Genomic DNA, 115343 nt, shown 5'->3' with positions numbered 1-115343 from the left:
TCAATTAGGCAGTGAATGTGCTCAAGTCCCTTTAAAATTGGTCCATATCAATAAATGCCCCATATTGGCGCCGGCCAAAACCCTGTCAAGGGAAAATGCACAGAGGTTAGGTATTGATCAACAACATTGTTTAAAAAATCTAGAACTACTGCGGCGTTATCCAGACATCAGAGAAAAGATGGTGGCCATTTTTGACGGTCAAAAACCTTTTCCAAAAGTGAATAATGTAGACGCACAATTATACGACGGTTTTTTTAATGATTTCGATCGGGCCGAGATAAGCACCATTCAAAAAACGTTACCAGAGAATTTGCCGACCTTGAAAATAGTATTTCAGGATCCTCGTTTGGAAACCCTGTTTTTTCGATTTCGTGCCAGAAATTATCCTGAAACTTTGAGTGAAAAAGATCAACAGCGCTGGAAAGCGCATTTCAACACGGTGCTCAGCCCTGGAATCATCAAAGAGTATCTTCTCAAATTAAAAGAGATGCTTTTAGAATATGAAGATAATCCAGAAAAACAAACCTTGATTCATTTACTGATTCAGTACGCAAATCAGCAAGAAAGATACGGTGAACATGTGGTGTCCCAGACTGGAATCGAACCAGTAACTAGCCCTTAGGAGGGGCTTGTTATATCCGTTTAACTACAGGGACTGATTAGAAGTGATATTTTTTAAATCTACCTCAGATGCGGCCGGTAATTTTATCAGTTTTAGTAATAATATCAATGATATCTACATATTCATCAAATACATTTTACAGGCTTAGGTAACCCCCCGATTTTACTGGCTTGTGTCGCAGGGCCTTTTGGAAATAATTGATAAAGATAACGGCTATTTCCTTTGTCTGGACCATATTTTTCATGCAGCGCTTTGACTAAAAGACGAATCGCAGGTGATGTATTAAATTTTTTATAAAAATGGCGAATAAAATACAACATTTCCCAATGTTCTGGTGTTAATACAATGCCTTCTTGCTCTGCTAAAAATAGAGCTAAAGCTTCAGACCAATGGTCAGTATTTTTGAGATAACCTTGTGCATCTGTCTCAATACGACGATGTTCAAAAATCAATATATTGTTATGTTCCATTTTTAAATGGCCACAGGCGCTTTAATGGCAGGATAAGGGTTGTATTTTTCTAATGAAAAATCTTCAAAATGATAATCGAAGAGAGAATCTGGTTTTCTGTTGATCAATAAATGAGGTAATGATCTTGGTTCTCTCGTCAGTTGAAGATGCGCCTGATCAAGGTGGTTAGAATATAAATGGATGTCGCCGCCTGTCCAAACAAAATCACCTAAAAAAAAATCACATTGCTGGGCAATCATATGCATTAATAACGAATAGCTTGCAATATTGAAAGGCAAACCCAAAAAAACATCACATGAACGCTGATACAATTGACAGGACAAAGTCTTTTTTACCACATAAAACTGAAAAAAAGCATGGCAGGGCGCCAAGGCCATTTTATCTAATTCGCCTACATTCCATGCAGACACAATCATACGTCGCGAATCAGGGTTATTTTTTAATAGTTCCAGAGTTTGAGATAACTGATCCACTTGGTGGCCATCGGGCGTGCCCCAAGCTCTCCATTGCTTGCCATATATGGGTCCCAGAGAGCCTGTTTTATCAGCCCATTCCTCCCAAATGGAAACTTGATTTTCACGTAAATACGCGATGTTGGTGTCACCTTTGAGAAACCATAATAATTCATGAATAATAGATCGCAGATGACACTTTTTAGTGGTGACCAGAGGAAACCCTTCTTTTAAATTAAACCTCATTTGATGCCCAAATATCGATACGGTCCCTGTCCCCGTGCGATCTTCCTTTTCAGTACCTTCGTTTAAAACCTTTTTCATCAAATGGAGATATTGTTTCATACTGCCTCATAAAAACTATTTCAAATATACTAACGGCGATATGCCCAAATGAGCATTATAAAGCCAAATAAAATCATAGGAATCGAAAGAATTTGCCCCATGCTGATAACACCGTCGAATAAACCAATTTGTTGATCTGGTTGCCTAAAAAATTCAACGATCACCCGAAAAATACCATAGCCTATCAGGAATAATGCAGAAACACTCCCAATGGGACGGGATCGGCGAATAAAAAGGTTGAGAATCATAAATAGCACGATGCCTTCAAGGATCATTTCATAAATTTGCGAAGGATGACGAGGCAAAACACCATACTGATTCAATAAATTCTGTAATTCAGGATCACCGGCAGCAAAAGAGATATCCTCACTACGTGAACCAGGGAATAATACGGCCCAAGGTGTATTGATTGCGACGCGCCCCCATAACTCTCCATTAATAAAATTACCTAAACGACCTGCCGCTAGACCAAATGGGATCAAAGGTGCAACAAAATCAGAAACTTGAAAAAAATGCCGTTGAGTGCGACGGGCGAAGAAAAGCATCACACAGATGACGCCTATTAATCCGCCATGAAATGACATCCCACCTTCCCAGACTTTAAATAAATAAAGAGGGTTATCCCAAAAAGCGGAAAAATTGTAAAACAAGACATAACCTAAGCGGCCACCAATAAAAACACCCATAAAACATGCATATAATAAATTTTCAACTTCGATTCTATTCCAATGACTATTAGGTTTATTAGCACGTCTTATCGCCAACCAAAGTGCAAAAATAAAACCGAGTAAATACATCAACCCATACCAATGCAGAGCAATCGGGCCTATAGAAAAAATAATGGGATCGAACTTAGGAAAGGTGAAATAAGTATGATTCATGTGTGAGCCTATGTTTAACAAAATAAGAGACAAGTGACAATAAGCTCTGTCTTTTCCAGGGTTTTACAACAAGCTTAATAGAATATGAGTTTTTGATTGTTAGACACCTGCACCTGAATAAAAAAAATCCTGCTGCAGAAACAACAGGATAGTATCTTTGATATTTTATTTGCAATAATGAGCGGGGATTTTATTGTATTCAAACGGAAGCCTGACTTGACTCAGTGGGCTTTACGCTTCAATTCAAAACAGTTACTTGATTTTTGCTTCTTTATAGATCACATGCTGACGAACAACGGGATCATATTTTTTAAACTCTAATTTTGTTGTTTGAGTACGTTTATTCTTGCTGGTGGTATAAAAATGACCTGTACCAGCAGAGGAAACCAATTTTATTTTTTCACGAACACTTTTAGCCATATGTTAGCTCCTCAATACTTTTCACCACGGGCTTTGATTTCTTCTAAAACAGCCTCGATACCTTTTTTATCAATAATACGAATACCTTTGGCAGATAACCGCAGGGTGATAAAACGTTTTTCACTTTCAATCCAAAAACGGTGACGATGCAAGTTCGGTAAAAAACGGCGTTTGGTTGCATTCATAGCATGAGAACGCCTATTACCGGTCACTGGGCGTTTTTTCGTCACCTGACAAACTCGGGACATATTTATCTCCAAAAAATCAAACCAGCTTCAGTTCCTTAATAAACTGACTTGTGCTTTCGTTAAAATGATCAAAACGCGGCATTATACGCGCTGAAGATGATAGTCTCAATACCCAAAAATAATTATGCGAAATAGTAAAAATATTTTTATATCCACCCTCGTTCCGCAAAAGAAACACATTTTCCATGACCAATCACGATATGGTCTAAAACCCGAATATCCAATAATGCAGAGGCTTCTATGATTTGAGTGGTGATCAGACGATCAGCCTGACTGGGTTCAGGTTCTCCTGATGGATGATTGTGGGCTAAAATAATGGCGGCAGCATTCACCGTTAATGCCTTTCGTAATACTTCTCTTGGATGCACTTCAACAGTATCAATCGTGCCACTGAAAAGTTCCTCATAACTAATCACTCTGTTTTTGTTGTTTAAAAACAAAACTAAAAAAACTTCTCTGTCCCGATGAGAAAGAAGATTTTGCAAAAATTTTTGGGTGATTTTTGAATTGAGCATCACATTTTCATGTAATAAATTAGAATAAAAACAACGATTTGCTAACTCTAATATAGCCTGAATTTGTGTAAATTTAGATTTACCCATTCCTTTCTGTGCCGAGAGAGTTTCATAGTCAGCCGACATGAGATGGTAGAGCGAACCAAATTCTACAATCAGTTTTTCTGCCATTTCACTGACATGCAGACCTGGTGTTCCTGTCCTCAGAAAAATAGAGAGCAATTCTGAGTCTGTTAGTGCACTTGCACCAAATTTCAATAATTTTTCTCTGGGCGGCAATTGACCTGGCCATATTTTCATCCTTGTTCTTTCCTGTTTTTTAATCACATCTCAATTCTATTTCCTCTCATCATGACATACATTTTTAATAACCATGTTTTCAGATCCTGAATCTGAGAGATGGATCGCAAATTTTGAGTTTTTATTTCATTTTTTTAAGAGTAAAGATCTTTCATCGTAAATGTATGTAAATATTTTCTATTTTGATATGAAAAATAGATATAATATATCTATTAATCTTCCAGGATAAATAAATTCATGACCAGTCTGAATCATTAGATACAAAATACATGAAAAACCCGAGTGCGCTGATTGATATAAAAGAGATGACAAAAAATCAGTAACACAGAAGTTGCAGGCCACATTCAAATAACAGATTTCACTGCGCATTTTTTATCATTTATTCAAAAAATCTATTTTATAGATATTATTTTTTTGTTTTAATGGAAGTTTTTTATGACTCATATATCAAAAGCGAGTCATTATCCTATGATACACCTTAATAAGGATGAAATCCTTTTGCCTGGAAATGCATCTGGTGAATATGCATTAATCAAATTTAATCAAAATGGAAAAGTAGTCGAATCGTCTTCTCAGAAAATATTTCAGCTTCAATTTAGAGAGGCAAGCAATGATTCTGTCAAGATAGTTTCAATTCAGTCAAAAAATTCCGCTGACAAAAATCCACTGAGTGAATAGACAACTCTCGTAAAAAAGCGTAGGAAGAAAAACAGAATAAATTACGTGAATTATCTATTAAATACGATCCTGAAGAAAATGAACAAATTTTAATCGGAGAACGTACACAAGAATTGACAGGAAGTGATGTTGATCAAGGGGTAAAAAACTATCTCAAGGTATACAACCAAAATTGTTCTGAAGGTCTAGCGACGTTTTGTAATAAGGTACTGACTGGCCTAGATCCCGAATTCACGGGAGGCCTAAAAGCGAGTCATCTTACAGAAGGCAACCTACAGTCAGATTACTGTAGTCTTATACGGGATTATTTTATTAATGACTCCGACTACACGAAAACGGTGCAGGGGCCTTTCATTACACATAAAAGTTCGTCGCCGAATGCGTTTAATGTTCTTTTATATGAAAAACCGCCTAATCGACTTGATCTAGAAACTTTTTCATTCAAAGCTAAGTTAGACAAATTCGACTCTCGATTGTTTTTATTGAGAAAATGAAATACTTCTGGGCATCTTGTTACGCTTTGTAAGCGTAAAGATGGAAATTATTGGATGTATGATGCATCTTCAACAGTAAGCACAATACAAAAAATAACGGAAAAAAATGATCTAACAGACACAGGCAAAGAGCTTTTTAATAGTGATTTTGAGATTGGTGAGTGCACCAAGCAGGTTGCGGCCAAACAAATATAGGTCATTCTTGAGCACCGAACAGATTATAAAATGAGCAATTGATGAAAAATTTTTTCGAGAGAAACGATGAGATGTTGAGCCTGATTGTATCTCACACAATGTCAAATTTATCTATGTTAAAATACTTTTGTTTCTGGGTGTCAGGTAAAAATTCTGTTTTTCATTTCATCTGTTGCAAAATCGACTGATAACTGTGTTGCATATTCGGAGCGGTGAAAGCCCCGCTCTTTGTGTGGTTTTGCAACGGTCTGCTTTCGTGAGGTGTTTTTGAATAACCCTACACAGCTCCCACTTCCCCTTTTCCTTCCAGATGATGCCACCTTTTCGGGGTTTTATCCTGGCGACAATTCCGCGTTATTGGCCGCGATTGAATCCGCCCTTTGTGATTCTCATGGTCGCTATATTTATTTTTGGTCTAAACAAGGTTCAGGACGTAGCCATTTACTACATGCCGCCTGCTCGACACTCTCAAAACAAGGAAAAGCGGTGGGTTATGTGCCATTAGACAAACGCGCCTATTTCACCGTAGAAGTCCTTGAAGGAATGGAGCAGCTTGCCTTGATTTGCATCGATAATATTGAACATATTGTCGGTGATATTGAATGGGAAATGGGGATATTTCATCTTTACAATCGCATTTTGGAAAAAGATCACACCTGCCTTCTGATGACAGGTGATCGCCCGCCCCGTCAGTTACATCTTCATTTACCTGATTTGGCTTCTCGATTGGATTGGGGGCAAATTTACAAATTACAGCCTTTATCAGATGATGATAAAGTGCTTTCTTTGCAACTTCGGGCAAAATTACGAGGGTTTGAGTTGCCAGAAGAGGTGGGACGCTTTATGTTAAAACGCCTTGATAGAGAAATGCCGTCATTATTTATGGCGCTAGATAGGCTTGATAAGGCATCCATTCGTGCACAACGCAAACTCACCATCCCTTTTGTGAAGGAAATTTTGAGGCTGTAATCTGAGGTGTGTTGGGAAGGAATGAATTTAAAAATCATTCAACTGATGCTATGTAAGGTGTGTCAGCACGATGTCTCATTTCGCGGAAAACACGGACAAATCGATTCAAAAGCCATCGCTAAGCTCGTTGTTTATTCATGTAAGAAACGGTGGTTGGCCGTATGACACGGCACATCTGATATAACAGGTGCTCTATAACATTTCAGGAAAATATTGATGAACGAACATTATGATTATCTCGTGATTGGAGGAGGTAGTGGAGGTATCGCTTCTGTCAATCGAGCGGCGTTATATGGTCAAAAATGTCTGTTGGTGGAAGCCAAAGCGCTTGGGGGCACCTGTGTGAATGTCGGGTGCGTCCCTAAAAAAATCATGTGGCATGCCGCACAAATTGCCGAGATGATCCATTCATATGGGCCGGATTATGGTTTTGATACCACTTTAAATGCCTTTAGTTGGCAAACTTTAATCAAAAATAGAACTGCTTATATTGAAAGAATCCATCAATCTTATCAACGGGGTTTAGCCAAAAATAAAGTGGATGTCGTTAAAGGGAAGGCGCGTTTTATCGATGCTCATACCGTTGAAATTGCCACTGAAAAAGACCATCCAGCTAAAAAAATAGTGACCGCAGATCATATTTTAATTGCCACAGGGGGACGGCCCAAACATCCTGATATTCCCGGTGCAGCATACGGGATTGACTCCGATGGTTTTTTTGCTTTAAAAGAGCCGCCAAAACGGGTGGCTGTGGTGGGGGGCGGATATATTGCACTTGAAATTGCGGGGGTTCTCAATGCCTTAGGAGTTGAAACCCATTTGCTGGTACGTCATGAGGCCCCTTTGCGTCATTTTGATGGTTTAATTGTCAGCACATTGCTTGAAATCATACACAATTCGACCTTAAAACTGCACACTAAAACTCAAGTAGCGCAGGTGATCAAAAATCCAGATAGCAGTTTAACCTTACGATTAAAAACAGAGGATGCACTGACAGTAGATGAGATCATTTGGGCGATTGGGCGTGACCCGCAAATCGATCAACTCAATTTATCGGCGGCCGGCATTCGCATGAACGATCAAGGCTATATTGCGGTCGATAAATTTCAAAATACCACTCAGCCTGGTGTTTACGCGGTCGGCGATAACACAGGGGCAGCCGCATTAACGCCTGTTGCCGTTGCGGCTGGTCGGCGGCTATCTGAACGGCTTTTTAACCATAAACCTGATGAACACCTGGATTATACTCAGGTGCCCACGGTCGTTTTCAGTCATCCTCCCATCGCGATGCTGGGCCTAACAGAAGAACAAGCAAAAGAAAAATATAATGCGCAAGCAATTAAGGTCTACACTTCATCTTTTACGCCGATGTACAGTGCCATGGGAAGCCACCGGCAACCTTGTCGCATGAAACTGGTTTGTTTGGGATCAGAAGAAAAGATTGTGGGCATTCATGGCATCGGCTTTGCTGTAGATGAAATATTGCAAGGATTTGCAGTGGCGATGAAAATGGGGGCCACTAAAAAAGATTTCGATCAAACGATTGCGATACATCCCACAGTTGCTGAAGAATTCGTCACGATGAGATAAATCTGTTGCAAAAAGAAGTGGAGGCAATTTTAAATCACATCAAAAGGATCACTCAATTGCGCGTTTCCAAATTTGTGTTGCCTATTGGCGCTTTATTGATTGCCATGATTTCGCTGCAAAGCGGCGCTTCTTTGGCAAAGGGGCTTTTCCCTCTTGTTGGCGCTCCAGGGGTGACCTCTCTTCGGCTCGGCATAGGCGCTTTCATTTTATTGTTCATCTTTAAGCCTTGGCGCATACGCTTCCCCCGCGGGGATCGCATGGCGTTATTTTTATATGCTTTTGCATTGGGTGGAATGAATTTTCTCTTTTATTTTTCATTAAAAAAATTACCCCTGGGGGTTGCGGTTGCACTTGAGTTTACCGGGCCTTTGGCGGTTGTGATGTTTTCTTCTCGTCGTATTGTGGATTTTGTGTGGCTTGGCTTTGCCATTCTAGGGTTATGGCTTTTGCTGCCATTACATCAAAAAACAGGGGGGGTGGATTTATTTTCTGCGGCCTGTGCTTTGGCGGCTGGCGCTTGTTGGGCATTATATATCATTTTTGGTCAAAAAACGGGGGTGCATCATGGCCCTGGCGCGGTTTCAGTGGGTTCATTGATAGCCGCCTGTTTATTTTGTCCCATTGGTATCATTGATAATGGAATGGCTTTATGCTCATCTGAGGTGTTGCCTTTTGGGATAGCGATTGCGATTCTTTCTAGTGTCGTGCCTTTTTCATTAGAGATGGTGGCTTTAACGCGCCTGCCTGCAAGAACGTTTGGAACACTGATGAGTTTAGAGCCGGCTTTTGGGGCGCTTTCTGGTGTGGTTTTTTTAAATGAGTATTTAACAGGGGTTCAGTGGTTTGGGCTAGCGGCTATTATTTGTGCTTCTATTGGTGCCACCTTAAGCATTAAGCCTAAGGTGGAATTGCAGGAGTTGAATAGTTGATTAAACTTGTTGCCTAATAATAAACCATGTGACATTAGGAAACAGATCCTATTAAATCGACTTTAAGTGATTTTTTCACACTAGATAATAAAAAATGACCCTAAAAAAATACCTAAAAACGTTTTTTTTATTAAGCAACAGGTTTATTGTGTCAAACAACTGCTTTTGTTTAGCTCTAGTCTTGAAGTTAAGCTTTCGAAGCTGCTCTGTTTGTTAAAATTTATTTTTTTTCTGTGCTTCACTCATCAGTTTTATTTGGTCCGTTACTTCTGTGCTGCCTTAAATCAGATTGATAACGTGATAAATTTTCCAATCACTCTCTTGATTTCCTCCAGCATTTTACGATTTCGTTTACTTCTTGAATATCTTCATTTCCCATGATTGTAGTTATTTCTTGAATTAGTTTTTTGTTTCTTTCACGTAAGATTTCTATTTGAGAATCTAAATTTTTTATTATGTTATTTAAAATTTGATTTTCGTGCATGAATGTATAAGCAACAGTTTCGGTTGATTTTTGAGATTCAAGTAAAATTTTGTTTTCTGTTTTTAGATCCTCGTTTTCAGCAGTTAGTTTTTTAATTGATGACATCCCATCTACGTCTGCTGCAACATTTCCCATGTTCAATACTTGAGAACTAAGCTCTTTAAGCAATATTGCGTTTTTAATATTTAACTGAATTTTTTCTTTTAGTAGAGGGATGATGTGTTTTTCGGTGTTGTCCGAATGCTCTTTAATCTGAGCAGATAAGATATTTAGATTCGCTTTTAAATTTAATAAGTTTGTGGTTTGATCAATTGGTTTCTGATTATTGTTTAACTCCACGAGTTGATTCGTTATATTTTTAATTTCATTTAAAATATAGCTACATTCTTTTTTTATTGCGTTCATGCAAATGGATGATGCAATATCTAATTTTTCTTGTATTTCTACATCACTCAGAGTTTCATTTGAACTTAATTTTTCAGTTAGACTCTGTACGACAGAAGAAGCTGTTTTTTCTTGAGATTTTTTTAAATTATTAAATTGTTCAAACAGAAAGTTCATTCTTTGACTTAATTTTGATAATTCTTTGTTTGAATCTGCTTGAATTGTTGCCCGATTTTTTCTAAGTATCTCCTTTTTATTAAAAAATTCTTGGTAAAATTTTACGCCTTCCGCTAATTCAGCTCGCTCAACTTTCAATGCGCTTATTAGAGTGTTTAATTTTTCCTTACTCTCTAATTCATTTTCTTTAAATTTTTTTAGATTGTTGTTTTCTGCAGTTAGTTTTGTAATTATGGATTCTAGTTGTTTTTCGTTTTTTTCTAACTCATCTTGCATTTTGTTTTTAAAGAAATTGCTAATTTTTTCTTCTACTAATTCTTTTTTCTGATCAATAAGCTGAATTTTTGTCTTATCGCCAAAAATTTTTTTAAATACATTTTTAAAAAAATCTATCAAACTACTTTCTTTATTTAAAGAACGTTTATCATCAATAGCTAAGTGGCATTCAACTTCATTACCTTGTTTTCTTTCAAAATAAACAAGTCCAGTAGTAGAGGTTTCTTTATTGTTGCTAGTATCACTTTTACTCAAAGTAAATTTAATATATCCATCTCCATCTTCTTCATTGAAACCAAAGTCATCGGGATTAATTGTGAGATTTGTATCTTTTTCTATTTGATATTTTCCCCCAATGATGGAGTTTAAGCTTTCTTTTATGTTTGAGAAATCAGGAATTTCTAAATTATTTTCATTTTTAATATTTTTTAATTCTTGCACAAGATTACTCTTAAAAACATTTTTTGTAAATATTATTGGTTTATAAGAAGGTGATGAATATATTTGTGTTAAGTTTTGCATAAATATGCCTGCATTTTGTTTTAATGATGGTTTAATAGGTAAAATAATCACTGCATTTTTATTGTTAATTTATAAGTTGATTTTATTGTAAAAATATATAGTTATATTTTCCGCTGATTTTTAAGTAAAATTTTTTTTCTTCTGTTGGTTTTTTAATTATGAATTCTAATTCTTTTACTTCGTTTTTGAACTTACTCCTGCATTTCTTTTTCTAAAAAATTTTTAATATTTTGTTCTATTGGTTCTTTTTTGTATTAATAAGCTCGAATTTTGTCTTATACCCAAAAATTCTTTTAAATACATTTTTAAAAAAATCGATTAAGTGACTTTTTTTATTTAAAAATCTTTTATCGTTGATGGTTAATTTAAATTCTACAAAATTACTACTTTTATCTTTACCTGATTTTTTTTCAAAAAATACACATCCTTGAGTAGATATATTCTTTTTATTGTCATGCAATTCAAATTTAATAATTATTGTTTCGTTTTTATTGCCTTCATTGATAGGGCATTCCATAATTTTTAACTCAGCATTTCCTATTTTATATTTCTCACCAATTATAGCCTGTAAGATATCCATGAATTCTTTTTCATTCTTTATGTTAGAGTACTCACGAAAATCACTGAATATGCGGCGTGCGACTAGATCCTCTAAAGCTAGATCTGTTGATGAGATGTTGTTGATCAAGTTAACTGTAGCTTTATTTTTAAAAACATTGGATGCATATTTAAAACAATCAGACATCTTTGTTTCTTCTTTATTGAAGAGATTTTTTTTAATTGTTATTGATCTATTAAAAAATAATGAACTTACTGGGGTTGACATTTTTATAAATTTCCTTGTATTTTTATCATGGTTTAAGAAGTCAAATAGTGACGGCACTTTTTTACTAACCTAACTCTTTACAAGGGTAAACTTTTTAATACTGAAAAAGCTTTCAAATAACGCTTAAATTTTATAAATTTTGACCCTGATTTTTGATTATCTTAAAAATCTTCAATCATTCATAACAAAAAATATCGCGCTAATATCGCGGCAGTAAAGGTTTTTTTTAAATAAAATCCTCTTGGTAAAGTCATTGTAGGCTGTCCCATTTCTCCTGTATTTCTGGCCATCAGTTTATCTAGATTGAGTCATGTTCAACATCCGTGATTTACCTTAGATTTGTCAGATTTCGGTAGTCGTTTTTATTTCTAACTTTCTTATAATAAAAAATATCGCGCTAATATCGCGGCAGTAAAGGTTTTTTTTAAATAAAACCCTCTTGGTAAAGTCATTATAGGTTGGCCTGTTTCGCCTGTTGCTGCTGTTAAAATACGACTATTCTTGGCTTTTGGACGTAGTTGTAACACTTCACCATGGTGGGCACTGATATGATTAATTTGCCCCATAATAATTCGCTCCATCAGCTCTTCCCAATCTTGTTGTAGTGCTTTGTCTTCATCAAGATTCGGGCTCCAAAAAAAGGGGGTACCGACACGCCTTTGGGTGAGCGGGATCTGCCGCTCACCTTCTATGGGTACCCATAAAACTTTTGCTAACTTTTTTCGTAAATGACTATTTTCCCAAATAATCCCTGTATTTCGAGTTAAAGGGGCGTAACACACAAAAGTCGTCTCTAAAGGCTGACCTTTAACATCAACAGGAATGGTTTTGAGCTCAACCCCTATATCTGCAAAATCCTGCTCAGCTTTACTGCCTGCTCGTGCCCCCAAATAATATTCCAGCAATAAACCTACCCAGCCTTTATCCTTTTTTAAATCAGGTGGGACCGTCCATTTGGCCAGGCAGGCTAATTCCCCTAAAGAGGAACCTGATATCCTCTGGGCTCGAAGCAAAAGTTGCTCCTGATTTTCAGGGGGCTGAGGGCGGGTATGCATACTCATATAGCTAAACGACATAAGAATAGTTACATAATATGTTCTGAAAACAAGGTATTGATGTCGCATTGAAGTTCTCTTCTTTTTCTTTTAGCTTGAGCCCATGTGTGCTCAATAGGGTTGAACTCGGGCGAATAAGGAGGCAAATATTCAATAGAATGACCGGCGTTGAGAATGGCGTGTTGAATATCTTTTCGCTTGTGGAAAGAAGCGTTATCCATCATCATCACGCACGGATGAGGAAGAGCGGGTAGGAGCAGCTGAGTGACCCAGGCATAAAAAACATCGCTGTTAATGGAGCAGTTAAAGAGGCCCACCGCGATGAGAGTGACCCCTAATAAGGCACCAATGACGTTAGTGCGGCCCTTAGCCTGCCAATCGTGAGTCCCAAAACAGCGTTGACCTCGTGTAGCGTATCCGTAGAGGCGGGGCATATCGTGAGCAAAGCCGCTCTCATCGAGATAAACCAGAGATTTACCCTGCTTTTGATACCCCGCGATTTTTTCCTGGAACCCCTGTCGTGCCTCTTCGTTTGCCTTGGGATGACGCAGAGTTTTTTTTATAGGTCAGACCCCATCTTTTCAATGCTTGCCAGATGGCTTTGGGGCACACCCCGAAACGGGCCGCCCGTTCCCGTTGATAGCTATCTGGATACTCTGCCACATCTTTGATAAACGCCTCTTTATCCATCTTGCCTCGACGCGGACCCGAGGGTTTCGGTTCTATTCGCTTGAGCCAACGCCTGAGAGTATCTGTACCTACGTGAAAACGCTTCGCCGTTGCTCTGATGCTCAGTCCTTCTTTCTCTCGAATACTCAGGACTTTTTGACGAAAATCCACTGAATAACTCATAGTGACCTCATGCTAATTAGTTCTTTATATTGTAACTAAAATTAAATCGCTTAGCTATATCAAAAATATTTTCATATTAAAATGCACTGTTCATTATTTTATTTTTCGTTTAAGTCCTTATCAGAAGAGTTTTCAATCGTCTCTATATGAGCGCAAAAACGATATCCTTCACCATGAATGGTAGCGATGATTTCCATTCTATCAACAGAGAGCTCAAAATACTTGCGTATACGGCAAATCGTCACATCCACCGTGCGATCGTTTAATTTAAGTTCACGCCCTGTCATTTTTTTAAGTAGGGTTTCACGTGAATGAATTTTTCCTGGATTTTCGCAAAAATGCAGAAGCGCTCTAAATTCACTACGTGGCAATTTATACATCTCCCCTTCAGGATTTATCAGAGAACGACTGTTAATATCCAGTTTCCAACCATTAAATAGATAACTTTCAATCCGTTGAGTTTTTTCTGGTTGCATGCTGATGAGCATAGTGCGAGAAAGTACATTACGAGCTCGAATGGTTAATTCTCGAGCATTGAAAGGTTTGGTGATGTAGTCGTCCGCACCAATTTCCAAGCCTAAAATTTTATCGACTTCATTATCACGCCCCGTAAGAAAGATTAACGCCACATTTTTTTGTTCACGAATTTCTCGAGCTAGAAGAAGACCGTTTTTACCGGGTAGATTGATGTCCATAATAATCAAGTTGATATTTTCTTTTGATAAAATCACTTGCATTTCTTCACCATCACTTGCTTCATGCACAAGATAACCTTCTGCTTCAAAAATACTTTTTAATGTATGACGAGTGACGAGTTCGTCCTCTACTATCAAAATTTGCAACGCCCGCATATTTTTTACCTAAAATTTTGTATGACAAAAAATAGACACAAGAATGTAAACATTCTGTGCTTGATAATAAAATGAATTTATTACTGTTACTAAAATGATTAAATATATTTTTTATTTAAAATATATTATTATTTATGAATTAAAATTAAATTTTAAATAGATTTTTAAAAATACATGAGATTAAACTCGTTTTGTTTATTCAATAAGTTATTTAAAAAATACACGTATTATAATAACATTATATCTTCGAAAGATATAAAAATATTCATATTAAAAAATAATTTTTTATTTTTTAATCGATTTAAAATATTTAATGTTAAATGAGCAAACCTTTTTATATTAAATATTTAAAGCTGTAACTTATATTTGTAATTAATTTAATTGCGTTATTTTTTATTTTTTATTATTAATTTTTATTTCATTTTGCTTTTTACTAATCAATTTTATTTTGAGCTTTGTATTTTTATCTCACATATCCATTTATAGAAAAATATCTCATCTTGAAGAATCCATGAAATCTGGCATCATTCGTTTCTTTCAAAATGGATAAGAAGATAAAAGATGCGTGTCCTGAAATTTGGTGGAACCTCAGTAGCAAATGCGTCGCAATTTTTACGCGTGGCCGATATTATCGAATGTAACCGTGTTCATGGCCAGGTGGCGGTGGTGCTTTCTGCCCCCGCTAAAATCACTGATCATCTTTTGACCATGATTGAAATCGCCTTTTCTGGTCAGTCTGTCTCTCAATATTTACAACAAGCTGAAAGCATTTTTTTTGATCTTTTACAGGGGCTCAACGCGGCTCATCCTTCATTGCCTTACGATCCCCTTAAAAAAATGCTACAGGCAGAATGGACTCAGATTCAACAAAAATTAGATGGAATTGCTTTGCTCGGATTGTGTCCTGACAGCGTGAAAGCCTCTATTATCTGCCTCGGTGAAAAACTCTCTATTGCTATTATGGCCGCTATTTTTCAGGCCAAAGAGGCGTCTATTACTGTCATTAATCCTGTAGAAAAAATTTTGGCTTACGGGGATTATCTTGAATCTACTGTTGATATTGCAGAATCCTCTTTACGTATCTCTCAAATGGCGATTCCGAAAGATCATGTAATTTTTATGGCCGGTTTTACTGCGGGTAATGAGAAGGGAGAATGTGTTTTGTTGGGTCGTAATGGTTCAGATTATTCTGCCGCAGTGTTAGCCGCATGCTTAAAAGCAGATTTTTGCGAAATCTGGACGGATGTGGATGGGGTTTATACTTGTGATCCCCGTTTGGTTCCCGATGCAAAACTGTTGAAATCGATGTCCTATCAAGAAGCGATGGAATTGTCTTATTTTGGTGCGAATGTATTACATCCGCGTACAATTGCCCCGATTGCTCAATTTAAAATTCCTTGCTTCATTAAAAATACGAGCAATCCTCAAGCCCCTGGTACCCTAATCAGCCATCAACAAGCCAGTGATACTGAATATCCTGTTAAAGGCATTACCAACCTCAATCATGTCGCGATGATTAACGTATCTGGGCCTGGGATGAAAGGCATGACCGATATTGCCGCCAGAATATTTTCAGTGATGTCGCGTAAGGGGATCTCCGTTATTTTGATCACTCAATCTTCTTCTGAATACAGCATCAGTTTTTGTATCCCTGGGAACAAATTATTGTATGCACGCCTGGCCTTAGAAGAAGAATTCTATTTAGAATTAAAAGAAGGCATTCTCGATGCATTAGACCTCATGGAAGATCTGGCTATCATTTCTGTGATTGGAGATAGCATGCGGACCTTGCGAGGCATTTGCGCCCGTTTCTTTTCGGCTTTAGCGCGAGCGAATATTAATATTATTGCGATTGCTCAGGGCTCTTCTGAACGTTCTATTTCTGCTGTGGTCAAAAACGAGGTGGCGACCACCGGCGCCAGAGTGTGTCACCAAATGCTTTTTCATACCGATCAAGTCATGGAAGTTTTTATTATTGGTGTCGGTGGGGTTGGCAGTGCATTAATAGAACAGATTCGTCGTCAGCAATCCTGGCTCAAGCACAAACAGATTGATTTGCGTGTCTGTGGGATCATCGATTCAAAAGTCATGTTAACGCATTTGCATGGTATTGATTTGAACGATTGGCGGGAGCAATTGGCACAAGCCCACACTTCGTCTGACCTCAATCGGCTGACGCATTGGGTTAAAGAGCAGCGTTTATTGAATCCTGTCATCGTAGATTGCACTTCCAGCACACTCATAGCAAACCAATACGTGACATTGCTTTCAAACGGTTTTCATGTCGTCACACCCAATAAAAAAGCCAATACGGATTCTATGGCCTACTATCATGAATTAAGAAAGGCAGCCGCTCAATCCTGTCGCAAATTTTTATATGATACCAATGTCGGCGCGGGGCTACCTGTAATTGAAAATTTGCAAAATTTGCTCAATGCCGGCGATGAGCTGATCCAGTTTTCTGGCATTTTATCAGGCTCTCTTTCTTTTATTTTCGGGAAGCTCGATGAAGGCATGACCCTTTCAGAAGCGACACTTGACGCAAAACAGAAAGGTTATACGGAGCCCGATCCTCGAGAAGATTTATCGGGGATGGATGTGGCTCGCAAGCTTTTAATTTTGGCACGGGAAGCGGGTTACCAGCTTGAGCTAGACGACATTGAGGTTCAGTCGGTGTTGCCCGCTAACTTTGATATTTCAGGGGATGTTGACACCTTTTTGAAACGTTTGCCTTCATTAGATGCGGATTTTAAACAAAAAGCATCAGACGCCAGGTCACAAAAAAAGGTTTTACGCTATGTTGGATTGATTGAAAATCAAATCTGTAAAGTACGAATAGAAGCGGTTTCCAGCCATGATCCTCTCTATAAAATTAAAGACGGAGAAAATGCACTTGCATTTTACAGTCGTTACTATCAACCCTTGCCTTTGGTGTTACGAGGATATGGCGCTGGTAATGATGTCACGGCCGCGGGGGTTTTTGCGGATTTGTTACGGGCCTTATCCTGGAAGCAGGACGTTTAAAATATGCTGAAATTTTTTGCACCCGCATCCATTGGTAATTTGGGCGTGGGTTTTGATGTATTAGGAATGGCAATATCGCCTATTGACGGGACCTTACTCGGCGATTGTTTAAGCATCGCCCCGGCAGAACAGTTTGATCTGGAGATTAAAGGGTCTTTTTCCGATAAATTACCTAAAGAGCCCAAAAAAAATATCGTCTTTCGGTGCTGGAAAAATTTTTGCCAAAAAATAGGCAAAGATGTGCCGGTGCAAATGCGGTTAGAGAAAAATATGCCCGTGGGGTCAGGATTGGGATCCAGCGCGTGTTCTGTGGTTGCGGCCCTGGTGGCCATGAATGAATATTGTGCGCATCCGCTGGATCAAAACGCGTTGCTTTCTTTAATGGGGGAAATGGAAGGCCTGATTTCAGGCAATGTTCATTATGATAATGTGGCGCCCTGTTATTTAGGCGGGCTGCAGTTCATATTAGACACACAAAGCAGGATCAGCCAGAGCATTCCCCTTTTTTCTGATTGGCTTTGGGTCCTCGCTTATCCAGGCATTAAAATTTCGACGGCCAAAGCCAGAAATGTGTTGCCCGTCCACTATTCCAAACGCGATTGTGTGGATCATGGGCGTTATTTGGCTGGTTTTATTCATGCGTGTTACAGCCAACAGCCTGATTTAGCGGCAGAATTAATGAAAGATGTCATTGCAGAACCCTATCGTTTACCCATGCTGCCTTCTTTTTTAACCGCTCGTCAAAAAGCGAAAGAAATGGGCGCATTAGCAACCGGTATTTCTGGATCCGGCCCCACTCTGTTTAGCGTTTGTCCCAACCTGAAAACCGCCACGAGCATCTCAGACTGGCTCCAGCATCATTATTTAGAGAACGACGCAGGTTTTGTACATATCTGTCGCCTGGATAGCCTGGGTGCACGATCAGTAGGATAAAAACACAATGAAATTTTATAATCTGAAAGATCAGAATGAACAAGTCAGCTTTACGGAGGCGGTGCAGCGAGGTTTAGGGAAACAGCAGGGGTTGTTTTTTCCGGTCACATTACCCGAATTCACCCAAAAAGAAGTGGCCACGTTGCTCGAGCAGGATTTTATCACTCGGAGCCTCCCTATTTTATCCGCCTTTATTGGTGATGAAATTCCTCAAAACACCTTGGCTCAGGCCATCAAAACCGCGTTTTCTTTCCCTGCGCCACTCGTTCGCATAGATGACAAAATCGCTTTATTAGAATTATTTCACGGCCCGACCCTGGCTTTTAAAGATTTTGGCGCGCGATTGATGGCGCAAATACTGTCGATAGTGGGTAAAAACGATCCGATCACTATTTTAACAGCCACCTCGGGAGATACGGGCGCTGCAGTGGCAAACGCCTTTTTGGGGTTGAAAAATATCCAGGTGGTGATCCTGTATCCTCGTGGAAAGATAAGCCCGCTTCAAGAAAAGCTGTTTTGTACGTTAGGACAGAATATTCATACCCTCGCGATTGAGGGAGATTTTGATGCATGCCAATCCATGGTGAAACAGGCATTTGAAGAAACTCCTTTAAGAAAAACCCTTAAGCTCAACTCTGCGAATTCGATCAACATCAGCCGTCTTATTGCCCAGATTTGTTATTATTTTGAAGCCGTGGCTCAAATCCCTCCTAACCAGCGTAGCGAGCTGGTGATCTCTGTGCCAAGTGGCAATTTTGGAAATCTGACCGCCGGTTTACTGGCAAAAGCCTTGGGTTTACCGGTCAAACGATTTATTGCCTCGACCAATGTCAATGATACCGTCCCTCGTTTTTTGATAGAGGGGCAATGGCGGCCTGAAAAAACCAAAGCCACCTTGTCGAACGCCATGGATGTCAGTGAACCGAATAACTGGCCCCGAATTGAGGCCTTGTTTCGTTTTAAAAATTGGTCATTGAAAGAATTGGGATATGGCGTGGTGAACGACAAAACGACTGAAAGGACCTTATTGGAACTCAATGAATTAGGCTGTCTTTCTGAACCCCATGCAGCCGTAGCTTATCGTTTGTTACGTGATCAGCTTCAAGCAGGAGAATCCGGCATATTCCTTGGGACGGCTCATCCTGCAAAATTTAAAGACAAGATAGAGCCCATTCTAAAACTGAGACTGGACTTACCGCCTGAGTTAGCACAAAGAGCAAATTTGCCTTTATTATCCAGGAATTTACCGGCGGATTATCGAGCTTTGTCCGATTTTTTACGAAAGTTACCGCTTTCTTTTTAATTTATCCGATCATCAAGTTGTAAAATACTGAGTCTCTCGACATGTCAGCCAAAATTATGGATGGTAAATCCATCGCGCAGCAAATCAAAAATGAAGTCGCCCATGGCGTACAAAAACGCCTCAAACAAGGGAAACGTGCCCCTGGTCTGGCGGTGATATTAATCGGTGAAAATAGTGCGTCTCAGATTTATGTGGCGAATAAACGTAAGGCCTGTGAAGAAGTTGGGTTTGTTTCGCATTGTTATCCGTTGCCAGAAACAACCTCTAAAGCAGAACTGGTGTCTTTAATAAAGCAGCTTAATCAAGATCCTGAGATAGATGGCATCTTGGTTCAGTTGCCTCTACCGGAACGCTTTGATAGCGCGAACATGTTAGAACAGATACGCCCCGATAAAGATGTCGATGGGTTTCATCCTTATAACATTGGCTCTTTATGTCAAAGGATACCGAAATTACGCCCCTGCACACCTCTGGGCATCATGACCTTACTGGCGCGCTACGATCTCGATCCTTGTGGCTTGAATGCCTTGGTCGTGGGCGCCTCTAACATTGTGGGGCGGCCGATGAGCCTGGAATTGTTGCTGGCCGGTTGTACCACCACGGTCGCACATAGATTCACTCAACATCTCCAGCAACATGTTGAAAACGCGGATTTACTGGTGGTGGCAGTGGGGAAACCCTCTTTTATCCCTGGAACCTGGATCAAACCCGGCGCGATTGTGATAGATGTTGGTATTAATAGATTGCAAAATGGTCGCGTGGTAGGGGACGTAGAATTTGATATGGCTGCAACCAGAGCGGCATGGATCACGCCTGTTCCTGGCGGAGTCGGCCCTATGACGGTGGCCAGCTTGTTGCAAAATACGCTAAAAGCCTGTATGGAACGCACTTGATTTTTTGTTTGCCAAAATCATCTGTGCTGGATTTTTCGCAATCCCCGCTCTCTTACGGCGCAGAATATGATAATAACTGCAAATCAATCGGTATTTTACTGGGCTGCCCAGCGACTTCTCTGGTGAGTCTCGGCACCAGATAACCTGATACTTGACCTAAAAGTGCCTTCATAATTTGTCGTGCTTCGTGTTCCTCCACCATAAAATGCGCGGCACCCTGCACCTTATCTAGCAAATGGAGATAATAAGGCAAAATTCCCGCGTTAAATAATCTATTGCTGAGCTGAGCCAATATTTCGGCGTTATTATTCACGTCTTTTAATAAAACGGTTTGATTGAGCAAGGTCACGCCCGCCTGTTTTAGGCGGTACATACTATTATAAACGGCCTGATCCATTTCATTAGGATGATTAATATGGGTCACCATCAATATTTGCAAAGAAGAATTTGAAAAAGATTCACACAGTCTTGTTGTAATGCGAGAAGGGATCACGATAGGCAATCGGGTATGAATACGGAGCCGCTTAATATGTGGAATGGATTCTAAAACGGTGATTAAAGAAGCCAATTCAGGATCTTTGGCCATTAAAGGATCGCCCCCCGAAAAGATCACTTCATCTAATTCAGTGTGTTTTCTAATATAATTGAACACCTGCTCTCTATTGACTTGAGAGCCCTTGTTGTTTTGATAAGGAAAATGACGGCGAAAGCAATAACGGCAATGGACTGCACAACCTCCTTTAATCAACATCAATACGCGATTACGATATTTATGAAGCAGGCCAGGCAAAACCGCTGCTTGTTCGCATAAGGGATCGGCACTAAAACCAGAGGTGTGAACGAATTCATCAGATAACGTCAGTACCTGTAATAAGAGGGGATCTTTGGGATCTCCAGGTGTCATTTTCTCTGCGAACGCGATGGGAACACGCAAAGGGAATAAAGCACGCGCGTACGCGCCTTGTCTTAATTTTATGTTCTTGTCCAACTTTAAAAAAGACAATAACGCGAGAGGATCAGTGATAACATTGCCAAGTTCTTGTAACCAGTTTTCTCTGGTTGGGTGAGTGTCAGTGACCATATTTTTCATTGTTAACTTTAATTATCCGTTTCAAAAAGGATCATAGATGGCCACTTATTCTAGCAACGAATTTCGTTCGGGTCTTAAAATCATGTTAGACGGTGAACCCTGTTCTATCATTGAGAGTGAATTTGTTAAACCAGGCAAAGGCCAGGCGTTTGTTCGAACTCGGATTCGAAAATTAATTTCAGGGAAATTACTGGAAAAAACCTTTAAATCAACAGACAGCGTTGAAGGGGCTGATGTCGTCGATATGAATTTAATTTATCTCTATAACGACGGTGATTTTTGGCATTTTATGAACAATGACACCTTCGAACAATTGGCAGCAGATGTGAAAGCAACAGGTGAAAGCGCGAAATGGCTGGTCGAACAGGCCGAATGTATTTTGACATTGTGGAACGGACAACCCATTTCTGTCACGCCCCCTAATTTTGTGGAGCTTCAAATCGTTGACACTGATCCAGGTTTGAAAGGAGATACGGCTGGCACAGGGGGGAAACCGGCGACTTTAACCACAGGCGCCGTCGTTAAAGTGCCCTTGTTTGTCCAAATCGGCGAAATCATCAAAGTAGATACGCGTTCTGGTGAATACGTATCTCGTGTTAAATAAACTAAATCGATATATTTTTTCTCCTCAAACTGAATATTTCATTCAGTATCATTGAATGATTCATTATATCTAAATAAGAGAGAGCTATGGTTAAAAGAATAGGAGTATTAACCAGTGGAGGGGATGCACCAGGTATGAACGCCGCAATACGAGGTGTTGTCCGCTCTACTTTATTTAAAAATAAAGAAGTTTTTGGTATCTACGACGGCTATCAAGGTTTGTATGATAATCAGATACAACAACTCAATCGTTACAGCGTATCCGATATTATTAATCGAGGTGGCACGATTCTTGGCTCTGCCCGTTTCCCTGAATTTACTCAAAAAGAAAACCGGGCAAGGGCCATCAAAAATCTGAACTCACATGGGATTGATGCGCTGGTAGTGATTGGGGGAGATGGGTCTTATGCAGGGGCTGAACTGCTCGCAAAAGAAGGCGGTATCCATTGTGTCGGTTTACCTGGGACTATTGATAACGATGTAGCAGGCACAGATTACAGCATTGGCTTTTTTACTGCGTTGCAGACAGTGGTCGAAGCGATTGACCGCCTACGTGATACATCCTCTTCACATCAACGTATTTCTATTGTTGAAGTCATGGGGCGTCATTGTGGCGATTTGACCTTAGCCGCGGCTATCGCAGGGGGATGCGAATTTATTGTGATACCAGAAGTCCCCTTTGATCGTAAAGAGTTGATCACAGAAATTAAGGCAGGTATTGCCAAAGGCAAAAAACACGCAATCATCACTATCACTGAGCGTATTTGTGATATTAATGAATTATCTCAATATATTGAAAAGGAGACTAAAAGAGAAACCAGGCCTACAGTATTAGGGCATATACAAAGAGGTGGAGCCCCTGTTGCTTACGATCGTATCCTGGCTTCTCGAATGGGCGCTTACGCAGTGGAATTATTGGTTCAAACTGATCACAAGGCAATATTGAGTTGCTGCGTGGGCGTTCAGAATGGCAAAATGCGGCATGCTCCCATTTCTGAGTGTATTTCTATAGACAATAAACGCCAAAAATTTAAAGAAGATTGGTTAGATGTCGCCAATACATTATTTTAAGCTTGTTTTAACCATCCACTCAAAAAGGAATTGAAGCGATCGATTGGACTTTGCTGACATGTGATTTTTTGAAAAGTAAGTTAACCGATAAGCCGGGTTTTGTCGTGGACAGTCATTCATCTAGGCCAGCAATCGCTTGATGGCTCAAGCAACCTACCCGAGTTCAGTACGAGCCGCACTATGTGAACCCCTATTTGGTCTTGCTCCGAGTGGAGTTTACCTTGCCACGCTTGTTACCAAACGCGCGGTGTGCTCTTACCACACCATTTCACCCTTACCTGATCCTCATATTTCAGGCCATCGGCGGTTTGCTCTCTGTTGCACTTGTCGTAGGCTCACGCCTCCCAGGCATTACCTGGCACTCTGCTCTATGGAGCCCGGACTTTCCTCCTCTTCTATTTTTTGTTTTTTTAATAAACATCAAAAGAAGCGGCGACTGTCTGGTTAACTTACTGGCGGATTATAGCCATATAAAAAAAAATAGCATCCTGAATATGTGTTATAAAAAATGAAACCCGCTCTAGAGCGGGTTTCATTTATTTCAAGCGATTGATATCCGTTATATTTTAATCAAATGGCCTCATTGGCAGGTAATCGAACATCGCTGTTTTAGTGCGTATTAGATAAAGTTGATACGAAAACCTAAATTCAACAGGTGATTGATTTTTCCATAACCTCCCATTTGTGCGTTGTAACCCGCTTGCCAGCTGAAAACAGGGGTGGATTGAGTATTTAAGCCAATCCCTACCCAGCCAGAGTGTTTGGGTAAGTCGATCCCTTTGACCCAATGATGTACAGAAGGGAAACCGACAAATGTCGCTTTATAACTCAAATCGTCTGCTTTTAAGCTCCGTTGATAAAGCCAGTAAGCCTGGACCCAGCTTGACCCCGCGGCCCAGTCAAAACGGTGAGCAAAACGGACACCCAGTAAGCCAGAAGTTTGATCGTAACTCGCCGCATTGGCCTTTAGAGCAAAGGCAGATTCGTCGCCTTTTTCTGCAAAAGCGCCGCGAGTGATCCGGTCATAGGCCAAACCAACGAACGGGGTGATGCGAGATTGGTTGCGATGCATGACATAGCCCGTTTCTAGATACCCTGACCATAGGTTATCTTTATGTTTTGCGCCGATCATTTTTTCATTATTGGTCAGAATTTTACGTTCCGTTTTATTGTTGATAGAGGCCCAACCTAAACGCCCTGCAGTGTACCAACCTCGGTTTTGACCATATCGACTATAGACAGACACGCCGATATTACGTGATGTAGACTGCCCACCCCAACGGTCAAAACTGGCTTGCCCCCTCCCCGCCAACACTGCACCGCCTATAACCCAATTGTCATTGATGCGGGTGTCTGCGCCCCATTGACCGCCCCAAAAATCGGTTTTTCCGGTCGCAAAGCCCGTTTGTTTCAGTTCCCCTTTTCCTCCGTAAAGGTCAAACCACATGCCAGAGCTGGCTGAATTTTGTGTGATTTGATTTAAACGATTGCCTAAAACCCGGTTGATCATCGCGGATTGCTGGAAACTCAACGCTAAACCTGAGGCATACAATTGACCGGAAAGACTGTCCAGCATGTTGCCCAGTGTTTCTGGATCTGATGTGGTTAAGAGACGTTGTATTTCTGGTCTGGCCTGTGCCATTTTTTGCCTGTCTGGAGCTTTATTCAATGAGCTCGTTAAGGATTGTGCAACCGCATTGTAAGTTTCATCATCATTGCCCAGGATTTGTCTTTTTGCTCTCCTTGCTTCATAACCAATTCCTTCTTTGTCCTTTACTATGATAATAACAGTTTGACCATCGCTTCCATATTCAATTGTAAAATCATGTGTTTTTATTGGTTGATTACGTTCGTCGACGCCTTCTATTGAAGAAAATCTTCCATTCAAAATTCCTTTGGAAAGTAATGCTATATAATTATTGAGGGCAATTTCTTTTTCATCAACAAGCACGTTAAGTTTAGGATTATTTAAGAATATATTCTTGTTTACAAATAGCACGCTACCATTCTCACTGATCAAAGTAGAATTTTCATTTAAAGTTAATGTGCCGTCTACAATGCTTGTATCAAGAGATAATGTTAAATTTGGAGAAAATTTTTTACGAGTCAAGAGAAAGCCATTGTTGGTAATATCAGCATTGACCATTCCGTTTGCGATCTTAAAATTAGCTTCCTTATCAATAGTGACATTTGAATTCAGTACTCCCCCAAGAAGTGATAACCGGCCTTTTTTTACATGAGTGTCTCCTGTGTAGGAATTTTCTCCTGTTAAAATCAATTCCCCCTCGCCTTTTTTTATCAAACCTGCATCACCGTCGATATTATTGCTGAAAACATAGCCTTGACCAGCCTGGTTGGTGACATCCGCCACAAAAGAATATTTTTCCTCGTCAGTGACGCCCTGGAGGTCCGTTAATCTTTTATCAAATAGACTTGGGCCATTAATGGCTTTTTCTGCATCCACCACTCCCCAACCTGTATCGTCACTGAGTTCTTTTTTATGAGCGTTAGAACCTGAGGTTAAGATTACCTGGCGCAGATTATTTACGGTCATCCAAGGGTATTTTCCCGAAACCAATGCGGCTATCCCTGAAACAATAGGCGCGCTATAGCTTGTGCCGCGATACATTTCACCTCTCATCCAAAGCTGCATAGGAGCCCCAATACAAAAATTCTTTGCTCTGTAACATTTTACAGAACCGTTGTCTATGTCTCCATCGGGATACACTCCAACTACCGTGATCCAAACTCTTTCAAGTTGTGGAGGAAAATAAGGTAGCCCACCTGTGTAGGGATGACGAATAATAGAGTCATTTCCCGCGGCCCAAATGTGTAAAACCTGCAAATCGTTGACTGATTTTTCCAGGTATGCAATAAGCTGTTGTTTTTTTGCAATTATTCCAAACCCATATGCAGAATTGTCAAGAGTATAACTGTGATTAATGATTTTTATGTTGTTATTTAACACCAGCTCCCCAATCTCCTCAATATTTATGAGTTTTGCTTTATTTACATTATTAGGTTTATGATTTACATAAAAAACATGACTTTCAGGCGCCACTCCTCCAGCAAAATTACCTGTTTTATTGCCTACAATCATCGATACTACTGATGCGCCATGCCCAAACTTCTGATTTTCTGCAGTGGTGGAGGGATTTATCTCATTGATTTTTTTTTGTCCAGCTCTGGAACATCAGGTATATCTCCACTGTCGAGGACCAGTATATTAACACCTTGACCTTTATGTCCCTGTTGATGCACTTTTTTGATTTTAGTCTGGTCCAGGTAATTCTCAACAAAATCTTTTTCCCAGCTCTCAGGTTGTTTATCAGGGTTAATCGGAACACTTGGTGTTGGTTTTGAGCCAATAGGAGGAGCATATGTCCCACCGCTCCCTCCACCACCACCACCTCCTCCTCCACAGGAGATTAATGTACTTAAAAGAGACAGTTTCCCGATTTTTTTTACAAAAGAGGCTAATACCAAAAAGTTAAATTTTTTCATTATGTTATTTTTTATAAGTTGTTTGTGATATATATAATTGTTATGAATCAATATAATCGCATAATGAAAGTGTGAGGTTGTGTTTCGTTAAGAGTAAAAACATGAAGAAAAAGAAATGTAATTTTTTTTAAGCAGCCAAAAGATAAAATGGCTCTGAAGGGGGCATGATTTCTTTTTGGGATGAGACGTGATTCTCGCTAATCCATAAATATTTTAAATAAAATTAACAATCGGCTTTAGTTAAAACGGTTTATTTTTTAATTTTTCCCTGATAAAAAAATCATATTAAAAATAAAAAAGAATTTTTTTATAATAGGGTTGAATCGAAAAAAAATTTTTTGATAGAAAGAGGGGGGGATGAATTCAGGCTAATATTGATTTCATTTTTAATCCATCAAGTAACGCGTTGCTCACGCGTTACCTCAGTATTTTCTTGATCGATTATGATAAAATGTTGATCACCGTTTGGCCAATATCGGTCAGGCTATGGACCGTTTTTACCCCCGCCGCTTCCAGGGCTAAAAATTTTTCTTCCGCGGTCCCTCGTCCTCCTGAAATGATGGCGCCCGCATGTCCCATACGCTTTCCTTTCGGCGCTGTCACTCCTGCGATATAAGCCACGACCAGTTTTTTAAATGACGTATTTTTGATGTAATCTGCGGTTTCTTCTTCTGCGTTTCCACCAATTTCACCTATCATGACAATTGCTTCTGTTTGAGGATCCTGTTCAAACAACGTCAAAATATCAATGAAATGAGAGCCTGAAATAGGGTCGCCTCCAATACCCACACAGGTCGATTGGCCTAAACCAGCATCGGTGGTTTGTTTGACGGCTTCATAAGTTAATGTGCCTGAGCGTGACACAATGCCAACCTTGCCCGGACGATGAATATGACCAGGCATAATCCCAATTTTACAGGCGCCAGGCGTAATAATCCCAGGGCAATTGGGGCCTATCATTCTCACATGGCTTTGCTTGAGTTTCTCTTTGACGATCAGCATGTCTAACGTCGGAATGCCTTCCGTAATGCAAACAATCAGAGTTATGCCCGCATCGATGGCTTCAAGAATAGAATCTTTGCAAAAAGGCGCAGGCACATAAATAACAGAAGCCGTTGCCCCAGTTTTTAAAACCGCTTCTTTGACCGTATTAAATACAGGTAAGCCTAAATGGGTAGTTCCTCCTTTACCTGGAGTGACGCCTCCAACCATTTGAGTGCCATAAGCGATGGCGTGTTCTGAATGGAAAGTGCCTTGGCTGCCCGTAAAACCCTGGCAAATGACTTTGGTATTTTTATCCACTAAAATAGACATTATTTTTCCTTCACTGCTGCAGCAATTTGCTTTGCCGCATGGGTTAAACTGTTTGCGGCAATAATATTAAGGCCACTGTCAGACAATTTTTTAGCCCCTGGTTTGGCATTGTTACCTTCAAGACGGACCACGACGGGGATTTGCATACCCACTTCGGCAACTGCAGCGATAATGCCATCTGCAATTAAATCGCAGCGTACAATCCCCCCAAAAATATTAACTAAAATCGCTTTGACTTTTTCGTCAGACAAAATAATTTTAAAAGCCTCTGTAACACGTTCTTTGGTGGCTCCCCCGCCAACATCCAAAAAATTAGCAGGTTCAGCACCATACAGTTTCACCATATCCATTGTGCCCATGGCAAGGCCCGCGCCATTGACCATGCACCCAATATTGCCCTCTAACGCCACATAATTTAATTCAAATTGCGCCGCGTGCGCTTCACGGGCATCTTCTTGCGTGACATCATGAATCTGACGTAATTCAGGTTGCCTATATAGGGCGTTACCATCTACGGTTAATTTTGCGTCCAAGCAAATAAGTTCTTCCTTTTTGGTGATGACCAAAGGGTTAATTTCTAGTAGCGCTAAATCACATTCTAAAAACAGTTTTGCTAAATTCATGAAAATCTGACTGAACTGGCTGACTTTTTTACCAGTTAATCCCAGTTGAAATGCCAGTTCACGCCCTTGGAAAGGCTGTGGTCCCGTCAAAGGATCGATCGTCACTTTGTGAATGAGATGCGGGGTTTTTTCTGCGACTTTTTCAATCTCAACGCCTCCTTCGGTAGAGGCCATAAAAACGACACGGCTTGAACTGCGGTCTATCACAGCGCCAAGATATAATTCTTGAGCAATATCTGTTGCAGCCTCTACCAAAATGTGATGAACAGGCTGACCCTGCAGATCGGTTTGGTAGGTCACCAAATTTTTACCCAACCACTGCTCGGCAAAAGCGCTGACATCTTGCGGGTTGTTACATAATTTGACCCCCCCCGATTTCCCTCTGCCCCCTGCATGCACTTGACATTTTGCGACCCAAAGATCTCCGCCAAGCTCTGTGGTCGCTTTTTCTGCTTCACCCGCTGAGCGACAGACATACCCTTTTGGAACAGGCAAGCCCCGCCGAGCAAATAATTCTTTTGCTTGATATTCATGTAAATTCATTATGTTATCCCATGTACAGTGTTGATGAGGCGGGCTGAACGTAGAGCCATTCCCCAGATTTTAATTCTAAAGGAAATATTGAGTAAGGCTGAACAGGGCTGTTTTCAGCCCTATGTTTTATAGATCAAGCAATAAACGAACGGGATCCTCAAGCATGTGTTTGATGGTCACCAAATAACCTACAGATTCACGACCATCCACCAAACGGTGGTCATACGAGAGCGCTAAATACATCATTGGGAGGATCACAACCTGACCTTTGACTGCCATTGGGCGCTCCTGGATGGTATGCATGCCCAAAATGGCACTTTGAGGAGGATTAATGATGGGGGTAGACATGAGTGAACCAAAAACCCCTCCGTTAGTAATGGTAAAATTCCCCCCAGTTAATTCGTCAACCTTGAGCTTACCGTCACGCCCTTTCAGCGCCAGAGACTTAACCTGTTTTTCAATATCCGCCATGCTTAAGGTATCCGCATCACGCAGAACAGGTGTGACAAGACCACGTGGCGTAGAAACCGCAATACTGATATCAAAATAATGGTGATACACAATATCCGTGTCATCAATAGAGGCATTAATTTCAGGATAGCGTTTTAGGGCTTCTATCACCGCTTTCACATAAAAAGACATTAAGCCTAAACGTACGCCATGGCTTTTTTCAAAAGCCTCACCATATTTTTTACGTAAATCCATGATGGGCTTCATATTCACTTCGTTAAAAGTGGTTAACATGGCCGTGTTATTTTTTGCCTGCAGCAAGCGTTCAGAGATTTTTTTACGCAGGCGCGTCATGGGGACACGTTTTTCACTACGATGTATGCCCATCTGCTCTGCAGCAGCAGAAAAAGCGGTATTTTTTGAAATATCAGAAGCCTCGCTCTTGGAGATAGGTTGAGAGGGGATCTTTTTTGAATCGTTTTGAGCGGATAAATATTGTTCGACATCTTCACGAGTCATACGCCCACCCGGGCCCGTGGCTTTGATCAGGCGAGCATCAAGCTCATACTCAGCAATCAGGCGACGAATGGCTGGGCTTAAAGTCTCTATTGTTTGTGATTCGTTTGTGACATCTGACGCTGGCTTCTCACTGGATTTTTTTTCATTGGCAGAGGTCGATGTGCTTTTCTGTATTTTTTGAGACGTAGATTCAGAAAAGACATCTTCTAGCCGCATTTGACCCAATTTTTGGCGTGAAACGACGGTGGCGCCTTCATCCTCTGCTATCGAATCGAGGATACCAGAAGTGCTTGCTGGGACTTCTAAAACGACTTTATCGGTTTCAATTTCCACTAAAACCTCATCGCGTTGAACCCTTTCGCCTGGTTTTTTATGCCAAGTGGCCACAGTGGCATCTACCACAGACTCAGGTAAATCAGGCACCAGAATATCTGTATTATTCATTATTCATTCCTATGTAGTGACGATTTTGCACGAGCAAAGCGCTATTCCATGGTTAAAGCGTCGTTAAGCAAATCTTTTTGTTGTTTTTGATGCACTGAGAGATAACCCACAGAGGGAGAGGCTGAGGCCGGCCGGCCCGCATAACGTAAGGAAGCAGCAAAAGGGATCACCTCTCGAAAATGATGTTGACTACAATACCAGGCCCCTTGATTCAGAGGTTCTTCTTGACACCAAACAAAATCATGCACATGCGCATAGGGCTCAAAAAGCATTTTTATTGCTTGATGGGGAAAAGGGTAAAGTTGCTCAATACGAATAATCGCCACATTATCTTGCTGATTTTTACGACGTTGTTCTAACAGATCGTAATACACTTTGCCGGCACAGATCACAACACGTTTGATAGAATCGCTGTTTAGATCATCCATTTCACCGATGGCCGGCAAAAAAGTGCCTTCGGCTAATTCTTTAAGAGATGAAATCGCTAAAGGATGGCGAAGCAACGATTTCGGGGACATCACCACCAACGGGCGTCTCATGGGTCTTAATGATTGACGACGCAACATATGGTAAACCTGTGCAGGCGTAGAAGGAATGCAGACCTGGATATTTTGCTCAGCACAAAGTTGCAGATAGCGTTCTAAACGTGCTGAAGAGTGCTCTGGGCCTTGGCCTTCATAGCCGTGTGGTAATAACATCACAAGACCACACATACGACCCCATTTTTGCTCTCCAGAACTGATAAATTGATCGATAACCACCTGAGCACCATTGGCAAAATCACCAAACTGGGCTTCCCAAATGGTTAAAGTACGAGGTTCCGCTGTCGAATAACCGTATTCAAAAGCCAGTACTGCTTCCTCAGATAAAACCGAATCCCAGACCTTAAAGTCACCTTGGTGTTGGTGAATGTTTTCTAAAGGTACATATGTTGAGCCATTTTTTTGATCATAAATCACGGCATTCCGGTGAAAAAAGGTGCCACGCCCTGAATCTTCACCCGATAAACGAATGGAAATGCCTTTATCTAGCAAGGTGGCGTAGGCTAATGTTTCGGCAGCACCCCAATCGAGGGGTTTCTTCCCTGCGGCCATTTCTGCACGATCTGCATAAATTTTAGCGACTCGAGATTGCATGTCGATTTTTTCAGGGATACGACTGATTTTTTTTGCCAACTCTGTTAAAGAGGCCATTTTAACTGTATTAGGGGGGTATTGAGCATCCCATTCATGATTAAGGTAAGGCTGCCAATTAAAAGAATGGGGCTTCATGGGACGCCATTCCTTCACCACCCCTTTACCCTGATCTAAAGCATCTCGATAAAGATTGACCATTTCGGTCGCGTCTTCTTGAGTGACGATATTTTCCTGAATTAATTTTTGTGCGTAGATTTCCCGAGTTGTTGGATGTTTTTTGATTTTTTGGTACATGATGGGTTGAGTCGCGCTCGGTTCATCCGCTTCATTGTGGCCATGTCGTCGGTAGCACACCAAATCGATCATAAAATCGCGCTTAAAAGTGTTACGAAAATCCAGGGCCAAACGAGCGACAAAAGCCACGGCTTCCGGGTCATCCGCATTGACGTGAAAAATCGGTGCCTGTACCATTTTGGCGACATCAGTGCAATATTCGGTGGAGCGGGCATCTTGGGGATTTGAGGTGGTAAAACCGATTTGATTGTTAATCACGATGCGCACTGTTCCGCCCACTTCATAACCTCGGGCTCGAGACATATTTAAGGTTTCTTGCACCACGCCTTGCCCAGTGATTGCTGCATCCCCGTGGATCGTGACGGGGAATACTTTATTGCTTGCTTTATCACTGAGGCGATCACGACGCGCTCGTACAGAGCCGATGACAACGGGGCTGACAATTTCCAAATGAGACGGATTAAACGCCAACGCCAAATGAATCAGGCCCCCTTCTGTTTCAATATCAGAGGAAAAACCTTGATGATATTTGACATCCCCTGTGCCGAGATGCTCTTTATGTTTGCCTGCAAATTCATCAAAAAGATCTTGAGGCATTTTGCCTAATACATTGATCAACACATTCAAACGACCACGGTGCGCCATACCCAGAACGACTTCTTTCATGCCCTGCTGACCTGCGTGACGAATCAGTTCTTTCAGCAAGATAACCAAAGCATCGCCGCCCTCGAGTGAAAAGCGTTTCGCTCCCGGAAATTTGGCCCCTAAATAACGCTCTAAGCCCTCGGCAGCCGTCAATTCACTTAAAAAACGCCGTTTTTCCTCAGGATCAAATTGAGGCTGCCCCATGATAGGTTCGATGCGTTGCTGTATCCAGAGCCTTTCTTCAGTATTGTTGATATGCATATACTCGGCGCCTATCGAGCCGCAATACGTCTTCTTTAATGCAGTGTATAAATCTGCCAATGTCATTGTTTTTTTTGGAATAGCAAAGGAACCGATGTTGAAACTGTTTTCAAAATCACTTTCAGTTAAATCATGATAGGCTAGATTAAGATCAGGAACGGGTTCGCGCTCCCATAAACCGAGAGGATCTAAATGCGCGTTTTGATGGCCCTGGAAGCGAAAAGCATTCATCAGATTGAATACTTTGACTTGCTTGGAATCGAAATCTAAGCCGTTACAGGAAGATAATAAACCCGCCTTGTTTTTTGCTAAATCTCGACAATATTGACGAACTTCTGAATGTAATGGTCTGGCCGTTTCGGCGGATGAAAATTGCTCAAAAATGGTTTTCCAGCTTTGTTCTACTGAATTGGGATTGATTAAAAAATCTTCGTAGAGTTGTTCTATATAGGATTGATTAGCTCCTGCCAGATAGGAAGAATTCAACCAAGCCTGCATTAGCCCGTTCTGCATGATGATCCTTAAAGCTGAAAGCTTTGATTTTTATAATTAAGCACCACGTTCTAATAACATGGATTTGATGTGCCCGATGGCGCGTGTTGGGTTGAGGCCTTTAGGGCAAACACTGACACAATTCATAATGCCATGACAACGAAAAACACTGAATGCATCATCTAAACCCTCTAAACGAGTTTGCGTTTGTGTATCCCTGCTGTCGATTAAAAAACGATATGCGGCTAATAACCCTGCGGGGCCCACAAATTTATCGGGGTTCCACCAAAATGAAGGGCAAGCAGTGGAACAACAAGCACATAAAATACATTCATATAACCCGTCTAATTTGGCTCTTTCTTCAGGAGATTGTAAATGTTCTCGGGCAGGCGGGTTTTTCCCGTCATTTAATAGGTAAGGCTTGATTTTTTCGTACTGGGCATAAAATTGGGCCATATCCACCACGAGATCACGCACCACAGGCAGACCAGGGAGAGGGCGAATGACCATTTTTTGATTGGCTTTAATCAGGCTTGACAACGGTGTAATACAAGCCAGCCCATTTTTGCCATTCATGTTCATGCCATCTGAACCACAAACACCTTCACGACAGGATCGGCGAAAAGTCAGGGTGGGATCTTTTTCTTTTAACGCAATGAGGGCATCGAGCAACATCATATCCCTGCCTTCTTCGAATGGCAGACTATAATCTTGCATTCGTGGCTTATCATCGACATCAGGATTATAACGATAGATTGAAAATTCGAGCGTCATGCGTTTTTTCATTTTTACAGCTCTCTTATACTTTTATTGTGCTAAAAATCGAAACAGGCCAATCATCAGTAAGAACGCACTTTAGGTGGAAATGCGGGTCTGAGTTTGGGCTCCATATTTACTTTACGACGCGCCATACTTTGTGTCTGTGGTAAAAATAATGAGTGACATAACCAGTTGATGTCATCACGTTCTGTGAAATCAAACCGGCTATGGGCACCTCGACTTTCTGTACGGAAATGGGCAGAAACGGCCGTTGAAAAAGCGGTTTCCATCAAATTATCCAATTCCAGGCATTCAATACGCTGGGTGTTAAATTCAGTCGAATTATCTTCCAGGCGTGCATGGTTGAGTCTCTCTCGGATGACGTTGAGCTTTTTTAATCCCTCAGCCATCGATTCACCTTCACGGAAAACAGAAAAATGATTTTGCATGCAGGTTTGCAATGCTTGACGAATTTCAACGGGATCTTCGCCTGATTGTGTGTTATTCCAACGATGAATGCGTTCTAGAGCAGCGTCAAGGTCAGCATCACTGGCATCACGACTTTCGCCTTGCTCTTTTAAGGATTCTGATAAATGAAGCCCAACCGCTCGACCAAACACCACCAAATCAAGTAAAGAATTACCCCCTAAACGGTTGGCGCCATGCACAGAAACACAGGCAACTTCACCTACAGCAAATAAGCCGGGTATCACTTCATCTTCCCCATTTGGATTGACAGTGATGGCCTGGCCTGTGAATTTAGTAGGGATCCCGCCCATCATATAATGGCAGGTTGGGATAACAGGAATAGGCTCTTTGATAGGGTCGACATGAGCGAAGGTCCGAGATAATTCCAGGATACCGGGTAAACGTGATTCGAGCACTTCTTTGCCTAAATGATCTAATTTTAATTTGACGTGTGGCCCCCAAGGCCCTTCACAGCCCCTGCCTTCACGAATTTCAATCATGATAGAACGTGCGACCACGTCACGCCCCGCGAGATCTTTTGCGTTAGGCGCATAGCGTTCCATAAAACGTTCGCCATGACGGTTTAGTAAATATCCGCCTTCGCCCCGACAACCCTCAGTCACTAAAACGCCAGCCCCTGCAATGCCTGTTGGATGAAATTGCCACATTTCCATATCTTGCACGGGGACCCCAGCACGCAACGCCATACCAATACCATCGCCCGTATTAATATGCGCATTCGTTGTCGATTGATAAATTCGCCCTGCCCCCCCCGTCGCAAGAATGGTGGCACGCGCTTTAAAATAAACGATTTCGCCCGTTTCAATGGAGATGGCGGTGCATCCAACAAAAACGCCATCCTGGTTTTTGACCAGATCCAATGCATACCATTCAGAAAAAATCGTGGTGTTGTTTTTTAAATTTTGTTGGTAGAGGGTATGCAGCAAAGCATGTCCGGTTCGATCGGCCGCCGCCGCCGTGCGAGCGGCTTGAGCGCCGCCAAAATTCAGAGATTGCCCGCCGAAAGGGCGCTGATAAATACGCCCATCATCCTGCCGAGAAAAGGGTAACCCCATGTGTTCTAATTCAATGATGGCTTCAGGGCCGTTTTGACACATATATTCGATTGCATCCTGATCGCCAATATAATCCGAGCCTTTGACGGTGTCATACATGTGCCATTCCCAGTTGTCTTCATGATGATTGCCTAATGCGACGGTGATCCCCCCTTGGGCAGATACGGTATGAGAGCGGGTCGGGAACACTTTTGAAACCAGCGCGCAGGAGAGCCCCATCTGAGAAATTTGCAGGGCCGCGCGCATGCCGGCACCCCCAGCACCAATGACGACAGCATCAAATGCTCTTACAGGCAATTTCATTTAAACACTCCAAACGACCATCGTTCCGTAAAATACATAGACCATCAATACGACCAACACCAGCAGTTGTAGTAACAGTCTCAAAGGTAATGATTTGACATAATCGGTGAATACTTGCCATAGGCCAATCCAGGCATGAATCAGAATCGAGAATAAAGTGAGAAGGGTAAAAATTTTAGTGAAAGCAGCGGCAAAAAAATGTTGCCAAATTTCGTAAGTTACATTCGGGGTAATCGCAAAAAAACCAAAAAGATAAAAAACATATAGCGCAATAATAATCGCAGAGGCACGCAGTAGTAGCCAATCTTGAATTCCATTACGCCCTAAAGCAGAAGCGTTGCTTACCATATGATGATTCCCACTAAAATCGACAGTAAAACTGTGATAACCATCACCACCTGAGCAGAGCGGATACCCAGTTTTAGGTTTTCTTCAATACAACCAAAATCCATTAACAAATGACGAATGCCCCCTAAAAGATGATAAAACAAGGCTGTGAGAAAACCCCACAGTATCAATTTGATCAAAAAATAATCGATTATGGTAGAGGCTTTTATAAAGCCTTCTGGTGAAGAAAGAGAAAGACCTAAAAGCCAAACAAAGCAACCGACAGCAAAAAAAATAATCACGCCTGATATACGATGCAAAATCGAAGCAATTGCCGTTAGAGGAAACCGAAACGTCATTAAATCTAAATTGATCGGTCTTTGTTTTTTTGTCATTTTTACCCCATTTTTATCATTTCTGAGCTTCGTTATCCACATAGAAGTGTGATAACGCAGACCTAATAACAGTATCTGATTGGCATATTTTGATTGGAATCATTTTTCAGGCAATTCATCTGCATTTTATATGAAAATAGTGTTTTATTTCAAAGTATTCAAAATGAAAATGAATAAATTTACATAACCATATGATATTCATTAAAAAATAAAATTCACTGCTATGTTTAAGGGTATCTTGTGATACTAATGTGATTATAAATGATATAAAAATTGTCTACACTGAGACTATTTGTAAAACCGTGAAAAGAAGTGACATGAAAGGTGTTTAAAAGAAGTTTATCTTAAATTATGAAAGTCAATATGTTAAGGAGATAGGAATGTCTGATAAAAAAGCAACGCTCATTATTGATGGAGAAACTTTGATTGAACTTGACCGATTTTCACCTACTTTAGGGACCCAGGTCATCGATGTGCGCCCTTTGATTTCTAAAAAGTATTTTACTTTTGATCCAGGATTTACTTCAACGGCTTCATGTGAATCAAAAATTACATTTATCGACGGTGAAAAAGGTGTGTTATTACATCGTGGTTTCCCTATTAAAGAACTCGCGAATCATTCCACTTATTTAGAAGTGTGTTACATCTTATTGTATGGTGAGCCTCCTACCCCAGAACAATATGCGACATTCAAAACAACCATCACCCGCCATACGATGATCGATGATCAAATCACACATTTATTTCGTGGCTTTCGGCGTGATTCACATCCAATGGCGGTACTTTGTGGTGTCACAGGTGCTCTGGCGGCTTTTTACCATAATGGTTTAGATGTGCATGATCAAAATCATCGCGAACTCAGTGCGTTTCGTTTATTGTCCAAGATGCCGACCATGGCGGCCATGTGCTACAAATATTCTATCGGTCAGCCTTTTGTTTTTCCTCGAAATAATCTCTCTTACGCCGCTAATTTTTTAAATATGATGTTTTCAACCCCTTGTGAAGAATACCAGGTTACCCCTGTTTTGGAGCGTGCGATGGATCGCATTTTAATTTTGCATGCAGATCATGAGCAAAATGCATCCACGTCCACAGTACGTACAGCGGGTTCTTCTGGCTCCAATCCTTTTGCTTGTATTGCCGCTGGGATCGCGTCTTTATGGGGCCCTTCTCATGGAGGAGCCAATGAAGCCTGCTTAAAAATGCTAGAGGAAATAGGTAAAGCTGAAAATATTCCTAAATTTATAGCGCGGGCTAAAGATAAAAATGATGATTTTCGATTGATGGGATTTGGTCATAGAGTGTACAAAAATTATGATCCCAGAGCAAAAGTGATGAAAGAAGCCTGTGATGAAGTGTTAAATGAGCTCAATATACAAGATCCTTTGTTCGAAGTAGCAAGGGAATTAGAGCACATTGCGCTCAACGATCATTACTTTATTGAGAAAAAACTCTATCCTAATGTCGATTTTTATTCCGGGCTTATCCTGAAAGCAATAGGTATTCCGACTTCGATGTTTACTGTGATATTTACTGTGGCCAGAACGATTGGCTGGATTTCACACTGGAAAGAAATGCATGATGAAGGACTTAAAATTGCTCGACCCCGTCAGCTGTATCGGGGATACACTCAGCGTGCATTTAAGAGCCAAAATTTTCATTAAATCCAGTTTGGAATAAGTATTAAAAGGAAAGGGTATCAGTCGCTTCTCACCAAGCAAGCCCAAGCCCTATTACTCAGGCATGGCCAAATAGAGAGAATGTATAGCAGTCGCGGGAACATTTCACTGAAATCTCAACACTATAAGAAAATTGTCGCGAATGGACGTCGTATTGCAGATGTACCAAAAGAAATTTCTAGATTAAAGACATCAGCGAAAGTGAGGGTCGTGGAGAGTGATTATAAAAACTATACCTCCGTATTCCAGCAATATTATATTGCATTACAGGTTGGAGAATTTGATAAGCCTTTCTTTAAAAAGGGAACAAATGTTGTATTCGCTCTGCGTAATGATAACCAGACTCAGACGCAAGTGAGATTAAAAAACCTGTACAGCGAATTGGCGCAGAACGGTGAGCGTCAACTCAAACACGATTATACTTTGCAGACCAGTGATGGCGTATTTTTAAAAGGATTCCCAGAGACATTGAGTCAAACAGAAGCGCAAGATTTGTTTTTCCAGATAAACCTGATTCGGGTGACAGTGTAAGGATCCTCAATCATTATGCAGAGAACTCAAAGGAAGATTTCAATCTGGATTTGATCAAAGTGGGAGTGGAGATATTAAAAGTTGAACAATTAGCACAAGCGATGGCGGGTCTTTCGGCATCGAACAATGAAGCCGTTGGGTCTCAAAAACCTCTTAAACAAAGAGGTGCCAAAATCGCAACAATTTCTGCCTCAAACAAGGAATCAATATCACACTCAATGCGCTTCTTTGACTTTTAGTTTTAGCCCATCTGTCAGAGTAAATATCTGAACAATCTGATAAAGCAGGGCCATCGAAATATCAATCGACGAATACGCCCTATGATGAGATTTAAATCATTCTGGCAATCACAGATCTGCACAGACATCGAGATGATGTATGTTAAAAAAGGGACAACTTCAACATCCGAATCGGGAGAGGTTGTTATACACCGCTCAATTTTATCTTTTAGATGCCTAAAAAACAGCAGAGGGTTTTTTTCGGATCTATCGTCTTTAATGCAACACAACCTTAAAAAATGCTGAATATACTGCCTTAAGATTAAACTTGAATTACTTTAACACCCCGCTCATTTTATAATATCTCTTATGACAGCCCGGATTGTGTGAACAACTTTTACAATAGCGGCTGTTACAGCCAGCCTGCTCCTCTTCGACAGCTTCTATTTTACCCATGATAGTAAGCTGCGATAACATGGCTTCCATGAAAGGCAAAGGCGTGTGAAGCAGTCGACTCAGCTGATCTGCATCCATCATGCCGTTTAGCTCAATCGCATTGCGTATTTTAAATAAATCCGTCATGACACATTCGTTGGTTTTGCAAAAAGAGGGTAACGTCTTAGACCCAGGATAATCAGCCCATTGGTCACAAAGAGTGCCGTGATCGTGAGCGTACTTCGTTTGGGATCCTGAGAAAAAGTGGCGATTTGATAAAACAAGGTGGAGAAAGACCAAGCTAAATTCAAGCCCCATAAAATCGAAAAAATCATCCACCCTCGATGGGTTTCTCGAGCAATGGCACCCATCACGGAGGCACAGGGTACATATAAAAGAACAAAAATCAGATAGCTATAAGCGGCAATATCGGATCCAAATTTTTGGCTCATGACGCCCATCGATCCTTGAGTCATTTCTCCATCCCCTTGGCTTGCTTTGATAGGGTTAGAAAGTACGTTGCTGTTAATACTGTGTCGCAGTCCTTCCCAGGTTTCATCTATGGCACCAGCCAATTCGTCTAACAAATGAAAATCGTTCGGATCAAAGGGTTCATTGTGGATCTGCTCAGCGGTGTACAATGTATTTAATGTGCCTACCACCACTTCTTTGGCCATCGCGCCCGCAATTAAGCCGACCGTCGCTTGCCAATGATCGGGTTTGATGCCTAACGGCTCCAATAGAGGTGTCAACTCTTTACTCACAGAAGCTAAAGCAGAGTCGTTGATATTATCCACTGTTCTACCCGAAAGAGAAAAACTGTTTAGTCCTCCAATCAGAATACTGGCCATAATGATGACCTTTCCCGCACGGATCACAAATCCTTTTAAACGCTGCCAAGTCTGTAAAAGTAAGGTTTTGAGATGGGGAACATGATAGATCGGCAATTCCATAATAAAGGGAGAGGCTTCACCTTGCACCAAGGTATATTTTAAGAGTAATCCGGTCAAAATTGCGGCCGCAATTCCGAGCAAATAAAGTGAAAAAACGACACTGGCACCCGATTTCCCAAAAAATGCGGCAGAAAAAACGGCAAAGATGGCAAGCCGAGCGCCGCAAGACATGAAAGGGGCCATCATAATGGTGATCAATCGTTCACGAGGCGCTTCTAAAGTGCGCGCGCCCATAATTGAAGGCACATTACACCCAAAACCGACAATCAATGGTACAAACGACTTCCCAGGTAATCCGATCAGCTGCATGAATCGATCCATCACGAAAGCAGCTCGTGCCATGTAGCCTGAATCTTCTAAAAAAGAAAGAAAAAGATACATCATGGCAATCTGCGGTACTAATGGCAGCATAGTATTAATGCCTCCTCCTATGCCTTGAGCCAAAAAAACGGTCAGCCAGTCAGGAAAATGAAGCTGATAGCCCAACCACTGAGTGCCTTTAATAAAAAAGGCAGAGGAGCCGATATCAAAGAGCGGTTGAAATGCGCCTCCTACATTAATCGCCAGAATAAACATCAGATACATGACAAATAAAAAGAGGGGTACCCCAAGCCAACGGTGCAGAATAAAGCGATCCAACACTTCCGTAGTGCGATGCCCAGAGAGCTGTTCAGTCCGGATCACTGCATCAGTAATACTCTTGATGGATTGATAACGGGCGTTTGCAATCACGACATCAGAATCGTTATGGCGATTTTGCTCTAATATTTTGTTTAATTCGGCTTCGAATGTGCCTGATTTTTTGGCCTGTGAGATACTGTAAATATCCCCTTCAAGCATTTGTAATGCTAACCATCGACGTTTTTGTTCGGGTATTTTGTCGTGAGGAATGATTTCAATCAATTGATTAAGCGCGCTGATTAAACAAGAAGGATACTTCACCAAATCATCTTTTTTATTGATCTGCCTGACGTCGCTCTGAAAAGAATTTATTGTGTGTTTTAACTCTTTGATGCCCCTTGCCTGTGTTGATATTAAGGGGACCACAGGGCAGCCTAATTGAGTCGAAAGCGTTGCGATATCAATATCTATATGTTGATTTTGAGCGATATCCAACATATTAAGCGCGAGAATACAGGGAATTTCCCATTCTAATAATTGCAGTGTCAAATAAAGGTTGCGTTCTAGATTAGATGCATCGATCACATTGATCAGTAAATCTGCTTTATTATCTAGAATATATTCAGAGGCAATTTTTTCATCTAATGAAGTCTGCTCTGAAATCGTGGTCAACGAATAAATACCTGGCAAATCAACCAGAGTCACCTGATACTCAGACGTATTAAATTCACCTTCTTTACGCTCTACTGTGACACCTGCCCAATTACCCACACGTTGATGAGCGCCAGTTAATTGATTAAAAAGCGTTGTTTTTCCTGTATTTGGATTGCCGATTAAACCGATGGTGAGTTTTTTCATGAAATTTTTAAGGGAATTTATGTAAAGTTTAAAAAATGTAAATCGGATTTACGTAATACCAAATTGATTTTATTTATCTTTATATGAAGAGGATCCCCCATCGGAGCTTCTCGAATCACAGTGAAAAATAAACCTGGAAGCACACCCAGTGACAGTAATTTTTGCCGATAAGCGGGGCTGATGTCTTTCGAAAAACCGATAATATGATAAGAATGACCTGAAATAAAATGCATATGACCTGATACTTAACGCAATAATATGCGATATAAAATAGAAGAATGATAATCGTTATCATATTTAATTTAAGTATCAATACAATGCTATATTTATTTTTTTTAATAAAAAAAGTTAAAAATCATGATTAAGCCAAGAACACAAAACGAAACAAGTTGAAAGCGTTTAGCCGTTCTCTAAAGCAATAAAATGGTTTAAGTGTCTGAATTCTTTTATACGAGCACAAGCAATAGGCTTGCTGGTAAACGAGTCAGCCGCGATTATAATCTCACTTCTAAAAAAATCATCAATACTCCTCTTCTTATGCCGCTATTTTACTGGATCAGTGGGGGTCATTAGAAGGTCATCCTTATTATCCCACATGGAAATGTAGATCTAATTTAAGCCCTGAATATATTGAATTATTATCACCAGAATTTGATGCCATAGTTCCTGTACGTATCACCGCTTTACGGGCAGACATGGCTTATATCGAAACAATGCCAGATAAAAAAATTACCAAGGCTGGTTTGCTGAGCAATTTCCTGTTTTGTGGCAGGAATGGAAACAGCAACTTAATCATAAAAAACATGATGAAAAAGAATGGTTGCCCTTACCTGTCCATTCATGGCATCTCACTGCTTGTGTTCAGCAACATTATGCTGATGACATCGCCTCAGGTATTTTGATTCTTGAAGGCCCTGATCTTCAAACAAGACCCAGCATGTCTTTTCGTACTATGCGCCCTCTAACACCCGAAAACGCCCCTTTTATTAAATTACCTGTCGCCATATGGATGACCAGTGAAATGCGAAGCCTACAGGCCAAATCAATACATATGGGGCCTCGCATCAGTCAGCTGATTAAATAAATTTTACATAACGAAGATGGCTTTAATCAAAGTGTGTCGATTTTAGAGGAACAGATAGCTTTTCATTACAAGCATAAAGAAAGGCAGGACGATGCTGAGGGGAAATATCTATCAGTGGTTTTTCGTCAAGCTTACAGTGCCCCAAAATGTTATGAAAACTGTCTTCCGATTACGGTGGCGACTTTATTGACCTCTTTACCTCAAAATAATAACCCCTTGATCACCGAGTTAATTGCTTCTTCTGAACAAAGCGTTGAAGACTGGTTTAGGCAATATGCTCAGGTGGTGCTCCATCCTGTCATCAGCCTTTATCTTTTGTATGGCATTGGTTTGGAAGCACATCAACAAAACACCCAAATTCTTTTTTCTGATGAGGGCATGGCACGTCATTTGTTAATCCGTGATTTTGGCGATGGAAGAACTTATGCACCTTTATTGCATGAACGAGGTTATGCATTACAGCCTTATTCCTATCCAGGGATATTGCCCACCGTATTCTTTGATGATATCGAACCAGTACGCACTTTTGTCGTAGATGCCTGCTTTTTGACTCATTTGCATGAATTGGCGCTCTGTTTGACATCTCATTATGATCTAGATCCCCCGGTTCTTTGGAAAATTCTCAGAGAGGTCACAGATCAGGTTTTTAATGCCTTAAAAAAACGAGTCTCGAATTCTTTATGGCAAAGAGAACGAAAAATGTTCCTTTCTGAACCTTGCTCTACCCGCTCATTATTGAGCATGCATTTATCTCAATATCAAAACTATCGTCTTCAACATGAATTAACTAACCCATTAAATTTCATTGCATAGTATGTTAAAAAAATGCTTAGCATTATTTAGTGGCTTTTATAAAAGCACGCCTCTCATTTTTTTGATGACTGTTGATGCCTTGGCTCAAATTACATAGAAGGATTAAGTAAAGGCGATATCGTTCCAAATGATGCCAGAAATGCAGGGGAAATATTACCCCCTTATAAAAGTCGTCAATATGAAGTTGGGATAAAAATAGACGCAGGGAAAACGATCAGTACATTGAGTCTGTTCCAAATCATCAAACCCAGTGCCCAACCTATAGGCAATAAAAAGGATAATTCTTATTATTCTGCTGATAATGAGCAACACAACCCCAGAGAAATTAACCGCCTACGTCAAAAAATATGGTTCTCCCCTCAACCTCATTTGGCCAGAAAATCTACACAATAATCTCACGGCTCTACGTAAAGCATTGCAGCAATTACATCGACATTTGATTTTTTATGCGGTGAAAGTCAATAAATCACAGGCTTTGCCGGAATCCGCCGCAAAAAGTGGCATTGGCGCTGATGTGTCTAGTCTTTATGAGATGCGCGCGGCGCGAAAATCGGGGATCCCTTATTCAAAAATTTGTGCCAGTGGCCCTTCTAAAACTTCGATATTTCTCACCGATCTCATCACCCATGATGCGTGTATTTCGATTGATTCAACCGAAGAATTCGAAGAAATAAAAGCGTTAATTGCTCATATTCAGCCTGCACATCAGGTTCGTGTGTTGCTGCGCTATCGTCCGAGTTTTTTGCCAATCAGCCGTTTTGGAATGAAAAGTGAAGATCTTTCGTTATGTTTAGACAAACTCGCATCTCTAAAAAAACAATGCCATTTTTTAGGTTTTCATTTTCATCTCAGTGGTTATGACTGTAAAACACGGATTGAGGCCATTCGTGAGTTGCATCCCATGATAACAAGGGCTCAGTCGCTTGGTATTAAAGCGCAGATCATGAATATTGGCGGAGGCTTACCAGTACAGTACGTTGATCAACACAAATCTCAGGCGTACTTAAAGGAGCACAGTCCGGCAGATTATGATCATAAAAAACCGCCGCTTTCATTTTATCCCTATGGAGGAGAATTGAATGGAGCTCAATTATGTAACCGGGAACTATAAAGAAAATGAAGTCGCCGTGGTGGAGAGACAACATCTTGCCGCCGCTTTAGCAAAAGAAATCCCAGGCGCTGTTTTTATGAATCAATCAGACAACGTTGCCAATGCAGGGGGGTATGGTGATTTTGTCAGAGAAATAGTGCAGCAAGTTGGAAAAGTGGATGCTTATGTGGGTTGTGTAGGAACAGGTGGTTCGATGACGGGGATTTCTCATGGTTTAAAGGTCCATAATCCCAATACAACGATCATTGCGGTTGAGCCTGTAGGTTCTATTGTTTTCGGAAAACCAGGACATCCTTATTATCAATCAGGTACGGGCACACCAGACGGAGATACCGTAGGTTTGGTCTTTGATTATAGTACGATTGATATGGGTGAACAGGTTTCCGACGCTCAAGCGTTTGAAACCGCCCGTTACATAGCTAAAAAATATGGCCTTTTGGTAGGCGGTTCAACAGGGGGAGTGATCTATAAAGCATTGGAGCTGATTTATCAAAATCAAATTTCGGGCAATATTGTGATCGCGGTGGCCGATGGTGGAGAAAAATATCTCAACACTGTTTTTAATGAAGAATGGTTAGAAGAACGAGATCTTCTTGATCAAACGATATGGCAACAACTTGACGAATGGTTTTTTAAAACAGAAGTATTAAAGGATGCTTTGTGAAGAATGAAAAATTAAATATCGTCATTTGTGGCGGTGGGCGCACAGGTCATTTATCAGCGGTTCTTTTTAAACAACGCCCAAACGTTAAAGTTTCTTTGCTGACCGAAAACCTCTTGTTGGTTAAACACTTTCAAAAAAACGGGGGAGAAATAAAAGCAATACGACCAGAATGCAGCATTTTGACGGCTCGCCCTGATGTCGTTTCCTGTCAGGTCGAAGAGACTTTAAAAGACGCCGATATGGTGATTATTACGGTACCCGCCCATATTCGGCCTGACTTATTAAAAAAAATAGCGCCTCATTTGCCCTCTCATAAAACCGTCTTTGTCGGTGCGATCCCGGGGTTTTGCGGTTTTGACTGGTTGGCAGAAAAGGTATTGAATCAACGCCCTAATGTGGTTATTTGGGGTATGAAAGATGTCCCCCATATTGCTTTTGATCTCTGCTTAGGAGAATGGATCAGAATGGGAGGTGCAAAAAATCACCTTTATATTGCCTGTCATCAACGTGAGAGTTTGGAAGCCCATGCGACTTTATTGGCTTATTTACAATCGCTTTATGGCATGCCTATTGAGATTTTGCCAAATTATCTTGCGATCACACTCACACCTGGAAATCCTATCATGCACAGCTCCGTGATTTATGGGCATATTGGTCCTTATGGGCAGATGTATAAAAACTATTTTTCTTCTTTACTTTGCTGGTGGGAAGATTGCCCTGAATTAGCGGTTTATTTTTTGCAACGCACTGATGAAGAGAATCAATTATTATGCCGAGCCATAGAAAAAATTTTGCGGATTGATTTGTCTTCTGTTCACCCGTTGTTAGAAGAAATCAGGGAAGCTTATGCGGAGCAGATCATTGAAAATCACACTTTATTATCCGTGCTACGTACGAATCAAGCCTATCGGAGGATCCCTCTGCCATTGATCCCCGTTGACCAAAAGGGATACGTTTTTGATAAAACTCACCGTGCTTTTCATGAAGACGTGAACTATGGGTTTGTCTTTATTGGTGGCGATGGCAAAACGCTTGAATCTTGATTTACCTTATATTGAAAAAATATATTTTTGGATTCGTGATGATATGGGATCTTTTTCTTCGTGTCAGAGTGCTTTAGATTATTTTCCTGAACACTGGCCCAATGGATAGCAAAAAAATAACAGGTCTGATATGCCTAAATTCATAGGCAGTGTATCCTGCTTAATGCATTTTTTGTTTGTCGTACAATTAGTTTCCATGGGGGCCATCGAAATGAGCGGCCCTTTTTGGCCCGTACATTTAAAAAGCCTCAGCTTGACATCCGAGTTGCGTTTTTCCGGCACGGCGGTTTATGTGCTCCCGATGGTTGGCATCATGTTAACCAGTACTTTTTGGGGGGAAATGGGCGATCGGATGGGGAATAAAATGATGATGCTGCGCGCGCTTTTAGGCTTGTCTTTGACACAGTTTGTTTTAGCTTGGACTGATAACATCATGGTGATTCTGATCCTGCGTTTTATACAGGGGGCTTGTGCCGGATACATCGCCCCCGCACAGGCTTACGGTGTTAGCATGATTCCCTCTGATAAAAGACCTCGTTTATTTGCTTACTTACAGATTTCTACTAATGTGGGATCTTTTCTCGGCACGCTTGTTGGTGGGATTATTCTCGATTATTTGAGTTTTTTTTGGATCAACATGATAGCGGCGATTTTATGTTTGCTTTCTGCTGTCAGCATCTTGATTTTTTTGCCGCAATCCCACGGTGTTTTATCTTGCTTAAAAGAAAAACCGTGTTTGGATAAAAGCATCCCCCCAATTTCTGACGAATATCCTCGTTCTTATATTTTTGGATTACTGATGATTCTGGGTTTATTACTGGTCAGCCGAATGATCCCACAATCTTCTTTTTCTTTATATATCATCGATATTTATAAAGAGAGTCATTTGACTACAGGTTTTTGCTATGGATTGCAAGCGCTGGGGTTGGTTGTTTCGGCTACCTGTTGGGCTCGTTATTTTGAAAATAAAAATATATTCGAATCTATGAAAAATTTGTCATTCATCGCCCTGCCTATTTTGGCACTAAAGCGGTAAAAAATCGCGAGTTTTATGCTATCTGGCATCAATTTTATAATAGCCCTTATGATTTTATTGCCATTCAGCAGCTGGCTAAATGGTTTCACCCAAACCTTTTTCAGTCATTGGATCCCAATGCGACTTTTCGTGAATTTCATGAACGATTTTTACCTGTTCCGTATGAACCTGGTTATTTTATTGCCTTAAATCATTAAAAAATATGAATTTAAATATTATTAAAAAGGATCTCTCTCAATCTCATATCTATCGAATTTTGGTCAGGAAAAAAATATGTTTATTACTTTTTCTTGCCCTACTTCTGATATTGAATTTTTTATTGGATTTGGCTTTGGGTCCAGCCAATTATGATTTATGGGATATTGCAAAAGCCCTTATCATGCCTAATACAGTGCCGGTACAATTACGAGTTGTGTTATGGGATATTCGAATGCCAATGGCATTAATGGCATTACTGGTCGGGGCTGCTTTATCGGTTTCTGGAGCACAGATGCAAACCATTTTAAATAATCCCTTAGCGAGTCCTTTTACATTAGGGATTGCCGCAGCGGCGAGTTTTGGTGCTGCTCTTGGGCTTGTATTTGGCCTACGACTATTTCCAATATTAACTGAATATATGATTTCTATTAATGCTTTTATCATGGCGTTATTCTCTGCTTGTATGATTTACTTATTAAGTTTGAGACGGGGCGGGCGTGCGGAAACTTTGGTATTACTCGGTATTGCAATGGTCTTTACCTTCAACTCTTTGTTGGCGTTAGTTCAATATTTTTCTCATGAGCAAGCCGTTGCTGCTGTTGTTTTTTGGACCATGGGGAGCTTAATGAAAGCCACTTGGCCAAAAGTCGCCGTGGTATTTTCAATATTCATACTCACTCTTCCTTTATTAATCAAGCGGGTTTGGGCATTAACAACACTCAGGCTGGGTGATGAAAAAGCACAGAGTCTAGGTATCAATGTTAAAAATATACGTCTTGAGATTTTATTATTAGTGAGTTTGTTGGCTTCGATACCCATTTCTTTTGTGGGTGCTATTGGATTTGTTGGTTTAGTCGGGCCTCATATTGCTCGTATGTTGATAGGTGAAGATCAACGATTTTTTATGCCGGCTTCATTACTGACGGGCGCTTTATTGCTCTCTATTAGCTCTGTTGTGAGCAAGCTACTGATACCAGGAATAGTAGTAGCCATTGGTGTCGTCACTTCATTAATTGGCATCCCTTTTTTTGTCACATTAATTTTACATAGTAGGCGAAATACATGGTGAAATTACGGTTAGAAGAAGTAGGGGTGGCTTATGGGACTCATCAAGTGTTGAGCAAAATCAATACCTCCTTTTTTCTAGGAGGGCAGGTGGTGGCTGTGGTTGGGCCGAATGCTTCGGGAAAATCAAGTTTATTTAAACGTATGGCGGGGATCATAGAGGGTGAAGGAAAGGTTCATTTAACGGGTAATAAAAAAGGGCATTTTGGCGTCTGTTACATGCCACAGGAGGCCGTCATAAATGCACGGTTAACGGTTTATGAATCCTTGCTTTTGGTACGAAAACAATTTACCCCTTCATGGCGTGTGCATAACGATGAGTTGATCTTGATTGATAGCTTATGTCGTCATTATCTATTAATGGATTGGCTTTTCGCTATCTCACTGAATTAAGCGGTGGGCAACGCCAGCTGGTCTCTATTGCGCAAATTTTAGCGCGTGATCCAGAGATATTACTGATGGATGAGCCGACCAGTGCACTTGATATGTATCATCAATTACAAGTACTCAATTTTATTCGTAGCCTGGCTCAACAAAAAAACATTATTGTTTTTATTGCATTGCATGATCTTAATCATGCGTTACGTTTTTCCGATCAAATGATTGTTGTCGCGAACGGCGGAGTAAAAGCGAGTGGACCCTCTGAAGAAGTTCTGACAACAGAAATGTTGTGGGAGATTTATGGGATTAATGCGCGTATTGACAATTGTTCTCGGCAGCAAGCGCACGTTATTGTAGATGGATTTAATCAAAGCCTTATGTCGGTATAAAATTTCAATTTTTTTTCAAAACAAAGGACATTTTTACGAAATGATCAAAATTTATTTTGATAACTTTGAATTCTGTTGTTTTCTAAAAACAGTTATGTATAATGCGCTTCCTTAAAGGATTTCAGTATCAGCCTAAGAACAATACCTTCAATTCGAAGGTTATATAACAAAGAGTTACGCTCGTTTTTCGGTCATTTTTATACGCGAGTGTAGCTAATATTTTTTATAAAAAATCGGAGTTCTGGTCTAATGCAGACCCAAACACAACAAAGAATTCGTATCCGCTTGAAAGCATTTGATCATCGTTTAATAGATAAGTCGACAACCGAAATTGTAGAGACAGCGAAGCGCACAGGTGCTCAGGTGAGTGGTCCCATTCCATTGCCAACTCATAAAGAGCGCTTTACTATTTTAGTTTCTCCGCACGCTAATAAAGATGCGCGCGATCAATATGAAATACGGACTCACAAACGTATCGTTGACATCATTGAACCAACAGCAAAAACAGTTGATGCTTTAATGCGCTTAGATCTTGCTGCAGGTGTAGACGTTCATATTCAACTAGGTTAGTCAAGTCATTGAGCAACGAAGAGGTTGAAACGATGAAGGGTTTAGTTGGTAAAAAATTGGGTATGACTCGTATCTTTACCAAAGACGGTATTTCAATTCCTGTTACCGTAATTGAAATAAAAGCAAATCGAGTGACCCAAATAAAAAATTTGGATAGCGATGGATATTTGGCTTTACAGATAACTACGGGCACTAAAAAAGCAAGTAGAGTTAACAAACCAAAAGCAGGGCATTTTGCCAAAGCAAATGTAGAAGCTGGTCGTGGTTTGTGGGAATTTCGTGTCTCTGAACAAGATGCAACTGTTTTTTTAGGTCATACTTTTGAAGTGTCAATGTTTAAGCCAGGCGATATAGTCGATGTTACTGGAAAATCAAAAGGTAAAGGTTTTTCAGGTACTGTGAAACGCTGGAACTTTCGTACACAAGATGCTAGTCATGGTAATTCATTGTCTCATCGTGTTCCTGGTTCTATTGGTCAAAACCAAACGCCCGGAAAAGTATTTAAAGGCAAAAAAATGTCCGGCCAGTTAGGTAATGAACGAGTCACAATCCAGAACTTAGAAGTAGTGCGTGTAGACGTTGTACGCGAGATACTTTTAATCAAAGGGGGTGTTCCTGGAGCAGTGGGGAAAGATGTGATCGTAAAACTGGCTGTCAAAGCGTAACGTCGAGGAGATAGGAATGGAATTAGTAATGAAAGACGCGGAATGCGCGCTAACTGTTTCCGAAACTACCTTTGGTCGTGATTTTAATGAAGCGCTTGTCCATCAGGTTGTTGTTGCGTATGCGGCAGGCGCCCGCCAAGGCACCCGTGCTCAAAAGAGCAGAGCTGAAGTTAAAGCTTCACGTAAAAAGCCTTGGCGTCAAAAAGGGACAGGACGCGCTCGCGCAGGGTCTGTAAAAAGCCCAATTTGGCGATCTGGCGGCATTACTTTTGCTGCAAAACCTCAGGATCATAGCCAAAAAGTAAATAAAAAAATGTATCAAGGCGCACTAAAAAGTATTTTATCTGAATTAGTGCGTCAAAACCGCTTAATCGTTGTTGAGACATTTTCTGTTGAAAAACCTAAAACCAAATTATTGATTCAAAAATTAAAAGAAATGTCTCTGAGAGACGTTTTAATTGTAACAGAAGAAGTGGATGAAAATTTATTTTTAGCGGCTCGTAACCTTTATAAAGTTGATGTTCGTGATGCTGCAGGTATTGATCCAGTGAGTTTAATCTCTTTCGATAAAGTGGTTATGACGGGGAATGCGGTTAAGCAACTTGAGGAGATGTTGGCATGACTTCTGAAGAATATCTATTAAAAATATTACGAGCAACACATATATCAGAAAAATCTTCTTTTTTAACAGAAAAGAAAAATACCGTCGTATTTAAAGTGCTAATAAATTCCACTAAAGCAGAAATTAAGGCTGCAGTAAAATGTCTCTTAAAAGTTGATGTTATTGCTGTTAACACCTTAATAGTTAAAGGAAAAACAAAACGTAGAGGTCAGCGTATTGGTCGTTGTAGCGATTGGAAAAAAGCTTACATTACCTTGAAAAAAGACCAAAACTTGGACTTAGTCACGGGTCAAGAATAAGCTGGAGGAGTTAATAATGGCAGTCGTTAAATGTAAACCTACATCTCCAGGCCGTCGCCATGTTGTTAAAGTGGTCAATTCTGAGCTTCATAAGGGTAAACCATATCGTCCTTTGCTTACAAAGTTATGCAAAACCGGCGGGCGTAACAACAGGGGTTGTATTACTACTCGTCATATTGGTGGTGGCCACAAACAGCATTACCGTCTGATTGATTTTAAACGCAATAAAGATGGAATTTCTGCTTTGGTTGAACGCTTGGAATATGATCCGTGTCGTTCAGCTAACGTCGCATTGCTTTTATATTCAGATGGTGAGCGGCGTTATATTTTGGCCCCAAAAGATTTAAAAAAAGGCGACAAAGTTCAATCGGGTGTTGATGTTGCAATTAAAGCAGGAAATACCTTGCCCATGAGTAACATTCCAATTGGATCCACGGTGCATAACGTAGAAATGAAACCTGGTAAAGGTGCTCAGATAGCACGTTCTGCAGGTTCGTATGTTCAAATTATTGCGCGTGAGGGTTTTTACGTTACCCTTCGTCTTCGCTCCGGTGAAATTCGTAAAATCCATTCAGATTGTAGAGCAACTCTCGGTGAAGTAGGTAATGCTGAACATATGTTACGTGTTTTAGGTAAAGCAGGCGCTAAGCGTTGGAGAGGAATTCGTCCTACAGTGCGCGGTACAGCAATGAACCCTGTAGATCACCCACATGGTGGCGGTGAAGGCCGCAATTTCGGCAAGCACCCCGTCACCCCTTGGGGAGTTCAAACGAAGGGTAAGAAAACGCGTAACAACAAGCGTACTGATAAATCTATTGTACGTCGCCGTAGTAAAAAATAATCACAGGGTAAACCATATGCCACGTTCTCTCAAGAAAAGTTTTTTCGTTGACCGACACTTGCTGAAGAAGGTAGAAAAATCGGCAGAAAATAATAAGGATAAGAAACCAATTCGAACTTGGTCTCGTCGTTCAACGATTTTTCCAGAAATGATAGGTTTAACTATTGCTATCCACAATGGTCGTCTCCATGTCCCGGTGTTTATTTCTGACGAGATGGTTAGCCACAAACTGGGAGAATTTGCACCCACTCGTACTTATCGTGGCCACGTCGCCGCTGATAGAAAGGCAAAAAAACGCTAAGATGAGGAAAGAGATGGAAACTATCGCTAAACATTGCCACGCCCGCTCTTCTGCTCAAAAAGTACGCCTCGTAGTGGATTTGATTCGCGGTAAGCAAGTGCCGAGAGCTCTGGAAATTTTAAGTTACACTAATAAAAAAGCCGCGGTTTTAGTTAAAAAAGTATTAGAATCTGCTGTTGCTAATGCAGAAAACAACGATGGTGCTGACATTGATGAACTGAAAATTACGCGAATTTTCGTAGATGAAGGCCCTACCATGAAACGTACAATGCCACGTGCCAAAGGCCGTGCAGATCGTATATTGAAGCGCACCAGCCACATTACTGTTGTTGTGTCTGATGGCAGAGACTCTGGAGACGAGTAATGGGTCAAAAAGTACATCCTAAAATTATTCGGCTAGGTATTATCAAGTATTGGCTCTCTACTTGGTATGCCAACACGAAAGAATTTGCTGAAAATTTGCAGGGAGATTTTAAAGTTCGTCAGTTTTTGACGAAGGAATTGTCAAAAGCTTCAATTTCTCATGTTGTTATTGAGCGTCCACCAAAAAGCATTCGTGTCACTATTTACACAGCACGACCTGGTATTGTTATTGGTAAAAAAGGTGAAGACGTTGAAAAATTGCGTAAGCGTGTTGCTCTTATTGCCGGTGTTCCTGCTCAAATTAACACCTATGAAATTCGGAAACCAGAATTAGATCCAAAATTAGTTGCAGATGGTATTACTTCACAGCTAGAACGTCGAGTAATGTTTCGTAGAGCTATGAAGCGTGCAGTACAAAATACAATGCGAGCTGGAGCTAAAGGTATTAAAGTAGAAGTCAGTGGTCGTTTAGGTGGGGCTGAAATTGCTCGCACTGAATGGTATCGTGAAGGTCGCGTTCCGCTACATACTTTAAGAGCAGACATTGATTACGATACTTCCGAAGCACATACTACTTATGGTGTTATTGGAGTTAAAGTGTGGATTTTTAAAGGTGAAATTTTGGGTACCGTGCTTCCGTTTAAACAGGCTGAACAACCTAAACAACAGCAGCGCAAAGGCCGAAGTAAGGAGAATCGCTGATGTTGCAACCAAAACAAACAAAATTTCGAAAAATGCACAAAGGCCGTAATCGCGGCTTGGCTAATGGGACTGATGTTATTTTTGGTCACTTTGGTTTGAAAGCCTCTGGCCGTTGCCGGTTAACAGCCCGTCAAATTGAATCTGCTCGTCGAGCAATGACGCGTTGTATTAAGCGCCAAGGTAAAATTTGGATCCGTGTTTTCCCAGATAAGCCGATTACTCAAAAACCGTTGGAAGTACGCATGGGCAAAGGAAAGGGTAATGTAGAATATTGGGTTGACTTAATTCAACCAGGAAAAGTTTTATTTGAAATGGGTGATGTTTCTGAAGAAATTGCTCGTGAGGCTTTTAAACTAGCCGCGGCAAAGCTTCCTGTTGGAACCACTTTTGTAACTAAAACGGTGATGTAATGCAATTAAAAGAGTTGCCTCTAGAAGAGCTGCGTGAAAAAATGGAATTAAAAGAGCTGCGTAAAAAAAGTATAGAAGAGCTAGAGAGAGAGATTTTGAAGCTTTTACGCGAGCAATTTAATTTGCGTATGCATGCTGCAGCAAGTCAGCTAAAAGAAACTGATCTTTTTAAAAAGATACGTCGTGATATTGCTCGTATTAAGACCTTATTGACTGAAAAAGTGAGGGTATCATGAATAATAATACTCGTACCCTTCAGTGCCGTGTTATCAGTAATAAAATGCAAAAATCTGCGGTGGTTGCTTTCGAACGTTTTGTTAAGCATTCTATTTATGGAAAGTTTATCAGGCGCACTACTAAATTACATATACATGACGAGAATAATGAGTGTAACGTAGGTGATATTGTATCTATCCGTGAATGTCGTCCGATATCAAAGACAAAGGCTTGGACTTTCGTTGGCGTTATAAAAAAAGCGCTTACTTGATTCAATCAATAAAATAAGTTTGAAATGAATAACAACTTTGATTTTGAAATTTTTTTAATATCACAGCTTAGTAGCGACCCTAAAACTCCTAACTGTATTTTGAAAAATGTTAAAAAGCTTTTAGGTATTAAATTAGTTAATGTTACTGGAGCACTAAAATGATCCAACAAGAAAGTATGCTCAACGTAGCCGACAATTCAGGTGCACGTAGCGTAAAGTGTATTAAGGTTCTAGGTGGCTCGCGTCGCCGCTACGCGTGTGTTGGGGATATTATTGTTATCTCAATTAAGGAAGCAATCCCTCGTGGCAAGGTGAAAAAAGGTGAGGTTTTAAAAGCAGTTGTAGTGCGCACAAGCAAGGGTGTACGTCGTCCAGACGGTTCCATTATTCGGTTTGATACTAATGCTTGTGTTATCTTAAATAAGAATACCGAACAGCCTATTGGTACTCGTATTTTTGGGCCGGTAACCCGTGAATTACGTAATGAAAAGTTTATGAAAATTATTTCTTTGGCGCCAGAAGTACTTTAAGAGGCGAGCTATGGCAATGAAAATTCGTTGTAACGATCAAATTATTGTGCTTACCGGAAAAGATAAAGGGAAGCGAACAAAAATAAAAAAAATTTTGAAAAACGGGAAGGTCATTCTTGAAGGCGTAAATTTGGTTAAGAAACATCAAAAACCTGTTCCGGCTCAGAATCAACCAGGTGGTATTATTGAAAAAGAGGCGCCGATCGACTTTTCTAACGTTGCTATCTTCAACGAAGACACCGGTAAAGCTGATAGAATAGGTTTTAAATATGAAAACGGTAAAAAAGTTCGGTTTTTTAAATCGAGCGGTAAAGCCATTGCTAAGATAAATAAAAGTTAGAAATTAATTTGGAGTAACATGATGGCAAGATTGCATGATTACTATAAAGATATAGTAATCAAAGAGATGATGTGTAAATTTTCCTATGCTTCTGTCATGCAAGTCCCTCGGGTAACAAAAATCACCTTGAATATGGGAGTTGGCGAGGCTGTTTCTGATAAAAAATTGCTTGATAGTGCAATGTCGGATTTAGCAGCAATTTCCGCTCAAAAACCTTTAGTGACTAAAGCACGCAAATCGGTTGCTGGTTTTAGCATACGTCAAGGTTATCCCATAGGATGTAAAGTGACTTTACGTGGTAAACGTATGTGGGAATTTTTAGAGCGTTTGCTTTCTATTGCCATACCACGTATTCGTGATTTTCGTGGCTTATCTAAAAAGTCTTTCGACGGTCGTGGTAATTATAATATGGGCGTGTCAGAACAAATTATTTTCCCTGAAATTAATTACGATGCGATTGTTAAAATCTTTGGTTTGGATATTAGCATTACCACTACTGCAAAATCTGATGATGAAGGGCTTGCATTATTGGCTGCTTTTAAATTTCCATTCCGTAAATAAAAGCGGATTACTAATATGGCTAAGAAATCAATTATCGCTCGAGAATATATTCGTATTAAATTGGAAAAGAAATTTTGTGAAAAACGTCTAGAGTTGAAGACTATTATTTCTAGTATTACTTCATCAGATAAAGAACGTTGGTCTGCTATGATGATGTTGCAACGTTTACCGCGGGATTCTAGTCGATGTCGACAAAGTAACCGTTGTTCTCAGACAGGCCGAGCGCACGGTGTACTTAGAAAATTTAAATTGTGCCGTAGTAAAATTCGTAAAGCCGCAGTACAAGGTCTAATACCAGGCCTAAAAAAAGCATCTTGGTAATTCTATTAATTAAATCACGGGAGTTAAAGATAAAATGAGCATGCAAGATCCTATTGCGGACATGTTAACTCGTATCCGTAATGGTCAAGCCGCCAACAAAGTTGGAGTCACCATGCCTTCATCTAAATTGAAAGTCGCTATAGCTGAAGTTTTAAAGGAAGAAGGTTTTATTAACAGTTTTACTGTCGAAGGTGACATAACTAATCCAACTTTGGTAATAATACTTAAGTATTATCAAGGAAAACCGGTAGTAGAAAGAATTGACCGTATTAGTTGCCCTAGTCTCCGTATTTATAAAAAAAGAGATGCACTGCCTAAGGTCATGGGTGGTATGGGAATTGCTATTATTTCTACCTCTAAAGGTGTTATCACTGATCGTGCAGCTCGCCAAGCTGGTCTTGGTGGTGAAGTTATCTGCTACGTAGCTTAATTCGAGGAATAGAATGTCTCGTGTTGGAAAAACTCCCATCGTCATTCCTGCTGGTGTAGAGGTGAAACTCAACAATCAGGTTATTTCGATTAAAGGTAAAAATGGTGAATTAACTATTTCAGTTCATAAAGCTGTGAATATTAATTATACAGGAAATATATTAACTCTGGCGGCAAGAGAAAGGGTTTCAGACGGTTGGGCTCAAGCGGGTACCGCTCGTGCTTTACTTAACTCCATGGTTATTGGGGTAACCGAAGGTTTCACTAAAAAGCTTTCATTAGTAGGTGTAGGTTATCGTGCGGCAATACAGGGGAATATCCTAAAGCTTGCTTTAGGGTTTTCTCATCCGATTGATCATCAACTGCCGTTGGGTGTTGTTGCTGAGTGCCCAACTCAAACTGAAATCATACTTAAAGGTCCTGATAAAAAGCTTATTTCTCAGGTTGCCGCTGATATTAGAAATTACCGTCGTCCTGAACCCTATAAGGGCAAAGGTGTTCGTTACGCCGATGAAAGCGTGCGTCTCAAAGAGGCTAAAAAGAAGTAAGGTAACACTATGGATAAGAAACTAGCCCGTATCCGTCGTGCGACCCGTACACGACAAAAGATTAAAGAATTAGGTACAACTCGTTTAGTCATAAACCGGACTTCACGTCATATATATGCACAAATTATTTCACCAACTGGTTCTGAGGTTTTGGTTGCTGCTTCTAGTGTAGAAAAAGTGATCAATCAGGAATTTAAATACTCCGGAAATAAAGAAGCCGCCGCGTTTGTTGGTAAAATTATTGCCGAGAGAGCATTGAAAAAAGGTATTATAAAAGTATCTTTTGACCGATCTGGTTTTCAATATCATGGCAGAGTCCAGGCGCTGGCAGATAATGCTCGTGAAGCTGGCCTTAATTTTTAAGTTTTAGAGGTTAGTGAAAATGGCTCTCATCGAAAAAGAAAAACATGCTGGTGAACTACAGGAAAAGCTGATAGACGTAAACCGTGTATCTAAAACTGTAAAAGGTGGTCGTATTTTCAGTTTTACTGCACTGACAGTCGTAGGAGACGGTAAAGGACGAGTAGGTTTTGGGTATGCTAAAGCTCGTGAAGTGCCTGCGGCAATTCAGAAAGCAATAGAAAAAGCCCGCCGTAACATGATTACCATTTCTCTAAATGCTGATACTTTACAATATTCTATTAAAGCTTCTCATACTGGTTCTCAAGTATTTATGCAGCCTGCTTCTGAAGGTACAGGTATTATTGCTGGCGGTGCAATGCGTTCTTTGCTAGAGGTTGCAGGCATTCACGACGTATTAGCGAAGATTTATGGTTCTACTAATCCAATTAATGTGGTACGTGCCACTATTAAGGCTTTAAAAGATATGAAATCCCCAGAAATGATCGCAGCTAAGCGTGGTAAATCACTCGAAGAGATTTTAGGTAAATAAAACCATGAGAAAAACTATTAAAGTGACTCTTATTCGCAGCAGGATTGGCCGCTTACCAAAGCATAAAGCGACTCTGGATGGTTTAGGTTTACGACGTATTAATCGTCACGTAGAGCTCAATAATACTCCTGCCATTCGCGGTATGCTTAACTTAGTTTCTTATATGATTAAAGTCGAACTGCTTGAGGAAGGTAACCAATGCGTTTAAATACTTTATCGCCTGCTCAGGGTGCCAAACAGGCTCCAAAACGCGTAGGTCGTGGTATCGGCTCTGGTCTGGGTAAAACGGGCGGACGTGGTCATAAAGGACAAAATTCTCGTACTGGAGGCGGTGTACGTCGAGGTTTTGAAGGTGGTCAGATGCCTTTATATCGCCGCTTGCCGAAATTTGGCTTTATCTCTCGTAAGGCAATGGTAACAGCAGAGGTTCGTTTATTTCAACTTGCTTTACTCGAAACAGATGTTGTCGATATCAATATTTTGAAGGCATGTAAAATTATTCCTTATCAGTCTCAATATGCAAAAATTATTCTTTCAGGCACCATAGAAATCCCTGTTATTATTCGTGGATTAGGGGTCACTAAAGGTGCCCGTGCTGCTATAGAAGCTGCTGGTGGTAAAATTGAGGAATAAGCAGCAGATGACCAAAAAACAGACAGCACTAGATTTTCAAAGCACTAAAGGCGGTTTAGGTGAACTTAAACGTCGTCTTTTGTTTGTTGTTGGCGCTCTTATTGTTTTTCGTATTGGTTCATTTATTCCAATTCCTGGTATTGATTCAGCCGTGCTTTCTAAATTGCTTGAGCAGCAAAAGGGCACGATTATTGAAATGTTTAATATGTTTTCGGGTGGTGCTTTAAGTCGTGCCTCTATATTAGCTTTGGGCATTATGCCTTATATTTCTGCCTCCATTATTATTCAGTTGCTAACAGTGGTTCATCCAGTACTAGCAGAAATGAAAAAAGAAGGCGAATCCGGTCGTAGAAAAATAAGTCAATATACTCGTTATGCCACTTTATTATTGGCCATTATTCAATCTATTGGTATTGCAACCGGTTTACCCAATATGCCTGGAATGAAAGGCTTGGTGTTGTCGCCTGGTTTTCCTTTTTACTTTACTGCGGTTGTTAGCTTAGTCACTGGAACTATTTTTCTTATGTGGCTGGGTGAGCAAATTACTGAACGCGGTATAGGTAATGGTATTTCAATTATCATATTTGCTGGTATCGTTGCAGGATTACCTTCTGCTGTTGGTCATACTATTGAACAAGCTAGAGAAGGTGATTTACATTTTTTGCTGTTACTGATTGTTATAGCATTAGTATTTTCAGTAACTTTTGTTGTTGTTTTTATCGAGCGGGGTCAACGCCGTATCGTCGTTAACTACGCTCAACGTCAACAAGGTCGTCGTATTTACGCGGCGCAAAGTACGCACTTACCATTAAAGGTAAACATGGCTGGCGTGATCCCCGCTATTTTTGCTTCGAGTATCATATTGTTTCCTGCTACTTTAGCATCTTGGTTTGGTGATGGAACAGGTTGGAGCTCTCTCACCGCTATTTCTATGTACTTGCAACCTGGTCAACCCCTTTATGTGTTGCTTTATGCATCGGCCATCATTTTTTTCTGTTTTTTTTATACTGCTTTAGTGTTTAATCCTCGCGAAACTGCAGATAATCTTAAAAAATCAGGGGCATTTGTTCCAGGTATTCGCCCAGGAGAGCAAACATCAAAATATATAGATAAAGTAATGTCACGTCTTACATTAATCGGTTCAATTTATATTACTTTTATCTGTCTTATACCAGAATTCATGCGTGATGCTATGAAAGTTCCATTTTATTTTGGTGGTACTTCTTTACTTATTGTGGTTGTAGTTATCATGGATTTTATGGCTCAGTTGCAGACTCTAATGATGTCAAGTCAGTATGAGTCTGCTTTGAAAAAAGCAAACCTGAAAGGCTAAAATCGCCGATTGAGAAAATTTCGGAGAATTAAAATGAAAGTGCGTGCTTCCGTTAAAAAAATGTGTCGGAACTGTAAGATTATAAAACGTCATGGTGTCGTTAGAATAATTTGTAGTGATGAACCAAAGCATAAACAACGTCAAGGTTGATTAATGTTTTGTATTTTTTCAAAAACTGAGTGGGTAAGCTTTATCTCTCATTCTTAAATGTGTCGTTTAATGCCGTTTGAGTATCCTGAAACGGGCTTTCAATACAGTATTAATTATAAATAGTAGGAGTGCATAGTGGCCCGTATAGCAGGCATTAACATCCCTGATAAAAAACATGCCGTGATTGCTTTAACTTCAATTTACGGGATAGGTAGAACTACTGCATTGGATATCTGTGCTAAAACAGGTGTTTCTGCGGCTGTTAAGATCAGTGAGTTGTCTGAAAAACAAATTGAAGAACTACGTGAGCAGGTTGCAAAATATACTGTCGAGGGTGATCTACGTCGTGAAGTAACCTTGAACATAAAACGTTTGATGGATATTGGAACGTATCGTGGTTTGCGTCATAGACGTGGTCTCCCAGTTCGGGGGCAGCGTACCAAGACTAACGCACGTACCCGAAAGGGGCCACGTAAACCCATCAAGAAATAATCGGGGGGATTAATAATGGCAAAGGCACCTATTCGTGCGCATAAACGTATAAAGAGGCAAATCCCTAATTGTATCGCTCACGTTCATGCCTCTTTTAATAATACTATCGTTACCATCACAGATGGTCAGGGAAACGTTTTAGCTTGGGCAACAGCAGGAGGATCTGGTTTTAGGGGTTCTCGTAAATCTACGCCATTTGCGGCACAGGTTGCAGCAGAACGCTGTGCTGAAGCGGTAAAAGATTATGGTATAAAAACTTTGGAAGTCATAGTGAAAGGCCCAGGTCCTGGGCGTGAATCTACTGTTCGCGCATTTAATGCATCGGGTTATCGAATTACTAGTATTACTGATATGACCCCTATTCCTCATAACGGTTGTCGTCCGCCCAAAAGGCGTCGGGTATAGAGCCGATTTTTAGTTTTGTTGGAGAAAAAAATGGCTAGATATTTGGGTCCTAACCTCAAACTGAGCCGTCGTGAAGGCACGGACTTATTTCTTAAGTCCGGAGTTCGTGCGATTGAAACTAAGTGTAAAATTGATCAACCACCTGGGCAACATGGCACGCGTAAACCTCGGCTGTCTGATTATGGGCTGCAGCTACGTGAAAAACAGAAAGTTCGTCGTGTTTATGGTGTTTTAGAACGTCAATTTCATGGTTATTATAAAGAAGCTGCGCGTTTAAAGGGTAATACGGGTGAAAACTTGTTACAACTGCTAGAACGTCGTTTGGACAATGTCGTTTATCGCATCGGCTTTGGGGCAACGCGTGCTGAGGCACGTCAGCTGGTTACCCATAAAGCTATCCTGGTTAACGATCGTGTTGTTAACATACCTTCTTTTTTAGTCTCTCCTAATGACAGAGTCAGTGTCAGACGGAAAGCACAAAAACAATCTCGTATTAAAGAATCTCTTCAGCTGTCTGCCCAACGTGAAGAGCTGAGTTGGTTGGAGATTGATTCTTCTGAAATGATCGGTACGTTTAAGTTTATTCCTGAACGTGCCGTTATATCTGGTGGCATCGATGAACACCTGATCGTCGAGCTTTACTCCAAGTAAAGTTTAGTATCAAAGAGAGGACACAATGCAGGGTTCTGAGATAGAGTTTCTAAAACCGCGCTTGGTAAATATCGAGCAAATCAGTCCGAGTCACGCTAAAATAACCCTTGAACCTTTAGAGCGTGGTTTCGGTCACACTCTCGGTAACGCGCTGCGTCGTATTTTGCTTTCATCTATGCAGGGTTACGCCGTCACTGAAGTTGAGATTGATGGTGTGCTGCATGAATACAGTACCAAAGAAGGTGTGCAGGAAGATATTTTAGAAGTTCTGCTTAACCTGAAAGGATTGAAGGTGAAAGTTCAAGGTAAAAACGAGGTTACTGTTACCTTGAATAAGTCTGGAATAGGCCCTGTGCTTGCTGCTGATATTACTCATAATGGCGATGTGGAAATAGTAAAGCCGCAGCATGTCATATGCTACTTGACTGATGAAAATGCTTCTATTAGCATGAAAATCAAAATTCAACGTGGCCGTGGTTATGTTCCAGCTTCTTCTAGAATGAATCTAGAAGAAGATGAACGCCCAATAGGTCGTCTGCTGGTGGATGCATGTTATAGTCCTGTAGAGCGGATTGCTTATGTTGTCGAAGCAGCACGTGTAGAACAAAGAACCGATTTAGACAAACTAGTTATTGATATGGAAACTAATGGTACGATAAATCCTGAAGAAGCGATTCGTTTTTCTGCCACCATATTAGCTAAGCAACTAGAGGCTTTCATTGACCTACATCATGTTCGTCAACCAGAGCTGAAGGAAGAAAAGCCAGAATTTGATCCTATTTTGTTGCGTCCTGTCGATGATTTAGAATTAACTGTTCGTTCTGCTAACTGTCTGAAGGCAGAAGCCATTCACTATATTGGTGATTTAGTGCAGCGTACCGAAGTTGAGTTACTTAAGACGCCTAACTTGGGTAAAAAATCTCTTACTGAAATTAAAGATGTGTTGGCTTCGCGAGCTCTATCTTTGGGCATGCGCCTAGAAAATTGGCCGCCGGCAAATCTTTCTGATGAGCAATGATTCACAAGATAATGTTTTACTGAGAAGGATAAGGTTCCATGCGACATCGTAAAAGTGGTCGTCAACTCAACCGTAATAGTAGCCATCGTCGTGCTATGTTTCGTAATATGGCTAGTTCTTTGGTTCGTCATGAAATAATCAAAACGACTGTACCAAAAGCTAAAGAATTGCGTCGTGTTGTTGAACCATTAATTACTCTTGCCAAGACGGATAGCGTTGCTAATCGTCGATTGGCGTTCGCCCGTATTCGTGATAACGACATTGTGGTGAAATTGTTTAATGAACTTGGCCCTCGTTTTGTGAGCCGAGCGGGTGGTTATACCCGTATTTTAAAATGTGGTTCCCGGGCAGGAGATAATGCACCTGTGGCTTATATTGAATTGCTTGATCGATCTGTATCAGAGCCAGAGCCTACCACACATACAAATGCATAAATGTATCTATAGATAAAAAACCGGGCTTGCTCGGTTTTTTTATATTTTTTACTTCTAAAAATAGCAATAGCAGATCTGGATTATTGCTCAAGTTTTAAAGACATTTGTCTGTCTATATTTACCTTTTTAGAGGATGACTAATGTTAACTAAAACAGATGTTTTCAGCGGATGTATTGTGGCATTGGTTACTCCTATGGACAACAAAGGCCGTTTGGATGAAATCAGTCTAAAAAAATTAGTGGATCATCATGTTGAGAGAAAAACTCAAGCGATTGTTTCCGTTGGTACAACGGGCGAATCTGCAACTTTAAATCATGATGAACACGTGTATGTTGTATTAAAAACCTTGGAATTTGCATCAGGTCGAATCCCTGTCATTGCTGGTACAGGGGCTAATTCGACAGACGAAGCCATTTCTTTGACACAACATTTCCATAATACAGCTGTCGCTGCTTGTTTAACGGTGACTCCCTATTACAATCGGCCCACCCAAGAAGGGTTATACCAGCATTTTAAAGCGATTGCAGAAAGCACTGAGCTCCCACAGATTCTTTATAATGTCCCCTCACGTACTGGTTGTGACCTCCTGCCTCCAACGGTTGCACGGCTATCTAAAATTAAGCATATTATTGGTATTAAAGAAGCCACTGGTGATTTAAATCGTGTCAGAGAGATCCAATCTTTGATTTGTGATGAAAAATTTATTCTTCTAAGCGGTGACGATGCAACTGGTTTAGACTTTATGGAACTGGGTGGGAAAGGTATTATTTCAGTGACAGCGAATGTCGCAACTGCCAAAATGAATGACCTCTGTGCGTTGGCTCAAGAGGGATTTTTTTCTCAAGCTCGAATTTTAAACCAAAAGCTGTTGCCCTTACACCATCATTTATTTATTGAGCCAAACCCTATTCCAGTTAAATGGGCTTGTTACAAGTTACAGTTAATCACGACTGATACTCTACGCTTACCTATGACTCGTTTAGTTGAATCGGCCAAACCTAAAGTAATGGCGGCATTAAAAAGTGCTGGTTTACTTTAATTTTTTAAGGAAATTGCAAATGTTATTACAAAAACTTATGAAAATAAAATTGAACCCAAAAATGCTGATCATTTTTTTAAGTTTATTGTTAACGGTCTGTGCAAAAAATTCAAATGCTAAACGTGAGATGAAATCTGAGACGAAATCAGCTATGAAAGGAGAAGAGTATTATCTTAATACTCCTAAACTGACATCACTTAAATCACCTGAAGGTCTGATGTTACCTCTAAAAAATAGCAATTATTATGTTCCTGATGTGACACAAAAAGAGCCTGTTGGAAAACAAGTCGATATTCGTCCGCCTGTACAAATTTTAGCTTTAATTGAGGCTTCCCAGAGTCAATATGCTAATGGAATTAGCACGTTATTTTTAGAGGATAGCCCCGGTAATTTATGGTTAGAAGTTCTCAATATAATAAAGAAAAAAAATCTCCCTATTGCCAATCAGAATGATCGCGATCAAACACTAACAACTGATTGGATTACATGGAACAATATGAATGAAAATCCTCCATTTTCAGGGCGTTATGAAATCAGTGTGAAACAAAATGAACGCCCAAAACGATTAATACTAAAGACCCTTGATCTACATCAGGGAGAGAAAAAAACAACTGATCCTAATTATATCCAACGTTATAACAACACAGTATTGAACACCATTATCGAAGGTTTGTACCAAACTCAAGTAGATGCAGAAAACACACGAGTCATACATAAAGCAGGAAGTTTAGACGTACAATCAAGTAGTAATGAAAATGGGTTGCCCAATATCGTGATACGTGCATCTTATGCAACCGTTTGGGAACGTTTACCCTTAGCGATAAAGAAAATAGGAATGGTAATAACAGAAAGCCGTCGCTCAGAAGGAACTTTCTCAGTCATTTATAAACCTGTCAGCGATGAACAGTGGGAAAAGATGGGTATCAAAAAACCGGATTTAAAACCAGGTGAGTATAAATTACAGCTGGGGGATTTAAAAAATCGTAGCAGTTTACAGTTTATGAATTCTAACGGGCAGACTTTAATTCAATCTGAGAATGATGATTTGGTGCCGGTTTTAAAGGCGGTTTTTAGTGAAACAGAAACAGAAAAATAAACCATATCATTTACCCCCTTTTTTTCATAGAGCGATAAAAAGTGCAAAAATTGTCTGAAGTCTACCGTGGAAAAGCAAAAACGGTCTACGCTACCGAAAACCCTGACTTTCTTGTGTTGGAATTTCGAAATGATACTTCCGCACTGGATGGTAAACGTATAGAACAATTTTATCGAAAGGGCATCATTAATAATCAATTTAACCATTTTATTATGCTGAAACTGGAAGAGGCGGGTATTCCAACACAACTGGAACGTTTACTATCAGAGAATGAACTTCTGGTTAAAAAATTGGATATGTTTCCTCTCGAATCTGTCATAAGAAACCGAGCCGCAGGTTCTTTAGAAAAACGGTTAGCTCTTCAAGAAGGCCTTTTACTCGATCCTCCTATCTATGATCTATTTTTAAAAAATGACAGCCTGCACGATCCAATAGTAACTGAATCTTACTGTGAGACTTTTGGTTGGGCCAGCACCGCTCATTTAGTCAAAATGAAAGAATTAAGCTACAAGGTAAACGACGTATTGAGTCCCTTATTTGATGCCGCGGATTTAATTTTGGTTGATTTTAAATTGGAGTTTGGTTTATTCAAAGGAGAGGTCATTTTGGGGGACGAGTTTTCACCCGATGGCTGCCGTATATGGGATAAGACAACCTTAAATAAACTGGACAAAGATCGCTTTCGACAAAATTTAGGGGGCCTCATTGAGGCCTACGAAGAAGTGGCTAAACGTATTGGAGTTCCATTAAATTAATAAAATCGATGATCTCTTCTCAACAAACATCATCAACATCAAATTACCAGAGCATATTATGCAAAATCCACTTTTAACGCATTTTTATCTTCCCCCTTTTTCAAAAATTCGTGCAGAAGATATTGTGCCTGCAATAAAAACAGTGATCAATGAATGTCGTGAACAGGTAGAAAATTTGATTGCCCAAAAAAAAATGTTTACTTGGGATAATCTTTGCCAGCCTTTAGCAGAAGCAGATGACCGGTTGTCCCGTGTTTGGTCGCCTATCAGCCATCTCAATTCGGTTAAAAATAACACAGATTTCAGAGCCGCCTATGAGCAATGCTTATCATTATTATCTGAGTACAGTACTTGGATAGGCCAAAACGAAAAGTTGTATGAGGCTTATCTCAATTTAGAATCAGGCGCACACTTTTCTGAGCTCAGTGCTCCTCAACGTAAATCAGTTGAAAATCAGTTACGTGATTTTCGGTTATCAGGCATTGGTTTAGAACCTGAGGCCAAAAAACGCTATGCTGAAATAGTCGCCAGTTTGTCCGAATTAAGTTCTGCCTACAGTAACCATGTTTTGGATGCCAGCATGGGTTGGACCAAACAAATTGACGATCTTGCCTCATTAACTGGATTACCTCAAAGTGCTTTAAGTCTGGTCAAAATGCAAGCGGAAGCAAAACAAAAAAAAGGGGCATTGTTAACCTTAGATATGCCCTGCTATTTACCTGTTATTACCTATGCAGATAACCGTCAACTCCGGCAAGAAATCTACGAGGCTTATTCGACTCGAGCATCAGATCAAGGGCCCCATGCTGGTCAATGGGATAACAGCGAAATCATGGAAAAAATACTGGCCCTCCGTCATGAATTAGCGCATTTATTGGGTTTTGCAAATTACGCTGAAAAATCTTTAAGTACTAAAATGGCAGAAAAGCCCGAACAGGTACGCAATTTCTTAGAGGATCTCGCCAAACTTGCTTGTCCGAAAGCGGAAAAAGAGCTGGCACAATTACGTACTTTTGCAAAAGCGCATTATGGTGTGGATGAGTTACACGCTTGGGATATTGCTTATTACTCTGAAAAACAAAAGCAGCATTTATACGCTATCAGTGATGAAGAATTAAAGCCCTATTTTCCAGAGCAACGTGTTTTGGAGGGGTTATTTGAAGTCACACGCCGTATTTATGGTATTCAGATAAAAGAATGCCATGATATTGATACCTGGCATCCTGATGTGCGTTTTTTTAAAGTGTTGAATGAAAAAAATAACGAGCACTACGGTAGTTTCTATTTAGATCTTTATGCACGAGAACACAAACGTGCTGGTGCCTGGATGGATGAATGTGTTGATAGACTGCGTTTTAGTGATGGTCATTTACAAAAGCCAGTGACCTACTTAGTCTGTAACTTTAGTCGTCCTGTCGAAGACAAACCGGCCCTGTTCACTCATGATGAAGTCACTATCCTTTTTCATGAGTTTGGTCATGGGTTACACCATATGCTCACCACAATAGAAACAGCAGGCATCTCTGGGATACATGGTGTACCTAGAGATGCGGTAGAATTACCCAGTCAATTTATGGAAAATTGGTGCTGGCAATCAGAAGCCTTGGCGTTTATTTCAGGGCATTATGAAACGGCTGAGCCCCTACCAGAAAAGATGTTAAATAAACTCTTGTCGGCAAAAAATTATCAATCGGCCTTGTTTATCATTCGTCAATTAGAATTCGCCTTATTCGATTTTTGTGTACATCATGAATATGATCCTGTCAAAGGAACACAGGTTCTGGCTCAATTGCGTGAAGTAAAAAAACGAATTTCTGTCATACCTACGCCTCTGTGGACCCGTTTCCCACATTCCTTTACGCATATATTTTCGGGCGGCTACGCGGTGGGTTATTATGGCTATTTATGGGCAGAAGTATTAGCAGCAGATGCCTTTTCTCGTTTTGAAAAAGAAGGCATCTTTAACCCTAAAACGGGTCAATCTTTTCTTGAAGAAATCCTCTCTAAAGGCGGTTCAGAAGAACCTATGGTGCTCTTTAAACGTTTCCTCGGTCGTGAACCCAAATCGGAGGCCATGCTACGCAGCTATGGGATATGGGACAAATAACAGGAAACTTATAAAACACTTTGATCATAATGATAAATATCGGTACGAAATTGAGTGGCTCCGTCTTCTGAAACCCAAGCGGTGAGATAATACAACCAAACCGGAATACGCTTCCGCGTGTTCCGGTAGGTGCTTTTATTTTCTTTGAGAAAATTCAATATATCTGCGTCGGTTAAACCTGTCTTTTTAAGTAACAGGCGCGCCAGTTCAGAGGCTTTTTGTACACGCACACACCCTGAGCTGCCTGCCCGTCTGTATCGTTGAAACATCGCTTTATTAGGAGTGTCATGTAAAAAAATGGAATATCGATTCGGCATATTAAATTTATAATGCCCAAGAGGATTGTTGGGTCCTAAGGTTTGACGGAGATAATAGGGAAAATTTTCTATTGAAATATTTTCCCAGTCGATACTTTCGGGATCGATGACCTCCGCATTTTGGCTCCAACTGGAGAGTATGCGATAATTGTGCTCCTGGAGATAATCGATATTTTTGATGACTTGGGGCAGAATATCCTCTCTTGCCAGGGAATGAGGCACATTCCAATCAGGATTAATCACAATTTGATTGATCGCGCTTTGCATCACAGGGGTTTTTCTATCAGGACGACCCACTATCACTTTCGAAAATAACCGTATTTTTCCTTCTTCGTAGTAATTGAGTGAATAATCAGGGATATTGACTAAAATCCCTGTTTGGATATCAGCCGGAGTGAAACGCAATCTTTGCATGTTGAGCGCCAGTAATCTCGCCAGTATTTTGGGTGACACATTGAGCCAGTTTCTGGTCCTAATGCCAATGATACCATCAGCAGGTAAGCCTCGATTTTTTTGAAATTGTTTGATTGCCATGACGAGATCATGACTATAGACCTGTGAATCTACGTCTGTGAGTGACATATTGCCTATCCCCAAACGGTATAATATTTTTTTCACATTAGAGATATCTTTACTGCTGTACCCCTCTCTCAAATAAACACGTTCAGTCAATTTTGGCCAAGGGGAGTTATCCGAAAGTAATTTAAGTAATTCCGTCTGCATTTTACGATACTGAGGATGCTGTGGTGCTAATGAGTTCACATAATGATAGGTCTCGTTTTTATGAATGGCTTCTTGCCATGAGGTAATTTTATTTTCAGGGGCCCGCATGATCTGGTAGCCCTGTCTGTCTGAATTTAAAGGAGGTCTGTATAACCAAACTTTTTCTTCAGAAGTGAGGGAGGAGATAAAATACAAATACCCTAACATCGCATCAGATAAAATGATGTCACGCGCTATTCCTGTGATGTTGGGATCGGATAGATATTCCAGCCATGTTGAAAACTGCGGATTGATCTTTAATAGGGCCACTTCCAAAAGTTGTTGCTCAAAATCTTGGATAGCCAGCGGGTCTTGCCAGAGGGGTTCCCGCGCATTTTTTTCATAAAGCTCAGATAATGTTGATAAGGAATAGAGTTTGATTTGTTCAGGTAATTGGCTTAATAAAGCACGTTCACGTTCATCGATAGAATCGATGCCTTTAAAAGGATGATCCGCTGAGCTCGATTGAGGTGTCAACATTAAAATCACAGAGAAGCTATATAATGACCAACACAACAGCATTGACTGTAAGAGATTTTTTATACTCATCAATCTATTTTTATTTTTTCTGAAGAGTCAAAAGCATTAGGACAGTTCTCCGGCAAAACCTTTTAGACCAACGACATGAACGTGTTCGTTATTTTGAAAAATTTTTCTCACCAATTTATAGGTGGTGCCTTTTTCTGGGCTGATATTTTCTGGTGCCGCAATAATGAGCTGCATTTCTAAGCGCTCGCATAATTCAAATAAAGTAGCGATAGATTTGGCATCTAAACGTGCCGCTTCATCCAAAAACAAGAGGCGACAAGGTACCATATTTTTGCCTCTTAGACGTTGCGATTCTTCTTCCCAGCTTTGTACGACCATGACTAAAATCGACATTCCTGTGCCTATGGCTTCTCCCGTCGATAATGCTCCACTTTCAGCACGCTGCCAACCATCTGCACCACGATTAACCTCGACTTCAAGCGAGAGATAATTACGGTAATCGAGTAGTTCTTCACCCAATGCTTGAGGTAAACGTTGACCTATATCTATTTGTGGATTCAGTCTCTGGTACAATTTTGCCAAAGCTTCAGAAAACGTGAGTTTAGGGTTCCCAAATAAATCCTGATGTCTTTCTTCCTGCTCAGCAAGCGCGGTCAATAAACTAAAATGTGTTTTATGGAACTGAATATTTAAACGAACACTTTTGACCTGACCAAAAGAAACACTCTTTAAACCATGATTGAGCATATGGATGCGATTTTGTTCTCTTTGGATGGTTTTTCGAATCACATTCGCGACGCCTTTTGAGCTGATTGCTAATGTCTGTTGACGCAGGTTCAATTCTTCGGTCAAACGGGCGAGTTCAACTTCCATTTGTTCAATGGCTTCTAAAGGATCTGCTGTTTGAATAATATCTTGCCGAATACGAGCCTGTAAGTGTTCATAAACCGCAATATAAAATTGAATTTTTCGCTCAGGACGATGCGTGTCCTCTGATAACCGTAAGAGATCTCTGAGATGCTCATTATCTGAGACCGCTAATCTTAATGAGCCTAACGCTTTATCGGAGATTGATCGCAATTCGTCACTGTGCATATACGCCATTTCACGCTTATGTATTTTGGCTTCTATTTGGTTATCTTTGACCATTCTAATCACAGTAAACCCACTTTTTTTGCTTTGGTTCACCTGTGTCTTTATTTGACGGTAATCTCTCTGTAATGCCATGCATTTTTTTTTAAAATGATCCAATTGAATTTCAAAAAGAGCGAGCTGTTTTTCTAATTGACGACGAGCTAAACGATGAGCACTAAGGGCGGCATATCGTTGATCTCTATCAGCAGCGGCCCTGATTTCAGCATTAGAATCAACCTGTACGCCTAGAGCCTCTAATTCTTGTTCAAGCTCTTTTAGAATGTCTTGTTTGGCATCATAAGCACTTTTTAGGCTCGATAAAACTTGATGATATTGAATGTATTCAGACTGAGAATCTCGCAGTTTTTCGCGAGACTCCAGGCACGCCTGCTCGGCTTTCAACAAGCATTCACGTAATTGATCGTCCATAGAGGCATTTTTTATGCCTATCTCACTGGCCTTTTCGTAACTAAAGTGGGTGCGTCTTTGTATGACTTCTTTTAGGGAGAACAACTGTTGTTGAACCTGACTTTGCTTTTCTTGAGCCTGAAGATACTCTTTCTGTAAAAGCTCATTTTGTTGGGGATCTGTTTGTAAGATGGGCAGCAAAGGTTCTAACTGAGCTAAATGATCGCCATTTTGTTTGAGGTAGCGTTGAGCATACTCAGCTTTGGTCAGTTCTTCACGTGCGACCTGTATCAGCTCCTGTAAGGTGTTTTCCTTCAACAGCGGTAGCAAAGGCAGCAATTGACGCAAATCAGAAAGAGCGGTTTTAATCTGATCGATCTGTTGTTGTTGATCTTTGACTTTGTCATTCTGTGCGTGCAATACAGTGTCTATTTCTCGAGAACGGGCATTTAATAACTGTAATGCCTCTTCCGGATTTTCGTCAAAAGCCACCGATAAGTGGCGCCCAATAAACTGGTGACAAGCTTCATGGGTTCTTTGAATTTTTTGTACATCGAACGACAGCTTAGAGTAGGTTTGTGCCAAAAGATCATGTTCAACCTCTAATTCTTTGAGGCGATTTTCGCGCGCGGCACGACCAAAGACGGGGACTTTCGGATAACAGGAGTAACGCCATTGCCTCTGTGCCAATTTCACTAAAACAGCGTTTTTTTGCTCTTCAACAGAAAACGTACTTTCATCAAACGCATTAGGATCCCCTTCAATAAAATAGACATCTTCCGGAATATTCTGCAAATTTTGAAGTTTTTTTTGTATTGAGCAAAGCTCAGGGACAACAATGGCATTTCGTAATGGTCCGTAGAGAGCAGAAAAATAAGGCGCATCTTCTAGAGAGACATCTTCATAGATTTCTGAGAGCAGCACCCCTGAAACATGTTCTGCAAGAGCCTGTAATTGTGTGCTGTCTGCCCCATTATGATGTAATTGATGTATTTGATCGTTGATGGCTTGCTTTTGAGCAGCAATGTGATCGCGTTCAAAGCTGAGTTTTCGTTCATTTTCGACTTGATGTTGAATATATTCCATCATCTGCTGGCTGTTTTTTAAGGCTTCTCCGCTTTGATCTCTCAGATGATTCAGCGCGTCCTGCGCTTGGATCCAGATAGGAGCCTGTATTCTCAATTTTTTTATTTTTTCTTTAATTTGCTCTTGTTCCTGAGAAATCTGTATTCGTCGTTCAACCTCACTGCTCTTGTACTGGTTCAAGTCTAACAGGGTTTGATCCCATTCTGATTCCAGATCAGGGAAGTTTTCGACAGGATAGTTTTGTTTTTGACGCTGGCAAAATGCTTTGAACAGACGCTCCGCATTTTGTTGCTGCTCTAAACGCTGCTCGAGTTCAGATAAATGTCGTTTCAGAGAAGGCTGTGTTTGTGCCAGATGTTGATGATACGGCCAAGTTCGAAGAAGTTCACGTGCTTTTTGCCAAGCCTGTGAACGAGGCACGTTTTCTCCTGCCGCTTTTATGAGCAGCTGATAGGCTTGTTCAAACTGATTTTTAGCCGCTGCTGAAATCTGGACTTTTTGTTCGATTTCTAATAAAGCCAGCGTGGCCGCTTTTTCTTTGTCCTGAAAAATGGCCAGATACTTCTCTAAATTATCGATATGGATATCGGATTGGCATAAAGTTTGAGCCCGTGCCAAAGCTTCTTGTGCCTGTTGATATTGAATCGCACGTGTTTGTTGTAAGTCTAGAGCCTGTTGATGATCTGCCAACTGGCTTTTGAGACAGTCCACCTCTTTCTGCGCCGATTCAAATCGGGTTTCATTGCCAATTTTCTGAAGATGCGCCTCTTCGACGATGAAATTCTGCTCTTCGAGACGAGACGACAGCTCTTCAAGATCATCTTGATAACGGGCGATTTTTTGTTGTTGTTGGGCGGCTGTTTGTACCAGATTTAATCGATCATTGGCCGACTGGTATTCTGCTTCTAAAGCCGCTTCTAAATCACTTCCTCCCGTCCATTCTTGCATCATTTCTCGATAAAGATCCTGCTCTGAATGCCATTTTTTTAAACAAGATTGCTGATCTCGCCTCAGAATTAATGCATTTTCAATCAAGACACGACGCTGATTGACATGACGCATATAGTCTGCTGAAACATAAGAAGTGGCCTCAGAGATGAGATGCTTAAACAAATTTCTATCCGATTGAGTCACACGAATGGCAGACAATGTCATACGATTCTCTTTCAATGCAGACTCCATATCCTGGAATGCTTTACGCACTCCGATATTTTCTGGCAGAAGATAATCTCGCAATGAGCGCGTGATGGCAGTGGAAATTCCACCATAGAGAGAGGCTTCAATCAAACGGTAAAATTTGCTGCGATCAGCCGATGAGCGCATTCGTTTTGGAATAATCCCCATATCAAACATAAACGAATGATAATCCATGATGGACTGGAATTGTTTGAATTCGGCCCCTTCCTGCTTTTCAAGTCTAGATTTGAGTTCGATCAAAGAAATCACTCTTGCCTGACAATCACCGAGTCTTTCTGTCAATATTTCTGTCGGCTTGATGTCTTTGGATAATCCTTGAATACTAAAAGGCTTAATGTCGACTTTACGATCGCGTCCTGAGACTTGTTGTAAGCGCACCCCCACTAATAGACGTTGCTGTTTTGAGTTCGAGACATCCAAAATGCAATAACAGATTCCCGCTTTTAATTTCCCGTGCAAACCTTTATCTCTTGATCCTGTTGTTGCACCAGCTTCTGTGGTGTTACGAAAATGCAGTAACGTTAAATCGGGGATTAATGCAGTGACAAAGGCGGCCATGACAGTTGATTTCCCCGCGCCATTGCCTCCAGAAAGCGTGGTGACGAGTACATCCAAATCGAAGGTTTGTGCAAAAAAACCATTCCAGTTTATCAATGTCAGTGAATGAAATTTACCCCGTGCTGTCATTCTTCTTCATCCTTTGTCTGGGTTCTATGTTCATTCGGGGTTTCATCAGGGAGGTCATTAGGAGTGAAAACCTGCATTTTCTCGGGATTCAGAAGATCAACGGCTTCACCTTGTTGGATCAAACGTAACTGTGCTGCTGGGAGATCCTCGTCATGACGAATATCCGCGCCAAAACGAAAAACAGCCGCATTGATGACAAATTTTTGTTTGTCATTTTCGATAAAATACACCATACCGAGCCGCCTCAAACGGTTAAGAGAGGTTCTGACTCTTTCTTGTAATTTTTGTTTATCTAAATCGGAGCCAGTAGAGCGTTGGTTGATGCATTTGAACAGTTTTTTTTCATCAGAAAGGGTGATCAATTCTTCATAAAGCTCTTGCTCACTAAAGATGCCCTGATTGTTCAAACGCTCAGGACTGAGATACAGATAACATAAAATTTTACCCAGGATCATATCTAATTCTGACAGCACGGAGCGGGGGATCAGGGTACTGGAACGAGGCCGTAAATAAAAAAAACCTTCAGGTGCGCGAATTAATTCAACGTGATATCGACGATAAAATGTCTCTAATGGTTCTTGAAAATCCATCAAAAAACAGTGATTTTCTAATTCATCCATTCCTACATGTCTTCCTGAACGTAGTTGGCTGTCTAAATTCGGGAATAGGGGGTTTGACAAAGCCTGTGCCAGTTTCACTGGCATAATGTGTTCAATATTGATCGATGACATGTGCCTGCACTTGTGCTCCATAATCATTAATGGGCAACCATTGAGCTGATAATCCAGAAAAATCTTCTGAAGCCACGCCAAGTTGCAGGGCGAGATCAACCAGGATCCGAGCCACCTCAAAATGTTGAGAAACAGGATATTTTTTAAGATAATCCCGTAGTATTTGCCCTAAATGAAGGGGAATCGCTTTTTGCTGATACACCATCAAGGCCTCTTCAATGAGGCTGCTCAGCTGGCTTCGGATCAGATCACATCCTTCAAATTTGAGCTCCGAGGGAAGCTCTCCTATGGACTCTACATTAGAGAGGCTGGATGATTGTTCATCACGTATATCTAATAAACGCAGAGCATCAGAAAAGGTTAATGCCCAAGGATGATCAAAATATTTCTGTATCGAACGACGCAATCTTTGCGCAAAGACTCGATTTTTATCCATATCAATCGCAGTTCGAATAAATTTATGCACATGACGATCATAGCCAATCCACAAATCAATAGATTGTTGACCCCAACTGATGGTGCGATCTAGTTTGGCTTGCAAAGTAAAAATCAGTTTATCAATGTACTCTAATTCAGAGCGATCCATCACAGCAGATTGAATCCGTAACAAGTGTGTTTGAATCTGATCTCCCGCTGCCTCTAAAGTATCTTGTAACTCGCGCAGGGTGCTAGACGTTTCAGACAGCAGTACCTCACAGCTGGCAATCGCCGTACGCCAGTCTTGATGTAACAGGGCAGCTACCTCTTCTTTGACACTATTTTGCTGCTCGTCCATAGCTCGTTGGGTCATGTCAATATGATCAAACATGTCTGATACAGAGTATTTCAAAATAGCGAAAACATACTGACGCCAGTGAGCTTCTTCCTTTTCATTTTTTTCTGAAGCATTCGCTGCTTGCTCTATTTCTTTGGCCAGTACTGACAGTTGTATCGAAAGACGTAATGTTGAAAATTCTTTTTGACGAATATAATAATCCGTGATGCCAATACCCAAAAGGGTTAAGCGATAAATGGCATAATCTTCTGCCTGTTGAGTTGTAAAACGATTGAGTAAGCGCTGGTCGACCATATCATTAATGGCATTATTGGCACGAATCAACAGATTTTCATGAGCTTGTGCGACGTCTTTATTGGCCAGATAAAAAATGTCTATCAGCTCACCTTCGCTGATTTCTCCATCCAATCGCTCGATATTTAAAGTCGCAATCGCTACAAGAAAAGCCAAGCGATCAGGTGGCAACATAATGGCAAAATGATTTTGTCGTACCCAGCTGACCCGCTCAGGTATGCTTTGAGAAATTTCACTCATGCTCAACCAATCTATTGATTATTTTTTAACTTACTGCATTTTTCATTACCGTTCTCAATCAACGTTTTTAATTTTAGCCCTGCATGAAAAGTAACGACTCTGCGTTTTTTAATAAGAACATCTTCACCGGTTTTTGGATTACGGCCCGGGCGTGCTTTTTTATCTCTCAAATTAAAATTACCGAAACCAGAAAATTTAAGCTCAGAGCACTCCTCATCCCCTAGAATACAACGTATTTCTTCAAAAAATAATTCTAAAAGATCTTTACTCTCTTTCGGCTCTAAACCAAATTTTTCAGATACATCATCCAAAATATCAGCTTTAGTAATGGTCATGTTAATTACCTCAAGGATGCTTGAAATTTCTTTTTTAAAGCCGATACACATGTCGAAACGGTAGCAGCTATCTCATCTTCCTCTAGCGTACGCTCCGAATCTTGCAACACTAAACTGATAGCAAGACTTTTATAGCCCTTGCTTACCCCTTCACCTTGATAAAGGTCAAATAAGTTTATGTCAACTATCTGATTTACGCTAACTTTTCTACATTCTTTTAAGATTTCTTCCGCAGGGATCTTCTCATCAACAATGATCGCAATATCTCGGCGATTAGAAGGGAAACGCGAAATTTTTTTGACACATGGTGTCACAGAGTCTGTTAATTTTCTCCATTGTATTTCAAACACGAGGGGGCTCTCTTTGAGGGTTAACGCTTGAGCACATTTCGGATGGATGAGGCCCATCCATCCTATTTTTTCTTCGTTGAGATAGAGTGCGGCGCTTTGCCCTGGATGTAAAGCACAATGAGGTTCCGTTTTAAATTGAATCACAGGTAATTTTCCGCTCAGATCTAAAAGTGCTTCCAAATCCCCTTTCATATCGTAAAAATCGAGAGGCTGGCTTGAAAAATCCCAATGTTCGGGAAAACGCTGCCCCGTGATCATGCCTGAAAGCACGTGCTCCTGCTTAACTCCTAAAGGTTGAGAGCTATCCGGAATAAAACGTAACCCGCTTTCAAAAAGGCGCACAGTGGTTTGTTGGCGGTTTTGGTTGTAAACGACGGCACAAAGGAGGCCAGTTAAGAGCGACAATCGCATGACAGACATATCAGCAGAAATCGGATTGGGTAAAAAAAGGGCGTCTTCATCAGGATGCAAGAGCGATTGAATTTTAGGATCAACAAAACTGTAAGTGATGGCCTCTTGGTACCCTCTGTATGTTAACAATGTTTTAAATCGAGTGAGGGCGCATTCGTTTTGAGAAGATGACCCGATAGATAGCTCCGATTTTATGGGTGTCTCCGGAATACGGTGATACCCATAAATACGGGCGATTTCTTCTATCACATCTTCTTCGAGAGCGATATCAAAACGCCAACTAGGCGGCCTCAATTGCAAACGATAGGCCCCTTGCGTATGTTCTTTTTCCTGAATTTGAAAACCAAGATGCTGCAAAATATCCAGTGCCTGATCAAACTCAATCTGATACCCCAGTAAACGATCTAATTTTTTGCTGCGCAGGGTGATATGTTGTGTTTTAGAGAGCATGGCTGGGCTGCTGACATCAATAATTGGACCGACTTCGCCTCCACAAATCTCTATCAATAACTGAGTCGCACGCTCAATCGCTTTATATTGTAATTGAGGATCAACACCTCTTTCATAACGATGAGCCGCCTCTGTTTGCAACCCATACTGACGAGCCTGAGCCACAATCGCTGTCGGGCGAAAAAAGGCGGATTCCAAAAAAAGGTGTTCGGTTTTTTGAGTGATCCCAGAATTCTGACCGCCAAAAATCCCTGCTAATGCTAAGACCTTGGTGTGATCTGCAATCACCAGTGTTTTCGGATTCAGATGTAGGGCACGGCCATCAAGTAGAGTGAGTTCTTCCCCTTCTTTTGCCCAACGCACAATAATTTCGTGCTTGATTTTTTCTAAATCAAACGCATGGAGCGGTTGTCCAAGTTCTAAAAGTACGTAATTAGTGACATCTACCACGGGATCAATCGAACGTAAGCCACTACGCTCAAGTTTTTTTTGCATCCAGAACGGCGTTTTTGCTTTAACACAGATCCCTTTTATCACTCGTCCCAGATAACGAGGACAAGCCTCAGGGGCTTCTACCCTAATCCATCTTTTTTCCTGAATCTTTTCTGTGACCTTATTGATATTGGGTCCGAGCAAAGGTAAGCGGTTGATCGTGGCGATTTCACGTGCCACGCCTAAAATACTTAAACAATCAGCACGGTTAGGAGTCACATTGATTTGAAAAATATTGTCATCGAGATGCAGCCATTCGCGAAAATTCATTCCAATTGGCGCGTTCTCAGGCAACTCAATAATGCCCGTTTCATCTGATGGGATCCCAAGTTCATCAAAAGCACACAGCATGCCTTCAGAGAGTACGCCTCTGAGTTTTGTTTTTTTTATTTTGAAGGATCCGGGCAACACAGCGCCTATTGTGGCGATCGCGACCTTTAAGCCTTGCCGGCAATTTTGGGCACCACAGACAACATCGCATAATCTATCTTGTCCCAGATGAATTTTAGTGACTTTTAATTTGTCAGCATTCGGATGAGGATGGCATTCCAGCACATGACCAATCAGCACACCAGAAAAAGGAGGCGCGGCAGGTTCAACGGTTTCTACTTCCAAACCGGCCATGGTGAGTTGTTCGCTTAATATTTCTGTAGTGATTTCAGGCTGCACCCATTCCCGTAACCAAAATTCGCTGAATTTCATAAAAAATCAATGCCTTATTTAAACTGTTTAAGGAAACGGACATCGTTTTCAAAAAAAGCCCTTAAATCCGTCACACCGTAAGCTATCATGGCTAAACGTTCTATCCCCATTCCAAATGCAAAACCTGAATAATGTTCAGGATCAATATTCAGGTGGGTTAGTATATTCGGATGCACCATGCCACAGCCCAACACTTCAAGCCATTCGCCATTTTGGGTCATGACATCAACCTCTGCGGAAGGCTCAGTAAAGGGAAAATAAGAAGGACGAAAACGAGTCGGAAGCTCTTTTTGAAAAAAATACTGCAAAAAACACTGCAAGGTGTTTTTTAAATTCGCAAAACTGATGTCTGAATCGAGGATCAATCCTTCCATTTGATGAAACATGGGGGTGTGCGTTTGATCGTAATCATGACGATAAACGCGGCCAGGCGCGATGACTCTAAGGGGAGGGCCTTTTTTTTTCATGGTACGAATTTGGACACCAGAAGTCTGAGTTCTTAATAGCCGCTCGCTATCAAACCAAAAGGTATCCTGCTCTGTACGAGCCGGATGATGAGAAGGAATGTTGAGGGCATCAAAATTATGTTCGCTGTCTTCGATCTCTGGCCCTGATTCGACGGAAAATCCCCATTTTTTAAAAAAACATTCAATGCGTTGAATGGTCAGTGTCACGGGATGGAGCCCGCCATGTTGTAATCGGCGACCCGGCAATGAGACGTCAATGATTTCAGAAGACAAACGCCGCGCTAACAACTCAGATTGTAGTGTTTTTTTTCGAGTATCAAGCCATTGTTGTATTTGCTTTTTGGCTTGATTAATGACACGACCTGCGGCAGGCCTATCTTCAACGGACAACTGACTCAAAGAGGCCATATGAGTACTAAAATGTCCTTTTTTGCCGAAATAAGAGACTCGTATTAGATCCAATGCCTCCGTATTTTGAGCGTTTTTTATTTCTTTTTGAGCATTCGCCACAAAATCTGAAAGATCTGTCATTATTTTCTCTTGATGTTGAGAGTGTGAAGGAAGCAGGGCCCACAAATAGAAGGTTATTTAAAAAATGCCATTCATTTTAAAATGGCTCAACGGAAAAAGGGAGACCAGCTCCCTTTTTGAAACGATTTGTTGATCTCAATTTACAATAAAGCCTCTTTTGCTTTTTTGGCCAAGGCCGCGAAGCTGGGTTTATCAAAAACCGCAATATCCGCTAACATTTTACGATCAATGTCAATAAAGGCTTTCTTTAAACCATTGATCAAGCAGCTATAAGACAGACCGTGCTCACGAGCGGCTGCATTAATACGTGTGATCCAGAGTTGACGAAATTGACGCTTGCGTTGACGACGGTCACGGTAGGCATATTGCCCTGCTTTGGTGACCGCCTGAACAGCAACACGATATACACGAGAGCGTGCACCGTAGTAGCCTTTTGCCTGTTTTAATATTTTTTTGTGGCGTGCACGTGCAACCACTCCGCGTTTTACTCGAGCCATTGGCTTCTCCTAGTCTATATATTCAACATAAAAAATACGTTATGCGTAAGGCAAACAGGCTACGACTGAAGCGATATCATTTTGAGATACCAACCCTTTAGGACGTAACTGACGTTTACGTTTGGTGGATTTTTTAGTCAGAATATGACGAAGATACGCGTGCTTACGTTTGAAGCCACCGCTGGCTGTTTTTTTAAAGCGCTTCGCCGCTGCGCGCACTGTTTTAATCTTTGGCATTAATATCACTCACTTTTGATGACTTTGAGTCAATTGTTATGTTAACAGACAAGGCGAACAGGCTATGACCTCACAACCTGTCACTTCGATTTTAGCCCTACTGCTTTTTTTTTGGTGCAAGCACCATGCTGATTTGCCGGCCTTCAATTCTCGCAGGAAAAGATTCGACAAGAGCAATACTATTTTCAGATTCACATAAATCTCTACGAATACGTTCCAGCATGGCCATCCCAATTTGTTGATGTGCCATTTCGCGCCCACGAAAACGTAAAGTGATTTTTGCTTTATCTCCCTCTTCTAAAAAGCGAGTCAGGCTGCGTAATTTAACCTGATAGTCCCCTTCATCGGTGCCAGGACGAAACTTCACTTCCTTCACCTGAATGACACGTTGCTTTTTTTTCTGATCTTTGATTGATTTGCTTTTTTCATAAAGAAATTTGCCGTAATCCATAACGCGACAAACAGGCGGATCTGCGTTCGGACTGATTTCTACCAAGTCGACGCCGGCTTCTTCCGCTTTTTGTAGAGCAACAGCAATACTGACAATGCCAATTTGCTCTCCCTCTATGCCCGTTAAACGGACTTCTGTGACGCGAATCTCTTTATTAATACGATTAGGACGCGCTAATGGAACTCTTTTTCCGGGTTTAATACTTTTTTCCTCCAGGTTAATGAAGACAACGGCTACTGATTTCTTCCAGTAGCTTGTCTGCGAATACGTTAACAGAAAAAGATCCCAAATCTTTGCCACTATGAGTACGAACGGCAATCTGATTTGATTCAACCTCTTTATCACCACAAACCAATATATATGGAATTCTATATAAAGTATGCTGGCGGATTTTAAAGCCAATCTTCTCGTTTCTCAAGTCTACTTTTGCCCGAACGCCCAACTGTTGCAAGTTTTTTGCTACTTTTTTGACATAATCAGACTGTTTTTCCGTAATATTGATCAGCATCACCTGTACTGGCGCCAGCCAAACTGGAAAAAAACCGGCATACTCTTCTGTCAAGATCCCTATAAAACGTTCTATTGAACCGAGAATCGCACGATGAATCATCACAGGGACCTGACGTTCACTGTTTTCATCAATATAAAATGCATTGAGACGAACAGGTAATGAAAAATCGAGCTGAACCGTACCACACTGCCAGGCACGATCCAAACAATCATAGAGCGTAAACTCAATTTTTGGGCCATAAAAAGCGCCTTCTCCTGGCTGTAATTCAAAGGTTATTCCTTGCTCTTTTAACACAGACGCTAAATCTTCTTCTGCTTGCGTCCAGATTTCGTCTGAGCCAATCCGTTTTTCTGGACGGGTCGATAGCTTCACAGCGATCTTTTTAAAGCCAAAAGTCTGGTAGATATCATAAGTCATTTTGATGCAATTGCTGACTTCTTTGCGTACTTGTTTTTCTGTACAAAAAATATGCGCATCATCTTGCGTAAATCCTCTGACGCGCATTAAGCCGTGCAAGGCTCCCGAAGGTTCATTCCGATGACAACTGCCGAATTCGGCCATCCGCAACGGTAAATCACGATAGGATTTCAGGCCTTGCTTAAAGATTTCGAGATGTCCTGGGCAGTTCATAGGTTTGATGCAGTATTCTCGATTTTCAGACAAGGTAGTGAACATATTTTCGCTGTAATTTTCCCAATGCCCTGTTTTTTCCCAGAGCACGCGATCCATCATGAATGGGCCTTTCACTTCTTGATATTCGTACTCTTTTAGTTTTTCACGTATTAAAATTTCCAATTCACGAAAAACTATCCAACCGTTTTCATGCCAAAACACCATGCCTGGCGCTTCTTCCTGAAAATGATACAGATCCTGTGTCTTACCGATTTTTCGATGATCACGTTTGGTGGCTTCTTCTAATCTATTTAAATAAGCATCAAGTTGTTTTTTATCGCTCCAGGCTGTGCCGTAAACACGTTGCAATGTTTTGTTTTTGCTATCACCTCGCCAATAGGCACCAGAGGTTTTCTGTAATTTGAAGTAATGGCAAAAGCTCATATTGGGAACATGAGGGCCACGACACATGTCGATATATTCTTCATGAAAATACAAGTTTGGCTGATCGCTGCTATCAATATTTTCATCTAAAATGGCGATTTTGTAAGATTCACCTCGTTTAGAAAAAGTATCTCGCGCTTTTTGCCAGCTGACTTTTTTTTTGATCACTGTGTAATTTTTATGCGCCAGTTCGTGCATTCGTTTTTCTAAAAGCTCTAAATCTTCCTGCGTCAAAGGGCTTTCAATGTCTAAATCGTAATAAAAGCCATTTTCTATCACAGGGCCTATGGCCATTTTTGTCTCTGGCCAGAGTTGCTTTACCGCATGACCTAATAAATGAGCACAAGAATGGCGAATAATTTCGACCGCCTCGCCATCTGAAGGGGTGATAATTTGAAGTTTTCCATCGACACTGAGCAAATCACAGGCATCGATCAATTGATCATTAAAACGCCCCGCAATGCAGGATTTGGCTAAACGAGGATGAATGTCGAGAGCGACATCAAGCACAGAAAGCGATTGTTCATAATGACGTGTACTGCCATCAGGCAGGGTAATAACTGGCATTCTCGGTTCCTTAGTGAGAAAAAATAATAGACCTCGTTAAAAAACCACAACCGGGCTGTGATTGATTTATTGCGCGTTTTAGTAAACAGTTTTGCTGGGCTACAGTTTTGAAAAAAGTCTTATTTATTGACGATAAGAAGACAAAAATCGTTTTAGTTTTTTAATACCCTGAGCCAATTCATTAACGGCGGGCAAAATAACGATACGCACATGATCGGGCTCAGGCCAATGAAAAGCCCTTCCATGCACTAATAAGACTTTCTCTTGTAAAAGAAGATCTAACACCATTTTTTGGTCATCGTACAAATGAAACCGTTTTGTATCGAATTTGGGGAACATATAAAGTGCGCCAGCGGGTTTAGTACAAGATAATCCAGGAATTTCATTGATCAGATGCCACGCCATTTCTCTTTGTTCGTACAAACGGCCCTTGGGCTTAATCAATTCGTTAATGCTTTGATAGCCCCCTATGGCCGTCTGAATCGCATGTTGCATCGGCACATTGGCACACAAACGCATCGAGGCCAACATCTCCAAACCTTCAATATAGTCCTTTGCGTGTTTTTTAGGCCCATGTAATACCATCCAACCTTGTCGAAATCCTGCCACTCTGTAGGTTTTCGATAATCCGTTAAACGTCACTGTAAACAAATCAGGCGCTAAAGCCGCAATGGAATGATGCTGCGCGCCATCGTAAAGAATTTTGTCATAAATTTCATCTGCAAAAATGATAAAATTATGCTGACGGGCGATCTCTACAATCTCTGATAATAAAGCTTTGCTATATACTGATCCTGTTGGATTATTGGGATTAATAATGACAATCCCTTTCGTAGAAGACGTAATTTTACGACGAATATCGCACAGATCTGGAAACCAGTCAGCGCCTTCATCACAGAGATAATGAATCGCTTTTCCATTTGAAAGAGAAACCGCTGCCGTCCACAAGGGATAATCTGGTGCAGGGATCAACATTTCATCCCCAGTATTTAATAACGCCTGCATCGATTGAACAATCAGCTCTGAAACGCCATTCCCAATGTAGATGTCTTCTACTGTGAGATGGTGCATGTTTCGGGCTTGATAATGTTGCATGATGGCTTTACGAGCGGAATACAGCCCTTTCGAATCACAGTAACCTTGAGCCGCCGGCAAATTACGAATCACATCGACCAGAATTTCTTCGGGCGCATTGAAACCAAAAGGCGCTGGGTTGCCGATGTGGAGCTTTAAAACATGATGCCCTTCTTCTTCAAGACGTTTCGCTTCTTTTAAGACAGGGCCACGAATATCGTAACAAACCTCATCTAATTTATGAGATTTTTTAATATTAGAGCGCTTTTCTGAAAACGTTGAAGGTTCTTTATCTTTTTCTGTAGAAGGCATAATCAAAAATGTCTCTGTTAAAGATCGATGAAAACGATCCCAGTACTTTAAAAAATCACTCTTAAAAATTTTTTTAAAATTAAGACTCTGGAACCAGAGGCGCATTCGGCGATTTTAAAATAGCATAAAGTATTCCAGTCAATACTGTGCCGGCCAAAATAGCCACTAAATAAAGGATCGCAGGATGAATCGCACCTGGGATCATTAAAACAAATAATCCACCATGGGGTGCCATTAATTTTGCGCCAAACATCATCGAGAGCGCCCCTGTTAAAGCGCCTCCGGCGATACAGCAGGGCAATACTCTCATCGGATCTCTGGCTGCAAAGGGAATCGCACCTTCAGAAACAAAACACAAACCCAACACCAAAGCGGCTTTCCCTGCCTCTCGTTCGCTGGTTTCAAATTTATGCCTAGCCAGAAATGTCGCTAACCCCATCGCCAGTGGGGGCACCATCCCTGCGGACATAATCGCCGCCATCGGCGCATAAACCGAGGAACTTAAGAGAGCAACCCCAAAAGAATAAGCCGCTTTATTCACCGGTCCTCCCATGTCTGAACACATCATTCCTCCCAAAATCGCACCTAGCAGAACCGCATTAGCCGTTTCTATGGCTTCTAACCAGCTTGTCAGCGCTGCCATGATTTGAGCAACAGGTTCGCCGATCAGATAGATCATGATAAGACCAACAATAAGGCTGCTTATTAATGGGATGATAAGAATAGGTTTTAACGCGTTCATGCTAGAAGGGAGATATAATTTCGTGCTGATGATTTTTGAGACATAACCTGCAAGAAAACCGGCAATGATGCCCCCTAAAAATCCAGCGCCTGTACTGACCGCCAACATGCCCCCAATCAGTCCCGGTGTTAAACCGGGACGATCAGCAATAGAAAAAGCAATAAAACCGGCTAACACGGGCACCATCAAAGCAAAAGCAGAAGCGCCCCCGATTTGCATTAAGGCGGCGGCAAGTGTCCCTGGCGTTTCAAATGCTTTGATGCCAAATATAAAAGAAAGCGCGATACACAACCCACCAGCAACCACCATGGGAAGCATATAAGACACTCCGGTCAGCAAATGACCATATATACCCTGACCTTGATCTGTCCGGCTGTGAGATGGTTTTGCGTGCTGGGAAGGAGAATGATAAATCTCTGATGTGGCTAAAGCATGATCGAACTCTTGAGCGGTTTTTTTTAATGCTGAAGATGTGGAAGTACGGTACAACCGCTTTCCTTGAAATTTATCCAGATTGACTTCGATATCTGCAGCAACGATAACCAAATCAGCGGCTTCAATGTCTTCGGCCGTGAGAGTATTAGCGGCACCGACCGAACCTCTTGTTTCCACTTTGACCCAAAAATTTCGTTTGTGGGCTTCTGATTCAATCGCTTCTGCAGCCATAAAGGTATGAGCAACACCAGTAGGACAGGCTGTGATTGCAACAATACGTTTTGTTTGGTGAGAAAGGTCGGGGGTTTTTTCAGAGGCTTGATACATTTTTGCTTCAGATAGAGCCTGTTTTAAAAAAACGTCAGGATCATTTAGTGCTGATTCTAATGAGCCTGTAAATAATTTTTTATTTTCAAATACACCAAATTCGTCTCTAACTGCACCAACGGCAATAATCAACTCTGCATCGTCTGGCTTTTCTACAAAATGCAATTGTAATTTATCTGCGCTGGTTTTTAACATCCATTCAGCCAGATATTGGCTGGCTGGCCCGTAATGGCTGTCTATGATTAATAATGTTTTCATGATATCTCCAATTAACTCAAGGGTTGTAGATTGACTCGAGCCATCATGGCATCGAGCTTATCAATATCATCAATACCGACACCGCTTTGACTGACAGTGATACAGGATATGGCTGTGGCCAGACGTAAGCTATGTGCATAAGTTTTACCTGTAAGCAACCCATAAATTAAACCCGCAACCATCGAATCTCCAGCTCCTACGGTACTGACCACTTTACAGGCAGGAGCAGAGGCAAAATATCCTCCATCTTTATAAATCCAAATAGCGCCTTGATCCCCCAGAGACACGATGACATGTTCGATGCCTTCTTGATGCAATTTTTTGGCTGCTGCCACGACATCTGAAAAATGAGATAAATCAACGCCCGCCCATATTTTTAATTCAGAGAGATTCGGTTTTACAAGCCAGGGTAATACTTTTAAACCGATTTTTAATGCTTCCCCACTGCTGTCAAATACCAGACGAGGGCACTTTTCTTTAACTGCCTTTATCCATAGACTAAAATCATGAATATCAATCCCTATAGGTAAACTGCCACTCACCACGACGAGATTGACATTATTTAAGATATTCATTGAATGAGAATAAAAATCCTCCCAATTTTTGGAATTGATTTCAAAACCAGAAAAATTAAAATCCGTGCTGATGTTCTCTGCATCAGTTAATTTCATGTTAATACGTGTTCTACCTGGCACAGTGTGAAACTGTGCGGACATCCCTAATATTTTTGAAGAAAATCCTTCTTTATTTTCTTCCCCCAAAAAACCACTGACAGTGACTGGCATACCGAGGTCTCTGAGTACTTTAGCAACATTGATGCCTTTTCCTGCGGCATATAAGCCATGGGTTTGAATACGATTCACTTCGCCATATTCTATTTTTTTGCAGGAGCCCATCAAATCGTAAGCAGGGTTCAATGTAAAAGTAAGAATGTGATTTTTTTTCAAGCCAACGTCTCCCCTAAACCAGACGTAATCGCCTTGCCTATTTCCTTTAATGCCGTAGAAGCATCTTCACCCTGAGCAGTAAACTGTAAGCGATGACCTTGCTTACACCCTAATCCGACCACTTTCATTAAGCTGCAGGCATTCACTTTTTTACCTGTGCCATTTAGATTAGCAACGTTGATCTCACTGTTAAATTGTTTGATCAGATTCACCAGCAAGGTGGCAGGGCGTGTATGTAACCCATGTTTATTTTGGATCACAAACTCTGCACTGACCGTTTGAGTAGAGTCTATATAATCGCTTGTCAATAAAGATAGCAAAGTGCTGGCATCCGCTTTTAACAATAAGCCGGCTTTTTTTGTTAACAATAATTGGCCCAGGTAAGCTAAAATCCTTTTGGGTTTGTCGTCGGCTGCAGATACAGTCAGCAGCAAGCTCACCTCCTGATCATCATGTTTAAAAGGAGTTAATGGACGGCTTATCGCGATAGCACTGAGAAGGTTACCTTTTGGGGTATCACTTAACCAAATACCTTCTCCAAGATGGACGGGCGATTGAAGAATCACTTCACTGACAAAGTGTTCATCCACTGAGGAGATTTCTTTTAAACGACCCGCATTTAATGCTTTTAGTGTGGTCATATTTTCTGTGGGCACATCTAAAGCAATCAGCGAAATATCAAAGAAAAGATCAGGATTTTTTGTTTCTCCTATTAATAGCGATCTTAATTCTGTTGCTGACTTGGTTTGAGCTAATTTTTTAGCGACTGCATTGTCATTTAGTACGTAAGTTAGTTGTCTTAGTAAAGACAGATGCTCATCAGAATGAGCAGCAATCCCAATCACAATATAAGCAATGTGATCGACATCCCACTCAATTCCTTTGGGGAATTGAAATACTTGTATCCCTGTTTTTTTTATTAAAGCACGGCTTTCAGTTGTGCCATGTGGGATAGCGATTCCATTGCCAAGATAGGTTGAAATTTGTTCTTCGCGTTGGATCATATCTTTGACATAACTCTCGTCAACTTCTCCTGCTTGTGCTAATGCTTTTGCCACTTGTTTTATTGCTTCAATTTTGTTTGAAGCATGGCAATCCAAATGAATGTTTTCTATTGACAACTGGAACATAGACTCTCCCTACTCTGGAAGGTAAAAAATGACATCACTAGTAAAAGTATCAATTAATACAAGAGACCTTTATTTCAAAATCGACGAATAACTGGCTTGCCTTTACTACGGTTTTTCAAGTAAGTCTAACCTATTTTTTGATTTACAATGTTTATTTAAAGACACACTATTAAATAGTACAACGAAATAAAAACGAGATAATCAAAAACTGATTTTTCTGGAGCAAAGCATGTCCATCAATCCAATAAAAAAAATACCTTCCCTATTAGGGGGCAGTATGATTATTGCCGGCACTACAATCGGAGCAGGCATGTTTTCTATTCCTATTGTTACGGCGGGTGTCTGGTTCAATGGATCTGTCTTTTTGCTGATTTATACCTGGGCATGCATGCTCATTTCTGGTTTGATGATTCTAGAGGTGAATCTTCATTATTCTGTCGGGGCGAGTTTTTATCGCATGACAAAAGATCTATTAGGTCGAATATGGAGCTGCATCAACGGGCTTTCTATTGCTTTTGTTCTGTATATTCTGATTTACGCTTATATTTCTGCGGGCAGTTCCATTATTTTTAATACTTTTTCTGGGATCTTTAATGTTAGCCAATCTGCTGCAGGTATGTGTTTCTCTGTCGTCGTGGCTTTTATCGTGTGGTTATCGACTCGAATGGTCGATCGCTTAAGTACCTTTTTAATAGGGGCTATGGTGATTACCTTTATTCTCTCTGTTGGCCAGCTATTTTTTCGTGTAGAGACGGCTATACTCTTTCCTCAGAATATTGAGCCCACGCAATACCTGCCTTATGCACTGATCAGTTTACCCTATTTATTAAGTTCTTTCGGTTACCATGGCAATGTGCCTAGCCTGGTTAAGTATTATCATAAAAACAGCGATTGTGTCGTAAAAAGTCTCTTTTTTGGCACCTTGATGGCATTAATCATTTATTTAATTTGGCAATACGTCATACAGGGAAATATTCCGAGAGAATCTTTTAAACAGGTGATCACAGAAGGTGGGAATATCAGTAGTTTGCTCAAACAAATAGATAGCTTTTCTGATACCGATATCACTCGTCAATTATTAAATGCTTTTTCTTATATGGCGTTGGTGAGCTCATTTTTAGGCGTTTCTTTAGGTTTATTTGATTATATCTCTGATTTTTTCTCATTTTCTGATGACAGCTGGGGCCGCACGAAATCTGCTTTAGTGACATTTTTACCTCCTACCGTTGCTGCTTTCTTTTTTCCTGACGGATTTTTATATGCCATTGGTTTTGCTGGTTTGGCCGCTACTTTATGGGCAGTGATCATTCCGGCATTAATGGTCAGAGCCAGCCGTCTGCGTTTTAAGAAATCGGTTTACCAGGCGCCGGGGGGTAAAATAATGATTTATTTTATTATTTTTTTTGGTTTGATCAATGCTGTGTCACAGATTTTGTCATTAGCTGGCGTGTTACCAATCTATCAATAGCCCTTTTTCAAAGTCGGGCGGCCAAACGGTTTTTGGGTAAATTTGATCAAGCAGATAGATTAAATAGGCCTAATTATAGGGGTTTTCAATAATAGTGAGGTTTAACGTGATATTTTGACCATTACGTAGAACAACGATAGGGATCTGGCTACCAGGCGGGATTTCTGCTACTTGGTCCATGGTCTCAATAGTAGAATGGCTGCGTTTATTATTCACACTTAAAATAATATCGCCTTTCTGTACTCCGGATAGAGCAGCAGGCCCGTTGGGTGAAACATGATTGACTTTAATCCCACGGAAATGATTTTGGTTATCATCATCATGAAATAGAGGATAATCGCTCCCTGCGATACCAATATAACCACGAATAACACGCCCATTCAGGATCAACTTATGCATCACTTTGATGGCTAAAGCGGCTGGAATGGCAAATCCTATTCCTTCTGGTACTTGGCCATAGCTGTTGGCGGTATCAACAGATAACGTATTGATACCCACCAGCTCACCTAAGGTATTCACTAAGGCTCCCCCGGAATTACCCTGATTAATTGAGGCATCGGTTTGTAAAAAATTTTGACGCCCTGAGCCACTCAAACCCACACGACCTGTAGCGCTGATAATACCCTGGGTTATTGTTTGGCCTAAATTATAAGGATTGCCTATCGCCAGGACGACATCTCCAACATGAGTGATACGATTTTGATTCATTGGAATAACGTGAAGGTTGTCTGCATCAATTTTTAATACCGCCAAATCTGTTAAGCTATCTGAACCTACCAGCGAAGCTTCGTAAATTTGTCCGTTCTGTAAAGCCACAATAATTTTATCTGCATGATTAATCACATGTTTATTGGTAATAATATAACCCTTGGGACTCATAATAACACCAGAGCCCAGCTCAGGAGCCCGATTGATATTACTGTTATATACATTCACTACTGCCGGTGCGGCGGTCTGAACACTTTGTGCATAACTAATAGGGGTTTTATTGTCAGTAAAATTAAAAAAGGGGATTTTTTTAATAAAAGAGAAAGGAGACTTGGAGGTGAATATTAAAATAATCCCACCAATAACCACCCCTAAAATAGCAGAAGAGAGTAATTTTTTAAGCATATTGTTTTAAACATTGGTTAGATATCAAGAAAATTGAAGAACAAATCGGACAATAAATAATTTATTATTTAGAATTTTCTGTAAAATCGGATGATCCATCAGAATAATCTCTCGGGGGGATTTTTATTTTCTCTGCACTATTGATGGAATCAACTTCTGTTAAAGGCGGATGTGATAAATTATTTTTTAATGGCAAATCAGGCAATAATTGGTTCGAATTTTTTGCGATATGCTGATACAACTTACGATAGTCTTGTGCCATATTATCGAGTAATTCAGAACTGTGTGCAAAATAATCTATTAATTCTTGACGATATTGTTCTAAATCAGCTTTATTTCTTTCTAATTGCGTTTGTAGTATTTTTTGTTCACGCAGTTTTGGGTTTAAAAAACGCATTCCCAAGGCACCGACAGCGACACCCAGAATGAAACTGATTAATCCGTATTCCCAAGTCATGATGGCCTCTTTGTTCTTACTGTTTAATCAAATATGTTGATTAATGATATTGACTATAACTGCTGATGGCTTTGAATGGAATTTTCATGCAAAAAAATGATCTTACATTCCACTATCAAAAAGAGATAGCCGATCAACACTTTCAGGTTGATGAAAAACAATTGAAAGCGGTTTCTCAGCTAGAGAGCATTGCTTGTCAACTGATCAATCGACCTGTTGTATTACCCACTCAATATACTCGATTCCGGAAACTATTAAACTGTTTCTCTCGTAAAGAAAAAAATACGGTGATGACACCGGTACAAGGTTTGTATCTTTGGGGAGGAGTTGGTCGAGGTAAAACCTGGTTAATGGATCTGTTTTTTCATCATTTAGAAACTGAACGTAAATTGAGACTCCATTTTCACCGTTTTATGTTAATCATTCATGATGCGCTCACGCAATTGGCTGGACATCAAAACCCTTTAGAAATAGTAGCAGACCGATTTAAAGCACAAACTGATCTTCTCTGTTTCGATGAATTTTCTGTTTCTGATATTACTGACGCCATGTTATTGGCAACAGTATTAAAAGCCTTGTTTTCTCGTGGGATCACCCTGATTGCTACTTCAAATATTCCTCCCGATCAGCTTTATTATCATGGACTACAGCGCGCACGCTTTATGCACACAATTGATTTGATAAAAAAACATTGTCATGTCATTCATCTTGATTCAGACATCGATTATCGACAACGAGCGCTTAAAAACGCTTATTTATATTTCACGCCATTAAATCAAAAAACAGAAGAGGCCATGGCCAATTTATTTATAAAATTGGCAAAAAAACAAAAAGATCAGGTGTGTTTACTTAATATCAATCACCGTTTTTTGAAAGCGATTCGTGTCACAGAAGGTCTATTAGCGATTGATTTTTTTGTTTTATGCATAGAGCCTCGCAGTTCCTCTGATTACGTTTTATTATCCCGCTTATATCACACAGCTCTACTCCATAATGTAGTCGTCATGGGGATAGGGCCGGCAGCAAAAACCGATGACAATACTGCACGACGTTTTTTAGCTTTAATTGATGAATTTTATGAAAGAAAGGTGAAATTAATCATTTCTGCTCAAGTGCCTATATCTGAACTTTATCAGGGGGAACATCTTACATTTGAATATCGGCGTTGTGTATCAAGACTGAAGGAAATGCAGAGCGAAGAGTATTTAAGCCAACCCCATTTGCCTTAAATATCTCTATAAAAAAGGTGAAATCAATATTTGTCCATATTATGTAGGTAAAAATGAAAGTATGATTTATTATTTTTTATGTAATAAAGGCTTTAAAAAACGAGCAGTATGAGAATCTGTACATTCTACGATTTCTTCTGGCGTGCCTGAAACCAAAATGTGCCCACCCCCATTACCGCCTTCAGGCCCTAAATCTACAATCCAATCTGCTGTTTTAATCACATCCAGATTATGCTCAATCACCACAATCGTATTCCCCTGATCCCGGAGTCTGTGTAATACCGATAATAATTGCTCTATGTCCGCAAAATGTAATCCCGTTGTTGGCTCATCCAATATATATAGCGTCTTTCCTGTCGCACGTTTTGAAAGTTCACGCGATAATTTTATCCGTTGCGCTTCTCCTCCAGAAAGCGTCGTCGCTGATTGGCCCAGACGAATATAAGATAAACCCACTTCTGTTAACGTCTGTAATTTGCTTGTTAACACAGGCACAGCTTGAAAAAAATTTAAAGATTCTTCAACCGTCATATCCAGTACTTGATGTATATTTTTTCCTTTATATTTGATCTCCAAAGTTTCACGGTTATAACGTCTCCCTTTACAGTGATCACACTGCACATAAACATCAGGCAAAAAATGCATCTCTACCTTAATCAGTCCATCTCCTTGACAGGCTTCACAACGACCCCCTTTCACATTAAAACTAAAACGTCCCGCCTTATAACCCCTGCTCCGTGATTCAGGAACCGCCGCAAATAACTCACGAACAGGCGTGAAAACACCCGTATAAGTGGCTGGATTCGATCGAGGTGTGCGGCCAATTGGGCTTTGATCAATATCGATCACTTTATCAAAATGTTCTAATCCTTCAATTTTACGATAACGAGCAGGCTGAGTCTCAGTGGCACCATTGAGTTCACGCTGAGCAATAGGATAAAGGGTGTCATTGATCAGGGTTGATTTACCCGAACCCGACACTCCCGTCACACAAATCAATAAACCCACAGGCAATATTAAAGTGATGTTTTTGAGATTATTGCCTTCGGCACCGGTTAACTTAAGTACTTTCTTGTGATCTGCTGCAACACGCTGAGATGGAATGATAATTTTTCGTCGCCCACTGAGAAATTGCCCCGTTACAGATTCAGCCGCCGCCATAATATCTTCCACTGTTCCTTCAGCTACCACTTTTCCTCCATGAACGCCGGCACCAGGACCGATGTCAATCACATGATCGGCGGTACGAATAGCGTCTTCATCGTGCTCCACCACAATCACTGTATTTCCTAAATCACGTAAATAAATCAAGGTATTGATTAATCTTTGATTATCTCTTTGATGCAAACCGATAGAAGGCTCATCTAATACATACATGACCCCCATTAAACCCGCCCCGATTTGGCTTGCCAAACGAATACGCTGGGCTTCACCACCGGATAAGGTTTCAGCAGAACGTGAAAGTGAAAGATAATTTAGTCCCACACTGACTAAAAATTTCAGTCTGTCTCTGATTTCCTGCAAAATTTTTTCTGCAATTTGAGCGCGCTGCCCAATTAACTGAATGCTTTCAAAAAACAGCAATGCTTCGGCAATACTGAGATCAGAAAGCTCTGAAATGCTCTTCTCTTCTATAAAAACGTAACGCGCTTCTTTACGTAGACGAGTGCCATGGCAGGAGGTACAACAACGATGACTGATAAATTTGCCCAATTGTTCACGGACGGCAATTGATTCAGTTTCTTTATATCGACGCTCTATATTATTGAGAATACCCTCAAATGGATAACATCTTATTGTGGTATCACCTCGATCATTCACATATTTGAAACTGATAGTTTCGTTTCCAGAACCATATAAAATCGCTTTTTTTATATGACTTTTTAAAACCCGAAAGGGTGTTTGAATATCAAATTGATAATAATTTGCCAAAGAATTGAGCATTTGAAAATAATAAGAATGACGGCGATCCCAACCTACAATTGCCCCACCGGCTAAGGAAAGTTCTTCGTTCTGAATCAGTTTTTGGGGATCAAAAAATTGCTGAACGCCTAACCCATCACAGCTTGGACAGGCACCAGCTGGGTTATTAAAAGAGAACAAGCGGGGTTCGAGTTCACTGATACTATAATGACATAGAGAGCAGGCAAAATTATCAGAAAACAGAAGCTCTTTTGATTTTGGAGAGTCCATATCAGCGATAACAGCGGTGCCTCCGGATAATTCTAATGCGGTCTCAAAAGATTCTGCCAAACGTTGAGCCATATCAGGACGCACTTTAAAACGATCAACCACCACTTCAATAGAATGTTTTTTGTGTGGATCTAATGTCGGTATATTTAACAGCTCATGTATCTCACCATTGATCCGTACGCGAATATAGCCTTGGGTCACTAAATTTTTTAAAATTTTAGCCTGTTCACCTTTTCGGTTATTCACTAATGGCGCTAATAACATCAAACGACGCCCTGCGGGTTGGGCCATGATATGATCTACCATTTGGCTCACGGTTTGAGCTGTGAGCGATAAATTGTGTTCTGGGCAACGGGGTTCACCCACTCGAGCAAATAATAGACGCAGATAATCATGAATTTCAGTGATCGTACCCACAGTCGAACGAGGATTATGTGAAGTTGATTTTTGTTCGATAGAAATAGCGGGGGAGAGACCTTCTATGTGTTCGACATCAGGTTTTTCCATTAATGATAAAAATTGGCGCGCATAAGACGAAAGAGATTCCACATAACGTCGTTGACCTTCAGCATATAAAGTATCGAAAGCTAACGAAGATTTGCCAGAGCCAGATAATCCTGTAATCACAATCAATTTATCTCTAGGAATGGTCAATGTTATATTGTTCAGATTGTGAGTGCGAGCACCTCGAATTTCGATATTTTTCATTCAAAACTTCCTGGTTGAAGGTCACTGGAGGATCATTAAAAAATAGAAGATGTACGGCTTGATTTATGGCGTAACTGGTATGAACAAATTGCTTCATCGTCCCGGGTTGACCTGAAAAAAGCCGGCAGTTATTCAGCACAAGTTTCCCGGAAACAACAGAGTTTATCGAAAAATATGATGCCTTCAAGCAGACTGCCGGTGACCATGAGCCGATTTTTTTATGGATGAGATCCCAAACACAGTCAACGAACTTGCCACCGAAAAAGCTTTCGGACTGCAATAAAAGAACTTAAATTCTGGCGGCAGACTTCTTAATTTACAATGATCTGGTGACTACGGATATTTTATCTAAATATTCAGAGGTAAAATCGGAAACCAGTTGAACCATTACCTTTACGGATGAATTTAACAGACCCAGCATACTTTAATTATGGCCACTTTCTCTTACAAGGGGGGATGTAGCGTGCCACGGATGATGGCAGTAAACATAATACCCACCGACGACTCTGATGCCAAAATACTGATAACAATAATAATGCTGCGCCCAGCACAAATGCGACCACTGCAAAACTTTTGGTAAATTCAACAGCTGTTTTATTCAATAGTGACGTAAAAACATATAGCACATAGCCAAGTGCAGAAACCATTAAAGCTCGCCGATCAATCGTCAAAGAAAGTAATGCTATCAGAATATAAATGATCAATACCAAAACCATTTGCAATAACCCCAACTCTCCCGAAGTCACTCCAATCATAATGAATACAGGGTGTACCAGCAGTGGCGCTGCCAATAAATGTAGCCAGAACGCGACATCAGTGCGACGAGTTTGACGCTGAATATCCAAAGCATCCCAATACATAGCCAAGCTAAAAACAAGTAACCCTATCAAAAAAATCAGCATTGAAAACAACGGTATATTGTTTTGTATCTCTGGAAATTCCAACCACAAAGTATACAAAAATCCACAAGCGACCGCACCTGTACCAGCAGCCACTGTGATAGGGACATGAAAACGTCGCCAATGGCACCATGCAGCCAAACTCATCAGTAAACTGATACTAAACAATCTAATAGAAAGGTTTTGAACCAAATAAACAGACGAAAGGCCGACACTGATCACAAAAGCCAATGATAGTATTATTGCAGGCAATGCCATACACCGCTTGCGGATAAAATATTCCGACAGCCCCCATGCCATAGCGGCAGATGCTAATAGACCAAGACTGTCATGAAGTTTGCCAACAATTATTTCTGTGGATACTAATAATAAAAGACTGGCAATCACGACAAAGATATCATTGAAACCTGTGATCAGTCGAAAATGCTCTTCATCTACTGCTGATGCTTTTTGTCGACTCTCAATATGCTTACGTAATGCATAAGCCGTCTGAGAGGTTATAATTCCTGCATTCACCGCGGATTGAATGTCTTCATTACTATACATACTCTGTTTATCCTGGTGTTTCATACTGTACGGACAACTCCACGTCGCCCACGAAAACTGGCCCCTCAATATTGTCTTTAATGATATCGTCATAGCGGCCTGAGCCTCGCAGATTAACACATCCTGTCGGCAAATCACTCGAATAGGGAAATACACTGGTCCAAAACGCCGAAGGGGTAGAATGAAGGGGTGTCTGTACCTCCCTCGTGCTTTTATAGCTCACCCAAATCAGTTCTGTGCGAAACTTATATTCACAGAAAACTGATATTTTAAACAAAAAAATACGGGCAATCTGGAGAATCGTCAGGTTGCCCGTTTCATATTTCTATTTATTCAAACAGCACTGTGATGCCTTATTCGATGTGCTGAACCTATCTTTAAACCGCTTCTTTAAAATTTAGAGGCTGGAGGAGCATAAATCGGATTTCCTTGAACGACATCTTGAGCAAGATGACTCGAAACAGGCGCTATTTGATTGTCACGATAAAAATTCGACATCATTTCTGACAATTGTATTGGCTTTCTAGAAGACAATTTACTGTTTGCTTCAAATAAGTCTGACTCGTCTACAAGGCCAGCTAATTGAGATCCATCAAAACGGATACCTTTTTTTATTAACAGGTTATCTATTTCTTTAAGTGTGAAATCAGGTTCTATTTTTATTGAATCAACTTCAATAATTTTATTAACGCTATCTCTTTTTATTTCATATACTTCTACTTCACCGATCTGTTTTTGTTTTTCGGGTTTTTTATTAGATTCAATGACTTTAATCACTTTAATCACTTTAATCACTTTAATCACTTTAATTACTTCAATCTCTTTGCCATTTTTGTTTATTTTATTATAAACTTTCTTAGGGTTTTTTCTGAGGTCCTGTCCTATTATGTGACGAACTGGGTAAGCGCTTCGATTGGGAAGCGGCTCTGTGGTAGTCGTTGGGGTAAAAAATGATTGAATTGTTTGTGTAAGTGATGTGAATTTCGCTGTAAATTCTCCAAAAATGATTGATGTTTCCTTATGTTAAAAAATACTTTTTTTGAAAAAAGTCTATATTGATGAATCAATAAAAAACAGGATTTTTCCCCTCATTCTTCTGAATGAAAAAAATGAAATTTTAATCGTTGAACTTTGTTTCATAAACTTCCTGAATCTGAGATACAAGTTTATTTGCATCATTATTTACATAAATAAAAAGGTTTTAATTTCCGTTGCGGCGCTCGACATGGTTGAGCTCAAGTCCCATACAGTACAGCATACAAATATGTTTGAAAAACCATATTAATAGTGTTAACCCCTAACGTAATAACGCTTCTTTAACACAATCAGGCACAAAAGCACTGACATCCCCTCGATACTGGGCAATTTCTTTGACTAATGAAGAGGAGATAAAAGCCCATTTTTCTGAAGGCATTAAAAATAACGTCTCCAGCTCAGGCATGATGCGATGATTCATATGGCAGAGTTGCCATTCCTGTTCAAAATCTGAAAGAGAACGAATGCCCCTAAGTAAAATAGGGATGTTTTTTTGTTGGGCAAAATGAATCAATAATCCATGAAATGAGGTGACCTCAATATTATTGAGATGGGCCGTCGCGCCCTTTGCCAAATCTACACGTTCGTTCAAGCTAAAAAGCGTTTTTTTATTCGGGCTCTCTGCTATAGCGAGTATCACATGATCAAATAAGGCACAGGCTCTGCTGAGCAAATCTAAATGACCATTAGTGATGGGATCAAATGTGCCTGGATAAATCACTCGAATGCTCATCAGCGTTTTTTAATCCCTATTTTTTGAACGTTGCAAAGACCATAAAATGGCATATTTATTAAAAGTATACTGTGCGTTTACAAAAGAAAGTAATAACCCTGCTTGACCATCTAAAAAACCGAGTCTGAGTAAAAAAGTTTTTACAAAGGCGCCCATCGAGTGAATAAAAATAGATAAAAAAGAAACGCGTTTGCCTTTTTTATGGTGCTCTGAGGCCCAGGCTTTGGCGTAATCAAGCTGTTTTTTTTGAAAAGAGAAAAAATCTCGATAAGTGAGATGCAATAAATCTCCTTTTAAGCGCACGACCTTTGCAGAGCCGTAATTGAGCGATTCGTGAACATCTTCATCACCGTATTGATACTGTAATCGAGGATATAATCGAATTACCGGATCAGGATACCAACCGCTATGACGTATTAACCGTCCTAAAAAAAAATTTCGACGACAACAGCTGTACACCGTTTGCGATTTTTTTTCAGCATGCGTTTTCGTCAGAATAGTTTGAATCGCGGTTTTGAGTTCTGGCGTGATTCGTTCATCTGCGTCTAACATAAAAATATATTGTCCTTGCGCATATTGTTGTGCTAATTGCCTTTGTTGTCCAAACCCTCGCCAATCTGTTTGAGTATAAAATTTTGCATTATGTCGTTTTGCGATGTCTTGAGTGTCGTCTTCGCTCCCTGAGTCAAGAATGATGATTTCATCAGCCCAAGAAGCGCTGATAAGGCATTCATTTAGTAAATCGGCTGAATTTTTGGTCAAAATAACCACAGATAGGCGTTTTTTTTCTTTCATCTATGAGAATCTCTTGGCGGTTCTGGCAAATAAGGCTTCAATAAAGACAACAGATGTTTTAATGCTCCTTGATTTTGATGAAAAACCTCCATGGCGTTTTGCCCATATTCATGACGACAATTTTGATTTATCAGCCATAGATCGACCGTTTTCACTAATGAGGCCACATCAGCGATTTGAATCAAACCCTGAGCAAGTACTAACTTAGTACAAATATCCTTAAAATTGAATGTATGTGGGCCCATAATAATTGGAACCGCATGAGCCGCAGGCTCCAAGGGATTATGTCCACCATGATTAACGAGGCTGCCACCGACAAAAGCCAGATCAGCGATACCGTACAGCAACATTAATTCGCCCATAGTATCACCGATGATCACTTGAACGGTACTTGAAGGAAAATCACCTGAACTGCGTTTTATATAGTTGAAATGAGATTTTTTGACCAGGTTGACCACTTTAGAAAAACGTTCTGGATGTCTGGGCACCAAAATCAGCAATAAATCAGGATGTTTTTGTAACAACTGCCGCTGTGCTTCTAATAATAAAGTTTCTTCACCTTCATGGGTACTACTTGCTATCCAAATCAAACGATCGGTGGCCCATTGTTTGCTTAAACTGACAGCCTTCATTTTCAGTTCTGGTGTCAGGTGAATATCAAACTTAATACTGCCCGTCACTACTATTTGAGAGGGCTTTAGCCCTAATTGTATGAATCGTTTTCCATCTTCTTCATTCTGTACTGCCACTAATGTCAAGCGCTCCAGGAGGCTTTTCATTAAGGGCGCTATTTTTTGATAGCCTGCAGCAGATCTCTCTGATAAACGCGCATTGGCGATGATCAGAGGAATTTTTCTTTGATAGAGTACAGTGATCAGGGTGGGCCAAAGTTCTGTTTCCAGAATAATAAATAATTTAGGATTCAGGGTGTCCAAAAAACGATGGATGGCACAGGGAAGATCGTAAGGCAAGTAAACATGATGAACCTGAGAGCCGAGATCGGAAAGAATGCGTTCAGAGCCTGTCGGCGTCATGGTGGTCATCGTAATGGGTAATGAAGGATAAGCCTGCTGCAAAGCTTTTACCAAGGGAATAGCAGCGATGGTTTCACCGACTGAGACTGAGTGAATCACAAGACCGCCTGGCGTGACTTTTTTTTTGCAAAATCCGTAACGTTCTGACCATCGCTTTCGATAAGCCGTTGTGAAACGTGCGCGTAACAATAAACGCATCCAAATTATCGGTTGGATCAAATAAAATAATCCTTGATAGAGTTTAAGCCACATTTTATCCCTTCGTTTTGTAAAAAATGGCGCATCATATCACCAGATATGGTTTTGAGAGAGGGTATGTGAGATTTGTACATGAAAAAATTGAAAAACTGTCTATTTTGCTCAAGTGTGATCGAGTCCACTCTCAGGAAGTTTTATTTGGTGCTCTTATTAATAAATCAAAAAATATATTTTATTAAACAGTTGTTAATAAAATTTAATTTTAATTTAAAAAATGACTAAGGGAAAAAATGATTTTTAAAAAATTGAAACATTTTGTTTTAATGTCTACTTTATTTAGTATTTTACTAGGGATCAGCGAGTCTGCTTTTGCTAATTACTCAAGCTCCAATTTCTGGAAAAGAATTTGGAATCCTTTTAAGAATTTTTCAGAAGTAGTTCCAGAAGTAGTTCTAGAAGCAAAGGTAACTTCCATAGATTTGAATAATAACCAGGAAGGTTTATCTGAAACGATCAGCCAACAATGGCAGGCGATCGATTTGGCAGGCTATCGTTTAACTGGTCTTTTTGAACGCCGCTGTGAAGTAAGCCAAGGGCAAAGCTGTATTCAAGGAGGAATCAGCGGGCGTCGATCCAAAGACACCAAAGGTGCTTCCATTAATCTTAATTTCACTCAATCTCTGGCGAAGGGTATGTATTTCGGCGTCGTTTTAGACCGGAACCTTAATAACGGGGTTTCCAAACAGATTGCTGCAAAAAATATTGTCCCCGCTATGGCTTTTTATATGGGCTGGGATCAAAACGACAATCGTCATGGTTGGGGGCTAATGACTGGCCTTGGGTATATGAGAGATCGCCTGAACATGCAACGAGTTTATAAGCCCAACACAGAAAAAGGTCGTGGTCATGCCAATTTAAGAGGTTTCTCGTTTATCACTCAAGCACGTTATACTTTTCAAATGGACCCGAGTCTGGAGCTCACTCCGTATGGAGAATTACGCTACAGCAGCTTTAAGAGAAACGCCTATTCAGAAGACACGATCTTTAAAACTGAATACGATGAACTCAAAAGTGAAAAATATATTGCCCGAGCCGGTGTTAAGCTCAATAAGCAACTGGATCAGGTGTTTTCTGTAGGCATAGGAGCTGGTGCTGATCTCGTGCTTTCTCAAAAAACAAGCGGAGGCACTGCTAACATGCCTGAACTGAATGGTTTATCAGTTGCTTCAAAACTAGAAGTTCTTTCTCAAGAGACTAAGAAAGTGAGTGCATTTGGGCAAGCTCAGATACAGGCAAACCTCAAAAACAAAGTAAATATGACTTTGTCGGGGGCTCTCTATGGTAGTTCTCAAGGTGAGCTGGCCTAACTTTCAGTAAGCGCTGGTAACGCGAGCGTGCCTGTAAAATTCGGGCACGATGATTTTTAAAAATAGGGGTTGTCTGTTCTGCTTAAGTCATGTTTGACACAGATGATTTGAACAGAACAGACAAAAAAAGCGCAGTTTATATCAGATCGATTGATACGATTAGCATCATTGTTCACAGATGGCGAACGCGAATTTCATCAGGAATGGCGCTAATTTTCCAATACATTTCAGCGGCCACACAAGAAGCTAATTGCCTAAAAATATCGCTCAATCGGCTATCAGGTTGCCTGACGACGGTTGGATAACCCGAATCGGCATCTTCACTTAAAGAAGAATGTAGCGGAATTTTTCCCAGTAATTTTATTTGATACTTTTTGATTAATTTTTCTGCTCCACCACGCCCAAAAACAGGATCAACATAACCACACTGAGCGCACAGATGCTCCGTCATGTTTTCAATCACACCCAATATGGGCACCTTCACCTTGCTGAACATCACAATTCCTTTAGCAGCATCAATTAATGCAAGATCCTGTGGAGTCGTGATCACAATTGCCGCGGTCACAGGAATTTTTTGAGCCAATGTTAATTGAATGTCACCTGTCCCTGGTGGCATATCCACTATCAAATAGTCTAATTCAGGCCATAAAGTATCGTTTAACATCTGTAATAACGCTTTGCTGGCCATAGGTCCACGCCAGACCATCGCATTGTCACCTGTCACGAGATAACCAATAGAATTACTCGCCATACCATGAATAATAATAGGAGCCATATGTTGACCGTCCGGTGACGTGGGGCGTAGATCAGCACTGCCCAAAATATGAGGTACAGATGGGCCATAAATATCTGCATCCAAAATACCCACTTTTGCCCCTTCTTGAATCAAAGCCAAGGCCAAATTCACTGCGATACAGGATTTTCCGACGCCTCCTTTTCCTGAGCTGACCGCTAAAATATTACTTATTCCCTGCACCGCTACCTGTCCATTCGCTCTGTGTAATGAACGAATATGCTGAATTAATTTCCAGTCAACGGCTTGAGCGCCAGTACAAGCCAAAAGTGTTGAAGTGGTTTTTAATTTTAATTGTTCAAAAACCGAGGCCCATGCAAACGGGATGATGATTTCTATATGAAGCACCTGATCTAAAAAAGCGCAATGATGAAGCGCATTCAAGGATAATAAATCTTTTTTTAGAGTGGGATGAGTAAAAGTCGCGATAATGTCTGACACCTGTGCTTTAAGCATCTCGGCGCTGTTTTGATTTGAATATCTCTTCATATTCATCTTCCTACATAAAAAATAAAATGCGTTTGAAAAACTAATAGCAAAACTTTGTAACTTAATTGAGATCAGCATGGCAAAACTTCGTGTATGAATCCCTGGCGGGCGGAAGTCTGATCAGTTAACATTCAGCTTTATTATTTAAATAAGCCATTTTTATTATGACTGAATCTATCAAAAAAATATTGGTCACCTGTGCATTGCCCTATGCCAATGGTCCCATTCACTTAGGGCATATGTTAGAACATATTCAAGCGGATATTTGGGTGCGTTATCAACGAATGAGAGGCCATGAGGTTTATTTTATTTGTGCAGATGACGCTCATGGTACTGCCATTATGCTCAAAGCAGAAAAATCAGGCATCAATCCAGAGAAAATGATCGAAGAAATAAATCAGCAGCATCAAAATGATTTTTCTGGATTTCTAATCAGTTATGATCATTATTACTCTACTCACAGTGATGAAAATCGTGAGCTTTCCGTGGCCATTTATCAACGTCTCAAAGCGAAAGGACACATTAAAAAACGGGCTATCTCACAATTATATGATCCTGAAAAAAAGCTTTTTTTGCCTGATCGTTTTGTAAAAGGCACCTGCCCTAAATGCCAAGCTCCCAATCAATATGGGGACAATTGTGAAGCTTGTGGTTCTACTTACAGTTCCACTGAATTGATTGCTCCTAAATCAGAGGTTTCTGGCGCAACGCCTGTAATACGTGAGTCTGAACATTTCTTTTTTGATTTGCCGGCATTCACTGGAATGCTAACACAATGGATTCATTCTGGCGCACTGCAGGAACAGGTGGCCAATAAAATGCAGACTTGGCTCACATCTGGTCTTCGTCAATGGGACATCACACGTGATACCCCTTATTTTGGATTTGAAATCCCTGATGCGCCCGATAAATATTTTTATGTTTGGTTGGATGCCCCGATTGGTTATATGGGATCTTTCAAAAATTTTTGTGATAAAAAAGAAAATGTCAGTTTTGATGAATTTTGGCAGACGGATACTAAAACTGAGCTGTATCATTTTATTGGCAAAGACATTGTGTATTTTCACAGTTTATTTTGGCCTGCTGTACTAGAAGGAAGTGATTTTCGTAAACCAACCAATCTATTTGTACATGGATACATCACGGTCAATGGCGCAAAGATGTCTAAATCTCGTGGTACTTTTATTGAAGCAAGTGATTATTTAAAGCATTTAGATCCTGATTGTTTGCGTTACTATTATGCAGCCAAATTATCTTCTCATATCGATGACATCGATTTAAATCTTGAAGATTTTGTGCAGCGTGTGAATGCTGACCTGGTCAATAAAGTGGTGAACCTGGCAGCACGAAATGCCAGTTTTATCAATAAAAAATTTGCAGGTATTTTATCGAAAGAATTAGCAGATTCAGAGTTATATTTCACTTTTGTTCAAGCAGGCCTACGCATAGCAAATGCCTACCATGCTCGTGAAACGAGTAAAGCGATTCGTGAGATCATGGCACTGGCAGATTTAGCCAATCGATATGTAGATGAACAAGCCCCTTGGGTACTTGCAAAAAAAGAAGTTGATGAAGCAAAACTTCAGTCTGTTTGCTCAATGGGAATCCATTTATTCCGTATATTAATGACCTATCTTAAACCTGTTCTGCCTGCTTTGTCAGAGAGAAGCGAAGCATTCCTGAATACCGAATTGACTTGGGACTCAATCAATGAGCCTTTATTGAATCATGAAATTAAGCCTTTTAAAGCTCTTTTTAACCGTATAGACAACGATAAAATAGTCGCGATGCTGAAATGTTGAGAGTCATCTCAGTCAGGATAATTTTTATGAAATTTGAATATGAAAATAAACGCCCTCTATATATTCCGTACGCTGGTCCAGTTTTGTTGGAATTTCCATTACTGAATAAGGGTAGTGCCTTTACAGAAGAAGAACGTAGCCAATTTAATCTCCATGGTTTATTGCCAGAAACCGTAGAGACTATTCAAGAGCAGACTGAACGGGCTTACCAACAATATCAGGAATTTACGAATGATATAGATAAGCATATTTATTTAAGAAATATCCAGGATACTAACGAGACATTATTTTATCGTTTACTCTGTCGCCACCTCCCTGAAATGATGCCCATTATTTATACTCCGACTGTGGGCGAGGCCTGTCAGCATTTTTTAAATATTTATCGGCGAGGGCGGGGCCTATTTATTTCTTACCCTCATCGCGCTGATATGGATGGGATTCTTCAGAACGCCGTGAGACAAAATGTGAAGGTCATCGTGGTTACGGATGGTGAACGTATTTTGGGTTTGGGTGATCAAGGAATTGGCGGTATGGGCATCCCGATTGGGAAACTCGCATTATATACTGCCTGTGGAGGGATAAGCCCTGCTTACACCTTACCGATTGTTCTGGATGTCGGCACAAACAATTCTCAAAGATTAAAGGATCCTCTTTATATGGGTTGGCGTCATGAGCGTATTTCTGGTAATGAATATTATGCTTTTGTGGATCAATTTATTAACGCTGTGAAACGTCGTTGGCCTAACGTACTTTTACAATTTGAGGATTTCGCTCAAAAAAGTGCCACAGGTTTATTAAACCGTTATCGTGATCAACTTTGCTGCTTTAATGATGACATTCAGGGTACCTCTGCAGTCACGCTTGCCACTTTAATTGCAGCAAGTGGAGGCCAATTAAAAGAGAAAACCATTGCTTTTTTGGGCGCAGGCTCAGCTGGTTGTGGTATTGCAGAGCAAATTATTATACAGATGCAATCAGAAGGTTTAACGGAAAAGGCGGCCAGAGAGCGAATATTTATGGTAGATCGCTTTGGTTTGCTGACAGATAGATTACCCAATTTGTTAAATTTTCAAAAAAAATTGACACAAAAAATCGGGTGCCTTCAAAGTTGGAATTTAGATAAAAAGGCCATTTCTTTACTAGATGTGATCCGAAATGCTCGCCCAGATATTTTAATTGGTGTTTCAGGTCAACCTGGATTATTCACTCAAGAGCTGATTCATGAAATGTGCCTTTATTCCGCTCATCCTATTATCCTGCCTCTTTCTAACCCGACTTCTCAGGTGGAGGCCTTGCCGGAAGAAATTATTCACTGGAGTCAGGGGAGTGCTCTGATAGCAACGGGCAGTCCATTTAAACCTGTTTATTATAAAGACCAGATTTACTCGATTGGACAATGTAATAATGCATATATTTTTCCAGGCATTGGATTAGGCGTATTAGCATCAGGCGCTTGTCGAATTACAGACGCGATGTTTATGGCTGCAAGCCGCGCTTTGGCTTCTCAGTCGCCTTTATTGCTGACAGGAAAGGGGGGGTTACTTCCGAACATTGATGATATTCATAAAGTATCAAAAAGTATTGCTTTCGAGGTAGGAAAAACAGCTCAATTAGAAAATAAAGCGCCGTTAATTTCTGAAGAGGCTTTAATGCAGTCTATTGAACGTAATTATTGGAAGCCAGAGTATCGTCGTTATAAACGAACTGCCTTATAAAATTTGTTGAAACTCTTTTTTGTCTTTCGGACATTTCGCCATAATAAATACGCATTAACTATAATTAAAACAGATTTTTTACTCATTTTGACTTCCATCTGAACTGCACCTAGGATTTTTTTTTAAATGAGCTGTGTTTTTTCTCTTTTTTTCAGCTTCGTTCATAGGTTTTTATGTGGAAAACTATCTTCATCAGTTTATTTTTTATCTTGTTGTCTTTAGTGATGTCATCTATCTTGATTGACCGTTGGATTCGTTTAAAAACGGCTCATCATATCTACGAAAAAATACAATTTTTGCCCACACGTTCTGTCGGCTTGGTGATGGGGACTGCAAAATATTATCGAACAGGAGTCATTAATCAATTTTATCAATACAGGCTACAAGGGGCTCTTCAACTTTATAAAAGTGGTAAAATTAAATATTTGTTATTAAGCGGGGATAACGCCCAGCCTAGCTACAATGAGCCCAGAACCATGAAACGTGATTTCATTGCGTCTGGAGTCTTTCCTCAAGATATCATCCTGGATTACGCAGGTTTTCGAACATTAGATTCTATTGTGCGTACGCATAAAGTATTTAACACGAATAATTTTATTATTATTACTCAGCGTTTTCATTGCGAACGGGCTTTGTTTATTGCTCTATATTTTGGCATTCAGGCGGCATGTTATGCCGTGCCTTCTCCTAAAAAAATGCTATTGACTCGTCTTAGGGAGGTATTAGCAAGAATAAATCTCATAACCGATCTTTATATTTTTGATAGGCAGCCTCGTTTTTTAGGTCCATTAATCAGGATAACTACAACATCCGACACGACAAAAAAGCATCTTCCAAAAAACTCAAATTTTAGAATCCAAACGGATCAAACGAAACAGCGCCAATATAATTTAATTGACGCCAAGCTTCATAAACCACAATAGAAACTGCATTAGAAAGATTCATACTACGGCTATTAGGTTGCATGGGGATTTTTATTTTCTTCTCGGCCGGCAAAGAATCAAGAAGCCTAGAAGGTAAACCCCGAGTTTCTGGGCCAAACAGTAAATAATCATTTTTTTGATAATTCACGTCGCTATGTGCAGAATAACCCTTGGTTGTTAAAGCAAACAATGAAGCAACGCATGTATTATAAAATCCTTCGTTATTAAGAAAAGCCTGATAGTCATCATGATGCTTTACGGCAGTAAATTCGTGATAATCAAGTCCCGCACGACGCAATCGTTTGTCACTCAAATCAAAACCTAACGGTTTAATAAGGTGAAGCTGGCATCCGCTGTTCGCACATAACCGGATAATATTTCCTGTATTAGCAGGGATTTCTGGTTCGAATAAAACAATATTTAACAAGTTTTTTCTCATATGGTTTCATATGGTGATAAATCAAACCTAATCTATGCCGAAGTATGCGTTTACTAAATTATGAAGCGTTATGCTTCTGAGACCATTAAATACCCACGCCCACGCAACGTCTTAAACCAGGGATAACGGTCTTTGCGTTCAGGTAATTTTCGACGAAGGTTAGAAATATGCATATCAATGGCACGATCAAAAGGGGCTAAACGTTTACCGAGTACCGATTGACTAATTTGCTCTTTTGATACTACCTGCCCTACATTTTTTGCTAAAAGATAAGATAAAGAAAATTCAGTGCCTGTTAAATCTAACACTTGTCCTGAAAAACGAGCCTCTTGTTTTCCTAAATTAAGCTGTAGATCATCTATATTGACGATACTTTCAGGGTTGATTTTTATTTCTTCTTTTTCTTTCGAAGCAGTACGTCGTAAAACAGCACGTATACGAGCGATGAGTTCACGATTATTAAATGGCTTAGCCAAATAATCATCAGCACCTAACTCTAAAGAAAGTATTAAATCTAAATTGCTGTCAGTTTTACCTAAAATAATGACCGGCATTTCATAAATTTTTCTTAATTCTTTTAATATATCAATACCATTCATTTTTGGTATGGCGGTGTCGATTAACACCATATTAATAGAATTATCTAATAAACTGAATGCTTCTTTTGCATCATGGGCTACTATTAACTCAAAAGATTCCATTTCAAGCAATGATTTTAATGATGTAGTCAGCTCTTTATTATCATCTATTAATAAAATTTTACGTATTGTCATATTATTTCCCCCAGAAAAATCATTTATAATTGGTGCAATTTTTATTTTTACACTTTAATAACTTCAATTTGCGTTTAATCAGGTAGTCTATTTGGTGCTTCCATCATTTCGCTTGTTTCTAATAATGAAAAGATTATTACATCAAATCTGTATGACAGATATCAGGCAAGGATGTAGTTTGTGTCAGGAAATGATATTTTAATGAAAGAAAAGGACTACAAAAAAAGAAACTCTCTGATTTGAACTTTAAAAAATGGGGTGAAAGTGTTTTTAAATACTAATTTTTGGAATCTATCTTCAATGAAGAAAGATAATTTAATAACGCAATATCATTATCCACGCCTAATTTCACCATTGCAGATTTTTTTTGAGTGCTGATAGTTTTAATACTACGATTGAGCCTTTGAGCTATCTCTGTTACCAACGATCCTTCTGAAAAAAGCCGAAGTACTTCCCCTTCTTTGGCTGACAAAGATTTTTTCCCATCACCATTGGATCTGATTTTTTCAAGTAATCTTAATGCATCAGAAGAAATAAATTTTTTACCTTTTTTTACCGATCTTAACGCGTGAGGTAAATCTATCAATGCCCCTCGTTTTAATAGAATACGTGCGACGTGAAAGTTGCACCACAGAAGTCCCTTGAAAAAGGGTAAGGTTGATCCGAAACCTTATTGCCACTTACTCGGTGCAAGAGGAGTAATTCTCTTGTGCTAAGCGAGAATGAAAGCCTAACTAAAGTATTAAGCTGAATAAGAAATAGGGGCAAGGCAAAACTGAAATGGGTTGAATAAAGTGAATCTCCGTTATTAAAATGTCGTAAGCAAGTAAAACACGAAATCAGATGTGACGTGTTATGGGGAAGTTTAACGACAGTTAGAAACGGGTAAAGAAGAGTGTTCGTTCTTTACGACGGATCCCGTTCCCCGGCATAGAGGAGGCAGCCCACTCAATGTATCTTCATGGTGTGAAACACGGTAACCCCATTAATCTTTTAGTGTTGATGTAAATACTAAGAGACAGTGGGCATAAGACGTTCCAAAAAGCGAAGGCAATCAGCCGAAAGGCAACTGGAAATCATAACAGGATTGATAGAGGTAATTACTTTACTCTGAAAAGAGGCTGACGTGGAACGGGTGACTTACCCATATAATCCTTTACCAAGGTTATGAATTGATTTAGAAGAGTTAGATGCCTATGGCAAACGTAATAAATCAAAACTATGAACAACAACTGGAATGGCATGCTATTAACTGGCGTGTTGTGACAGCCATGATTAATAATCTAAGGCAAAGAATATATAGGGCTTCAGCAACAGGTGACTTAAAGAAAGTCAGAAATCTGCAAAAACTCATGATGAAATCAAGAGCTAACCATCTTCTGGCTATCAGGAAAGTCACTCAGGTCAATCGGGGAAAACACACGGCTGGAGTAGATAATCAGGTAATTAATGACCATAAAGGACGAGAACATCTTTATAAGTTATTAAGCCAAACAACTTCAGAAAAGGTTTATCCAGTAAAACGAGTTTACATAGCAAAAAAGAATGGAAAAAAACGCCCTCTTGGGATCCCAACCATTCTCGACCGCTGTAGACAAGCGATAGTTAAATCGGCGCTGGAACCTTATTGGGAAGCAAAATTTGAACCAGTCAGCTACGGATTTAGACCGGGGCGAAGTGCCCATGACGCAATACAAAAAATTTTCTGTATTGCCAGAGCATGAGGGACACGGCACTGGGTACTAGATGCAGATATTAAAGGCGCATTTGACAACATTGACCATAATTTTCTCATAAAAAAAATCGGGGGATTCCCCGAAAGAAACATGATTAAACAATGGTTACAAGCCGGTGTGCTGGAACATGGCAACTATATACCCAATGTTGCAGGTACTCCGCAAGGCGGGATTATCAGTCCACTACTGGCCAATATTGCACTCCACGGAATGGAGACCTTACTGGGTATTCAATACTGGAAAAACGGCACGCCAAAACAAGGGCAACCTTATGCAGTAGTTCGTTATGCGGATGATTTTGTCGTATTCGGTAAATCCCGTGAAGAGTGCGAAACTGCCAAAATAAAGTTGCAAATTTGGTTAGCTCAGAGAGGGTTAGCTCTTTCTGAAGAAAAAACCAGTATCAAACACTTGAAGGAAGGATTCGACTTCCTGGGATTTAATATACGACATTATGACAATCGCCACAGAAAACGGGGATATATATTGTTAACGAAGCCCTCAAAGGAGTCGATGAAAAGGTACAAACAGCAAATGAGAATGACCTGGAAAGGTATTATCGGTATGCCGACACAAGAAGGAATAAGACAACTGAATGCCAAGATAATAGGATGGTGTAATTACTATCGTATTGGTGCTTCAAAAAGAACATTCAGTGCATTAGACCAATGGATGTGGATCCGCCAACGTAGATATTTGTATCGACGTCATCCCAATAAACACTGGTGGTGGCGAAGAAAACACTACTTAGGCAAGATACCAGGTAGAGAAGACTATTCAGTATTTATGGATAAATCAACCGGTGGATTTCTTTGGAAGCATGCATGGACAAAAATACAGCGTCATTGGCTAGTTCCAAAAAATGCTTCCCCCGACAATCCGGAATTGCGTGACTATTGGCGTAATAGGCAGGCACGTAAACAGCCTTTTATTTACGGTGTCAAAGTTAACCTCTATAAGCGACAGAAAGGTTATTGTCCTCTCTGTGATCAAGAGTTGGACAATGGTGAACAATTGCATGTTCATCATATTCAGCCTAAAGCTGAAGGGGGTGACAACAAGCTGGCTAATCTAAGATTGTTACATGCTAATTGCCACAGACAATTACATAGCAAAAAAGGAAAAATGTTGAAGTGAGTAAGTTGCGTGAGCCGTATGCGGGGTAACTCGCACGTACGGTTCTTGAGGGAGTGGGCACTTGCGGCCTGCTTACCTAATCAGCAATATCTAAAGCTAAGACAATATTAATAATTGCTGGATTATTATTCATAGTTAAAACGATTAATTCCAAATGTGAATAATGACGCTGAATATATTTTAGTAGGGTAATTCCGTCGCCGTATTTATCGCCTGGCATACAAAGATCAATAATCACAATTTCTGCATTAAGCTTAGGTAAGCTTTCAATTAATGTAGTTGAATCTTCAAATTCACCTACAATATTGATCCAATTCATTGATTCAAGTGATTTTCGAATACCAAATAAAACAATCGGGTGATCATCCGCCACGATGACGTTAATTTTTGTCATAACCTTTCTCACCCTGCTGCACCAGAGTGCTGACAAATAAATTAATATGGTGAATGCTTTTTTTTATTTCTGATGTATTAATATTTGCAATATGTTGCTCTAATACTTCACAAAGCTCCTGTCCTAAAAACAAATTCAATAACGCGAACATCCCTTTCAACCTATGAGTTGTTTTTGACAGTGAAATAAAATCATATTTTTGTCCCTGACGATACAGTTTTTGTACATCAAGGAGAACGGTTTCAACAAATAATGGATAATACTCAGAAGATATAAGACATTTTTGATAAAAAGAATCGTTCATACTCAGTATTTGATCATTTTCTTCAAATAAAATCTTTTTTCAGTCAATACTATTATATTGTTCGGGTGGTAGTTTGCTTTTGACTGACAATTCAATTTGTTTTTTTCAATAAATTTTTTCTTTTTATGATGTTTCATAATAAAAAAACTAATGGTTTTATAGTTATATCTATAATTCAAAATAACAAAAAATATCAAAAAAATAGAGTATACCAAATACTAGTTATGATGAATTAATTAAGATAAAAGATGAAAATTTTTATGTTTTTTATGGAAAAAATAACGATCATTTTTATATTTTATTTATAAGTAAAAAATAAATAGATAAATAAAAATCCATTTTTAATTCTAAAAAGTGATTATTTTACGATAAATAATTAGTAAAACAGATAAAAACTTAAATTGAGGTATACAAAACCAACTCATTTTTATATAAATTATTTTTCTGTATATCAATTATAAATATTATGTTATTCTACTTCTTTGAGGTGTTATTTCATTGAAATTGATTTTTTAGTTGATTATTTTATAAATTTAACTAATTCATTATATATAAAATAAAAGCATTTTCTTTCTGAAAATTGAGAGAGCGTATTCATTTTTTTTAAAAAATCAAAATAATAGACTAAAACGATAATAAACTAATTAGTTTACTTAATGCTTTGTTATTAAATACATTATAGAAATGATGAGTATGTCATTTTTATTTGTCAATCAAAATGACAATTTTTATATTTATTTTTTATTTCGGTTAAAATTAGAGATGAAGTGTATTTTAATTTCAAAAGAAATACTAAGAATAGTATTTCTTATTTTTCTTTTGCAAAACAATTATTTAATGGCAAATCAAAATCATATAAGTAGGATGTTATTTAATAAATACGATATTATTACATTTGAAAAAATACAATATTTAAAATACTGCAAAAATAACATGACTTATTTTATTCATCATAGAAATTTGATTCTAAATCAGAGTTCTATACATGACATCAGTAATTGGTTTTATTTATTACATATTCACTGTTATCAAGGTAATAGTTTCGTAAAAAAGGAAAATATAAAAATTTATCATGACTTGCCTACTTTAGGTCACAATCAAAACGAACAAGTCAATCATGATATTGATGTATATAATATGATTAAACCCCTAATTCATAAAGATTGGAACAATATCAATCGAGAAAAAATCAAATCAGAAGCCAAATTCTATATTGAAAATACGGCTAGAAACCAGTTGCTTAATCCATTTCAACAAAATGTGAAAACGTTTTTCGATCATTTTGGTCAAACTGAAATTAATTTGTCTGTTGATAATAAGGGCAGATTTAATCAAAGTCGTTTTTTATTATTAACACCATGGTATAAAAACAACTCTCATGTTTTATTTTCTCAATTAGGCTTTCAGTCTGAAGAACGCACAATAGGTCATATTGGAATAGGACAACGTTTTGACGATCTCCATCCTTTTTTAAATCTTGGTTATAACGTATTCATTGATTATGATCTCGATCAACAACATAAGCGTATGAGTATTGGAACGGAAGCCGCCTCAAATTATTTTAAATTAAGCACTAATTATTATTGGCCAA

Annotated in this window: 115 protein-coding genes, 1 tRNA gene, 1 other RNA gene and 8 pseudogenes (2 of these 125 running past the window's edge); 66 read left to right on the top strand and 59 right to left on the bottom strand. The window is 40.1% G+C overall.

Annotated elements, in window-relative coordinates; genetic code table 11:
- A protein-coding gene (gene sbcB / locus HDEF_RS11215; protein ID WP_015874270.1) for an exodeoxyribonuclease I crosses the window boundary here: on the top strand, window positions 1-622 show its 3' end. Its footprint begins 851 nt before the window's first position; the window shows 622 of its 1473 coding nt (coding positions 852-1473); its start codon lies beyond the left edge, outside the window; the stop codon is at window positions 620-622.
- Here sbcB and HDEF_RS08630 read toward each other — a convergent pair.
- The 7 genes from HDEF_RS08630 to radC all read right to left on the bottom strand — a co-directional run bounded on the left by HDEF_RS08630 (window position 582) and on the right by radC (window position 4253).
- Window positions 582-656, bottom strand: a tRNA-Arg gene (locus HDEF_RS08630). The two genes, sbcB and HDEF_RS08630, sit on opposite strands and share 41 nt — an antisense overlap.
- Window positions 657-747: 91 nt before the next feature.
- The gene (locus HDEF_RS08625; RefSeq protein WP_044612573.1) at window positions 748-1077 is read right to left on the bottom strand and encodes a TusE/DsrC/DsvC family sulfur relay protein; all 330 of its coding nucleotides are present in this window, start codon (window positions 1075-1077) and stop codon (window positions 748-750) included.
- A 17-nt stretch (window positions 1078-1094) separates the two neighbouring features.
- Complete coding sequence (thyA, locus tag HDEF_RS08620) at window positions 1095-1889, bottom strand: thymidylate synthase (protein WP_015874268.1); 795 nt, start codon at window positions 1887-1889, stop codon at window positions 1095-1097.
- Window positions 1890-1918: 29 nt separating this feature from the next.
- The gene (gene lgt / locus HDEF_RS08615) at window positions 1919-2770 is read right to left on the bottom strand and encodes a prolipoprotein diacylglyceryl transferase (protein WP_015874267.1); all 852 of its coding nucleotides are present in this window, start codon (window positions 2768-2770) and stop codon (window positions 1919-1921) included.
- 252 nt (window positions 2771-3022) lie between these two features.
- The gene (rpmG, locus tag HDEF_RS08610) at window positions 3023-3190 is read right to left on the bottom strand and encodes a 50S ribosomal protein L33 (RefSeq protein ID WP_015874266.1); all 168 of its coding nucleotides are present in this window, start codon (window positions 3188-3190) and stop codon (window positions 3023-3025) included.
- Between the two features lie 11 nt (window positions 3191-3201).
- The gene (gene rpmB, locus HDEF_RS08605; RefSeq protein WP_015874265.1) at window positions 3202-3438 is read right to left on the bottom strand and encodes a 50S ribosomal protein L28; all 237 of its coding nucleotides are present in this window, start codon (window positions 3436-3438) and stop codon (window positions 3202-3204) included.
- Between the two features lie 146 nt (window positions 3439-3584).
- A complete protein-coding gene (gene radC, locus HDEF_RS08600) occupies window positions 3585-4253 on the bottom strand; it encodes a RadC family protein (RefSeq protein WP_015874264.1) in 669 nt (222 codons plus the stop codon).
- Between the two features lie 435 nt (window positions 4254-4688).
- On the opposite strand from radC, the gene HDEF_RS08595 reads away from it, so the two are divergent.
- From HDEF_RS08595 to rhtA, 4 genes are all read left to right on the top strand, one after another.
- A complete protein-coding gene (locus tag HDEF_RS08595; RefSeq protein WP_015874263.1) occupies window positions 4689-4931 on the top strand; it encodes a hypothetical protein in 243 nt (80 codons plus the stop codon).
- Between the two features lie 950 nt (window positions 4932-5881).
- On the top strand, window positions 5882-6589 hold the full coding sequence (gene hda, locus HDEF_RS08585; RefSeq protein ID WP_044612572.1) for a DnaA inactivator Hda: 708 nt from the start codon (window positions 5882-5884) through the stop codon (window positions 6587-6589).
- A 216-nt stretch (window positions 6590-6805) separates the two neighbouring features.
- Window positions 6806-8179, top strand: coding sequence for a glutathione-disulfide reductase (gene gorA / locus HDEF_RS08580; RefSeq protein WP_015874260.1), 1374 nt, complete (start codon window positions 6806-6808; stop codon window positions 8177-8179).
- 38 nt (window positions 8180-8217) lie between these two features.
- Window positions 8218-9108 (top strand): threonine/homoserine exporter RhtA, encoded by an 891-nt coding sequence (gene rhtA, locus HDEF_RS08575; protein ID WP_044612571.1) that lies wholly within the window; start codon window positions 8218-8220, stop codon window positions 9106-9108.
- 313 nt (window positions 9109-9421) lie between these two features.
- Here rhtA and HDEF_RS08570 read toward each other — a convergent pair whose 3' ends face one another.
- The 7 genes and pseudogenes from HDEF_RS08570 to arcA form a co-directional block, all read right to left on the bottom strand.
- Entirely contained in the window at window positions 9422-10951 is a 1530-nt protein-coding gene (locus HDEF_RS08570) for a hypothetical protein (protein ID WP_044612570.1), read from the bottom strand.
- A 235-nt stretch (window positions 10952-11186) separates the two neighbouring features.
- Window positions 11187-11777, bottom strand: coding sequence for a hypothetical protein (locus HDEF_RS08565; protein WP_044612379.1), 591 nt, complete (start codon window positions 11775-11777; stop codon window positions 11187-11189).
- Between the two features lie 179 nt (window positions 11778-11956).
- Window positions 11957-12052, bottom strand: a pseudogene (locus HDEF_RS13365) (DNA mismatch repair endonuclease MutH); the annotation flags it as partial.
- Between the two features lie 102 nt (window positions 12053-12154).
- On the bottom strand, window positions 12155-12838 hold the full coding sequence (gene mutH, locus HDEF_RS08560; RefSeq protein WP_015874256.1) for a DNA mismatch repair endonuclease MutH: 684 nt from the start codon (window positions 12836-12838) through the stop codon (window positions 12155-12157).
- A gap of 23 nt (window positions 12839-12861) precedes the next feature.
- Window positions 12862-13383 carry an IS630 family transposase gene (locus tag HDEF_RS08555; protein WP_302476659.1) on the bottom strand — a complete coding sequence of 174 codons (522 nt, stop codon included), beginning with the start codon at window positions 13381-13383 and terminating at the stop codon, window positions 12862-12864.
- Complete coding sequence (locus HDEF_RS08550) at window positions 13307-13684, bottom strand: IS630 transposase-related protein (RefSeq protein ID WP_012737971.1); 378 nt, start codon at window positions 13682-13684, stop codon at window positions 13307-13309. The genes HDEF_RS08555 and HDEF_RS08550 overlap by 77 nt, the downstream gene beginning before the upstream one ends.
- A gap of 98 nt (window positions 13685-13782) precedes the next feature.
- Window positions 13783-14535 (bottom strand): two-component system response regulator ArcA, encoded by a 753-nt coding sequence (gene arcA / locus HDEF_RS08545; RefSeq protein ID WP_015874255.1) that lies wholly within the window; start codon window positions 14533-14535, stop codon window positions 13783-13785.
- Window positions 14536-15096: 561 nt separating this feature from the next.
- Between arcA and thrA the strand changes: the two genes are divergently transcribed.
- Genes thrA through folD form a run of 4 tightly spaced genes read left to right on the top strand, consistent with a single transcriptional unit; the run spans window position 15097 to window position 20688 of the window.
- The gene (gene thrA / locus HDEF_RS08540; protein WP_015874254.1) at window positions 15097-17559 is read left to right on the top strand and encodes a bifunctional aspartate kinase/homoserine dehydrogenase I; all 2463 of its coding nucleotides are present in this window, start codon (window positions 15097-15099) and stop codon (window positions 17557-17559) included.
- Window positions 17560-17562: 3 nt separating this feature from the next.
- Window positions 17563-18492: a homoserine kinase gene (gene thrB, locus HDEF_RS12755; RefSeq protein ID WP_015874253.1), complete on the top strand. Its 930-nt coding sequence runs from the start codon at window positions 17563-17565 to the stop codon at window positions 18490-18492.
- Between the two features lie 7 nt (window positions 18493-18499).
- A complete protein-coding gene (gene thrC, locus HDEF_RS08530; RefSeq protein ID WP_015874252.1) occupies window positions 18500-19795 on the top strand; it encodes a threonine synthase in 1296 nt (431 codons plus the stop codon).
- A 41-nt stretch (window positions 19796-19836) separates the two neighbouring features.
- Window positions 19837-20688 carry a bifunctional methylenetetrahydrofolate dehydrogenase/methenyltetrahydrofolate cyclohydrolase FolD gene (folD, locus tag HDEF_RS08525; protein WP_015874251.1) on the top strand — a complete coding sequence of 284 codons (852 nt, stop codon included), beginning with the start codon at window positions 19837-19839 and terminating at the stop codon, window positions 20686-20688.
- 52 nt (window positions 20689-20740) lie between these two features.
- Here folD and epmB read toward each other — a convergent pair whose 3' ends face one another.
- The gene (gene epmB / locus HDEF_RS08520) at window positions 20741-21778 is read right to left on the bottom strand and encodes an EF-P beta-lysylation protein EpmB (protein WP_015874250.1); all 1038 of its coding nucleotides are present in this window, start codon (window positions 21776-21778) and stop codon (window positions 20741-20743) included.
- Window positions 21779-21815: 37 nt separating this feature from the next.
- Here epmB and efp point away from each other — a divergent pair, with 37 nt between their 5' ends.
- Both efp and pfkA read left to right on the top strand, forming a co-directional pair.
- Window positions 21816-22382, top strand: coding sequence for an elongation factor P (efp, locus tag HDEF_RS08515; RefSeq protein WP_015874249.1), 567 nt, complete (start codon window positions 21816-21818; stop codon window positions 22380-22382).
- A gap of 86 nt (window positions 22383-22468) precedes the next feature.
- Window positions 22469-23452: a 6-phosphofructokinase gene (pfkA, locus tag HDEF_RS08510; RefSeq protein ID WP_015874248.1), complete on the top strand. Its 984-nt coding sequence runs from the start codon at window positions 22469-22471 to the stop codon at window positions 23450-23452.
- A 72-nt stretch (window positions 23453-23524) separates the two neighbouring features.
- Here pfkA and rnpB read toward each other — a convergent pair.
- The 11 genes from rnpB to sdhC all read right to left on the bottom strand — a co-directional run bounded on the left by rnpB (window position 23525) and on the right by sdhC (window position 37038).
- Window positions 23525-23904: RNase P RNA component class A (gene rnpB, locus HDEF_RS11175), an RNA gene on the bottom strand.
- A gap of 167 nt (window positions 23905-24071) precedes the next feature.
- Complete coding sequence (locus HDEF_RS08500; RefSeq protein WP_268802502.1) at window positions 24072-26612, bottom strand: autotransporter domain-containing protein; 2541 nt, start codon at window positions 26610-26612, stop codon at window positions 24072-24074.
- Entirely contained in the window at window positions 26609-26956 is a 348-nt protein-coding gene (locus HDEF_RS08495; RefSeq protein WP_044612377.1) for a hypothetical protein, read from the bottom strand. The genes HDEF_RS08500 and HDEF_RS08495 overlap by 4 nt, the downstream gene beginning before the upstream one ends.
- A gap of 441 nt (window positions 26957-27397) precedes the next feature.
- Window positions 27398-28270 (bottom strand): succinate--CoA ligase subunit alpha, encoded by an 873-nt coding sequence (gene sucD / locus HDEF_RS08490; RefSeq protein ID WP_015874245.1) that lies wholly within the window; start codon window positions 28268-28270, stop codon window positions 27398-27400.
- Window positions 28270-29436 (bottom strand): ADP-forming succinate--CoA ligase subunit beta, encoded by a 1167-nt coding sequence (gene sucC, locus HDEF_RS08485; RefSeq protein ID WP_015874244.1) that lies wholly within the window; start codon window positions 29434-29436, stop codon window positions 28270-28272. The genes sucD and sucC overlap by 1 nt, the downstream gene beginning before the upstream one ends.
- Window positions 29437-29553: 117 nt before the next feature.
- Entirely contained in the window at window positions 29554-30840 is a 1287-nt protein-coding gene (gene odhB, locus HDEF_RS08480) for a 2-oxoglutarate dehydrogenase complex dihydrolipoyllysine-residue succinyltransferase (protein ID WP_015874243.1), read from the bottom strand.
- Window positions 30841-30881: 41 nt separating this feature from the next.
- A complete protein-coding gene (gene sucA, locus HDEF_RS08475) occupies window positions 30882-33689 on the bottom strand; it encodes a 2-oxoglutarate dehydrogenase E1 component (RefSeq protein WP_015874242.1) in 2808 nt (935 codons plus the stop codon).
- 36 nt (window positions 33690-33725) lie between these two features.
- The gene (locus HDEF_RS08470) at window positions 33726-34442 is read right to left on the bottom strand and encodes a succinate dehydrogenase iron-sulfur subunit (RefSeq protein ID WP_015874241.1); all 717 of its coding nucleotides are present in this window, start codon (window positions 34440-34442) and stop codon (window positions 33726-33728) included.
- A gap of 65 nt (window positions 34443-34507) precedes the next feature.
- Complete coding sequence (gene sdhA, locus HDEF_RS08465; RefSeq protein WP_015874240.1) at window positions 34508-36274, bottom strand: succinate dehydrogenase flavoprotein subunit; 1767 nt, start codon at window positions 36272-36274, stop codon at window positions 34508-34510.
- Window positions 36275-36622 (bottom strand): succinate dehydrogenase membrane anchor subunit, encoded by a 348-nt coding sequence (sdhD, locus tag HDEF_RS08460; protein ID WP_015874239.1) that lies wholly within the window; start codon window positions 36620-36622, stop codon window positions 36275-36277.
- The gene (gene sdhC, locus HDEF_RS08455; protein WP_407078886.1) at window positions 36616-37038 is read right to left on the bottom strand and encodes a succinate dehydrogenase cytochrome b556 subunit; all 423 of its coding nucleotides are present in this window, start codon (window positions 37036-37038) and stop codon (window positions 36616-36618) included. Before sdhC ends, sdhD begins: the two co-directional genes overlap by 7 nt.
- Before the next feature lie 338 nt (window positions 37039-37376).
- On the opposite strand from sdhC, the gene HDEF_RS08450 reads away from it, so the two are divergent.
- From HDEF_RS08450 to HDEF_RS08440, 3 genes are all read left to right on the top strand, one after another.
- Window positions 37377-38660: a citrate synthase gene (locus HDEF_RS08450; protein ID WP_015874237.1), complete on the top strand. Its 1284-nt coding sequence runs from the start codon at window positions 37377-37379 to the stop codon at window positions 38658-38660.
- A gap of 96 nt (window positions 38661-38756) precedes the next feature.
- A complete protein-coding gene (locus tag HDEF_RS08445) occupies window positions 38757-39206 on the top strand; it encodes a hypothetical protein (RefSeq protein ID WP_015874236.1) in 450 nt (149 codons plus the stop codon).
- 50 nt (window positions 39207-39256) lie between these two features.
- On the top strand, window positions 39257-39445 hold the full coding sequence (locus HDEF_RS08440; RefSeq protein ID WP_015874235.1) for a hypothetical protein: 189 nt from the start codon (window positions 39257-39259) through the stop codon (window positions 39443-39445).
- 312 nt (window positions 39446-39757) lie between these two features.
- Here HDEF_RS08440 and HDEF_RS08435 read toward each other — a convergent pair whose 3' ends face one another.
- The 3 genes and pseudogenes from HDEF_RS08435 to feoA all read right to left on the bottom strand — a co-directional run bounded on the left by HDEF_RS08435 (window position 39758) and on the right by feoA (window position 42524).
- On the bottom strand, window positions 39758-40006 hold the full coding sequence (locus tag HDEF_RS08435) for a FeoC-like transcriptional regulator (RefSeq protein WP_015874234.1): 249 nt from the start codon (window positions 40004-40006) through the stop codon (window positions 39758-39760).
- Between the two features lie 32 nt (window positions 40007-40038).
- Window positions 40039-42291, bottom strand: a pseudogene (feoB, locus tag HDEF_RS08430) (Fe(2+) transporter permease subunit FeoB); the annotation flags it as partial.
- Window positions 42292-42308: 17 nt separating this feature from the next.
- A complete protein-coding gene (feoA, locus tag HDEF_RS08425; RefSeq protein ID WP_015874232.1) occupies window positions 42309-42524 on the bottom strand; it encodes a ferrous iron transporter A in 216 nt (71 codons plus the stop codon).
- 312 nt (window positions 42525-42836) lie between these two features.
- Here feoA and HDEF_RS13580 point away from each other — a divergent pair.
- The 43 genes and pseudogenes from HDEF_RS13580 to prlC form a co-directional block, all read left to right on the top strand.
- Window positions 42837-42959, top strand: a pseudogene (locus HDEF_RS13580) (hypothetical protein); the annotation flags it as partial.
- 95 nt (window positions 42960-43054) lie between these two features.
- Window positions 43055-43375, top strand: a complete 321-nt coding sequence (locus HDEF_RS13575) for an IucA/IucC family protein (RefSeq protein ID WP_061401318.1) — start codon at window positions 43055-43057, stop codon at window positions 43373-43375.
- A gap of 33 nt (window positions 43376-43408) precedes the next feature.
- Window positions 43409-44188, top strand: coding sequence for an IucA/IucC family C-terminal-domain containing protein (locus tag HDEF_RS13350; protein WP_061401317.1), 780 nt, complete (start codon window positions 43409-43411; stop codon window positions 44186-44188).
- A gap of 301 nt (window positions 44189-44489) precedes the next feature.
- Window positions 44490-45299 carry a type III PLP-dependent enzyme domain-containing protein gene (locus HDEF_RS08415; RefSeq protein WP_015874231.1) on the top strand — a complete coding sequence of 270 codons (810 nt, stop codon included), beginning with the start codon at window positions 44490-44492 and terminating at the stop codon, window positions 45297-45299.
- Entirely contained in the window at window positions 45268-45963 is a 696-nt protein-coding gene (locus HDEF_RS08410; RefSeq protein WP_015874230.1) for a pyridoxal-phosphate dependent enzyme, read from the top strand. Before HDEF_RS08415 ends, HDEF_RS08410 begins: the two co-directional genes overlap by 32 nt.
- Complete coding sequence (locus HDEF_RS08405) at window positions 45960-47006, top strand: NAD/NADP octopine/nopaline dehydrogenase family protein (protein ID WP_015874229.1); 1047 nt, start codon at window positions 45960-45962, stop codon at window positions 47004-47006. Before HDEF_RS08410 ends, HDEF_RS08405 begins: the two co-directional genes overlap by 4 nt.
- Before the next feature lie 130 nt (window positions 47007-47136).
- The gene (locus tag HDEF_RS08400; protein ID WP_015874228.1) at window positions 47137-48042 is read left to right on the top strand and encodes an MFS transporter; all 906 of its coding nucleotides are present in this window, start codon (window positions 47137-47139) and stop codon (window positions 48040-48042) included.
- A pseudogene (locus tag HDEF_RS13345) lies at window positions 47997-48239 on the top strand (ABC transporter substrate-binding protein); the annotation flags it as partial. The gene HDEF_RS08400 and the pseudogene HDEF_RS13345, both read left to right, overlap by 46 nt.
- Before the next feature lie 5 nt (window positions 48240-48244).
- Window positions 48245-49309, top strand: a complete 1065-nt coding sequence (locus HDEF_RS08395) for a FecCD family ABC transporter permease (protein ID WP_015874227.1) — start codon at window positions 48245-48247, stop codon at window positions 49307-49309.
- Window positions 49303-49698 carry an ATP-binding cassette domain-containing protein gene (locus HDEF_RS13570; protein ID WP_202820378.1) on the top strand — a complete coding sequence of 132 codons (396 nt, stop codon included), beginning with the start codon at window positions 49303-49305 and terminating at the stop codon, window positions 49696-49698. The genes HDEF_RS08395 and HDEF_RS13570 overlap by 7 nt, the downstream gene beginning before the upstream one ends.
- A complete protein-coding gene (locus tag HDEF_RS13565; RefSeq protein WP_202820377.1) occupies window positions 49647-50075 on the top strand; it encodes an ABC transporter ATP-binding protein in 429 nt (142 codons plus the stop codon). The genes HDEF_RS13570 and HDEF_RS13565 overlap by 52 nt, the downstream gene beginning before the upstream one ends.
- A gap of 249 nt (window positions 50076-50324) precedes the next feature.
- Entirely contained in the window at window positions 50325-50645 is a 321-nt protein-coding gene (gene rpsJ / locus HDEF_RS08385; protein WP_015874226.1) for a 30S ribosomal protein S10, read from the top strand.
- A gap of 32 nt (window positions 50646-50677) precedes the next feature.
- The gene (gene rplC / locus HDEF_RS08380) at window positions 50678-51310 is read left to right on the top strand and encodes a 50S ribosomal protein L3 (protein WP_015874225.1); all 633 of its coding nucleotides are present in this window, start codon (window positions 50678-50680) and stop codon (window positions 51308-51310) included.
- 16 nt (window positions 51311-51326) lie between these two features.
- Window positions 51327-51932: a 50S ribosomal protein L4 gene (gene rplD, locus HDEF_RS08375; RefSeq protein WP_015874224.1), complete on the top strand. Its 606-nt coding sequence runs from the start codon at window positions 51327-51329 to the stop codon at window positions 51930-51932.
- Window positions 51929-52231, top strand: a complete 303-nt coding sequence (rplW, locus tag HDEF_RS08370) for a 50S ribosomal protein L23 (RefSeq protein WP_015874223.1) — start codon at window positions 51929-51931, stop codon at window positions 52229-52231. Before rplD ends, rplW begins: the two co-directional genes overlap by 4 nt.
- A gap of 16 nt (window positions 52232-52247) precedes the next feature.
- The gene (gene rplB / locus HDEF_RS08365) at window positions 52248-53072 is read left to right on the top strand and encodes a 50S ribosomal protein L2 (RefSeq protein ID WP_015874222.1); all 825 of its coding nucleotides are present in this window, start codon (window positions 52248-52250) and stop codon (window positions 53070-53072) included.
- 16 nt (window positions 53073-53088) lie between these two features.
- Window positions 53089-53373 carry a 30S ribosomal protein S19 gene (rpsS, locus tag HDEF_RS08360; RefSeq protein ID WP_015874221.1) on the top strand — a complete coding sequence of 95 codons (285 nt, stop codon included), beginning with the start codon at window positions 53089-53091 and terminating at the stop codon, window positions 53371-53373.
- A gap of 13 nt (window positions 53374-53386) precedes the next feature.
- Entirely contained in the window at window positions 53387-53737 is a 351-nt protein-coding gene (rplV, locus tag HDEF_RS08355) for a 50S ribosomal protein L22 (protein WP_015874220.1), read from the top strand.
- Window positions 53737-54438, top strand: coding sequence for a 30S ribosomal protein S3 (gene rpsC / locus HDEF_RS08350; protein WP_015874219.1), 702 nt, complete (start codon window positions 53737-53739; stop codon window positions 54436-54438). The genes rplV and rpsC overlap by 1 nt, the downstream gene beginning before the upstream one ends.
- Complete coding sequence (gene rplP / locus HDEF_RS08345; protein ID WP_015874218.1) at window positions 54438-54848, top strand: 50S ribosomal protein L16; 411 nt, start codon at window positions 54438-54440, stop codon at window positions 54846-54848. Before rpsC ends, rplP begins: the two co-directional genes overlap by 1 nt.
- A 41-nt stretch (window positions 54849-54889) precedes the next feature.
- A complete protein-coding gene (gene rpmC, locus HDEF_RS08340; protein ID WP_015874217.1) occupies window positions 54890-55084 on the top strand; it encodes a 50S ribosomal protein L29 in 195 nt (64 codons plus the stop codon).
- The gene (rpsQ, locus tag HDEF_RS08335) at window positions 55081-55335 is read left to right on the top strand and encodes a 30S ribosomal protein S17 (protein WP_015874216.1); all 255 of its coding nucleotides are present in this window, start codon (window positions 55081-55083) and stop codon (window positions 55333-55335) included. The genes rpmC and rpsQ overlap by 4 nt, the downstream gene beginning before the upstream one ends.
- A 158-nt stretch (window positions 55336-55493) precedes the next feature.
- Window positions 55494-55865 carry a 50S ribosomal protein L14 gene (rplN, locus tag HDEF_RS08330; protein WP_015874215.1) on the top strand — a complete coding sequence of 124 codons (372 nt, stop codon included), beginning with the start codon at window positions 55494-55496 and terminating at the stop codon, window positions 55863-55865.
- 10 nt (window positions 55866-55875) lie between these two features.
- A complete protein-coding gene (gene rplX, locus HDEF_RS08325; protein ID WP_015874214.1) occupies window positions 55876-56205 on the top strand; it encodes a 50S ribosomal protein L24 in 330 nt (109 codons plus the stop codon).
- 21 nt (window positions 56206-56226) lie between these two features.
- A complete protein-coding gene (gene rplE, locus HDEF_RS08320; protein WP_015874213.1) occupies window positions 56227-56766 on the top strand; it encodes a 50S ribosomal protein L5 in 540 nt (179 codons plus the stop codon).
- A 15-nt stretch (window positions 56767-56781) separates the two neighbouring features.
- A complete protein-coding gene (gene rpsN, locus HDEF_RS08315) occupies window positions 56782-57087 on the top strand; it encodes a 30S ribosomal protein S14 (RefSeq protein ID WP_015874212.1) in 306 nt (101 codons plus the stop codon).
- 34 nt (window positions 57088-57121) lie between these two features.
- Window positions 57122-57517 (top strand): 30S ribosomal protein S8, encoded by a 396-nt coding sequence (gene rpsH, locus HDEF_RS08310; protein ID WP_015874211.1) that lies wholly within the window; start codon window positions 57122-57124, stop codon window positions 57515-57517.
- A gap of 13 nt (window positions 57518-57530) precedes the next feature.
- On the top strand, window positions 57531-58064 hold the full coding sequence (rplF, locus tag HDEF_RS08305; RefSeq protein WP_015874210.1) for a 50S ribosomal protein L6: 534 nt from the start codon (window positions 57531-57533) through the stop codon (window positions 58062-58064).
- 9 nt (window positions 58065-58073) lie between these two features.
- Window positions 58074-58427, top strand: a complete 354-nt coding sequence (gene rplR / locus HDEF_RS08300; protein WP_015874209.1) for a 50S ribosomal protein L18 — start codon at window positions 58074-58076, stop codon at window positions 58425-58427.
- 19 nt (window positions 58428-58446) lie between these two features.
- Window positions 58447-58956, top strand: a complete 510-nt coding sequence (gene rpsE, locus HDEF_RS08295) for a 30S ribosomal protein S5 (RefSeq protein ID WP_015874208.1) — start codon at window positions 58447-58449, stop codon at window positions 58954-58956.
- A 4-nt stretch (window positions 58957-58960) separates the two neighbouring features.
- Window positions 58961-59164 carry a 50S ribosomal protein L30 gene (gene rpmD, locus HDEF_RS08290; protein ID WP_015874207.1) on the top strand — a complete coding sequence of 68 codons (204 nt, stop codon included), beginning with the start codon at window positions 58961-58963 and terminating at the stop codon, window positions 59162-59164.
- On the top strand, window positions 59155-59589 hold the full coding sequence (rplO, locus tag HDEF_RS08285; RefSeq protein WP_015874206.1) for a 50S ribosomal protein L15: 435 nt from the start codon (window positions 59155-59157) through the stop codon (window positions 59587-59589). The genes rpmD and rplO overlap by 10 nt, the downstream gene beginning before the upstream one ends.
- Window positions 59590-59596: 7 nt before the next feature.
- Window positions 59597-60922, top strand: coding sequence for a preprotein translocase subunit SecY (secY, locus tag HDEF_RS08280; protein WP_015874205.1), 1326 nt, complete (start codon window positions 59597-59599; stop codon window positions 60920-60922).
- Between the two features lie 33 nt (window positions 60923-60955).
- Window positions 60956-61072, top strand: a complete 117-nt coding sequence (gene rpmJ, locus HDEF_RS11720; RefSeq protein WP_015874204.1) for a 50S ribosomal protein L36 — start codon at window positions 60956-60958, stop codon at window positions 61070-61072.
- Between the two features lie 135 nt (window positions 61073-61207).
- Window positions 61208-61564, top strand: a complete 357-nt coding sequence (gene rpsM / locus HDEF_RS08275) for a 30S ribosomal protein S13 (protein WP_015874203.1) — start codon at window positions 61208-61210, stop codon at window positions 61562-61564.
- 15 nt (window positions 61565-61579) lie between these two features.
- Window positions 61580-61969: a 30S ribosomal protein S11 gene (gene rpsK, locus HDEF_RS08270; RefSeq protein ID WP_015874202.1), complete on the top strand. Its 390-nt coding sequence runs from the start codon at window positions 61580-61582 to the stop codon at window positions 61967-61969.
- Window positions 61970-61999: 30 nt separating this feature from the next.
- Window positions 62000-62620: a 30S ribosomal protein S4 gene (gene rpsD / locus HDEF_RS08265; RefSeq protein ID WP_015874201.1), complete on the top strand. Its 621-nt coding sequence runs from the start codon at window positions 62000-62002 to the stop codon at window positions 62618-62620.
- A 25-nt stretch (window positions 62621-62645) separates the two neighbouring features.
- Entirely contained in the window at window positions 62646-63638 is a 993-nt protein-coding gene (locus tag HDEF_RS08260; protein ID WP_015874200.1) for a DNA-directed RNA polymerase subunit alpha, read from the top strand.
- Between the two features lie 38 nt (window positions 63639-63676).
- Window positions 63677-64072, top strand: coding sequence for a 50S ribosomal protein L17 (gene rplQ, locus HDEF_RS08255; RefSeq protein ID WP_015874199.1), 396 nt, complete (start codon window positions 63677-63679; stop codon window positions 64070-64072).
- A 140-nt stretch (window positions 64073-64212) separates the two neighbouring features.
- A complete protein-coding gene (gene dapA, locus HDEF_RS08250; RefSeq protein WP_015874198.1) occupies window positions 64213-65112 on the top strand; it encodes a 4-hydroxy-tetrahydrodipicolinate synthase in 900 nt (299 codons plus the stop codon).
- A 19-nt stretch (window positions 65113-65131) separates the two neighbouring features.
- Window positions 65132-66208: an outer membrane protein assembly factor BamC gene (bamC, locus tag HDEF_RS08245; RefSeq protein ID WP_044612376.1), complete on the top strand. Its 1077-nt coding sequence runs from the start codon at window positions 65132-65134 to the stop codon at window positions 66206-66208.
- Window positions 66209-66249: 41 nt separating this feature from the next.
- Entirely contained in the window at window positions 66250-66963 is a 714-nt protein-coding gene (purC, locus tag HDEF_RS08240) for a phosphoribosylaminoimidazolesuccinocarboxamide synthase (RefSeq protein WP_015874196.1), read from the top strand.
- Between the two features lie 58 nt (window positions 66964-67021).
- Window positions 67022-69070, top strand: coding sequence for an oligopeptidase A (gene prlC / locus HDEF_RS08235; RefSeq protein WP_015874195.1), 2049 nt, complete (start codon window positions 67022-67024; stop codon window positions 69068-69070).
- Window positions 69071-69078: 8 nt separating this feature from the next.
- Here prlC and ldtD read toward each other — a convergent pair whose 3' ends face one another.
- The 15 genes from ldtD to fruB all read right to left on the bottom strand — a co-directional run bounded on the left by ldtD (window position 69079) and on the right by fruB (window position 89472).
- Window positions 69079-70698 (bottom strand): L,D-transpeptidase, encoded by a 1620-nt coding sequence (ldtD, locus tag HDEF_RS08230; RefSeq protein WP_234809387.1) that lies wholly within the window; start codon window positions 70696-70698, stop codon window positions 69079-69081.
- A 36-nt stretch (window positions 70699-70734) separates the two neighbouring features.
- Complete coding sequence (gene mukB / locus HDEF_RS08225; RefSeq protein WP_015874193.1) at window positions 70735-75150, bottom strand: chromosome partition protein MukB; 4416 nt, start codon at window positions 75148-75150, stop codon at window positions 70735-70737.
- Window positions 75147-75881 (bottom strand): chromosome partition protein MukE, encoded by a 735-nt coding sequence (gene mukE, locus HDEF_RS08220; RefSeq protein WP_044612375.1) that lies wholly within the window; start codon window positions 75879-75881, stop codon window positions 75147-75149. The genes mukB and mukE overlap by 4 nt, the downstream gene beginning before the upstream one ends.
- On the bottom strand, window positions 75862-77190 hold the full coding sequence (gene mukF / locus HDEF_RS08215) for a chromosome partition protein MukF (RefSeq protein ID WP_015874191.1): 1329 nt from the start codon (window positions 77188-77190) through the stop codon (window positions 75862-75864). The genes mukE and mukF overlap by 20 nt, the downstream gene beginning before the upstream one ends.
- Before the next feature lie 11 nt (window positions 77191-77201).
- Window positions 77202-77525: an integration host factor subunit alpha gene (locus tag HDEF_RS08210; protein WP_015874190.1), complete on the bottom strand. Its 324-nt coding sequence runs from the start codon at window positions 77523-77525 to the stop codon at window positions 77202-77204.
- A 5-nt stretch (window positions 77526-77530) separates the two neighbouring features.
- Complete coding sequence (gene pheT, locus HDEF_RS08205) at window positions 77531-79930, bottom strand: phenylalanine--tRNA ligase subunit beta (protein WP_015874189.1); 2400 nt, start codon at window positions 79928-79930, stop codon at window positions 77531-77533.
- Window positions 79931-79944: 14 nt separating this feature from the next.
- Window positions 79945-80928, bottom strand: a complete 984-nt coding sequence (gene pheS / locus HDEF_RS08200) for a phenylalanine--tRNA ligase subunit alpha (RefSeq protein WP_015874187.1) — start codon at window positions 80926-80928, stop codon at window positions 79945-79947.
- Window positions 80929-81068: 140 nt separating this feature from the next.
- Window positions 81069-81425 carry a 50S ribosomal protein L20 gene (gene rplT / locus HDEF_RS08195; protein WP_015874186.1) on the bottom strand — a complete coding sequence of 119 codons (357 nt, stop codon included), beginning with the start codon at window positions 81423-81425 and terminating at the stop codon, window positions 81069-81071.
- Window positions 81426-81464: 39 nt separating this feature from the next.
- Window positions 81465-81662 carry a 50S ribosomal protein L35 gene (gene rpmI, locus HDEF_RS08190; RefSeq protein ID WP_015874185.1) on the bottom strand — a complete coding sequence of 66 codons (198 nt, stop codon included), beginning with the start codon at window positions 81660-81662 and terminating at the stop codon, window positions 81465-81467.
- A gap of 97 nt (window positions 81663-81759) precedes the next feature.
- The gene (gene infC, locus HDEF_RS08185) at window positions 81760-82314 is read right to left on the bottom strand and encodes a translation initiation factor IF-3 (RefSeq protein WP_015874184.1); all 555 of its coding nucleotides are present in this window, start codon (window positions 82312-82314) and stop codon (window positions 81760-81762) included.
- A gap of 16 nt (window positions 82315-82330) precedes the next feature.
- Complete coding sequence (gene thrS, locus HDEF_RS08180) at window positions 82331-84247, bottom strand: threonine--tRNA ligase (RefSeq protein ID WP_015874183.1); 1917 nt, start codon at window positions 84245-84247, stop codon at window positions 82331-82333.
- Between the two features lie 123 nt (window positions 84248-84370).
- A complete protein-coding gene (locus tag HDEF_RS08175; protein WP_015874182.1) occupies window positions 84371-85633 on the bottom strand; it encodes a pyridoxal phosphate-dependent aminotransferase in 1263 nt (420 codons plus the stop codon).
- Between the two features lie 79 nt (window positions 85634-85712).
- Window positions 85713-87395 (bottom strand): PTS fructose transporter subunit IIBC, encoded by a 1683-nt coding sequence (gene fruA, locus HDEF_RS08170; RefSeq protein WP_015874181.1) that lies wholly within the window; start codon window positions 87393-87395, stop codon window positions 85713-85715.
- 11 nt (window positions 87396-87406) lie between these two features.
- The gene (fruK, locus tag HDEF_RS08165; protein WP_015874180.1) at window positions 87407-88342 is read right to left on the bottom strand and encodes a 1-phosphofructokinase; all 936 of its coding nucleotides are present in this window, start codon (window positions 88340-88342) and stop codon (window positions 87407-87409) included.
- On the bottom strand, window positions 88339-89472 hold the full coding sequence (fruB, locus tag HDEF_RS08160) for a fused PTS fructose transporter subunit IIA/HPr protein (RefSeq protein ID WP_015874179.1): 1134 nt from the start codon (window positions 89470-89472) through the stop codon (window positions 88339-88341). The genes fruK and fruB overlap by 4 nt, the downstream gene beginning before the upstream one ends.
- 229 nt (window positions 89473-89701) lie before the next feature.
- Between fruB and mtr the strand changes: the two genes are divergently transcribed.
- Window positions 89702-90940: a tryptophan permease gene (mtr, locus tag HDEF_RS08155; protein WP_015874178.1), complete on the top strand. Its 1239-nt coding sequence runs from the start codon at window positions 89702-89704 to the stop codon at window positions 90938-90940.
- A 69-nt stretch (window positions 90941-91009) separates the two neighbouring features.
- On the opposite strand, the gene degS is transcribed toward mtr, so the two are convergent.
- Complete coding sequence (degS, locus tag HDEF_RS08150; protein WP_015874177.1) at window positions 91010-92053, bottom strand: outer membrane-stress sensor serine endopeptidase DegS; 1044 nt, start codon at window positions 92051-92053, stop codon at window positions 91010-91012.
- 64 nt (window positions 92054-92117) lie between these two features.
- Window positions 92118-92510, bottom strand: a complete 393-nt coding sequence (gene zapG / locus HDEF_RS08145; RefSeq protein WP_015874176.1) for a Z-ring associated protein ZapG — start codon at window positions 92508-92510, stop codon at window positions 92118-92120.
- 86 nt (window positions 92511-92596) lie between these two features.
- On the opposite strand from zapG, the gene zapE reads away from it, so the two are divergent.
- Window positions 92597-93739 (top strand): cell division protein ZapE, encoded by a 1143-nt coding sequence (zapE, locus tag HDEF_RS08140; protein WP_015874175.1) that lies wholly within the window; start codon window positions 92597-92599, stop codon window positions 93737-93739.
- Between the two features lie 69 nt (window positions 93740-93808).
- Here the strand turns inward: zapE and uvrA are convergent, their stop codons facing one another.
- From uvrA to waaA, 7 genes are all read right to left on the bottom strand, one after another.
- Complete coding sequence (gene uvrA, locus HDEF_RS08135) at window positions 93809-96640, bottom strand: excinuclease ABC subunit UvrA (protein WP_015874174.1); 2832 nt, start codon at window positions 96638-96640, stop codon at window positions 93809-93811.
- Between the two features lie 428 nt (window positions 96641-97068).
- Window positions 97069-98085 (bottom strand): hypothetical protein, encoded by a 1017-nt coding sequence (locus HDEF_RS08130; RefSeq protein ID WP_015874173.1) that lies wholly within the window; start codon window positions 98083-98085, stop codon window positions 97069-97071.
- A gap of 7 nt (window positions 98086-98092) precedes the next feature.
- A complete protein-coding gene (locus HDEF_RS12235) occupies window positions 98093-98308 on the bottom strand; it encodes a hypothetical protein (protein ID WP_123875467.1) in 216 nt (71 codons plus the stop codon).
- 167 nt (window positions 98309-98475) lie between these two features.
- The gene (locus HDEF_RS08125; RefSeq protein WP_015874172.1) at window positions 98476-98889 is read right to left on the bottom strand and encodes a hypothetical protein; all 414 of its coding nucleotides are present in this window, start codon (window positions 98887-98889) and stop codon (window positions 98476-98478) included.
- Window positions 98890-99382: 493 nt separating this feature from the next.
- Window positions 99383-99853, bottom strand: a complete 471-nt coding sequence (coaD, locus tag HDEF_RS08115; protein ID WP_015874171.1) for a pantetheine-phosphate adenylyltransferase — start codon at window positions 99851-99853, stop codon at window positions 99383-99385.
- 9 nt (window positions 99854-99862) lie between these two features.
- Entirely contained in the window at window positions 99863-100648 is a 786-nt protein-coding gene (locus tag HDEF_RS08110; protein ID WP_015874170.1) for a glycosyltransferase family 2 protein, read from the bottom strand.
- Entirely contained in the window at window positions 100645-101934 is a 1290-nt protein-coding gene (gene waaA, locus HDEF_RS08105; protein ID WP_015874169.1) for a lipid IV(A) 3-deoxy-D-manno-octulosonic acid transferase, read from the bottom strand. Before waaA ends, HDEF_RS08110 begins: the two co-directional genes overlap by 4 nt.
- A 236-nt stretch (window positions 101935-102170) precedes the next feature.
- Between waaA and HDEF_RS08100 the strand changes: the two genes are divergently transcribed.
- Window positions 102171-103247: an autotransporter outer membrane beta-barrel domain-containing protein gene (locus HDEF_RS08100; protein ID WP_015874168.1), complete on the top strand. Its 1077-nt coding sequence runs from the start codon at window positions 102171-102173 to the stop codon at window positions 103245-103247.
- Between the two features lie 172 nt (window positions 103248-103419).
- On the opposite strand, the gene apbC is transcribed toward HDEF_RS08100, so the two are convergent.
- Window positions 103420-104529 (bottom strand): iron-sulfur cluster carrier protein ApbC, encoded by a 1110-nt coding sequence (apbC, locus tag HDEF_RS08095; protein WP_015874167.1) that lies wholly within the window; start codon window positions 104527-104529, stop codon window positions 103420-103422.
- Between the two features lie 164 nt (window positions 104530-104693).
- On the opposite strand from apbC, the pseudogene metG reads away from it, so the two are divergent.
- The 3 genes and pseudogenes from metG to HDEF_RS08080 form a co-directional block, all read left to right on the top strand.
- Window positions 104694-106325, top strand: a pseudogene (gene metG / locus HDEF_RS08090) (methionine--tRNA ligase); the annotation flags it as partial.
- A 32-nt stretch (window positions 106326-106357) separates the two neighbouring features.
- Entirely contained in the window at window positions 106358-108046 is a 1689-nt protein-coding gene (locus tag HDEF_RS08085; protein WP_015874165.1) for an NAD-dependent malic enzyme, read from the top strand.
- A gap of 173 nt (window positions 108047-108219) precedes the next feature.
- The gene (locus tag HDEF_RS08080) at window positions 108220-108969 is read left to right on the top strand and encodes an ElyC/SanA/YdcF family protein (protein WP_015874164.1); all 750 of its coding nucleotides are present in this window, start codon (window positions 108220-108222) and stop codon (window positions 108967-108969) included.
- Here HDEF_RS08080 and trmL read toward each other — a convergent pair.
- The 3 genes and pseudogenes from trmL to HDEF_RS08065 all read right to left on the bottom strand — a co-directional run.
- A complete protein-coding gene (trmL, locus tag HDEF_RS08075; RefSeq protein ID WP_044612565.1) occupies window positions 108896-109396 on the bottom strand; it encodes a tRNA (uridine(34)/cytosine(34)/5-carboxymethylaminomethyluridine(34)-2'-O)-methyltransferase TrmL in 501 nt (166 codons plus the stop codon). The genes HDEF_RS08080 and trmL overlap by 74 nt on opposite strands.
- An 80-nt stretch (window positions 109397-109476) precedes the next feature.
- Window positions 109477-110175: an envelope stress response regulator transcription factor CpxR gene (gene cpxR, locus HDEF_RS08070; RefSeq protein ID WP_044612564.1), complete on the bottom strand. Its 699-nt coding sequence runs from the start codon at window positions 110173-110175 to the stop codon at window positions 109477-109479.
- A 283-nt stretch (window positions 110176-110458) separates the two neighbouring features.
- A pseudogene (locus tag HDEF_RS08065) lies at window positions 110459-110788 on the bottom strand (LuxR C-terminal-related transcriptional regulator); the annotation flags it as partial.
- Window positions 110789-111371: 583 nt separating this feature from the next.
- Between HDEF_RS08065 and HDEF_RS13330 the strand changes: the two are divergent.
- Both HDEF_RS13330 and HDEF_RS13325 read left to right on the top strand, forming a co-directional pair.
- Window positions 111372-112304, top strand: a pseudogene (locus tag HDEF_RS13330) (reverse transcriptase domain-containing protein); the annotation flags it as partial.
- A 126-nt stretch (window positions 112305-112430) separates the two neighbouring features.
- On the top strand, window positions 112431-113054 hold the full coding sequence (locus HDEF_RS13325) for a group II intron maturase-specific domain-containing protein (RefSeq protein ID WP_052543448.1): 624 nt from the start codon (window positions 112431-112433) through the stop codon (window positions 113052-113054).
- An 85-nt stretch (window positions 113055-113139) separates the two neighbouring features.
- Here the strand turns inward: HDEF_RS13325 and HDEF_RS08055 are convergent.
- Both HDEF_RS08055 and HDEF_RS08050 read right to left on the bottom strand, forming a co-directional pair.
- Window positions 113140-113448: pseudogene (locus HDEF_RS08055) on the bottom strand (response regulator); the annotation flags it as partial.
- Window positions 113435-113752, bottom strand: coding sequence for an Hpt domain-containing protein (locus HDEF_RS08050; RefSeq protein ID WP_015874160.1), 318 nt, complete (start codon window positions 113750-113752; stop codon window positions 113435-113437). The gene HDEF_RS08050 and the pseudogene HDEF_RS08055, both read right to left, overlap by 14 nt.
- An 837-nt stretch (window positions 113753-114589) precedes the next feature.
- Between HDEF_RS08050 and HDEF_RS11000 the strand changes: the two genes are divergently transcribed.
- Window positions 114590-115343, top strand: partial view of an inverse autotransporter beta domain-containing protein gene (locus HDEF_RS11000; RefSeq protein ID WP_234809385.1) — the start only. Its footprint extends 1484 nt past the window's final position; 754 of the gene's 2238 nt are visible here — the first part of the coding sequence; the start codon lies at window positions 114590-114592; its stop codon lies beyond the right edge, outside the window.

This window comes from Candidatus Hamiltonella defensa 5AT (Acyrthosiphon pisum) (assembly GCF_000021705.1).
GTDB classification, from domain to species: domain Bacteria; phylum Pseudomonadota; class Gammaproteobacteria; order Enterobacterales; family Enterobacteriaceae; genus Hamiltonella; species Hamiltonella defendens.
This window is presented reverse-complemented; position numbering and strand designations above follow the sequence as displayed.

What these genes read in the sequence shown, in the direction of transcription:
- thyA (WP_015874268.1), bottom strand. Translation starts at nt 1,889, where the DNA reads ATGAAACAATATCTCCATTTGATGAAAAAGGTTTTAAACGAAGGTACT.
- lgt (WP_015874267.1), bottom strand. Translation starts at nt 2,770, where the DNA reads ATGAATCATACTTATTTCACCTTTCCTAAGTTCGATCCCATTATTTTT.
- rpmG (WP_015874266.1), bottom strand. Translation starts at nt 3,190, where the DNA reads ATGGCTAAAAGTGTTCGTGAAAAAATAAAATTGGTTTCCTCTGCTGGT.
- rpmB (WP_015874265.1), bottom strand. Translation starts at nt 3,438, where the DNA reads ATGTCCCGAGTTTGTCAGGTGACGAAAAAACGCCCAGTGACCGGTAAT.
- radC (WP_015874264.1), bottom strand. Translation starts at nt 4,253, where the DNA reads ATGAAAATATGGCCAGGTCAATTGCCGCCCAGAGAAAAATTATTGAAA.
- HDEF_RS08595 (WP_015874263.1), top strand. Translation starts at nt 4,689, where the DNA reads ATGACTCATATATCAAAAGCGAGTCATTATCCTATGATACACCTTAAT.
- gorA (WP_015874260.1), top strand. Translation starts at nt 6,806, where the DNA reads ATGAACGAACATTATGATTATCTCGTGATTGGAGGAGGTAGTGGAGGT.
- HDEF_RS08570 (WP_044612570.1), bottom strand. Translation starts at nt 10,951, where the DNA reads ATGCAAAACTTAACACAAATATATTCATCACCTTCTTATAAACCAATA.
- HDEF_RS08565 (WP_044612379.1), bottom strand. Translation starts at nt 11,777, where the DNA reads ATGTCAACCCCAGTAAGTTCATTATTTTTTAATAGATCAATAACAATT.
- mutH (WP_015874256.1), bottom strand. Translation starts at nt 12,838, where the DNA reads ATGAGTATGCATACCCGCCCTCAGCCCCCTGAAAATCAGGAGCAACTT.
- HDEF_RS08550 (WP_012737971.1), bottom strand. Translation starts at nt 13,684, where the DNA reads ATGAGTTATTCAGTGGATTTTCGTCAAAAAGTCCTGAGTATTCGAGAG.
- arcA (WP_015874255.1), bottom strand. Translation starts at nt 14,535, where the DNA reads ATGCGGGCGTTGCAAATTTTGATAGTAGAGGACGAACTCGTCACTCGT.
- thrA (WP_015874254.1), top strand. Translation starts at nt 15,097, where the DNA reads ATGCGTGTCCTGAAATTTGGTGGAACCTCAGTAGCAAATGCGTCGCAA.
- thrB (WP_015874253.1), top strand. Translation starts at nt 17,563, where the DNA reads ATGCTGAAATTTTTTGCACCCGCATCCATTGGTAATTTGGGCGTGGGT.
- thrC (WP_015874252.1), top strand. Translation starts at nt 18,500, where the DNA reads ATGAAATTTTATAATCTGAAAGATCAGAATGAACAAGTCAGCTTTACG.
- folD (WP_015874251.1), top strand. Translation starts at nt 19,837, where the DNA reads ATGTCAGCCAAAATTATGGATGGTAAATCCATCGCGCAGCAAATCAAA.
- epmB (WP_015874250.1), bottom strand. Translation starts at nt 21,778, where the DNA reads ATGAAAAATATGGTCACTGACACTCACCCAACCAGAGAAAACTGGTTA.
- efp (WP_015874249.1), top strand. Translation starts at nt 21,816, where the DNA reads ATGGCCACTTATTCTAGCAACGAATTTCGTTCGGGTCTTAAAATCATG.
- pfkA (WP_015874248.1), top strand. Translation starts at nt 22,469, where the DNA reads ATGGTTAAAAGAATAGGAGTATTAACCAGTGGAGGGGATGCACCAGGT.
- HDEF_RS08495 (WP_044612377.1), bottom strand. Translation starts at nt 26,956, where the DNA reads ATGAAAAAATTTAACTTTTTGGTATTAGCCTCTTTTGTAAAAAAAATC.
- sucD (WP_015874245.1), bottom strand. Translation starts at nt 28,270, where the DNA reads ATGTCTATTTTAGTGGATAAAAATACCAAAGTCATTTGCCAGGGTTTT.
- sucC (WP_015874244.1), bottom strand. Translation starts at nt 29,436, where the DNA reads ATGAATTTACATGAATATCAAGCAAAAGAATTATTTGCTCGGCGGGGC.
- odhB (WP_015874243.1), bottom strand. Translation starts at nt 30,840, where the DNA reads ATGAATAATACAGATATTCTGGTGCCTGATTTACCTGAGTCTGTGGTA.
- sucA (WP_015874242.1), bottom strand. Translation starts at nt 33,689, where the DNA reads ATGCAGAACGGGCTAATGCAGGCTTGGTTGAATTCTTCCTATCTGGCA.
- HDEF_RS08470 (WP_015874241.1), bottom strand. Translation starts at nt 34,442, where the DNA reads ATGACGCTCGAATTTTCAATCTATCGTTATAATCCTGATGTCGATGAT.
- sdhA (WP_015874240.1), bottom strand. Translation starts at nt 36,274, where the DNA reads ATGAAATTGCCTGTAAGAGCATTTGATGCTGTCGTCATTGGTGCTGGG.
- sdhD (WP_015874239.1), bottom strand. Translation starts at nt 36,622, where the DNA reads ATGGTAAGCAACGCTTCTGCTTTAGGGCGTAATGGAATTCAAGATTGG.
- sdhC (WP_407078886.1), bottom strand. Translation starts at nt 37,038, where the DNA reads ATGTGGATAACGAAGCTCAGAAATGATAAAAATGGGGTAAAAATGACA.
- HDEF_RS08450 (WP_015874237.1), top strand. Translation starts at nt 37,377, where the DNA reads ATGTCTGATAAAAAAGCAACGCTCATTATTGATGGAGAAACTTTGATT.
- HDEF_RS08445 (WP_015874236.1), top strand. Translation starts at nt 38,757, where the DNA reads ATGTATAGCAGTCGCGGGAACATTTCACTGAAATCTCAACACTATAAG.
- HDEF_RS08435 (WP_015874234.1), bottom strand. Translation starts at nt 40,006, where the DNA reads ATGACGGATTTATTTAAAATACGCAATGCGATTGAGCTAAACGGCATG.
- feoA (WP_015874232.1), bottom strand. Translation starts at nt 42,524, where the DNA reads ATGCATTTTATTTCAGGTCATTCTTATCATATTATCGGTTTTTCGAAA.
- HDEF_RS08415 (WP_015874231.1), top strand. Translation starts at nt 44,490, where the DNA reads ATGAGCAACACAACCCCAGAGAAATTAACCGCCTACGTCAAAAAATAT.
- HDEF_RS08410 (WP_015874230.1), top strand. Translation starts at nt 45,268, where the DNA reads ATGGAGCTCAATTATGTAACCGGGAACTATAAAGAAAATGAAGTCGCC.
- HDEF_RS08400 (WP_015874228.1), top strand. Translation starts at nt 47,137, where the DNA reads ATGCCTAAATTCATAGGCAGTGTATCCTGCTTAATGCATTTTTTGTTT.
- HDEF_RS08395 (WP_015874227.1), top strand. Translation starts at nt 48,245, where the DNA reads ATGAATTTAAATATTATTAAAAAGGATCTCTCTCAATCTCATATCTAT.
- HDEF_RS13570 (WP_202820378.1), top strand. Translation starts at nt 49,303, where the DNA reads ATGGTGAAATTACGGTTAGAAGAAGTAGGGGTGGCTTATGGGACTCAT.
- HDEF_RS13565 (WP_202820377.1), top strand. Translation starts at nt 49,647, where the DNA reads ATGTCGTCATTATCTATTAATGGATTGGCTTTTCGCTATCTCACTGAA.
- rpsJ (WP_015874226.1), top strand. Translation starts at nt 50,325, where the DNA reads ATGCAGACCCAAACACAACAAAGAATTCGTATCCGCTTGAAAGCATTT.
- rplC (WP_015874225.1), top strand. Translation starts at nt 50,678, where the DNA reads ATGAAGGGTTTAGTTGGTAAAAAATTGGGTATGACTCGTATCTTTACC.
- rplD (WP_015874224.1), top strand. Translation starts at nt 51,327, where the DNA reads ATGGAATTAGTAATGAAAGACGCGGAATGCGCGCTAACTGTTTCCGAA.
- rplW (WP_015874223.1), top strand. Translation starts at nt 51,929, where the DNA reads ATGACTTCTGAAGAATATCTATTAAAAATATTACGAGCAACACATATA.
- rplB (WP_015874222.1), top strand. Translation starts at nt 52,248, where the DNA reads ATGGCAGTCGTTAAATGTAAACCTACATCTCCAGGCCGTCGCCATGTT.
- rpsS (WP_015874221.1), top strand. Translation starts at nt 53,089, where the DNA reads ATGCCACGTTCTCTCAAGAAAAGTTTTTTCGTTGACCGACACTTGCTG.
- rplV (WP_015874220.1), top strand. Translation starts at nt 53,387, where the DNA reads ATGGAAACTATCGCTAAACATTGCCACGCCCGCTCTTCTGCTCAAAAA.
- rpsC (WP_015874219.1), top strand. Translation starts at nt 53,737, where the DNA reads ATGGGTCAAAAAGTACATCCTAAAATTATTCGGCTAGGTATTATCAAG.
- rplP (WP_015874218.1), top strand. Translation starts at nt 54,438, where the DNA reads ATGTTGCAACCAAAACAAACAAAATTTCGAAAAATGCACAAAGGCCGT.
- rpmC (WP_015874217.1), top strand. Translation starts at nt 54,890, where the DNA reads ATGGAATTAAAAGAGCTGCGTAAAAAAAGTATAGAAGAGCTAGAGAGA.
- rpsQ (WP_015874216.1), top strand. Translation starts at nt 55,081, where the DNA reads ATGAATAATAATACTCGTACCCTTCAGTGCCGTGTTATCAGTAATAAA.
- rplN (WP_015874215.1), top strand. Translation starts at nt 55,494, where the DNA reads ATGATCCAACAAGAAAGTATGCTCAACGTAGCCGACAATTCAGGTGCA.
- rplX (WP_015874214.1), top strand. Translation starts at nt 55,876, where the DNA reads ATGGCAATGAAAATTCGTTGTAACGATCAAATTATTGTGCTTACCGGA.
- rplE (WP_015874213.1), top strand. Translation starts at nt 56,227, where the DNA reads ATGGCAAGATTGCATGATTACTATAAAGATATAGTAATCAAAGAGATG.
- rpsN (WP_015874212.1), top strand. Translation starts at nt 56,782, where the DNA reads ATGGCTAAGAAATCAATTATCGCTCGAGAATATATTCGTATTAAATTG.
- rpsH (WP_015874211.1), top strand. Translation starts at nt 57,122, where the DNA reads ATGAGCATGCAAGATCCTATTGCGGACATGTTAACTCGTATCCGTAAT.
- rplF (WP_015874210.1), top strand. Translation starts at nt 57,531, where the DNA reads ATGTCTCGTGTTGGAAAAACTCCCATCGTCATTCCTGCTGGTGTAGAG.
- rplR (WP_015874209.1), top strand. Translation starts at nt 58,074, where the DNA reads ATGGATAAGAAACTAGCCCGTATCCGTCGTGCGACCCGTACACGACAA.
- rpsE (WP_015874208.1), top strand. Translation starts at nt 58,447, where the DNA reads ATGGCTCTCATCGAAAAAGAAAAACATGCTGGTGAACTACAGGAAAAG.
- rpmD (WP_015874207.1), top strand. Translation starts at nt 58,961, where the DNA reads ATGAGAAAAACTATTAAAGTGACTCTTATTCGCAGCAGGATTGGCCGC.
- rplO (WP_015874206.1), top strand. Translation starts at nt 59,155, where the DNA reads ATGCGTTTAAATACTTTATCGCCTGCTCAGGGTGCCAAACAGGCTCCA.
- secY (WP_015874205.1), top strand. Translation starts at nt 59,597, where the DNA reads ATGACCAAAAAACAGACAGCACTAGATTTTCAAAGCACTAAAGGCGGT.
- rpmJ (WP_015874204.1), top strand. Translation starts at nt 60,956, where the DNA reads ATGAAAGTGCGTGCTTCCGTTAAAAAAATGTGTCGGAACTGTAAGATT.
- rpsK (WP_015874202.1), top strand. Translation starts at nt 61,580, where the DNA reads ATGGCAAAGGCACCTATTCGTGCGCATAAACGTATAAAGAGGCAAATC.
- rpsD (WP_015874201.1), top strand. Translation starts at nt 62,000, where the DNA reads ATGGCTAGATATTTGGGTCCTAACCTCAAACTGAGCCGTCGTGAAGGC.
- HDEF_RS08260 (WP_015874200.1), top strand. Translation starts at nt 62,646, where the DNA reads ATGCAGGGTTCTGAGATAGAGTTTCTAAAACCGCGCTTGGTAAATATC.
- rplQ (WP_015874199.1), top strand. Translation starts at nt 63,677, where the DNA reads ATGCGACATCGTAAAAGTGGTCGTCAACTCAACCGTAATAGTAGCCAT.
- dapA (WP_015874198.1), top strand. Translation starts at nt 64,213, where the DNA reads ATGTTAACTAAAACAGATGTTTTCAGCGGATGTATTGTGGCATTGGTT.
- bamC (WP_044612376.1), top strand. Translation starts at nt 65,132, where the DNA reads ATGTTATTACAAAAACTTATGAAAATAAAATTGAACCCAAAAATGCTG.
- prlC (WP_015874195.1), top strand. Translation starts at nt 67,022, where the DNA reads ATGCAAAATCCACTTTTAACGCATTTTTATCTTCCCCCTTTTTCAAAA.
- ldtD (WP_234809387.1), bottom strand. Translation starts at nt 70,698, where the DNA reads ATGAGTATAAAAAATCTCTTACAGTCAATGCTGTTGTGTTGGTCATTA.
- mukB (WP_015874193.1), bottom strand. Translation starts at nt 75,150, where the DNA reads ATGACAGCACGGGGTAAATTTCATTCACTGACATTGATAAACTGGAAT.
- mukE (WP_044612375.1), bottom strand. Translation starts at nt 75,881, where the DNA reads ATGTCATCGATCAATATTGAACACATTATGCCAGTGAAACTGGCACAG.
- mukF (WP_015874191.1), bottom strand. Translation starts at nt 77,190, where the DNA reads ATGAGTGAAATTTCTCAAAGCATACCTGAGCGGGTCAGCTGGGTACGA.
- HDEF_RS08210 (WP_015874190.1), bottom strand. Translation starts at nt 77,525, where the DNA reads ATGACCATTACTAAAGCTGATATTTTGGATGATGTATCTGAAAAATTT.
- pheT (WP_015874189.1), bottom strand. Translation starts at nt 79,930, where the DNA reads ATGAAATTCAGCGAATTTTGGTTACGGGAATGGGTGCAGCCTGAAATC.
- pheS (WP_015874187.1), bottom strand. Translation starts at nt 80,928, where the DNA reads ATGACAGATCTTTCAGATTTTGTGGCGAATGCTCAAAAAGAAATAAAA.
- rplT (WP_015874186.1), bottom strand. Translation starts at nt 81,425, where the DNA reads ATGGCTCGAGTAAAACGCGGAGTGGTTGCACGTGCACGCCACAAAAAA.
- rpmI (WP_015874185.1), bottom strand. Translation starts at nt 81,662, where the DNA reads ATGCCAAAGATTAAAACAGTGCGCGCAGCGGCGAAGCGCTTTAAAAAA.
- thrS (WP_015874183.1), bottom strand. Translation starts at nt 84,247, where the DNA reads ATGCCAGTTATTACCCTGCCTGATGGCAGTACACGTCATTATGAACAA.
- HDEF_RS08175 (WP_015874182.1), bottom strand. Translation starts at nt 85,633, where the DNA reads ATGCCTTCTACAGAAAAAGATAAAGAACCTTCAACGTTTTCAGAAAAG.
- fruA (WP_015874181.1), bottom strand. Translation starts at nt 87,395, where the DNA reads ATGAAAACATTATTAATCATAGACAGCCATTACGGGCCAGCCAGCCAA.
- fruB (WP_015874179.1), bottom strand. Translation starts at nt 89,472, where the DNA reads ATGTTCCAGTTGTCAATAGAAAACATTCATTTGGATTGCCATGCTTCA.
- mtr (WP_015874178.1), top strand. Translation starts at nt 89,702, where the DNA reads ATGTCCATCAATCCAATAAAAAAAATACCTTCCCTATTAGGGGGCAGT.
- degS (WP_015874177.1), bottom strand. Translation starts at nt 92,053, where the DNA reads ATGCTTAAAAAATTACTCTCTTCTGCTATTTTAGGGGTGGTTATTGGT.
- zapG (WP_015874176.1), bottom strand. Translation starts at nt 92,510, where the DNA reads ATGACTTGGGAATACGGATTAATCAGTTTCATTCTGGGTGTCGCTGTC.
- zapE (WP_015874175.1), top strand. Translation starts at nt 92,597, where the DNA reads ATGCAAAAAAATGATCTTACATTCCACTATCAAAAAGAGATAGCCGAT.
- uvrA (WP_015874174.1), bottom strand. Translation starts at nt 96,640, where the DNA reads ATGAAAAATATCGAAATTCGAGGTGCTCGCACTCACAATCTGAACAAT.
- HDEF_RS08130 (WP_015874173.1), bottom strand. Translation starts at nt 98,085, where the DNA reads ATGTATAGTAATGAAGACATTCAATCCGCGGTGAATGCAGGAATTATA.
- coaD (WP_015874171.1), bottom strand. Translation starts at nt 99,853, where the DNA reads ATGAGCATTCGAGTGATTTATCCAGGCACATTTGATCCCATCACTAAT.
- HDEF_RS08110 (WP_015874170.1), bottom strand. Translation starts at nt 100,648, where the DNA reads ATGAAAGAAAAAAAACGCCTATCTGTGGTTATTTTGACCAAAAATTCA.
- waaA (WP_015874169.1), bottom strand. Translation starts at nt 101,934, where the DNA reads ATGTGGCTTAAACTCTATCAAGGATTATTTTATTTGATCCAACCGATA.
- HDEF_RS08100 (WP_015874168.1), top strand. Translation starts at nt 102,171, where the DNA reads ATGATTTTTAAAAAATTGAAACATTTTGTTTTAATGTCTACTTTATTT.
- apbC (WP_015874167.1), bottom strand. Translation starts at nt 104,529, where the DNA reads ATGAAGAGATATTCAAATCAAAACAGCGCCGAGATGCTTAAAGCACAG.
- HDEF_RS08085 (WP_015874165.1), top strand. Translation starts at nt 106,358, where the DNA reads ATGAAATTTGAATATGAAAATAAACGCCCTCTATATATTCCGTACGCT.
- HDEF_RS08080 (WP_015874164.1), top strand. Translation starts at nt 108,220, where the DNA reads ATGTGGAAAACTATCTTCATCAGTTTATTTTTTATCTTGTTGTCTTTA.
- HDEF_RS13325 (WP_052543448.1), top strand. Translation starts at nt 112,431, where the DNA reads ATGAAAAGGTACAAACAGCAAATGAGAATGACCTGGAAAGGTATTATC.
- HDEF_RS08050 (WP_015874160.1), bottom strand. Translation starts at nt 113,752, where the DNA reads ATGAACGATTCTTTTTATCAAAAATGTCTTATATCTTCTGAGTATTAT.